Source organism: Tolypothrix sp. PCC 7601, assembly GCF_025677855.1.
GTDB classification, from domain to species: Bacteria; Cyanobacteriota; Cyanobacteriia; order Cyanobacteriales; family Nostocaceae; genus Aulosira; species Aulosira diplosiphon.
In genome coordinates, this window is the sequence record NZ_CP064881.1 from 57,672 (window position 1) to 173,014 (window position 115,343).

Annotated in this window: 87 protein-coding genes and 6 pseudogenes (2 of these 93 cut by a window edge); 30 read left to right on the top strand and 63 right to left on the bottom strand. The window is 39.0% G+C overall.

Annotated elements, in window-relative coordinates; genetic code table 11:
* On the top strand, positions 1 to 300 hold the 3' portion of the coding sequence (locus HG267_RS37830) for a hypothetical protein (RefSeq protein WP_045873567.1). It extends 198 nt beyond the left edge of the window; only the last 300 of its 498 coding nucleotides appear in the window; the start codon falls outside the window, past its left edge; the stop codon is at positions 298 to 300.
* Between the two features lie 73 nt (positions 301 to 373).
* Here the strand turns inward: HG267_RS37830 and HG267_RS37835 are convergent, their stop codons facing one another.
* Complete coding sequence (locus HG267_RS37835) at positions 374 to 1,345, bottom strand: hypothetical protein (protein ID WP_045873568.1); 972 nt, start codon at positions 1,343 to 1,345, stop codon at positions 374 to 376.
* 150 nt (positions 1,346 to 1,495) lie between these two features.
* On the opposite strand from HG267_RS37835, the gene HG267_RS37840 reads away from it, so the two are divergent.
* Both HG267_RS37840 and HG267_RS37845 read left to right on the top strand, forming a co-directional pair.
* Entirely contained in the window at positions 1,496 to 1,726 is a 231-nt protein-coding gene (locus HG267_RS37840; protein WP_045873569.1) for a helix-turn-helix domain-containing protein, read from the top strand.
* Between the two features lie 90 nt (positions 1,727 to 1,816).
* Entirely contained in the window at positions 1,817 to 2,344 is a 528-nt protein-coding gene (locus HG267_RS37845) for a DUF6155 family protein (protein WP_081584128.1), read from the top strand.
* Between the two features lie 140 nt (positions 2,345 to 2,484).
* Here HG267_RS37845 and HG267_RS37850 read toward each other — a convergent pair whose 3' ends face one another.
* Entirely contained in the window at positions 2,485 to 6,321 is a 3,837-nt protein-coding gene (locus HG267_RS37850) for a hypothetical protein (RefSeq protein ID WP_045873570.1), read from the bottom strand.
* A gap of 52 nt (positions 6,322 to 6,373) precedes the next feature.
* Between HG267_RS37850 and HG267_RS37855 the strand changes: the two genes are divergently transcribed.
* On the top strand, positions 6,374 to 6,595 hold the full coding sequence (locus tag HG267_RS37855; RefSeq protein ID WP_052335375.1) for a hypothetical protein: 222 nt from the start codon (positions 6,374 to 6,376) through the stop codon (positions 6,593 to 6,595).
* Between the two features lie 389 nt (positions 6,596 to 6,984).
* Here the strand turns inward: HG267_RS37855 and HG267_RS37860 are convergent, their stop codons facing one another.
* Positions 6,985 to 7,737: a DUF6753 family protein gene (locus tag HG267_RS37860; RefSeq protein ID WP_228045670.1), complete on the bottom strand. Its 753-nt coding sequence runs from the start codon at positions 7,735 to 7,737 to the stop codon at positions 6,985 to 6,987.
* Positions 7,738 to 8,022: 285 nt separating this feature from the next.
* Here HG267_RS37860 and HG267_RS37865 point away from each other — a divergent pair, with 285 nt between their 5' ends.
* Positions 8,023 to 9,210: an RNA-guided endonuclease InsQ/TnpB family protein gene (locus tag HG267_RS37865; protein ID WP_045873571.1), complete on the top strand. Its 1,188-nt coding sequence runs from the start codon at positions 8,023 to 8,025 to the stop codon at positions 9,208 to 9,210.
* Between the two features lie 47 nt (positions 9,211 to 9,257).
* Here the strand turns inward: HG267_RS37865 and HG267_RS37870 are convergent, their stop codons facing one another.
* The 3 genes from HG267_RS37870 to HG267_RS37880 form a co-directional block, all read right to left on the bottom strand.
* Complete coding sequence (locus HG267_RS37870; protein WP_235623117.1) at positions 9,258 to 10,223, bottom strand: cobalamin biosynthesis protein CobQ; 966 nt, start codon at positions 10,221 to 10,223, stop codon at positions 9,258 to 9,260.
* Positions 10,224 to 10,428: 205 nt separating this feature from the next.
* Positions 10,429 to 10,851, bottom strand: a complete 423-nt coding sequence (locus HG267_RS37875) for a hypothetical protein (RefSeq protein ID WP_045873573.1) — start codon at positions 10,849 to 10,851, stop codon at positions 10,429 to 10,431.
* Positions 10,844 to 11,998, bottom strand: coding sequence for a ParM/StbA family protein (locus HG267_RS37880; RefSeq protein WP_045873574.1), 1,155 nt, complete (start codon positions 11,996 to 11,998; stop codon positions 10,844 to 10,846). The genes HG267_RS37875 and HG267_RS37880 overlap by 8 nt, the downstream gene beginning before the upstream one ends.
* Positions 11,999 to 13,108: 1,110 nt before the next feature.
* Between HG267_RS37880 and mobV the strand changes: the two genes are divergently transcribed.
* Complete coding sequence (gene mobV / locus HG267_RS37885) at positions 13,109 to 14,836, top strand: MobV family relaxase (RefSeq protein WP_045873576.1); 1,728 nt, start codon at positions 13,109 to 13,111, stop codon at positions 14,834 to 14,836.
* Positions 14,837 to 14,852: 16 nt separating this feature from the next.
* On the top strand, positions 14,853 to 15,296 hold the full coding sequence (locus HG267_RS37890) for a hypothetical protein (protein ID WP_045873577.1): 444 nt from the start codon (positions 14,853 to 14,855) through the stop codon (positions 15,294 to 15,296).
* Here the strand turns inward: HG267_RS37890 and HG267_RS37895 are convergent.
* From HG267_RS37895 to HG267_RS37965, 15 genes and pseudogenes are all read right to left on the bottom strand, one after another.
* Positions 15,293 to 16,604, bottom strand: a pseudogene (locus HG267_RS37895) (IS701 family transposase). The gene HG267_RS37890 and the pseudogene HG267_RS37895 overlap by 4 nt on opposite strands.
* Positions 16,605 to 16,871: 267 nt before the next feature.
* Positions 16,872 to 18,524 carry an AAA family ATPase gene (locus tag HG267_RS37900; protein ID WP_045873578.1) on the bottom strand — a complete coding sequence of 551 codons (1,653 nt, stop codon included), beginning with the start codon at positions 18,522 to 18,524 and terminating at the stop codon, positions 16,872 to 16,874.
* Positions 18,525 to 18,526: 2 nt separating this feature from the next.
* Positions 18,527 to 19,939 carry a hypothetical protein gene (locus tag HG267_RS37905; RefSeq protein WP_045873579.1) on the bottom strand — a complete coding sequence of 471 codons (1,413 nt, stop codon included), beginning with the start codon at positions 19,937 to 19,939 and terminating at the stop codon, positions 18,527 to 18,529.
* Positions 19,932 to 20,267: a hypothetical protein gene (locus tag HG267_RS37910; RefSeq protein ID WP_045873580.1), complete on the bottom strand. Its 336-nt coding sequence runs from the start codon at positions 20,265 to 20,267 to the stop codon at positions 19,932 to 19,934. The genes HG267_RS37905 and HG267_RS37910 overlap by 8 nt, the downstream gene beginning before the upstream one ends.
* A gap of 11 nt (positions 20,268 to 20,278) precedes the next feature.
* Positions 20,279 to 22,126: a type IV secretory system conjugative DNA transfer family protein gene (locus tag HG267_RS37915; RefSeq protein ID WP_045873581.1), complete on the bottom strand. Its 1,848-nt coding sequence runs from the start codon at positions 22,124 to 22,126 to the stop codon at positions 20,279 to 20,281.
* A 26-nt stretch (positions 22,127 to 22,152) separates the two neighbouring features.
* Complete coding sequence (locus HG267_RS37920; RefSeq protein ID WP_045873582.1) at positions 22,153 to 22,701, bottom strand: hypothetical protein; 549 nt, start codon at positions 22,699 to 22,701, stop codon at positions 22,153 to 22,155.
* A gap of 92 nt (positions 22,702 to 22,793) precedes the next feature.
* A complete protein-coding gene (locus tag HG267_RS37925) occupies positions 22,794 to 24,632 on the bottom strand; it encodes a hypothetical protein (protein ID WP_045873583.1) in 1,839 nt (612 codons plus the stop codon).
* Between the two features lie 10 nt (positions 24,633 to 24,642).
* Complete coding sequence (locus HG267_RS37930; RefSeq protein WP_045873584.1) at positions 24,643 to 25,449, bottom strand: hypothetical protein; 807 nt, start codon at positions 25,447 to 25,449, stop codon at positions 24,643 to 24,645.
* 47 nt (positions 25,450 to 25,496) lie between these two features.
* A complete protein-coding gene (locus tag HG267_RS37935) occupies positions 25,497 to 27,272 on the bottom strand; it encodes a TrbI/VirB10 family protein (protein ID WP_081584130.1) in 1,776 nt (591 codons plus the stop codon).
* On the bottom strand, positions 27,272 to 28,072 hold the full coding sequence (locus HG267_RS37940; protein WP_052335376.1) for a hypothetical protein: 801 nt from the start codon (positions 28,070 to 28,072) through the stop codon (positions 27,272 to 27,274). Before HG267_RS37940 ends, HG267_RS37935 begins: the two co-directional genes overlap by 1 nt.
* A 15-nt stretch (positions 28,073 to 28,087) precedes the next feature.
* On the bottom strand, positions 28,088 to 29,131 hold the full coding sequence (locus HG267_RS37945) for a hypothetical protein (RefSeq protein WP_081584131.1): 1,044 nt from the start codon (positions 29,129 to 29,131) through the stop codon (positions 28,088 to 28,090).
* A gap of 37 nt (positions 29,132 to 29,168) precedes the next feature.
* On the bottom strand, positions 29,169 to 29,885 hold the full coding sequence (locus tag HG267_RS37950) for a hypothetical protein (protein WP_045873585.1): 717 nt from the start codon (positions 29,883 to 29,885) through the stop codon (positions 29,169 to 29,171).
* A gap of 21 nt (positions 29,886 to 29,906) precedes the next feature.
* Entirely contained in the window at positions 29,907 to 32,630 is a 2,724-nt protein-coding gene (locus HG267_RS37955) for a hypothetical protein (RefSeq protein ID WP_045873665.1), read from the bottom strand.
* A gap of 59 nt (positions 32,631 to 32,689) precedes the next feature.
* On the bottom strand, positions 32,690 to 33,040 hold the full coding sequence (locus HG267_RS37960; RefSeq protein WP_045873586.1) for a hypothetical protein: 351 nt from the start codon (positions 33,038 to 33,040) through the stop codon (positions 32,690 to 32,692).
* Positions 33,041 to 33,048: 8 nt separating this feature from the next.
* Positions 33,049 to 33,609, bottom strand: coding sequence for a hypothetical protein (locus HG267_RS37965; protein WP_045873587.1), 561 nt, complete (start codon positions 33,607 to 33,609; stop codon positions 33,049 to 33,051).
* Positions 33,610 to 34,141: 532 nt separating this feature from the next.
* Here HG267_RS37965 and HG267_RS37970 point away from each other — a divergent pair.
* The gene (locus HG267_RS37970) at positions 34,142 to 34,573 is read left to right on the top strand and encodes a hypothetical protein (RefSeq protein WP_155539575.1); all 432 of its coding nucleotides are present in this window, start codon (positions 34,142 to 34,144) and stop codon (positions 34,571 to 34,573) included.
* A gap of 138 nt (positions 34,574 to 34,711) precedes the next feature.
* Here the strand turns inward: HG267_RS37970 and HG267_RS37975 are convergent, their stop codons facing one another.
* From HG267_RS37975 to HG267_RS38015, 9 genes are all read right to left on the bottom strand, one after another.
* Entirely contained in the window at positions 34,712 to 36,124 is a 1,413-nt protein-coding gene (locus HG267_RS37975) for a hypothetical protein (RefSeq protein WP_045873588.1), read from the bottom strand.
* Between the two features lie 168 nt (positions 36,125 to 36,292).
* Complete coding sequence (locus tag HG267_RS37980) at positions 36,293 to 36,679, bottom strand: hypothetical protein (RefSeq protein WP_045873589.1); 387 nt, start codon at positions 36,677 to 36,679, stop codon at positions 36,293 to 36,295.
* Positions 36,680 to 36,691: 12 nt separating this feature from the next.
* A complete protein-coding gene (locus HG267_RS37985) occupies positions 36,692 to 40,087 on the bottom strand; it encodes a CHAT domain-containing protein (RefSeq protein WP_045873590.1) in 3,396 nt (1,131 codons plus the stop codon).
* Positions 40,088 to 40,250: 163 nt separating this feature from the next.
* Complete coding sequence (locus HG267_RS37990; RefSeq protein ID WP_045874301.1) at positions 40,251 to 41,717, bottom strand: ATP-binding protein; 1,467 nt, start codon at positions 41,715 to 41,717, stop codon at positions 40,251 to 40,253.
* Entirely contained in the window at positions 41,718 to 42,737 is a 1,020-nt protein-coding gene (locus HG267_RS37995) for a Mu transposase C-terminal domain-containing protein (protein WP_411863277.1), read from the bottom strand.
* Between the two features lie 251 nt (positions 42,738 to 42,988).
* Positions 42,989 to 43,870 carry a helix-turn-helix domain-containing protein gene (locus tag HG267_RS38000; RefSeq protein ID WP_263420087.1) on the bottom strand — a complete coding sequence of 294 codons (882 nt, stop codon included), beginning with the start codon at positions 43,868 to 43,870 and terminating at the stop codon, positions 42,989 to 42,991.
* A 229-nt stretch (positions 43,871 to 44,099) separates the two neighbouring features.
* Positions 44,100 to 44,435 (bottom strand): Tn7 transposase TnsA N-terminal domain-containing protein, encoded by a 336-nt coding sequence (locus HG267_RS38005; protein WP_263420088.1) that lies wholly within the window; start codon positions 44,433 to 44,435, stop codon positions 44,100 to 44,102.
* Between the two features lie 423 nt (positions 44,436 to 44,858).
* The gene (gene dnaB / locus HG267_RS38010) at positions 44,859 to 46,229 is read right to left on the bottom strand and encodes a replicative DNA helicase (RefSeq protein WP_045874941.1); all 1,371 of its coding nucleotides are present in this window, start codon (positions 46,227 to 46,229) and stop codon (positions 44,859 to 44,861) included.
* Positions 46,230 to 46,362: 133 nt separating this feature from the next.
* Complete coding sequence (locus tag HG267_RS38015) at positions 46,363 to 47,304, bottom strand: AsnC family protein (protein ID WP_228045731.1); 942 nt, start codon at positions 47,302 to 47,304, stop codon at positions 46,363 to 46,365.
* Positions 47,305 to 47,714: 410 nt separating this feature from the next.
* Here HG267_RS38015 and HG267_RS38020 point away from each other — a divergent pair, with 410 nt between their 5' ends.
* Positions 47,715 to 48,089 (top strand): hypothetical protein, encoded by a 375-nt coding sequence (locus HG267_RS38020; protein WP_045874944.1) that lies wholly within the window; start codon positions 47,715 to 47,717, stop codon positions 48,087 to 48,089.
* Positions 48,090 to 48,353: 264 nt separating this feature from the next.
* Here the strand turns inward: HG267_RS38020 and HG267_RS38025 are convergent, their stop codons facing one another.
* From HG267_RS38025 to HG267_RS38040, 4 genes are all read right to left on the bottom strand, one after another.
* Entirely contained in the window at positions 48,354 to 48,659 is a 306-nt protein-coding gene (locus HG267_RS38025) for a hypothetical protein (RefSeq protein ID WP_045874945.1), read from the bottom strand.
* A 116-nt stretch (positions 48,660 to 48,775) separates the two neighbouring features.
* Positions 48,776 to 49,717, bottom strand: coding sequence for a ParM/StbA family protein (locus tag HG267_RS38030; RefSeq protein WP_045874946.1), 942 nt, complete (start codon positions 49,715 to 49,717; stop codon positions 48,776 to 48,778).
* Positions 49,718 to 50,784: 1,067 nt separating this feature from the next.
* A complete protein-coding gene (locus HG267_RS38035; RefSeq protein WP_045874949.1) occupies positions 50,785 to 51,747 on the bottom strand; it encodes a ParB/RepB/Spo0J family partition protein in 963 nt (320 codons plus the stop codon).
* A complete protein-coding gene (locus HG267_RS38040; RefSeq protein ID WP_045874950.1) occupies positions 51,744 to 52,517 on the bottom strand; it encodes a ParA family protein in 774 nt (257 codons plus the stop codon). The genes HG267_RS38035 and HG267_RS38040 overlap by 4 nt, the downstream gene beginning before the upstream one ends.
* Positions 52,518 to 53,061: 544 nt before the next feature.
* On the opposite strand from HG267_RS38040, the pseudogene HG267_RS42060 reads away from it, so the two are divergent.
* Both HG267_RS42060 and HG267_RS38045 read left to right on the top strand, forming a co-directional pair.
* Positions 53,062 to 53,148 (top strand): annotated as a pseudogene (locus tag HG267_RS42060) (hypothetical protein); the annotation flags it as partial.
* A 39-nt stretch (positions 53,149 to 53,187) separates the two neighbouring features.
* Entirely contained in the window at positions 53,188 to 54,237 is a 1,050-nt protein-coding gene (locus HG267_RS38045; protein WP_052335494.1) for a tetratricopeptide repeat protein, read from the top strand.
* 45 nt (positions 54,238 to 54,282) lie between these two features.
* On the opposite strand, the gene HG267_RS38050 is transcribed toward HG267_RS38045, so the two are convergent.
* Together HG267_RS38050 and HG267_RS38055 are read right to left on the bottom strand one after the other, a co-directional pair.
* Positions 54,283 to 54,672 carry a hypothetical protein gene (locus HG267_RS38050; RefSeq protein ID WP_045873620.1) on the bottom strand — a complete coding sequence of 130 codons (390 nt, stop codon included), beginning with the start codon at positions 54,670 to 54,672 and terminating at the stop codon, positions 54,283 to 54,285.
* Between the two features lie 40 nt (positions 54,673 to 54,712).
* Positions 54,713 to 56,005, bottom strand: coding sequence for an ISKra4 family transposase (locus tag HG267_RS38055; RefSeq protein ID WP_081584134.1), 1,293 nt, complete (start codon positions 56,003 to 56,005; stop codon positions 54,713 to 54,715).
* Positions 56,006 to 56,261: 256 nt separating this feature from the next.
* Between HG267_RS38055 and HG267_RS38060 the strand changes: the two genes are divergently transcribed.
* The 4 genes from HG267_RS38060 (at position 56,262) to HG267_RS38075 (ending at position 62,998) form a co-directional block, all read left to right on the top strand.
* On the top strand, positions 56,262 to 58,277 hold the full coding sequence (locus tag HG267_RS38060) for a CHAT domain-containing protein (protein ID WP_052335495.1): 2,016 nt from the start codon (positions 56,262 to 56,264) through the stop codon (positions 58,275 to 58,277).
* A 742-nt stretch (positions 58,278 to 59,019) separates the two neighbouring features.
* Positions 59,020 to 59,802 (top strand): heteromeric transposase endonuclease subunit TnsA, encoded by a 783-nt coding sequence (locus tag HG267_RS38065; protein ID WP_263420089.1) that lies wholly within the window; start codon positions 59,020 to 59,022, stop codon positions 59,800 to 59,802.
* Complete coding sequence (locus HG267_RS38070; protein ID WP_263420090.1) at positions 59,705 to 61,531, top strand: Mu transposase C-terminal domain-containing protein; 1,827 nt, start codon at positions 59,705 to 59,707, stop codon at positions 61,529 to 61,531. The genes HG267_RS38065 and HG267_RS38070 overlap by 98 nt, the downstream gene beginning before the upstream one ends.
* The gene (locus HG267_RS38075) at positions 61,532 to 62,998 is read left to right on the top strand and encodes an ATP-binding protein (protein ID WP_045874301.1); all 1,467 of its coding nucleotides are present in this window, start codon (positions 61,532 to 61,534) and stop codon (positions 62,996 to 62,998) included. It abuts the gene before it with no gap.
* Between the two features lie 345 nt (positions 62,999 to 63,343).
* On the opposite strand, the gene HG267_RS38080 is transcribed toward HG267_RS38075, so the two are convergent.
* The 17 genes from HG267_RS38080 to HG267_RS38160 all read right to left on the bottom strand — a co-directional run bounded on the left by HG267_RS38080 (position 63,344) and on the right by HG267_RS38160 (position 85,100).
* On the bottom strand, positions 63,344 to 65,452 hold the full coding sequence (locus tag HG267_RS38080) for a serine/threonine-protein kinase (protein ID WP_045874723.1): 2,109 nt from the start codon (positions 65,450 to 65,452) through the stop codon (positions 63,344 to 63,346).
* Between the two features lie 233 nt (positions 65,453 to 65,685).
* Positions 65,686 to 67,536, bottom strand: coding sequence for a PP2C family protein-serine/threonine phosphatase (locus HG267_RS38085; protein ID WP_045874724.1), 1,851 nt, complete (start codon positions 67,534 to 67,536; stop codon positions 65,686 to 65,688).
* A gap of 91 nt (positions 67,537 to 67,627) precedes the next feature.
* Positions 67,628 to 68,194, bottom strand: a complete 567-nt coding sequence (locus HG267_RS38090; RefSeq protein WP_045874725.1) for an FHA domain-containing protein — start codon at positions 68,192 to 68,194, stop codon at positions 67,628 to 67,630.
* Between the two features lie 70 nt (positions 68,195 to 68,264).
* Positions 68,265 to 69,659, bottom strand: coding sequence for a vWA domain-containing protein (locus HG267_RS38095; RefSeq protein ID WP_045874726.1), 1,395 nt, complete (start codon positions 69,657 to 69,659; stop codon positions 68,265 to 68,267).
* A 56-nt stretch (positions 69,660 to 69,715) separates the two neighbouring features.
* Positions 69,716 to 70,012 carry a hypothetical protein gene (locus HG267_RS38100; protein ID WP_235623144.1) on the bottom strand — a complete coding sequence of 99 codons (297 nt, stop codon included), beginning with the start codon at positions 70,010 to 70,012 and terminating at the stop codon, positions 69,716 to 69,718.
* Positions 70,013 to 70,168: 156 nt separating this feature from the next.
* Positions 70,169 to 72,046, bottom strand: coding sequence for a vWA domain-containing protein (locus HG267_RS38105; RefSeq protein WP_045874728.1), 1,878 nt, complete (start codon positions 72,044 to 72,046; stop codon positions 70,169 to 70,171).
* Positions 72,047 to 72,097: 51 nt separating this feature from the next.
* Positions 72,098 to 73,894 carry a vWA domain-containing protein gene (locus tag HG267_RS38110; protein ID WP_045874729.1) on the bottom strand — a complete coding sequence of 599 codons (1,797 nt, stop codon included), beginning with the start codon at positions 73,892 to 73,894 and terminating at the stop codon, positions 72,098 to 72,100.
* Positions 73,895 to 73,947: 53 nt separating this feature from the next.
* Complete coding sequence (locus HG267_RS38115) at positions 73,948 to 75,372, bottom strand: serine hydrolase (protein WP_052335468.1); 1,425 nt, start codon at positions 75,370 to 75,372, stop codon at positions 73,948 to 73,950.
* A gap of 20 nt (positions 75,373 to 75,392) precedes the next feature.
* Positions 75,393 to 76,283 (bottom strand): ARC6/PARC6 family protein, encoded by an 891-nt coding sequence (locus HG267_RS38120; RefSeq protein ID WP_045874730.1) that lies wholly within the window; start codon positions 76,281 to 76,283, stop codon positions 75,393 to 75,395.
* 37 nt (positions 76,284 to 76,320) lie between these two features.
* Positions 76,321 to 77,178: a hypothetical protein gene (locus tag HG267_RS38125; protein ID WP_052335469.1), complete on the bottom strand. Its 858-nt coding sequence runs from the start codon at positions 77,176 to 77,178 to the stop codon at positions 76,321 to 76,323.
* A gap of 27 nt (positions 77,179 to 77,205) precedes the next feature.
* Positions 77,206 to 78,096: a hypothetical protein gene (locus HG267_RS38130; protein ID WP_228045533.1), complete on the bottom strand. Its 891-nt coding sequence runs from the start codon at positions 78,094 to 78,096 to the stop codon at positions 77,206 to 77,208.
* A gap of 44 nt (positions 78,097 to 78,140) precedes the next feature.
* The gene (locus HG267_RS38135; RefSeq protein WP_045874732.1) at positions 78,141 to 79,358 is read right to left on the bottom strand and encodes a vWA domain-containing protein; all 1,218 of its coding nucleotides are present in this window, start codon (positions 79,356 to 79,358) and stop codon (positions 78,141 to 78,143) included.
* A 7-nt stretch (positions 79,359 to 79,365) separates the two neighbouring features.
* Positions 79,366 to 80,451: a hypothetical protein gene (locus HG267_RS38140; protein WP_045874733.1), complete on the bottom strand. Its 1,086-nt coding sequence runs from the start codon at positions 80,449 to 80,451 to the stop codon at positions 79,366 to 79,368.
* A 24-nt stretch (positions 80,452 to 80,475) separates the two neighbouring features.
* Entirely contained in the window at positions 80,476 to 82,323 is a 1,848-nt protein-coding gene (locus tag HG267_RS38145) for a hypothetical protein (RefSeq protein ID WP_228045531.1), read from the bottom strand.
* 292 nt (positions 82,324 to 82,615) lie between these two features.
* Complete coding sequence (locus tag HG267_RS38150) at positions 82,616 to 83,521, bottom strand: hypothetical protein (RefSeq protein ID WP_045874735.1); 906 nt, start codon at positions 83,519 to 83,521, stop codon at positions 82,616 to 82,618.
* Positions 83,511 to 84,335: a hypothetical protein gene (locus HG267_RS38155; protein WP_045874736.1), complete on the bottom strand. Its 825-nt coding sequence runs from the start codon at positions 84,333 to 84,335 to the stop codon at positions 83,511 to 83,513. Before HG267_RS38155 ends, HG267_RS38150 begins: the two co-directional genes overlap by 11 nt.
* Before the next feature lie 15 nt (positions 84,336 to 84,350).
* A complete protein-coding gene (locus tag HG267_RS38160; protein ID WP_045874737.1) occupies positions 84,351 to 85,100 on the bottom strand; it encodes a hypothetical protein in 750 nt (249 codons plus the stop codon).
* 706 nt (positions 85,101 to 85,806) lie between these two features.
* Between HG267_RS38160 and HG267_RS38165 the strand changes: the two genes are divergently transcribed.
* Positions 85,807 to 87,867, top strand: coding sequence for a pentapeptide repeat-containing protein (locus HG267_RS38165; protein ID WP_052335470.1), 2,061 nt, complete (start codon positions 85,807 to 85,809; stop codon positions 87,865 to 87,867).
* 280 nt (positions 87,868 to 88,147) lie between these two features.
* Here HG267_RS38165 and HG267_RS38170 read toward each other — a convergent pair whose 3' ends face one another.
* Together HG267_RS38170 and HG267_RS38175 are read right to left on the bottom strand one after the other, a co-directional pair.
* Positions 88,148 to 89,395, bottom strand: coding sequence for a WD40 repeat domain-containing protein (locus tag HG267_RS38170; RefSeq protein WP_052335471.1), 1,248 nt, complete (start codon positions 89,393 to 89,395; stop codon positions 88,148 to 88,150).
* A 43-nt stretch (positions 89,396 to 89,438) separates the two neighbouring features.
* Positions 89,439 to 90,356 (bottom strand): GUN4 domain-containing protein, encoded by a 918-nt coding sequence (locus HG267_RS38175; RefSeq protein ID WP_052335472.1) that lies wholly within the window; start codon positions 90,354 to 90,356, stop codon positions 89,439 to 89,441.
* Positions 90,357 to 90,630: 274 nt separating this feature from the next.
* On the opposite strand from HG267_RS38175, the gene HG267_RS38180 reads away from it, so the two are divergent.
* The 4 genes from HG267_RS38180 to HG267_RS38195 are packed head-to-tail and all read left to right on the top strand — an operon-like array spanning position 90,631 to position 96,234.
* Entirely contained in the window at positions 90,631 to 91,680 is a 1,050-nt protein-coding gene (locus HG267_RS38180) for an AAA family ATPase (RefSeq protein ID WP_045874738.1), read from the top strand.
* Positions 91,677 to 93,803, top strand: a complete 2,127-nt coding sequence (locus HG267_RS38185; protein ID WP_096622327.1) for a hypothetical protein — start codon at positions 91,677 to 91,679, stop codon at positions 93,801 to 93,803. The genes HG267_RS38180 and HG267_RS38185 overlap by 4 nt, the downstream gene beginning before the upstream one ends.
* Before the next feature lie 27 nt (positions 93,804 to 93,830).
* The gene (locus HG267_RS38190; protein WP_052335473.1) at positions 93,831 to 94,985 is read left to right on the top strand and encodes a GUN4 domain-containing protein; all 1,155 of its coding nucleotides are present in this window, start codon (positions 93,831 to 93,833) and stop codon (positions 94,983 to 94,985) included.
* Positions 94,986 to 95,025: 40 nt separating this feature from the next.
* Positions 95,026 to 96,234 (top strand): hypothetical protein, encoded by a 1,209-nt coding sequence (locus tag HG267_RS38195; RefSeq protein ID WP_045874740.1) that lies wholly within the window; start codon positions 95,026 to 95,028, stop codon positions 96,232 to 96,234.
* A gap of 21 nt (positions 96,235 to 96,255) precedes the next feature.
* Here the strand turns inward: HG267_RS38195 and HG267_RS38200 are convergent, their stop codons facing one another.
* Genes HG267_RS38200 through HG267_RS38210 form a run of 3 tightly spaced genes read right to left on the bottom strand, consistent with a single transcriptional unit; the run spans position 96,256 to position 99,205 of the window.
* Positions 96,256 to 97,623: an SUMF1/EgtB/PvdO family nonheme iron enzyme gene (locus HG267_RS38200; RefSeq protein ID WP_045874741.1), complete on the bottom strand. Its 1,368-nt coding sequence runs from the start codon at positions 97,621 to 97,623 to the stop codon at positions 96,256 to 96,258.
* A gap of 13 nt (positions 97,624 to 97,636) precedes the next feature.
* Positions 97,637 to 98,608: a caspase domain-containing protein gene (locus HG267_RS38205; RefSeq protein WP_045874742.1), complete on the bottom strand. Its 972-nt coding sequence runs from the start codon at positions 98,606 to 98,608 to the stop codon at positions 97,637 to 97,639.
* 60 nt (positions 98,609 to 98,668) lie between these two features.
* Positions 98,669 to 99,205 carry a hypothetical protein gene (locus tag HG267_RS38210; RefSeq protein WP_045874743.1) on the bottom strand — a complete coding sequence of 179 codons (537 nt, stop codon included), beginning with the start codon at positions 99,203 to 99,205 and terminating at the stop codon, positions 98,669 to 98,671.
* 179 nt (positions 99,206 to 99,384) lie between these two features.
* Between HG267_RS38210 and HG267_RS38215 the strand changes: the two genes are divergently transcribed.
* The 5 genes from HG267_RS38215 (at position 99,385) to HG267_RS38235 (ending at position 101,897) form a co-directional block, all read left to right on the top strand.
* The gene (locus HG267_RS38215) at positions 99,385 to 100,017 is read left to right on the top strand and encodes a hypothetical protein (RefSeq protein ID WP_045874744.1); all 633 of its coding nucleotides are present in this window, start codon (positions 99,385 to 99,387) and stop codon (positions 100,015 to 100,017) included.
* On the top strand, positions 100,010 to 100,153 hold the full coding sequence (locus tag HG267_RS38220; RefSeq protein WP_194007888.1) for a hypothetical protein: 144 nt from the start codon (positions 100,010 to 100,012) through the stop codon (positions 100,151 to 100,153). The genes HG267_RS38215 and HG267_RS38220 overlap by 8 nt, the downstream gene beginning before the upstream one ends.
* A gap of 73 nt (positions 100,154 to 100,226) precedes the next feature.
* The gene (locus tag HG267_RS38225; RefSeq protein WP_045874745.1) at positions 100,227 to 100,526 is read left to right on the top strand and encodes a type II toxin-antitoxin system HigB family toxin; all 300 of its coding nucleotides are present in this window, start codon (positions 100,227 to 100,229) and stop codon (positions 100,524 to 100,526) included.
* Positions 100,510 to 100,908: a type II toxin-antitoxin system HigA family antitoxin gene (locus HG267_RS38230; RefSeq protein ID WP_045874746.1), complete on the top strand. Its 399-nt coding sequence runs from the start codon at positions 100,510 to 100,512 to the stop codon at positions 100,906 to 100,908. Before HG267_RS38225 ends, HG267_RS38230 begins: the two co-directional genes overlap by 17 nt.
* Before the next feature lie 86 nt (positions 100,909 to 100,994).
* Entirely contained in the window at positions 100,995 to 101,897 is a 903-nt protein-coding gene (locus HG267_RS38235) for a CHAT domain-containing protein (RefSeq protein WP_045874747.1), read from the top strand.
* Positions 101,898 to 102,132: 235 nt separating this feature from the next.
* On the opposite strand, the gene HG267_RS38240 is transcribed toward HG267_RS38235, so the two are convergent.
* Positions 102,133 to 102,639, bottom strand: coding sequence for a hypothetical protein (locus HG267_RS38240; protein ID WP_045874748.1), 507 nt, complete (start codon positions 102,637 to 102,639; stop codon positions 102,133 to 102,135).
* A 278-nt stretch (positions 102,640 to 102,917) separates the two neighbouring features.
* Here HG267_RS38240 and HG267_RS38245 point away from each other — a divergent pair, with 278 nt between their 5' ends.
* Entirely contained in the window at positions 102,918 to 103,997 is a 1,080-nt protein-coding gene (locus HG267_RS38245) for a tyrosine-type recombinase/integrase (protein WP_045874749.1), read from the top strand.
* Positions 103,998 to 104,165: 168 nt separating this feature from the next.
* On the opposite strand, the gene HG267_RS38250 is transcribed toward HG267_RS38245, so the two are convergent.
* Complete coding sequence (locus tag HG267_RS38250) at positions 104,166 to 104,720, bottom strand: hypothetical protein (protein ID WP_045874750.1); 555 nt, start codon at positions 104,718 to 104,720, stop codon at positions 104,166 to 104,168.
* 819 nt (positions 104,721 to 105,539) lie between these two features.
* Here HG267_RS38250 and HG267_RS38255 point away from each other — a divergent pair.
* Complete coding sequence (locus HG267_RS38255; RefSeq protein ID WP_081584177.1) at positions 105,540 to 108,584, top strand: CHAT domain-containing protein; 3,045 nt, start codon at positions 105,540 to 105,542, stop codon at positions 108,582 to 108,584.
* Between the two features lie 263 nt (positions 108,585 to 108,847).
* On the opposite strand, the gene HG267_RS38260 is transcribed toward HG267_RS38255, so the two are convergent.
* Both HG267_RS38260 and HG267_RS38265 read right to left on the bottom strand, forming a co-directional pair.
* Entirely contained in the window at positions 108,848 to 110,050 is a 1,203-nt protein-coding gene (locus HG267_RS38260) for an AIPR family protein (RefSeq protein ID WP_045874752.1), read from the bottom strand.
* A 413-nt stretch (positions 110,051 to 110,463) separates the two neighbouring features.
* A pseudogene (locus HG267_RS38265) lies at positions 110,464 to 111,441 on the bottom strand (CHAT domain-containing protein); the annotation flags it as partial.
* A 171-nt stretch (positions 111,442 to 111,612) separates the two neighbouring features.
* On the opposite strand from HG267_RS38265, the pseudogene HG267_RS38270 reads away from it, so the two are divergent.
* A pseudogene (locus tag HG267_RS38270) lies at positions 111,613 to 111,807 on the top strand (hypothetical protein); the annotation flags it as partial.
* 170 nt (positions 111,808 to 111,977) lie between these two features.
* Positions 111,978 to 113,289: pseudogene (locus HG267_RS38275) on the top strand (IS701 family transposase).
* 105 nt (positions 113,290 to 113,394) lie between these two features.
* Here HG267_RS38275 and HG267_RS38280 read toward each other — a convergent pair.
* The gene (locus HG267_RS38280) at positions 113,395 to 115,203 is read right to left on the bottom strand and encodes a Mu transposase C-terminal domain-containing protein (RefSeq protein WP_228045829.1); all 1,809 of its coding nucleotides are present in this window, start codon (positions 115,201 to 115,203) and stop codon (positions 113,395 to 113,397) included.
* Positions 115,204 to 115,329: 126 nt separating this feature from the next.
* On the opposite strand from HG267_RS38280, the pseudogene HG267_RS38285 reads away from it, so the two are divergent.
* Positions 115,330 to 115,343 (top strand): annotated as a pseudogene (locus HG267_RS38285) (ISKra4 family transposase); it runs 1,282 nt beyond the window's last position.

Below are 115,343 nucleotides of genomic sequence, written 5' to 3' on the forward strand. Positions count from 1 at the left end.
GTAAATAATCCAGAATCTCTATCAATTGTGGTAGCTGACAGCACCGCGCCAAGCATAACAGATAATATTGACACTGAATCCCTAACGCTTTTAATAGAAAAACTGCCCCAGCCTCGCATTCGTACCGCAGCCCGACGTTTAGGGATTGCAGACAAGGTGAATGGTCATTACCAGCGATTGGCGATTCTGCGAACACATCTGAAAGCCAAGTTGACATCCCAGCCCACGGAAGTAGCACGGGTACTGAGTGAATTGACGCTACAAACTTCCACTAGCAAAGGAAAAGTTCTTGCTGGCTAAATAGGTAGGCACTCAGCACTATTTTATAGAAAGCAACGACACAGCCAATATTTGCATCGGGTAACTTTTATTTCTAACGGAGTCCGTACTCTTGTTCCACATCAGCCAGCAATTTTTCTTGTAACGGCGAAAGGTACGGTAGTGGTTGTTTCCCTAACCCTAAGCAAAGCCAATCTACTGCAATATCTCGGTTTTCAATTTCATGCAGCCGCCGCAGTCGCGCACACAGTTGTTGCATAAATTGGCAGTCATTGTCTAACAGTTCTAGGGACTTGAGATGTTCTATTTTCACGGTATACTCAGCATCCCAAGTCTCAAGAGTGCAACTATAATCCCCAACATGAGTGATGACACCCCAACAACCACTCCTGCCTTTCAGTTCTGGGTTATCTTTGGGCAGTAGAGTACATACTTCCCCAAGGCGGTAAGGATTCGGCACTTTGGTTCTTTCCCGAATTTTGTCCACAATATCCTGAACAATACGACCAGAGGGAATTTTACCACCAGCAAGTTCTACTGCCTTTTGCCAAGCTTGACGTTGTTGTTCCGGTTCTAAGGGAACCAAAGGTCTGACTTGGCGTTCGCTCGTTGGTAAGATTTGGGAACCATTGGTTCCCGTTTCATCTGAATTCTCGATTTGGGAACCATTGGTTCCCATTTCATCTAAGTTCTCAACTTGGGAACCATTGGTTCCCGTTTTATCTGAATTTTCAATTTGGGAACCATTGGTTCCCATGAGATTGTCAACCACCAATGAACCAGCTATCAAGTAGTTCACATGGCGATGAGTGAAGCCAAACCGGGAACGGCAGTAATCTTCAAATGTTGCGTGAGTCGAACGGTACAAACGTCTATCTCGTAGTGCTTTCAATGCTTTAGCAGCTGCGTAAAATGCTCGTTCAACTTGCCTTTCTAAAAATATGCGATCGCTCCACTCTTCTGTGGTAAGTTCGGAGCTACTAACTACTTCAACTGGTGTAGTCTGGTTGGCTTCTAAGTCGCTCTTGGGGGGCAGCAGGTTCCTCTCACTGGAGATGTTGGACATCTCGCTCATACTTCTACCCCCCTATCTTCAAAGAAAAGTCGCTATCGTTTGATATCTTTGATACCTTACCATAAACCATAAACTTATGGTTTATGATTTCAGATAAACTGACAATTTATAGTTGAGGAGAGTTGAAGGGTTAAGGCATCAATGAAAGTTAGAAGAACGATAGATGTAGAAATCCCCAGTCTGGGAAAGAGAATTAGACAAGCAAGAGAAGCCGATAAGCGCTCTTTAGCTGAAATCTGCCGTCAAATTCCCATGACAACTATGAATTGGTACAAAATAGAAGCTGAAGAAACAAAAGCTTTGCCAATCGAAACTTTACGGCGCATAGAAGAGGTATTAGGAGTTAATTTTAGTATCAACTTTGATGAATAACCCAGAATTAATTTTTTCAAATTCACGCTTATGAGTGAGTTAATTATTTGTAGAATCTGTCAATTCTCATGAACCTGACTGATGCATAAAATGACACAGCAAAAAATAAATCTCACCCATCTCAAACAATATCTCAAAAGTTGTTCTCAAGAAGAATTGATTTTGGACATTGCCGAACTCTTTAAGAAGTTCCCATCAGTGAAAGATTATTACCAAATTAAGCTCTATCCCCAAGAAGATAAAGAAATTGCTACTAAGTACAAAAAAATTATTGAATCGGAGTTTTTTCCCACTCGCGGATTGGGTAAGGCTAGACTTTCTGTGGCTAAAAAAGCTATTTCTGACTACAAAAAAATCTGTAAAACCGATGCTGCTCTGATTGATGTCATGCTTTTTTATGTAGAGCAAGGAGTCAAATTTACCAAGGCTTATGGGGATATTGATGAGCCTTTCTATCTCAGTATAGAAGGGGTATATGAGCAGGCTGTAGGAATTATTATCAAATCCAATTTACAAGATATCTTTCAACAGCGTTGTCGAAAGATTATGGAAAATACATCAAGAATGGGATGGGGATTTCATGATACTTTGACTGAAGTATATCAAGAGGCTTTTTGAAACTTTATTACTAATTGTTCTTATAAAAATTATTCTTTATAAGTCTATTTGCAATTAATGCTGGCTCAGAATGTCCTTATTGTAGGTCGGAGCGTTACTTATTGCTAACTCCTCAATTATGGAGCTAAATACAAACTTACCTAGCATTCGTATTCTAAATCTTTTGTTTTTACTGTAACGACCTTCTGAGTAGTAGCCTCTCTTTGGGGTAAATTACGCCTATCAAACTCTCCATTTTCTGGAATGTATGCTGCTACTGGTATTCCTTGATGAGCTACATAGTTAATAATTCCAGATGTTTCTATGCTGCCGACTCCAATAACTATATCATCGGGTTGTTTTAAAAGTTGCACAGCAATTTTTACATTGGCTGCGGTAGATAAATCAATTTTGATATCTTCTCGCGTTTGCGCCAGTTGTTGAATTGTCAGCAAAACTGATGAGGGATTTTCTGACTTGTATGGTGAAGCATTCACAAAGTGGACTGTATTAAAGCCTCGCTCTACTGCTCGGTCAACAGCACGCTTTACCATGTTACACATAACCATATGGGTTTTAGCTTGATGTGCTTGGTCAACCGGGGCTTCAAAAAATACGACAGTGGTAATCGCCGGCTCAATATCTTCTTGTTCTTTAGGAGATGAGAGAACTACTTGGTCTTTAACCAAATTTTGACTAGCTTGCTCTTCTATTTGAATTTCTGGATACTTAACAGTCGCCGGATCAATGACGATATCTACATAACTAGCAGGGGCATGACTAACAGTACCAACAATCGTAAAACCATGAATTTCTCTACTGACTTTCGCTAGTCTTTCCTGCAAAAAAATTACTGATTGTTTGTTTAAACTTCCCAATATTTGATTTCCAATCGTAGCAAAAACTATTGGTGATTGGTAAGGGTTTTTTCGCCGCAGTTCCAGAGTTATGTTAGCTTGCTCTCCTTGCCATTGATGAGCAGCGAAAGCATATTTATTAATATTATCAATTTGCAACTTATGATGGGAATTTTTTAAACTTGTAACAATAACACTAGTACTGGGAGAGGAAGTAATAGCAGCGCTCGCCTGAAATCCAGAAAGCAGATGAGGAGAACGAGCATCAATAGTACCAAGTTTTCTACCTTCGACTATTATCCAACGAGCGGTCAGGCATGGGTCGCGGGGGTGAGCAGCATTCTCAAGTTTAATGGCAACCTTTTCACCTCTAAAATTTCTGTTAGCATATTCATTAAACTGAGTTCCAATTACTCTCATATTAGTCAATTGCAAGCGCTTCAGTTGAGCTAATACTTCATCGGTGAACAAAGAAAACGCTACACTAGCTCGACGTAAGCCTGAATATTGTTTACTTTCTTCTGTGTGACTCACGTCGTGAATAACTGCTGCTAACTGTAACTTTTCTACTGGCTGAAGATTATTTTTGATAGATTCTATATATTCTTGATTTTGCTGTTTTAAGGCATCTATCATACCCTCACTAATGCCAAAATTAAATTTTATACTACCTTGATTAATTATCATTCCTGGCTGTGGATTATGCTCTTGAACTGATTTAAGACTAATTGTGCCAAGTGGTACAACTGTTTCTGCACCCTCGGGAGTATTGTACTTAATACAAGCCAATAAATGATGTGGCATTTTAGGAGTCGGTTTTCTCGATTGTATCTGAATATTTATTTCTGTAGTTTTCCAAAATTTCGGGTTTTTAGCTGGTTCATATCTAATTAAATTAGTAATTTCTAATGTTCTCCCACTAGTTGGAGAAGTAATTACCATATATGGGCCTATTTCTAGCTTTCTCTGTTCTTCTAATTCAATTTGCTGTTTAACTAATAAGTTATAATTATTTTTTATCTCTTGAGCATACTCTTTCTGAACAGGGCTATATTCAACTCCTGGATACAAGTTTCTAAAAGTTTCAACGGGTTGGGCAACAAGTTGATTTGGTTCAAAAATTTGATTTGTCTGCTTAATCATTAAATCAATCGGACTATAACCATTAGTCTTCATACTTCTATTCGTAAAAGCCTCTGGATTTTTTTTATCAGCCAACCACTCAATTTGTTTGTAAGCCGTTATAGTCTGACAGTATTGAATAATAGAATCTTCAGGTCGTAAAGCACTTTTTGGCCCATCAGCCGCTACTTGTAGCTCATTACCTAGTTCAGCTAGGCAATCTTTCAATATTTTTTTGATTAACTGCAAGTGATTTTCGACTTGATTATTATCTATAGCTGCACTTTGTAATTGAGTAATTTGACTTATATGCTGAAGTATTTTATCTGGAACTTGTAATTTACCTGCTTGGTATTTAGCCAGTACATTCTCTAAATGTACTGATACTTGCCTGAGGTAATTCTTTTTTTCTTCGTGGGGTATGACATCAATTTCACATTGCAGTGCTACATTTTTTTGAATTTCATTAGCAATAATCCCAATTTTATTCTCCATTGCTGATACAGCAATTTCCTCAAACGTACCTTGATATGGAACTTTAGCTTTCTTGACGATATCGGGATAACGATTTTCTGGCAAGTTTTTTTCTTTCACTTCTGCTGCTAGCTGAGGAAAGTCTTTAGCTTGAGCAAAAGCTAGTAAATCACCATCAAAATCACACTGCATATTTTCCATTGCAGTTTTAGGATTTATGTAGACACAACCATCTAGCATTTGTGGTAGATGCTTGTTTTTTAAAGTAATCACGCCATTCGAGTTAATCAATGGCGAACGAGTAACTATAATTTCTTCTCCCTCTTGAATATAAGGTATGCAGATTTCATCACTTTGTAAATCTAAATTTGGTTGAGCCAGACCAGATGTAAACTTGATAGAGCGTCCAGTGGCAATTTCAACCCATTGTTTACGCACAAAATTTTGAAGTTCAGCAATGATTTTGGGATGTTCAATAATCTGGCAATAATTCTCTATGTCAGTTTTTAATAACGAATACATTAATAAGTCTTTTGGTTCTAGCTCTAAAGATTCACTTTCTTGGTTCTCTCCACTTTCACTACCCGAACTTAAAGTATCGAATATGCCAAATTTGTCTTCGATATCTGCTTCAATATTAATGATTTTAGATAATAAAGCTTTGCGGCGTTCGTAAGTTTCAATATATCGCAGTGCTAGTCGCCTGGGGTCTTTTTGGTCTTGAGCTAGTTTTTCTGCTTGCTGCTTGATAATGGGCAATATTTCATGCTTCACTGCTTGAGGATAATTGACTAAAATTTGAGTTCCTAAACTGTGTTCCCGATATTGAGCCACTGCTTTGACACCCAAACCAATAGTGAGCATATATTCTCCTGGCTTAATGGCATCTTCTCCTTTTCTGCCTTTAAAAGAAGAGGTTGCAAGTACCATGTCGTAGCCTGTTTTAGTACGCAAATTACTTGTTTTTAGACTACCGCCCATCCTAAAAAAAGTCTCTCCAAGTTTATCTAGCCTTGCAGGTGCCAGCGTGCCTTTAGCAATTCGCATCTCTGGGCTTTCTCGTTGGGGTTTGATACCAAGCCTAAATTGAAAAGCACGCAGTTTTATATTGTTGGCTTGAGCAAAATCTTTATCTATTAAACCCTTACAATCACCGACCAACATTTTGGCATCGTTGTTGGCTATGACACCGCCATTTTCTCCGGTCGTATCATCAATTACTAAAATTCTGACATTTCGTAATTCTTGAAAAGTTTGACAAGGTGTGAAAGGTAAAGGGTAAGCTGCTCCATCTGAAGGGTTGGGGTAAAGTTGTTGGCGAACAGTAGGGTTGTCGGCAAAAAACATTCTCTTACCTGCCGAAAACTGTAGAGTCATGCCGTTATGCTCTCCCAAATCTTCTGGGACTGTCGCTTCAAGATAAGCTGTACCAATGCTAAACTGCACACCTGGAAATAAATATTCAGCCAGTGTGTTATCAAGTTTTTCTTTTACCCCTGTATCTTGCTTAGTTTTTGTATCAAAATGATTGAGCGTTAGAGTCATAGAAGCATGTTAAGCACTATTAATTCCGCAAAATAAGTGAATACAAATTAGAATGAGAGTTGGTATCGCACAAGAGGCGAAGCAGATGGTTAAGCAAGCAAAAAAAAGCAGATACCAGCTAGTAGCATCGATGACTGCTGAAGAACTGCTTAGTGAAGGATATGTAAGTCTGGATGACTTATATGATCCCAATGAAGAAATAGAAAAAAAGGCACTTATACAAGAAAAACAACAGGTGAGAGAAATCGGTTGGCAGAAAGAGGAAGAGTTTTAGCCAAATGCAGAATTAAGCAAATTCTTATAGCTAAATTGGTAAGAATTCAGCACCCAGGAGTCAGAAGTCAGAAGTCAGAATTTAGAGGTTATCTAGTAGATTAGTAAATTAATTCTTAAGCAGAATTCAGGAGTCAGCATCCAGAGCGGAGCCGGAGACCCTCCGCCTCCAGTCAGAATTCTATTTCTTCTTTGATTTAGTAGGTTTAACTGCTGGTGGCGCTTCGCCCCACTATTCATTCTGAATTCAGAATTCTGGCTCCTGAGTTCTTTTTCCCTCAAATATTTCTCCTCATTCTTTAACTCTTCTGGCTCCTTAATTCTGACTCCTGGATTCTTAGCTAAATTGCTTAATATTTGGAAACTTTAAACCATCAAAATTGTTTGCATTCACTCAACAAACTTACGCTTATCTGGAGGGGTAGCCCAGATAAGGCAATGTCCTGACTTGGCTTTACGTCCGTATTGTGACAAGACGATTCCTAACTTTTGGACATCCTTAAGGCACTGTCCATTCTCTAGGTAGCCCTTATTCCACTCGATTAAATTTTTAGCAAACTTTCCCTCTTTGGACATTGCCCAATTCATTGCTTCCAATTCATTCCAAGTCAAGAGATTTGACTGTACATTTGTATATCCTCCACCCAGTATTCCAGCAATCCAAGGTGGGACGCTCATGCCCATAATGAAGCCCATGCCCAAGATAAAAAATAGTAAGAGTGCCGCAGGAAATACAGCAGTGAGAATTTTTCTGCCCTCTGCTAGCTGTGCTTTGTGAATGAGGGCGTGAGCTGCTCTACCTATAGCAACCTTCTGCCGCTCGACTGCCACCTGTTCCACTAGTTCCAAGTTACGAGCTAAGTCCCGATTCCAGTTCTTGAACAGCAACTGCAAAGTGTCGGGTGCATCTTTCAGCATTGCTTCTAGTTGTCCGGTAGCAACTAACACTAAGAATAAAGGATCATCTTGGGATAGACCACTACTAAGGGCAAAATCCATGACTCGGCGCTTAAAGGCTTCGCTTTTTCCCTGCAAGGCTTCGGCCAGCAATTTATCAGGAGTCAAAGGTACGGCTGTTTGGTCAGAAGGAGTGGGAAAAAAATCTTCGTCAACTCTATCTGCATCTACTTCTTTGCTTGTCATCTAGCACCCCCAGGAGACTCCTGCCACAACGTTCGCGTAGCGTTCCGCAGGAAAGTTTGGCGGTGAGGATGCCAGTCGCCTGCGGAGGGAAACCCTCCCGCAGCGCTGGCGCAGGAATGGGGACGAGCGAGAAGCTTCACCCCTGAGTCGAGTCGTTGCTATGCAACAACTCGACTCAGGGGTGAGCGACACTTCGACAAAGCTCAGTGACCGCGAGTGAGTAAATGAACTTTGAAACATAGCGGGTTGTACGTATTTCACAGATTTAATGATAAAATGTGAAGTATGGAAAAAGCCTACCGTTACCGTTTTTACCCAACTACCGAGCAAGAACAGATATTGCGCCGGACAATTGGTTGTGTGCGGTTGGTATTTAACAAAGCTTTGGCGGCGAGAACCGAAGCTTGGTATGAGAGGCAACAGAAGGTTGATTACGTTCAGTCTTCTGCGATGTTGACGCAGTGGAAAAAACTTGATGACCTCCAGTTTTTGAATGAGGTTAGCTGTGTACCATTGCAACAAGGTTTGAGACATCTGCAAACTGCTTTCACCAATTTCTTTGCTGGTAGGGCGAAATACCCCAACTTCAAAAAGAAACGTAGTGGAGGTAGCGCAGAGTTTACCAAGTCTGCTTTCAGGTGGAAAGATGGACAAGTCTACTTGGCTAAATGTTCTGAACCATTGCCAATTAAATGGTCTAGGCAGATCCCCAAGGGATGTGAACCTACAACCATCACAATTAGACTTGAGCCTTCTGGACGTTGGTTTGTTAGTTTGAGAATCAACGATCCGTCTGACGAAACTTTGCCGCCCGTTGATAGCGCCGTGGGACTGGATGTTGGCATTAGCAGTCTCGTTACCCTGAGTACGGGTGAAAAGATTGCTAATCCTAAAGCGTATGAGGCGCACTATCAAAAGCTCAGGAAAGCGCAAAAGTCTTTGAGTCGTAAACAAAAAGCCTCTCGCAACCGAGATAAGGCAAGACTCAAAGTAGCGCGAATCCAAACTAAAATCTCTGATGCAAGAATTGACCATCTGCATAAACTGACAGCTCGACTGATTCGTGAAAACCAAACGATAGTGGTTGAGGATTTGGCGGTTAAGAATATGGTCAAGAACCCCAAACTTGCCCGTGCTATCAGTGATGCTGCATGGTCGGATCTGGTGAGGCAACTGGAATACAAGGCCAAGTGGTATGGTCGAACAGTAGTAAAAATTGACCGATGGTTTCCCAGTTCTAAACGCTGTGGCAACTGTGGGCATATTGTTGATAAACTGCCGTTGAATCTTAGAGAGTGGGATTGTCCAAACTGCGGAACACACCACGACAGAGATATCAACGCCAGCCGGAATATTTTGGCGGTGGGACACACCGTTACAGTCTGTGGAGCGAACATAAGACCTGATGGGCATAAGTCTAAAGGGCAGTTGCAAAAAACCCGTAAGGGAAAGAAACAGAAACCCAAGTCGTGAGTCTTGGGAATCTCCCGCTAACCTTGCAGGTGTAGCGGGAGAGGATGTCAATGCACTATCCCTGTTCCAGCAAAGGCTGCGTAAGCTTCCTTGAGGAAGTTCTTGACTCGTTGCTTTGATATCACCTTGAGATCGGGATGGGCGATCGCTGCTTCAAAAGTCACTCCCAATCGGTCAACCATGTTTCGCTCCCAAAAGGGAAACTTGGGAAAGTCCATGACGATGAAATTATATTTAGTTTGAGCAGCTACAAACTCTGGCATCTCCTGAATATATTTCCAGTCATCGCATAATCCCAGATTTCTCACAAATACATGGAGCATACTTTCTCCCAAATCTTCTAAAGACTTAAGGAAGAAATTTACGGAATCAACTCCACCGGTACACACAAACCATTTAACGAATTTAATCGAATTTTCCTTGCCTATTTCAGTCAGATCGTTATCTTTTATCCAATTAGTCACTTTTGAGTAAACTTGAGCAGGCAAGTTAACAATTACTGAGTTTTCAAATGCCAAGTCAAATATTGTGTCTGCCTCTTTAGCTAGCTTGTCATCATCACTGAAATATGCAGTTTCTACATTGTCGTAAATATTGACAATATCCTGGTTACTTGTATCCGCATCTACAATTACCACATCATGACCAATGGCAGCACAATATTCAATAAATGCTCTGGATAAAAATGATTTACCTGCGCCTCCTTTTTCTCCATCTACAATGTGAATAGTTGTAGATATTTTAAAAATTTTTTCCTGCTTATTTAGGTTAACTTTGCTATCAACAGATGTTGGTATCTGCAACTCTTCTGGATTTTCATTTGCTGCTAAATCTACTTCAGATTCAAGGAAGATAGTAGGAATATCAAGATTTTCTCCTTCTATCAGTAAATCTCCTCTAGTATCTATGTCATCTAATTTTTGGATATCACCTTCTAACTGAATCGAATTATCTTCTATTTCTTGTTCCCAAGCGACATCTTTTATTTGAAGATTATCATTGATTGTAGACATAGCATCATTTTCTACTTTGGAGTTTGATGACTGATTAAGAGTGCCACTAGCAAAATTATTAGCATTCTTTCTTGGCCTACCTCTTTTTCTTTTTTCAGGATTGGGAGTTGGTGCTGTAAAGTCCATAATGCCAATTGATTAGTGATTCAAGTAGTAATTGGAAAAAATCCTCGCCCGTAGAGTGAATTAGTGGTAAAAAACTGACTTACCAGTTTTCAAAAGAATTGATGTCATAATCAAAGCTTCCTATCATTTCTTTTTGTTCCTCTATAGTGGGAGGAGCTTGTACGGTTTGGGCATGAGATTTAGAGTCACTTGATGAAGGCGATCGCTCTGTATTAAAAGTCAAAAGTAAATTATGAGAATTAGATACACCGGCTGCGCTATAAATTTGCGTGAGTTGGTGTAGCAAAGTATAGCTAGCATCACTGACTACTCTTTGTTTAGTAGCTTCGTCACATTCTGATGAAGCAATAGCCAATGGTAACCAGAATGCTCGTAGGGCGAGCAATATCATCTCTGTAGTACTTGTAACGCTACTAGTGGCAATGTAATCAAGCATTAAAGCATCCATCTTGTTACGCGGCTGATAGCGCCACCGAAAATTCATACGAGCCTGGTTAGACATGGCTGAAAACCTCAGCATGACGAGCAAAATGCTGTTTCACTCTTTCGTCAAAATATAAAAATGCTCCGTAGACATCTGCCAAACGGCTGGCAAGACAGTGCTTATCTAAGGTTTTGGGAACCGAAACACCAGTAAATATGCAAGGTGTAGCTGGATAATGCGAATTCAATTCTTTTTTTATGTAATCCGCAGTGCCACCACAAAATAATATTTCTTCTACGTCCAGTGGCACAACCTGATCCAGCCAACTCGTGAGGGCTGTAACGTATTCATATCGGGCGATTCTAATCGCGTTTACAATTGTCGTTAATTCAGATGTGCGCCCTTCCCTACTTCTAGAACGCAACACTCTTACTAGGGGACGAGTATCAATCTCAGATCCTGCTTGGGCGATCGCTCCCGTCAAGCGCTCTACAGTTTGCCCTGAAGTGGCAGTGACTACTTTTTCTAGCATCCGTACCATCCCTAAGTCAGAAGTTTTTCCTTCTTTGGAAACAATACCCCGATAGGAAATCAAGACCGACGTATTACGAAAGCCCACCATCACTACTACACATACTTTCTGCTTCAATACCTCTCCCATGCGCCTTTGGTGAGATAAATAAATTCCTGCACCTTCTGGCAAGCATTTGAACATCACGCACTCTACCTGCATCGTCACACCACTAGCCAAATAGTCTGCACTATAAGTACGTAGTAATTGTTCAAATTCCACTTTGTTCTTAAACTCTCCAGGCGGTAACAGAACAGAGAGTGCAATTCTTATTTTGAGTGGTAACCGGAGTCTTTCTTTAATTACCCAAATTGCTGCTAAAGTTTTATAAATCGCTCGTTCGTACTTCAACTCAACTAGTCCTGCATTAGCGTAGTACTTATTTTGAGCTAAATATCCTACCGCCTTTGTCTGACCATTAACAGACACCCACGCCCGGTTCTCTGGATCAGTATCTCCCATCAAATTTTGTTCATGAGTTTTAATGGAATCCTGCGTTATATCCCCTACTTCCGGTTCCATAAACATCGAGTACGCTTCCGAACCTCCATACAGAGAATAAATTCCTTTGGTACCGCTCCCCCCAAAGTCCAGAGCAATAATAACTAATGGAGTAGAGTCAAAATTATTGATAGTTACAGTCTTTCTTTTCATGGAAATTATTCAAAATTAATTTTTACATGCTGTATGTGGAGACATTTGGAGCTTAATGATTAATGAGACTTATGGATTCAGCATTTTTCGCGTGCAAAAGTTGGCTCCAGTTAGCTCCTCTCAAAATAAATTCCTTGAAAAATCCGTAAAAGCTTGACAGCAAGACTTTGAGACTCATGTTAACTAGTTGTATATTCAATATCAGCACATAAAAATAATTCAAAGTTTCCTTCAATAAAAAATGATGTGTACCGTCCAGATTAAATAACGAAAAAAATTTTCGGGCACTCATAATTAAAATTGTGAACTCACTACACAATTTGTGGCAGAGAAATTCCCAAAAATTATTTTGTTTACCCTGAGAAAATTTGGATTTCATCCTATCTACCAATTTGAAACTTCCTCTCGTGAGCAACCAGGAATGATTATTAGCGTTACTTATCAATGGAAAAGAAATATTTTGTGGTTGAATGCCCACTAACTCAACTAAGCTGTCCATAAATTCAAATATTACTTTCTTCTTTTAGTAACTAACTTTTGATAAAGCCTTGCCATTGAACAACAGACAGATTCTCTACTACCATACATATCAGTAAAACAGTATGTATAAAAATAGCTCAAAGCTATATTAAGTTACTTATCTATCAGAACGCAGAAAAAAATACTGAAACTATTGCCTAATATGAATTACAGCAACTCTACAGAAAAATAATTTTGTGTATAATTACACTATTTTTGCAAATATGATCTTGCAATTTGTAACTGTCTATAGCAACCATATCAGCGACTTTATCAGTTAAAACACACAGAAATTAAATAAAAAAATTGACCCTGATTTTTATTAATACGTAAGACTAAAGGTAGATTTTATTGCAATTTTAATTACCGTAATGTGATAATTACATCCAATGAAATTATGTAATTGATATCAGCTGTCGGGTATACAACTTGCAGCCTCAGAGCGGGCTTTCCGTTCTAATGCTACTTGCTTGCTACAATTCGGGGAACAGTAAGGGTGCGTGGCTTCCCCACAAGAGATTGAAAAAATATTTGTGTGAATTAAAAGCGTGGCAGCTGATCCACAAAGTACTTACATCACGCGCCAGTGTTATGTCGCTAGCTGTCTGTAGAATACAAAAAATTAAAAGCTGGGGATTGCTAGGGGGCAACGAAGCTCACACTAGCAGAGCAAGAAACACACTCAATGCAAACCCAGAAGTAACAAACGTTACGCTCTTTGGTAATTCTGACAACGCCAATTTAGTAGCCTTGGTGAAAGATAAAATCGGGTTGCAGAAAATTCGCTCTAATGCTGTTTTAGCAGTGGAGATGATACTGAGTGCCAGTGCTGAATATTTTTGTCCTGAAGGACTTTTTCAGGCGGAAGCACAGGACAAACAGCGTTTGTCAGACTTTGCACAAGCAACACTTACATGGTTGTGTTCTGCTTGGGGCGATCGCCTGCTGAGGGCTGAATTACATTTAGATGAAATTACACCTCACGTTCATGCTTACATTGTGCCATTGGACGAAAATGGAAAGCTCAACTGTCGTGCATTGTTTGGCACTAAGGAAAAGCTATCTCAACTGCAAGATAGTTTTGCTGATGCTGTTGCACATTTAGGTATTTCTCGTGGCATTAAGGGTAGTGCTGCTACCTACACATCAGTTAAGAAATATTACACCGCCGTATCTCGCTCTTCTGAAATCCTCGATTTAGAAAGTTACCTGCCTCAACCTCGAATACATGAAGCAAGCGAATCCTATCGAGAACGGGTGATTGAAGTTCTAAGGGAGAAACTAGAGGTAATTAATTACCAATTGAGCGATCGCACTGGCTTGCTCAAACAAAAAGCCGAATTAGAGAAAACGGCATTAAGAAGCGAAAAACTCAGGGCTAGTTTAGAAAAAGAATTACTTGCTCTACGCCAGGAAATAAAGCTTTTGCAAGATTTATCGTTGGAATCTGTGGCTTATAAACTGGGGTTAAATCAAGACCAGCAGGATAAGAGTAAGTGGTTGTCAAACCATCACGCGATCGCCATTACCAACTCTTCGTTTCACGATGATTTGCACAACAGCATTGGTAAAGGTGCGTTGGATTTGGTAATGCATGTTTACCAGTGTACTTTCGATGATGCGGTTGTCTGGTTGCGCGATTGTTTTGGGGAAGAGGGGATGCTGGCTGCGGTCACTCACCAGGCAAGAAGACAAGCTTTAAATATTGCTCAACAGGTTCCTCCATCTATATTTGAAGCCCCAACACCGGATCGCAATCGCTGGTTGGAAATTGAGCGATATCTGACACGCAATCGCTCTCTTCCCCAAAAATTGGTACAAACTCTGTACCAGCGTGGATTGATATATGCAGATATTACAGGTAACGCAGTATTTTTAGCCCGCAGTCTTTCTGCTGAGGTGACGGGAGCATATTTGCACCCGCTAGGAGTCCCTGGTGATACTTATAGTTTTTGTAGTGCCAGTAGGCGACGCTTGATGTCTGGGCATGGTTGGTTTCACTTGAGTATGGGTGAAAACTTTGGCAGTCCCACCACAGTAGCAATGTTAGTTTCTACACCTATAGAAGCTATGTCTCTAGCAGCTTTAAACGCTCCTCATCAAAAGAGAACTCTATATTTAGTAGCTGACAGGGAGCACGCACCTGCACCTGTGGAATTTCTAAAAAGCATACCCAAAGTAATTGTAGCTATGCCCAATGTAGCCGCAATCACACTTCAGAGAGAGCTATCTCATGCCAAACAGTTAGAACCGAGAACTTCTTGGAACCGACAGTTGCAACAACTTCACAGAGGTAAAAGCTGTGTCATATTGGAATGACGAGCAAAGAGAAATAATGTTACATTCTCTTTTCATTACTTTCAACCCTGTGGCATATCTGCTGGGAATGGCAGTGCTGGGATTTTTGGGGGGACTATACATCTGGTTCAAACCAACATCAAATATATCTCCACAAGCAAGGCGACTAGAAACTGCTACCGATTATGTAGATTGGGGCTACAAAATTATGAATGCGGATATGCCAGAAATAGCCAGAATTAATCCAGAGCGTCGTCAAGCTAATTGCAAACTTGCCCTACAATACTTTGAAAAAGCGATCGCTCTCAACTCCAAATTAGCTTTTGGTTATCAGGGAAGAGGAATGAGCTTGATTTGCCAAAACAACAAGCAGGTTGGTAGAAAATCACTTGCTCAAGCCAAAGACCTTTACTTGAAACAAGGTAACAAGCAAGAAGCTAATAACATAGACATAATTCTTAACCCTCTTTTGTCACTCTAGGCAGAGGAAAAGTAGAAATCAGGGTGAATCAGGGATATAAAAATTGAACTGGTGAGGCTATAAATAATAGATTGAAGTTTAAAAAAACCCAAAGCTAATTGAGGAATAGGAAAAACCGTTAACCAGGGATATATCAGATTAAATAAAGTAAAAGGTTGAATAATCAAACGAAGATTGTTAAGAATGTTCTTCCAGCCATTTCCATTATCCCACCAAGGATGTGAAACAAATTTTGACTCTCGTTGTGATGGAGACTGAAACAGTTGCTCCGAATGCAGACTAACCATTAAATAAGCACTGCAAATAATTTCCCACCATCGCTCAATATCTGGGTAGTGAGTCAGGCGAAAATCTGACCAACCTAATTCATTCTTACTTTGTTTTAACCCGTACTCGACCCAAGTTCTTAAACCGTAAAAATTTCCAACTTCTCTTGGCGTAATGTCTGGATATTTACTCATCACATACCAAGTAGTGTTATCAGGCAAATTTTCTGGATCTGTAGTAATTTGCCAATATCTAAGTTCTCCACGTTTTCCCGGAATAATTTCTCTAATAAATCGATTTTCCCGACTCAAGTCAGAGAATACCCTTTGAAACTTCTGCCACTTTAAATATTGAATATGTTGTCGTGGAAGTATTTCTACATAATGATTTGACCGAATCGCTACTATATAGTTCAAGTTTAGTTCATCTAATACAGATATGAAATTCTTACCACTCTCTCCATATAAGCTATCTGCAAGTACTAAGTTGAATTTAAAACCCATTGATTGTAGCTTTTTTATCAGTATTGCTGCTATTTCTGGTTTAGTGCGGTACTTATCTCCTGCCTGTAATCTTTCCCTGGGTTTATACACTTCAAACAGTAATGGAAATGTCATCCCACAGAAAACACCATATACTGTCACTGCCACAATTCCATTATCTGTTTTTTCCCAAATTTCCTATATACTGCCGTTTCACATAATCTGTCTTGCTCCCTTTCTTTTTATCCCCTGTCTCATCAATAATTAAAATGATTGGTCTACCTTTTAGCACTTGTAAAATTAACTCTAACCTTAAGGTTCTTAACTTTTCTATATCCCAAGGTGATGTAGTTAGAAAATGATGCAACCCTTGCTGGTTATCTAATCCTACGATTTTTGCTATTTCTGGCAATGTTTTACGTTTTAGATCAGAAATGCAGCCTACATGGAGATATTTAAAAGCCTCGAAACTCCTAACATCTGGAAACAGACTTTTATACCACTGGCAATATTCGTCCACAAATTTGACTGTTGGTGCGGCTGGACGGGGCTGTACCATGCTCTGTGTCTTGGTTCTAGCATTTTTACCTTATTATACTACTGCCAGAGTGACAAAACAGGGTTAAATAAATATATGTTCCTAACTTGAGTGAGTTTGATTCCAGATTCTACCCAGAATGAGGGTTGAACCATCATTTGAGTAATCATAAGCGGTGTGTCTCGTTTAATTGAGCGGATTGGTCGTATTGTAACAGCGAATCCTCTTAGGTTTGTTTGAGTTTGAACAGTAGTTGATTAACTGCAAATAAGCGATCGCTTGTTACGGTTAACTTTGAACACAGGGTTCTCCCCAATACGTAGTAATCGCTGGAGCGAAAACCGAAGAGTCTTTTGTCGATGCTGGTTGACAAATATACTTGGCTCGATTTTCTATAGCCAGTATTCTGTCGGTATCTCTGACGTAGAGTGGTACTATCATTTCCCTTTGTTCCAACAGTTCGGACAACCCAATATGAATCTCCCGCCCTTGATGAAATAATGCACGGGCTGCTTTTTCTACCATTCTTGCTAGTTCAGCACCGTTACAGTTGATGGTTTTGTTGAGAAGAATCCGCCATTCTTTCTCGGTAAGGCGATCGCCTACGGTGGGGCGTAGCCCATCGCCACCATTGCGGTATCGTTCGTCAAATCTCGCTAGGTGCATCATCAGAATTTCTTTTCGCTCTATCGCTTGAGGAAAGCCGACGTAGAATATTTCATCAAATCTGCCAACCCTGGTTAATTCTGGTGGTAGTGCATCGAGTCGGTTAAGGCTGGCTACCACAAATACAGCACTCTGTTTTTCTTGCAACCAAGTGAGTAGGGTTCCCAAGATTCGGCGTGAATCAATATCTTCACCTGAAGGAGTGGATGCTGCGAACAATTTATCTAATTCATCAAAGTAAAGCACAACGGGAGCGCAAGCTTCTATACGCTCTAGCAAGCGTTTGAGATGGGTTGCACTACCACTCATTACTGCTGCGGTATCCATGCACACAAGGGGAAATCCTAAAGTTTTGGCACTGACGTGCGCCGCCAGAGTCTTTCCTGTCCCCGGTGGCCCTACCAGTAAACAACCTTTTGGAAGGGGAATATTGGCAGATCGTGCTTCGGGAGCAAAATCTAGCTTGACATTTTCAATAAATTTTTTGAGTAAATCTAAACCACCAAAGTCAGCTACGTTTGAGTGAGAAATAAAGTTTAAGTTAAAAGCACGAAAGCGATTAATTTTATAATCTAGCAAGTGTAGGGCTATTGTATTACTATGAAAATCTGGACAAGAATTAATCGCTATTGCAAATCCAGAACGTATTTCCTCAAGAGTTAAACCAGAAGCAGCATTTACCAAAATAGATAAATCAAAATCCTTTGGGAAATCAGTTATTTGATTAAATAAAAATTCTTTAATAAAATCAGCTATTATCTCATGCGAAGGCAAGGGCATAGAGAGATTGGGAATTAACTGAGTCAATGACTGTGGTAGTTCCACATCATCCATTGCTAAAATAATTAAATATTTTGTATTGTTGATATTTTTTAATTCATAAAAAATGTTGATTATTTGCGAGGTAATTTTAAATGAATAATTTTTTAGATATAATGTTGAGTCTTGTTTAATTAAAGACTGCAAATTCTCAAAAATAAAAACACCATCTATTTCAGAATTTAACAAATCATCGAAAGCTGCAAAGATTCCATCATCACGAGGCTGTAATTTACTAGAGTATACAGTTGGAAAACTTACACAACGCTCAGAATTAAATTGGACTTGTTTAAAACATCCCCAACCAGCATTCCATAAATACATAGGCAGATTTCTCGTCACTGCACATTCCTGGTAAATCTGCTTTAAAACTGTCATCCGCTCTGATATCGAAGCGGTTACACAGACTATAGGTATACCAGAGTCAATTAATAAATTCAAATGGGATAAGTTCACGGCTATATCTCTAATTCATTTTCATTACTGTTAACTTGTGGTAATCGCAATGCTGTTGATTCCTGTTGGCGTTGGTAAGCAGGCTGTAATCTGGGTAAGATTTGCTCGAAATATATTAAATCCCGCTCGCTCATAGAACTTTTGAGTTGTCCCTCAGATTTTTCTAATACAGTTCCACGTCCATCTTTGGCATAAATATTCACTTTTCCATCGGTAGTTGCTTGCCATTTATAAGAGAATAAGCCATCAATTTCTACATCTTTTTTGTGAGCGATCGCATATTGCACAAGCGCCTTAGTAATCTTATCTATCCGAGCAAAATACTCAGCTTCTTGCTTACCTACAGGAGTAAAGGAAGCAGGAATAGGTTCATGACGTTGAAGTGATCGCACTAAAGCATTAATATCTTTAATATGTGTAGGTTCCAAATTTCTAGCTTCCACCCGTACACCCAAATTTGTAGAACGAAACTGCATTAAAAGTTTGCCTGTTTCTGATTCCGTAATTTTATACAATGAACCATCACGATAGATTTGGTATTGAGCCGCTTGGTATTCTAAAGCTCCTGGATGTGTCTGAGTATGAAATAAAGTTTTTAAAGATGTTGCAATTTGGTATTGTGCTGAATGTTGTTTAAATTCTTGAATGCCCATCTTTACAGCATAATTTATACTTTCTACTAAAAGTGAAATATTATTAACTGATTGCTGCCACCAAGAAATATTTTGATGTTGTTTAACTCTTTCATTAATTAAATTTTGATAAAAATCCTGCTGTTGTCTTAATGCTTTGATTTCTGCTTGTAGCTGTCCAATTTCATTAGCTAGTAAATTTTTTAAAGGATTATCTTCTAAATCTTGAAGAGATTGCATTACTCTTATTGAGCCTAGATTATGAGAGAAGTCTCTATTTTCTTGTATTGCTTTTGCTTGTCTCTCAGAACTAGAAACTAAAAATTCAGTATTATCAAATTGTTTTGGATGTTCTCTGTTGGTAGGCTCATCTACATCAAATCTCTGTTGATTATTTGTAGATTTAACTACTCCATTTTGCAATAAATTATTAATAATTACTTTACCTCGTTCATCAGATTGCAAAACAATGCGTCCATCTAATTCAACTATTTTATTAGTCGCTCCTTCTACCATACCTCCCACTCTTACAGAACGCAGTTGTTGTAGCTGGACAATGAGTTGAGGATTTAAAAGTTGCCCTGACAATCCAGAGACTTCATCATGAAATTGAATTTTATCATGTCCATAAACAAGTCTTTTTCCATCAAATATTTTTAATCCTTGGCGCTTATGATCCTGTTTGTCACTGAGTAAAGTTTGCAACAAAACTTCTATTATTTGTTCGTAATGCATTTGAATGGCAGCAGCTTCTCCAGATGCAACCGTAAATATATCATTCATGATGAGCACCTCCGCCAATCTCTGCCAATAACTTCAGTCGATTGATAACTACCTGAGAACCTACATAAAAAACTCCCAGTTCTCCATCAAACAACCAAGCAATAAATTCACTTTTATCTAGTGAATTACGAGTACATTCATAAGAAATAGAGCTAAATACTCTACCAGCTAATAAGCCAACCTGATCAAATATTTCTATAGTCTCTGGGCAATAATTTACATCGAATAACGGCTTATTCGATGCTTCAATAACTATGTGCTGCCACTGCGGATAACGTGCTAAGACAGACGAAACTTGTTTACTCCAATTAACCTGTGAAGATTGCATTTCTAAAACCCCTAAAAAACATTGGCAACTTCTTCTGGAGAAGGCACAGAATTAGATTCTTCAGGTATGGGAAATAGTTTTTCAGCTAATTCACGCCTTTCCATAAATTGTTGAGAACGTTCAGAGTCGCTAATTTGCACAGAATTGTTTTGAATCAGTCTTTCTCTAACAAAATCCCACTTTCCCTCCGACCAGTTCATCTCAGCAATATCAGCAGCAGGAACTTTCATAGTCTGCAATATGGGAACATAAGCTTCTGTGCCCCGAGTGTAAGCTGGATTGATAATTACCGCCTTACCCGTACTCATCTTGGCAAACTGTGCTGCTTCAAATAAATGGCGTTTTTGATGCTGTTCGTTAGTGCTGTGTGAAGCACCTCCCTTTCCTGTACTGCGCGATTTGGAATTAAATTTGATTTCCATCTCGCCCAAGTAGTCACTGAACAACTTTGCAGATTCCGGGTCTTGTGGGTTGAAAATAAACTTGGTGGCTGTACCTCCCAAGATGGCCCGTGTCAGTTCCTTACCATAGACTTTTTCTAACTGGACAATGTTTTGATATCCCAAAATTCCTACAAAACCGTCTTCACGACTTTCATTTAACCAATTAACAAGAGCTGGTAAGTACAAAGTAGGTAGTTCGTCTAAAGCCACTACTAAAGGGTCTTTTCTCGGTACGATACGGGATACATTGCGCGTGACAATCATGTGTAAAATAGCCGCCAGCAATGGACTGATGATGTCACGGTTATTCCTGTTTAGCCCAAACACAATTAGCTGTTTACCATCCAAGTCCAGTGGTAATGTCGTCTGGCCACAGAATGCGCCCACAAAGTCTTTCTTGAGGAATCGCTGAAATATACGCTGCGCGGCCCCAACAATACTAGCAGTAGTTTTCTCAGAGTACTTGACGCTGATTAGCTGAGATAACGGTCGTGTTGTCCAAATTTTCAGCTTGTCCCTGGAAGCAGCTTCTAATCTTACTGCCAGATTGGGTAAAGATAAAATTGCCTGCGCCATCATCAAATCGCAGTATTTGTCGTCACCCGTTAGAGTTTTAACTGCCTTGGTGACTAGTAAAATACCCTCAACCAAACTATCCCCGGCTTCTTCAAAGAATTTATCGCTGTTGCTATTACCCCCACGGTCGAAGTTACGCGAAATGACCCTGGTAATTTGACCTGCGGCGATCGCATCTTCCTCGTCTTTCAGCAGATCTAAAGGATTGCAGGTTTCACTTTCAGGAAACCCTGGCGCAAATATTCTGACGGTGTAACCGCGCTTCATAGCGTAAGCTACAGCCCGTTTGGTCTGTGCGGGATATTTGAAATCATAGGCACATACAGGAAACCCCTGGTCAAAAGCGCTACGAATTAAAGGGTCGATTACAGAGAATGTCTTGCCAGAACCTGCTGCACCTATAACGGCTATTCCTCTTTGGACATCAGGAACATACAGAGTAGAGTTAGGCGATATTAATTTGTGTAATTTTTGATTCACAGTTGGTTTTGTCTTCAGTAAACCTGCGGTACGCCATTCATTTTCAATGCGCGATCGCATTTGCTGAGGTGTACCAATGTAAAGTGCTGCCCAATTGCGCGTAGGATTAGATATCTGCTGTTTAGCTTTACGTGCAGCCAAATATTTTTCACGACCACCACCCCAGTAACTGGTAGCCAGTTTACCTTTGCGATTCCCTCCTGAAAGAACTCGAAAAATAGCAAGTGCAATCAAGCAACTCAAAAGTACCAGGCCAGACTGCGATTTCATCAATTCTGTCAATCTTTCAATTTGTAATGTCTCTACTTTTGCAAGCGGTACTTGAATTCCTAGAGAGTAATTTGAAGTTGAATTTTTCATTAGCTTGTATCATTTAAATCTAACTTTTATTTGCTACTAAAAAATTCTTCGTTAAACCGTATAAATTTTTGATTTTGGTAGCAATATTTGGTACGAGATAGTATGTTCTCATTCAACGTCGGTTGCGTAACTACCAAGCAAGGAAATTTACCATTTATTGTGTTTGAAGCACGCATTAACTCTTCTTTGGGTGGTAAGTTTGGATTAGCGATTAGGGGCAAAAGCAACTTACCGGATTCGTGATAAATCAGATAAAGACAACCACCGATGCCACAAAGCTGAGATGAGCGTAAATCAAATATGTATAAATCTCCTGCACCTTGAGATGAGATTTGCATAACTTTTACTGATTTGTCATCAATCCTAGCTATGGGATTCAAAGATAAGACTTTTTTAATAAGCAATGGTGGTGCAATTTCTTTGGCATTTCTCCATGTTGTTGTACGATTGTTATTTGCAATATGGGCTTTGAATAAAAATGCTGTAACAAGTAAACTGAAAATAGTAGCTATCGCTACTATTGCTTGATATTTAAACAATTTTAATCGTATGAACTTATTAAATTTTAATTGCATATTATATTCTGCTTAATGTTTTGAATAAATTCTGAAATAGAAAACTCATAACTTGAACCGAAAATACAGAAATTAAACAGGATTTCTTTAGTCTAAGAACAGCCCATTAATTGCAGAGCTTGAAAATATTTAGCAGATGTTTTGTTGCCATATCCTCTGATTGATATTTTTCCATCCACATCACTGACAGCCGTATCGATAGGGATACCTACACCAGCGAAATTCATTTGAGCAGCACGTTCAATTAATCGCTCGCCTATAAAAGGCTTTTCGGTCATTGGGTCGATTTGTTGAGATGCGCTGTTCAGTAAGTTGGTGATATCAGCTTTAATTAAAGTTTGTTGTTCAGCAGGTGAAAAATATTGCATCATATCCTCACCTGTAACTTTTTCACCTGCATCCAATTTGGATAGAAACTTTGCACCGCCAGATTTACTTGAGATAATCTTTCGCACATCTGGACGATATGACATAAACTGCATTGCACCCAGCCCACGTCCACAGTTATCAGATGAGTCGCAGGTATAATTACCGACTAAGTTGTAATTTTCTTCAACACTATAGAAAGCAGCAATCAAAGCATCGATATTTGTTCCTGATGAATGAAGATTCTTGCAATCACCTTTAATTGTGGGCAGTAAATTAGACAACTTATTTGTTGAACTATTAGGAGATTGTTTAAATCTAAACCCCGTACTATTCAATCCTGTAGTTGTGGAAACTGAATTAGAGCTTTCTCCTGCAATTAAACCTAAAAATATAGGTTCTTGCTCTTTGAAAGTCATGAATGGTACAGGCCCAATAAAATAGGGTGTACAGCCTAAATCTACAAAAGTATTCCGCATACAAGCCCGGAAGAATAAAGCTTGAGAAATCATGCCGTCTACTTCTGAAATATCCCACACTGCGACTTTGAAAGCATGACCAAATGGATGACGACCTGTTGGTTCTTTCCCGCCATTCACTGAACTGAGGATTCCTTGACCACCCTTAACTAATTGATATTTACCGCTAACCCAGGCTTTACCTGAAACCGCAGATGAACCAGATAATTCTATGTGAGCACAATCTTTTTGACATGGCACAGAAAAGCCTTCTTTATTACTACCAGAAATTGTGCTATGACGTTGTTGTTCGTCAGTTGCAAAAGCAATATCAACAATGCCCACATTTCCACCCACAGCATTAATTGGATTAGGAAACTGAGAAAAAGGAACATCAGCTAATCCTGGTATCTCATTAATATGGACACCTTGCCATTTTTTAAATGCACCAATTGGTGTTGTTGCCAAACCTGGAATAGAATCCAAACTATAAGATGCTAAGTTTAAAGATGCAAACTGTAGTTTTCCTAAATGAGGAGATTGTTGCAATAGCTTCCCGATTGTTTGATTGGAATCAAAGGAAGTTTCTAGCTTTTGAGATAATAAATCTAAAACAGGTTTAACTTCAGCAATATGTTTATCTTTCAAATTAGGAATAGCCTCACTCAAGCTCTCTAAACTTTGGAATTTCATTACGCCAAATTGGTCTAAATCAACTTGACTTAAATCCAAATCAACAGTTTTGGCAATATCAGTTAGTGAAAAATCTTGAAGTTTGAAAGCCTCTTGAAAGTCACCTAACATCATGTAATAATCAGGTGTCTGTCCAGCATTCCAACTACGCGAAGGGTCATATCCCAACTTTTCTGACACACGTATTGGTACTTGAAAAGAACCAGATTCGGCAATACCAGGCATTTTAGCAAAGGTAATTTGATTCCAATTAGGCAGGCGAGTATTTTGCCAATTGCTTGTAGGAACGCCCGATTGTCTTAACTGAGAATTTGATAATCCTTGCTCTTGTGATGAAATTAAAGTTGTACCAGAAATTAAGATAGCTAAACTTAGCCCAGATATCAAGCTAAAAGGAATTTTTAGGAATTTCATTGCCTTAATTTCAAATCTTATTTGAGTAATTTGATTGATTTACTAAACGCTGCCTCAAAATATTTACGGGAGTAGTTTGTCCCAGTTCTATCAGCCGATTCACTAGCTGCAAAGTAATGCCAGCTTTCCGGGCAGCATTAGATATTGATTCTCCTGACTTCACATTTGTTAAAAAGTTTTTTATTCGCTGCCACAAGCGCGATTCAGGCGAAATTAAACGTTGTTTTTGGGCGATTTCCAGACCCCGACTCATAGCTTGTAAATTTTGAGATTGCGGTAATAGTTCTCTAATTTCAGGTTCTTCTTGGGTGTGAGGTGTGACCTCGATTGTGTGATATTTGGGTTTTGTATTAGTTGTAGCGACCCGAAATAAATACACTCGCCGCTCAGAGTTACCTTTTGCTACTACTGTCAGCAAGCTGCTATTCATCTTCGGCAACTGCGGTATATCTATTGGGTTGATCCGTCGCAGATGTAATACTGTTGCCCCTGGAGAGTTACATTCACGTCCCAAGCCTGACAAACAACCATCAACATCAAGAGAAGCGATCGCTGGATTATCTAACCAAACTTTCTCTACTATCTCACCATTGGGGATAAAGGAAATATTGACTCCATACCCCGGCGATAACTCAATTAGAGGCATTTCACTTCCACTCTGCCCAGTGGCCATATCCTGTGAAATACGTCGCAGTCCTTGAGGAGTTTGGCTGGAACGAGATGTTTCACCTGCAACTACTGGTAAAAGGCCAGTAGCAAAAGTCAGCACAGTATAGATGGAAGCGGTTACAGTCAACTTTTGCAGAAAAACTTTCATCGGATTCATACTGAGTAAATTAGGGCATGGGGCATTGGGGAGGCAGTTTAAAGTTGAAAAGATTGGTTGACAAAAACCTGAATATCCGAACCTGCGCGGACGTACCAAACTGCTTTTCGTTGTTCGATTTCTCTTAGCGATCGCTGATTGCGTTCTAAAATTTGTTCAGTCAGCGGTTCAAATCCTCCTTCTAAAATGGCTCCCAAGATATTAGGGCCACCTCGTCTAGTGGAAGAAAAAGTAGTTGTACCACCAAACCCAGTGGAAGTTGAGTATTGTTCGTCTTGAGGTTGATTGAGTACTTTGCCCACTTTAGCCAAAGAACCAACTACGAATGTTTCTGCATCTCGTAAAGCAATTTCGCCACCTTTATCATTCGACTTTGATGCCATTAATGGACGGCCGGAGTTGCCGCGAATAGTAATTGCTCCTGGTGGCAACACATACTCCTTACCTTCCATCACAATTTGGGTTGCTTCCAGTTGCACAAGTCCTGATTCGTCAATGTCTCGTACATGGACAACAATTTGAGTACCTTTTGGTAAAGTAACAAAACCATCTTCTTCAGTTAGTGGTTCAACAAGCTGGACAATAAACTTGTCTTTTTGAGTTGGAGTCAGTGATTTTGCATCAATATTATTAGTTGAACTTTCACCCCAAATTAACGGAGTAATTAACTTTCCAGATGCAGTTGCACCCACCGTTAGTTGTCGCACAGGTACACCTGTAACAATTGCATTTTCTTCTGTGTAGAGTGGTTCTAGAGAATCGGCAGTTTCCACAATTGTGTTAGCAACAGCTAAAACTGGGGTGGCACGAGGAATTATTATTGGTGAATTTCTTTGTACGTTCGTAACAGTATCTACAGCACTATTATTCGGTTGTTCGTAAGTTTTGGTTGCCAATTCAGTGTTAGTCGCAATTTCACTACTGCCATAACTTCCTAATCTATTAATTGCCGCCCATTGTTGCATTGGGTCAGTAAATTGGTTTGTACGAGGCGGTATTGGTATTGTGCTTGTGGTATTTACTGGCACGTTACTTACAGGTGCTTGATTCCGAGAAACTGTTGTAAAACGAGGCGAATAATATTCTCTTGGTGTTGTTTGACGAGGGACATAAGCAACTTGAACTGGACGAGAAATTGGTAATGGACGCACATCAGGTGGAGTCTGGTTGACTGTAGTTCGTTTATTTAACTCATCCTTAGTTTGGTTACGCGCTTTGGCTACAGAAGTTTTGGGACTTTTGGAACTTTCTAAAGATTTGATTTTTTCTACTTGACTTCCTAACGCTAATTCTGCTTTTAGTTTCCCTGTTTCTACTTCTTGGGGTTTTATATTATCAGCAAGTTCTACTGTAGGCTGGGCAGAACCTTGATCCATAACTTTTGGTGCTGCTTTTGGTCTACCGGAAATAATGATATTTAAAAAAGTAGCTCCTACACCGAATATCACAAACAATCCCAAGCCGACAACACCAAATTTAGAAAATGGATTAGTGGAGAAGTTTTGTTGTGTTTTACCTAATTGTGGGTCATCAAATAACTCATGGGGTGCTACTACATTTGGCGAAGATACTTCAGCTTGATTTTCGGTATGTTCAACTTCTTCTGAAGTTATTTCATGTTCATTCACTTCAGAAGAAGTTGTTGAATTTACAACCGGATATACATAACCGAGTAATCGCGCCAGACTTTCTTCATCCCATTCATCATCAAATTCTTCATTTAACTCTTGTTCAAATTTTTGGTTAGCCGTAGCAGGTTTTTTTTCTAATTCAAGAATATTTGTAGGTGTTTTACCATTTTGATGCTCAGGCATTATAAATTCTCCTGTGGTAAATCCCGTATTGCATAAATTTCTAAACCGCTAGCTCGCATCTGATAAATTGCTGCTGCTAATCCATCATTTGTTGTTGACATATCAGGAGCTTCAACGGCTTGTACGAAGATTTCTTTATTAAAGGGAATTACTTCTCCCAATTTATTTCCTTGGTCAAATATGCTAAGGTTAGCAACCATTTTGACTTTCCACTTACCCTCAGCAATTTTGATGGGAGGTTGAATAGAAAGTGGAACTAAAACTACTTGCGTTGTTCCCTTGAAAACTGCTGGTGGTGTAATTTCAGCTAGTATTTGCAAAAACTCTTTGCGGAAGTCTTCCGATAAAGCATGGGATGCTTGCCATGCTGAAGAAGTTACTTTACCACTTCCGTTACTTGAAGAGCGAATATCTATACCAGGGTCTGGTTTGGGTTTAGCAGCTTCTTCTACTGTGGTGGATGGTAGCGTTCCTGACCAATTCATCATCAAAGTCATTGTGTCAGAAACAAAATGTAAAATAACTTGAGGAGTACGTTCTAAACTACCTATTGAGGCAACTTTAATTGATTTACCTGTTTCTAATTGCACTAGAGACGGAGGTGCTTTTCTACTCAACTTTGAGTAGGAACCATACAGTAGCAACATTAAGAACAGAGTCAAAAGGTGCAAGCTAAAAGTGCCTACTGCAAATAATGCTAAAGTATCGCCAGTTGAAATATTTTTAGAAGAAAGATTCAAAAATCTCAATCGGTTATGTTTAGCATTTCTTGAGCCGGAATGTCGATCTGAACTAGTCATAAAATGAAAATTTAGTTACACTTTTTTAACCAATCTGGTAACTACAGAAGAAAGCCCCAAACTGGCAACACTAGAAAAACTTCTAAAAATCGCCATACCGCCACCCGCAGCCAAAACAACAGATAAAATTGGTGCGAGAATACCAATAGCAAAGGCGAAAATCATGGGGTCGTTATTATCAGCATTCAGCACCATTGTGGCGACTAACCCAGAAATAATATTGAAACAAAGCTTGATCATTCCCACAGAGAAAAAGCCAGTTAACCATGCAAAAATCGCTTTTTGACCAACGGGAAGTAATGAACCTCCCACAGCCAAAGGCCCTAACAGTGCAGTTAATAGCATGGAAACTTCGACTATCCATTGAAAAGCAATACCAAATGCTAATAACCAACCACGCAGAGTTAATTGAAAAATGTTGGTGTTAAATAATTCGCCAATACCTTTCATCCAACCGGGGCGATTATCTGTTTGAGTTTCAATTTCTTGGGCTTGCTCAGAAGCCTTTTGTAAACACTCAGCTTGTTGCTTCGGATCGGCGATCGCATCGCACTGGACAATTAATGCTTGAATGACATCGGCGTTACCAGTCTTCAGCATTACTTGCTGATATGCTTCTTGGAGTTGGATAGAAGCAGAAGTGGTTGTCAGCAGAGTGTTGTTTGTTTGATTAATGATGGCTCTCAATCCTTTAGTGGCGATCGCCAAGGGTTGAGCATTGTTGGCTAGCAGGACTATCACTACTATGGGCCAAATCATTTCAGAGAAAGCTTTGGAGTTATCACCATCCACCATTTCTCGCGTCCATTGGACAAGGAAAATCAGCAGAGTGCCGACAGCAAAGAAAACTCCTAGTGAGGCAATCGCACTGTACAATCCTCCACCGAGTACGTCATCCCAAAGTTTTTCCATTGTCTGCGCGATCGCTTCACTAGCAGCTGCACCATCTTTAGTAATCGTGGAAGCTGCTTGCCCTGGATTAGGAGTTTGGGTTTGTGCGAGCATCAACTCATATTTCAATAATTGCAACAATCTTCGCCCTCCTTCTTCCTTTTTCATGCATGGCAATGAAATTTTTTGGGCATTGGGCTGCCTTTTAGAACAACCGCGCTTGGGCTGCTGTCCTTAAATTATTAAAACCCTGATCCACTGTTTGTTTCTGATACGCCTGCTTTTGACCATCTAAAGAACGGGAGATATTCGTCAAATTGAGGTTCGCCAAATTTTGAGACTGCCGTAATTTCAATCCATCAGTCCGCATGTCTCCTAAAATTGCTGCGGTTTGGACATTTTGTTGAGCAATTCGCTTCATGACATTCTGGGTGACAACTTCATCTTGAGCAGCATTAGCATCTACATAAACTTGTGCAACTGAATTTTGGGTTGTTTCAATTCGGTCTTTGGTTTGTTGTTGACCTGCTTTGCTAAGAGTGCTATCTGCTTCTGTGCGGGTAATTTGGCGGTCAATTTCGTTTGTGGCTCGTTCAGCCGCATTGACGGCACTATCTGAAGTAGCTGCACTATCAGAAGCTTTTTCTCTTGCTGCATTTGCATCTGGTAAACCCAATACACCCATTGCTTCCGTAATCGCAGCTTGCAAATCTTTGCCTAAGAACTTCGTTAAAGGTTCGAGTTTTTGAGCCAGGGAGGAAGCATCTTGAGTAAATGGATTCAATTGCTGTCGCCATTGCTCGAAGAATCTTGCGGAGGGACTATCTGGAAAAATTGGTACTGAAAATGCCTGAGCGCTAGTGAATCCAATTGCAGAGACGGCGATCGCTCCAATAATAGTAGCTCGCTTAATTTTGTGCATCACTCCTCCTTTTTTGAATATTTACTTCGTCTCAACCAAATGTTTGGAGAATTGTGTCAAAGCCACAAACTTATTGGGATGCTGAGATAAAGCAGCAGTTCTTTGCTCTTGCTCTTCGGGATTGTTTGCTACTGCTGCGAACAAATTAAAGGCGGGATAGTAGCGGCAAAAAGTAAAAATCCCGTTATCGTCTAGCAGCCACTGGGAATAAACTCCTTCCTTTTTTGGAAAAAAACTTTCTGTGGCATTGCGAGAAATGATTTCTGGGGGATATTTCAAAATGTTCGCAAAGCTATCAACAGCAGTAGGTTGGATACGTCCAATCAGCCGAGTGGTTAGATTTTGGAAAATCTTCGCACCTGTTGGAGATTGGGCAATGGTATCAGGGTCTTGAGCAGATAAAATTACTCGGATTCCGGCTTTTGCTCCATTGGCACACAGTCTACCCACCAGTGCGGCAATCGAATCGTATTCAAACAGGATAGGACTTTCATCAATAAAAAATACGCTGGCTGGGGCTGCCAAGGCTCGACGCAGGGCTGCACTGTAAGCACTTAAACTTAAAATTGCTGCATCATCGTCATTGGATAAGTTACGCAGCGCAAAGATTAATAGATGTGCATCACTGCGGAAGGTGGAAGGTTGGGCTAACGCTTGTCCAACTCTACTAGAAAGCCAGAATCGCAAGCGTAATTTTATGGTTTCTAGGGCTGCTTTGATATCGCCCCCTGAAGAATCTAGCTGTAAACGCTCATGAGAACAAAAACTTAAGAAATCTTGCAAGGTGGGCATTACCAACCATTCTTGTGAACCAAAACCATTAATGTAGGCTGCGGCATAGCGATCGCGGATTAATTCATCGTTAAAAAAAGCTTTCAGGGCCAAAGCAATGATGGAACGTATCGCGTCCGTAAGTGTTTGCGAGGCATTGGTTACACCCCTACGAGTACCTACAACCATTGCTAGTATTGCCGTCGCTAGGAATTCTTTGTAATCCTCAAATCGTTCTTGCTGCAACTTAGGTGGGAGAGAGCCTAAATTCGGCAATTCAAATAAATTACTTGATTCTTTACCGATATCAAAGTAAGCTCCGTCATTACCCATAAATTGGGTGTAATCAGTAAAAGTACTGCTGCCATCAGGTTTAGGATAGTCCATTGCTACCACTGGCATTCCATGCGCTAAAGCTTGGGTGAGGATGCCCGATGCCAAGACGCTTTTACCTGCACGGGTAGTAGCGAATAGCCCCAAGTTCTTGTGCTGGGTGTACAAATTGAGGAATACTGGCGTTCCTCCTTCTTCGGCAATTAGTTCCAAGCCACTATCGTCTTTAGCTTGAGTTCGTACTAATGGCATGAACCCAGGTACTTCACCACTTAAGTAAACTAGCCGTCGATTAAAGGGAACGGTCATTAAACGCTCCCAAGTGATGGGAAGAGTCTGCAACCACATCCGCCACGGATATTCAGTTTCGCGGACTACCCAGGCTGGACGCAAAAAGCAAGATTGTAAATACCGACAGGCTTCATCCAATTTTTCACGGGATGAGCGGTAAACTAAAAACACAATCCCAGTATGAATGGGAACAGCACCTTCATAAAGTTCTTCCTGAGCAGCAATTGACTTTTTGATATTGACTAAAGACTTGACATCAACTGAGTTTTTTTCATGTGCCAAAACTGCGCTTGTATTCGCCTGTTTGGTTAGGCGCTGCATATTGGTTTTGACTAAAGTCTCGTTAGCCCGCATCAATTGGCAGTAAATTTCGGTGTCATAAACCCGTTCTCTGGATAAAATTTCCCAGAGATAGCGCATCTGGTGTTCCTTATCTGTCCAGCCACCAGGTTTATCGACAAAGGTCAGTGCTCCAATATATTTGTCTAGTAGATGCACCCAACGGCGATCAGCAATAGGAATCGATGATTCAGATTCCATCAACATGGAAGTAGGCGCAACTTCTGAGTAAATTTCTTCGCGCAGTCCCTCCTCATCTAAAATCAAAAGTTGGGGAATTGGTCGCGGTGGAGTCGAGTTGAAACGCTGCCAGAGAATTGCCCAAAGTTCTTCAGCATCGTAGGGGCGAACATTTAACCCCATTTTGTTGGACAGCAATTGTTCCCAAAGTTGAAAGCCATCAGTAAAAGATGCGTGTAGCAGGCGCTCAATGCGAAGAAACTGTAACTCGTTGATTTCGCCAGTGAAAGATTTCCATGAACGCTCTAGTCTTGAGAGCAATTTTTCTATGACATCGCTGGTGCCAGTGGTATCTGGTTCTACTGTATAGGTACAGTACAAGCGCAGGGTTTTGGGTTTACGGATGCCGAGTTTCGTCAATTCTTGAGTACGACAGCGTTCTCCCATCAGGAGATATTGTAGTTCTTTGTTGGGTGAGCGCTCGCTCAAATTCTGGAGTTGTTGTTGCCTGAAACTATCATCAGTAAACGAACTCAAATGTATTGTCAGTCGTTCACCCTCTGGTAAATCTTTTAAGCCCGATTCAATAGCGTCGAAAACTGGATCAATTTGTTCAGTACGCAACGTTGAGTGAATCCCGGCGCACTCGAACCCAAAGTGAATCATAAAGCTGTTAGTACCTTTACGCAGTACGTAAGCACCAACAGAACGCCCTTGAAGATTAATCTGCAACATTGTAACTAGTGCAAAAGCATCTTCCAGAGGTGTTAAACGAACTTTGCGTTCCCCATTATCAACAATGCGCTTACCAACTTTTGATTTCACCGAAATATCACCTCCCAAGTCAACTTTTTTGGGAAAGTTAACTAATATCCCATCGTGACTATTTTCTAAATTTCAAATTTGTTAGCAGTTTTTCGGCTTTCTGCTTTTTTTTTAGCATTTGACTGCAAAATTGGTTGATACAGCACACGTACTCGCGTCCAATTAGGAGTAGCTAAAAACTTTGATAAAATTCTCCAAGCTCCGTTAGCAGTCAGCACCCACCAAGTCGAAATTCCCCAAGTTGCTAGAGTTAGAGTCCAAATCCAATTAAGTCGCAAAAAGCCATGAAATAAATAATAGGAAACCCCAGAAATCACTACCCAAGGAATTAATTGATCAGATGGAAATGGCCCAATGTTAGGCTGCTTTCCAATGGTGGTATTAACAGTGCGTGTTTTGGATTTACTATCAATCATTTTCGACCTCAACCAGTTGTACCGCCACTGCCAATAATTAAGTTCGCCAAGATATCACCCATAGTCACTGCAATTAGAATAATCATGGGTGTTCGGGCTAAATTCTGCCAATCTTCGTCTTGGCGAGCTGATTGTATGACTTTTACCAAAGAAATTCCCAAGTAAATCAAAAATAAACCACGCAGCACGTTAAATACTAAAGGAATAGCTTGACCAGCTCCTGAAAAGTTTGATGTCATCCAAGTTTGTGCATTTTGGAAGAACTGTGCTTTTGCGGGAGTTGATAGTGCGTCTAACAATGAAAAAGTTCCTAGCATTGTCAATGCAGGGGTAGTGAATTTATAGCGCCGATTTAGCTTGGCACAAAAATTAAGCAGCCCATCTAACTCACGCCGCCAAATAATTACTGCTGTCCCTAATGTTGTTAAGCCAAATGTTAAAAAGCTCAGGGGACTATGGTTAATAATTACATCTAAGACCATAGCCACATTTGCAGTAATTACTAGGGGATAAAGATTAGTCGAATACTTCTTTATGTGGCGTTCTGGATATAGCTTTATTGAAGACATAGAGAATCACAACAAAGTTTTCTATATCTTTAATAACTTGTATATATCCTAATAATAATCATCCGAATGTGAGAAGATTATCAATTTATTATTTCTCAGAATTTATGATTTATTCTGGATATATTGATTACTAACAATTAGTTTTTAACTGTGTAACTATACACAAAATCTATAATTTTAAGTAATTAGAAATATGGATTATATTGATAAAATAAAGTAAATATACATAAAATTATTTTTAAATTTATACATCAATTTTGTGTAGTCTACACAAGGAAGTGGCTCTATCAATAGGTAGAGAACATTCATAACAACCTTAAATTTAGTACTCAGCACTAGAACACCGATTCACTAATAAAATATGAGACTGAAAACCCCTGTTTTAACGTCTCCTACAATAAAACATTCCTTGTTACAACTCACGAAACCAGGTTTTTTCGTCATGATTCCGAATACTGAATCGGTGTTCTAGTGTTGCGTCTATCCCAGAAATATTATTGATAGGCCTGTTCAAAATGAGGAAGAAAAGGAGATGTTTTATCCAAGTTGGCGCTGCTTCTGCTGTCGGGATTCAGGAATAGTCGATCCGCATTTGGCGCTGCTGGTAATGCCAGACTACAATTTATCTCGCGATCGCTGGACTCTTTGTCAAACGCCGGGGTGTAATGATAGCAGGATTTGGGAAAATTTACCACTAGATAATTTTGATACTTATTTATTACCAGCGATATCACAAAAACTTGACAGGATTAACCGCGAACACTGGCAGAACCGTTCAATATCCCTGAAAGTAAGGGAGGTAGTCAAAGAAACGGCTGAATTAAAAAGTATGCGGAAACGCGATCGCACTCATGAGGAGCATCAACTTATTCAAAATCATCACGATTTAGTGCGTAACAAGCGATACAAAATCGATCAAGAAAAAGCTCAGGAATTAGCGCAATTAAGGGATGAGCAATGTTAAAGCAAAATTCAAGTGGGCCCTAGTTAAGATTTCGGACAGGTCGGTTTATTAAAAATGTTCGTATTGTTTTTTAGTTTTAACAACATAACAAAGCAGCAGAAGTTAATTATGACGACAGCCAAAATTTATGTAAACATTTCATTTACGAGATAAGATTCGAGTGAGTTTGGGCATGATGCGGGGAATCAGTATATATGCTACTAAACCAGCAAATGCTCCTATTCCCAAACTCCAGGCAAAAGCTTGAGTTTGATAGGCGAAGGGGTTTTTATTTTGGGGCACTTCGGCAAGGATGACAGCAGAGACTATTTGACTAGTGGCTAGTCCAATACCTACAGCAGCAATAGTATTGTTTATAGAACGGTCATTTTTTGTTTGTTCGATCTCGATGATTCCACGCACGGTGTTGGTTAAGTCTTCTATAATTCTTAAACTGGCATTGAGGCTGGCACAGTCTTGTTGTATCTGAACTTTGTATTTATTTGTAACAGTTTTGGTAAATTTCTCTAGGCATTGTAAGTTTGTATCACCTAATGTACTGTCATTTTGCTGTTTTTCTTTGGCTTTATTTTCAATATCTTTTATGAAGCTTTGATAGTTTTGTAAGTTATTGTCTATTGCTAAACGAAGCATTTCTAAAAAACTTAGCTTACTAGCATAATCAGATAGTGTTGCTATACTTTGACTCAAAATTTTTTGCAAATCTTGTAATTCTTGTTGAGATATTTTTTGATTTATAAATCCGTAATTAACTTTGTTGACTCGATTGATGTTCTCTAAGACAGCCTGAAATATTGCTTTGAGTTCCGTAGTGAGTTGGCGACTATATGCGTATTCCCAAAGAATTTTATTACGCATATTAAATAATCGTAGCCAATCACCATAAAATTCTGCGGCTACTTCCATATTCCACAGATTGGCATAGAGGATAATCAGAACATGAATATTTTCCTGTTCGACATTTAGCCATTTTTGCGGTGGTTTCCAGACTTCAAAAACTGTTGCGCCGAGGAATTTTCCTGGCTCTGGATTTTGGCATTCAATACCTTCTAAAATCTTGTATGTTTCTTTGGCAATGCTCGCTGGATCAGGTTTAGTTCCTGGAGCTAATGAACCAGATACCATCCAAGTTTTTCCGATATTACCACTTTTTGTGGCTGCTTGTTGTTTGAGATTTTTGAAAACATCTATTAGCTGAGGATTGTTTCTATCGTCAATGGAGCAATCGAAAATCAGCCCGTAAGTATCGTATAAACGAATTGGGTAATAATAGCCTTCTAATTTGTAGCTATCGCTGATATCTGTAAAATAATAGTGATTATTTTGAATATTAAATTGTTGTTTTGTCGGTTGTTCTATTAGTTCTTCTATTAATTTTATATATTCTGGGTTTTCTCCCTTTTCTTCGGCATCTAAATCTACCTTGATTTTATCTGGTAGGTTCTGCCAAAAGCTTTTATGATTTTCTTTAATTTGCTCATCACTATCACCTAAACCATTTCTGAATTGGTAAACAAACAAATCTAAGGTAGGGTATATAAGTTTTTTCATGAAGTCATTATTTGCTAATCAGTATTTAATATTTTTTATGATTCTGATTTGGTAGCTTTTTTGGGGTTGGAGGATTGACATTGGTAGGTTTTAAATCTTGAGATTTTGGTTTATCTCCGCTCACGGAAAAGCCTCTTTTTTGTTCCTTCGGTTGTTTGTGACTCATGACTATTTACTACCTTTATTTGTTGATTGAGTGGATGGAGAAGATTGGGAATTTGAATTATCGGATGGTGGGGTAGGAGGGTTGGTATTTGTGGAACCTAGTTGTTCTGGTTTGGGATTATCGTTTGTTACAGAAAAGCCTTTACTGCGTTCTTGTTCACTTTCTTGCTTCTTCAAGTTTCGCCTTTGAATATCATAAAGTCGTTTGAGTGGTTCGCATTTTTCGACTAAGCTATTAAGCTGCTTAATTCTATCTTCTGTGGCTTGCTCTTTCAAAGCGTTACACAATATATTTATTTCCTGTTGTAGTTCCAGTGGTAGTGTTGATACATCAAATTGGTTGACTGCATTTAAGAAAGCTTCTTTGCGGATATTATATGTTGCTTGCATAGCTGTATGAGTTTAAGAGTTAATTTTGCCAGTAATGGTGAAACTTGCCCAATAATAGGGATGGGCATAGGGAGGTATGGTTGTATTTATTTTAGCGGGGTCATTTTCGATGATAGCGGCTTCGTCTAGCAAATCTTCCGCGCAAATCGAATCTTTTTCTGTTATCTCCTCAGCACGTTGTTTGTACCAATTTATCAGTTCACGATATGTTAAGTTACGTAACCACATCTGGGTGCGTTTGAGTGCAACTGCTGGGGCAGTATTCCAGTTGGGTTGACGGTAAAATTCAATCATGAATAAAGCGCTGGATAAAGATTCGACTGTCCAGAGGGTGCTGAGAACATTTGTTACGCCTTGAGTGAGGAAGCCACTGACTAATCCCACGTACTCATTATCAATGGTTTGATTACCTGTAATGGCGGTTTCGCAAGCGGAAAGGCTGACGAGATGGTAGTTTTCCAGGGATAATTGGGTAATGTCTTCTAGGGTGAATCTATCCGTACCGCTTAAGGCAAGGCAAGATAGCTTTGGTCTTTGGTAATTGTAGGTTGCGTGTCCGGTAAAGTGAAATATTTGGTGGTTATTTGCTAGGGCTGTTTTGATATTTTCCTTGCTGGCTGTACTTCCAGGTATTCGCTGGGGATTGGCGAACATTGCACAGATGGTTACAGATTCAATTTCTGCGTTGGGTAGTTCTTCAAATGGCTTATCATCTGAATCTTTGCTATTGGGTGCTTCTACGCTTAAAAGGCTGGTTGGGACTGAAATTGGTTGTTTTTGCTGCAAACTTATGCCAATTTGGGCACTGGGTAAGTAGGTGGTGGTAAATTCATCTGGAAATAGGGCATGGAGGGGAAAACGGTGTAAATCGCGGTGTGGAATTAATATAAGATTTTGGATTTGAGTGTTTTGGTTCTGGATGGGTTTGATAATCGCGGAAATGTTGAGTATTTCGCCGAGTTTTATCAGCAATTGCGGTAAATTATCTCGCCAATCTGGATTTGATGATTGCTGTTTTACTCCTTTTCGGTGATTATCGTATTGTGTATGCCAATTTTTGAGCCAAGCTTCTAATTTTTCTGGCTTTTGGGTAGGGATAACGACGGGTTTATCGGCATCAGGTTTGATGATAAATGTAGTGATAGCAAAGGGGCTGATATGCCAGTAGATGATAGCTGTGTTTCGATTAGTTGGGGAATTTATTAACTTTTGAATTTGGCTGTAACTGGGGCTAAGAATCTGTTCTTTGCGAGCATCGAGTATCCAGGTGAGGTAGAAATTTTTGTTTCTTTCTGCAGTTTCTAAAGCAGAGATAAAATCACCATCTTCGATTAAAACGTCCACCCGCATTTGGGAGAAACCAGAAAATTGGGCTTCTAATTTGCGTTTTTGGAAAGAAGATTTATTGGGGGAGTTTAGTAATTCTCCGAATACTGCTAATGCTTGTTTGCGATATTCTTTGGCTGCTTCGTCTTTGTTTAAGCCAAATAAGACGCGGATTAATCCTCGCAATAAGTCTAAATGTAATTCGGGGAAGGCTTCTTTTGTGAGGGTAATTAGGGCTTGGTGATATTCAGATTCTGCTTGGAACCAATATTGGCGATGATTACGTTCTCCCACACCTTGGTAATAGTGAGCATTACCTATTGCTTGATGCAATATTCCCCAACCTTCGGAATGAGTGTCTTGCTGGCAATATTTCAAACCTTCTTGATAGCTTGCTAATTCTCCCTCATAATCGCGTTTATTGAGGTCTGAGTTTTGTTCTGTAATAGCATTGTAAATAGCTAAAAATTGATTGAAACTAATGGATTTTCCAGCAGCAACACCACGATTACGCCAAGCCCTATATTCATCAGGTTTAAAATTGAGTGCTTTGTCAAAACAAGCTATAGCTTCTTCATATTGATTAAACTTATCACAAAGTAAAGCACCTTTACCAATCCAAACTTCATCGAAATCGGGTTTAATTTTTAGTGCTCGGTCGTATGATTTAATTGCTTGTTCAAACTCTCCCAATTTACGTAGCGCATTACCCCGGTTGAGCCAAGCTAGACAATAATCATTCGGTTTAATTTCCAGTGCTTGTTCATAGGATGCGATCGCATCTTCAAACCTATCTAAATTAGCTAATGCAACACCTCGGCTGTTCCAAGCTTCATGAAAATCAAGTTTAATTTTCAGTGCTTTGTCGTAAGATGCGATCGCTTCTTCAAATCGTTCTAAATTTAGCAGTGCATTACCCCAGTTGTTCCAAGCATTATAATGATAAGGCTCAATTTTAACTACTTGCTCATAAGATGCGATTGCTTCTTCATTGCGTTTTAATTTACTTAGTATCAAGCCTCGTTTAAACCATACCTCGTATTTATCAGGTTGAATTTGCAATGCTTTGTCATAAGACGCGATCGCTTCTTCATTTTGTTCTAATTTACTTAGTGTTAACCCTCGTTCAAACCATACCTCGTATTTATCAGGTTGAATTTGCAATGCTTTGTCATAAGATGCGATCGCTTCTTCATTGTGTTCTAATGTATGTAAAACCAAACCTCGAACATACCAAGCAGAATCAGAATCAGGTTTTATTTTGAGAGCTTGGTCAAAAGATACAATAGCTTCAGGGAGCCGTTTTAACTCAGCTAGTACAGCACCTCTATTTTGCCAAGCTTCATGGTCATCAGGTTTTATTTTGAGAGCTTGGTCAAAAGATGTAACAGCTTCAGAGAACCGTTTTAAATCAGCTAGCACAGCACCCCGGTTTTGCCAAGCTTCATAGAAATCAGGTTTCAATTCTACTGCTTCGTTAAAAGATATGATTGCTTCTTCAAATCTTTCCAAACTAGCTAGCACAATACCTCTTCCATACCAAGCTTCAGGGTCATTAGGCTGAAATTTGAGTGCTTGGTCAAATGATGCGATACTACCTTCAAAATCTTCAGCATCAAACTGTTGCTGACCCCTTTCAAACCAAATTTCCGCTTCTCTTTTTTCTTCCTCTCCAGTGTCCTCTTCCTCCCACAAAAATTCCCTCCCAATCTCCCCAGCAACCTCACCCAACACCCCACAACCAACCTCACCCAACCGTACCATCCGCGTTGCCAACTCCCTATTTTCCCCATCACTAGCTAGCAAATTCTCGCCAAAACGCCGCAACCATTGCACTAAATCAGCTTCAGCAATATTTTTTCCATCTAAAAAACCCTTTACCCGTCCGCGACTCCAATTTTCGTCGTTGACCCCAGTTAACAACTGAAAAAATAACAATTCATATTCCGTATCCGCAAGGAATTGACGCGGTTGTTCCTTGACAAAAAACGGTTGACCCGGCGGAACAGACTGTTTTTTGCTGAATAAGTGTGATTTGAACGATATTTTTGCCAAAGGGTCACGAAATGCTTCAAAACTCATTAGGACAAGATATACTTCATAATTTAGTTGTGAGTTGTAAGAATGATAATCGTATAGTTGGGGGGAGACAGGGTTGAGCAAAGCTCAACCCTGTCTCATTAATAAAGAGAATGGGAAGAAGCTGCCGTCGGCAGCTTCTTCCCCCACCCAATGATTATCATTATTATGTTGTTGACGGCGATTCATGCCCAACAGTGTCTCGCTTGGGTTTGCGTTGTCCAACCCGTGTGCCTGACTTTTTCTGGGGACTCTTATCTGTTTGCTGTTGCGTGTCCTGGGTTATCGCCTGAAGGTCAGTACTAGGATTACTAAGTGGCGTTTCAGTAATTTCAAGCGTTTGAGTAGATGTAGTTTTCTTACGAGTCTGCTTTTTCTTCAAGGCTGGCTCTACGGGGATCTCGTTTGCTGTTGTGGTCGTAAATTCTTGTGGTGCAGGTACGTTTGGCTTTTTCCGAGTCGATGTAGTTTTAGGTGGTGACTCTGTTTTCGATGAAGTGATTTCACTACCGACCAACGGAGTTTCAGGAGGGACTGCACTAGTCGGTACATCCGTTGAACCCATTCCTATTTGTAGCAAATGCCATAAGTGTTCGCGGCGGCTCTCCATATAGCTCAGTTTTTCTTCGCCTTCAGTCGCTTCTATTGCCATACGTTCGCACTGCGCTAGCGTTAGGGTATGTTCGTGTAATTGTTTTAAAGTTAAAGCTTTATTTCCATCATCTAATGCCGCCGCCACAGTTCTGATGAGCCAGTCTTTTAGGACTCCAAGACAGCCAATAGAATGTTCATAGAAGTAAAGCCAATGCTGCATTAATTCAGGAATATTAGTATCAAGAGGTACTTGCTTGAGGAGTGCCAATAACGCTGCTTGAAAATCCAAACGGTCTTGTTCATTTTGGTACAAATAGCGCGGAAAGTGGATATCCAGACCGCGCCGGGATGCTTGACCACTTAAATTGCGGAAATTTAACAGTTCGTAAGTACCAATCAGGATGTGTAAAACACCCGTAACATTCGTCATGGATTTAATCCAATCCAACTGGTCTAAAAGCTTGCCAGCATTACTTCCAGTCCCAATCTTCATTAAATGTTGCGCTTCATCCAGGATAACCGCACGTACACCACGTTTGGTTATCGCTTCTTCTAATGCGTGGCGCAGTTCTGGAGAATCATTAAACTGGGAAGTTTTGCTAGTACGTCCACGCCCTTTTTTCTCCCATGCCTCCGACGTATCAATGTCTACAATGCTACGACGCTCGTAGAATGGCTCATTCAAAAGCTTCAGCGCAGTCCGGTAATAGTCAGTTCGATTAAACACCCCACTGTCAGGTGGACGTGTCTCTATCAGTAACAGAGGTAATTGAGGTACATAACCGTTGCGGTAGCTTGAGTCATTTGATACATAATCCTCAGTTTGAGGCGCATTTAAACGTCGGGCAATTTGCCGTATCATCGTCGTCTTGCCCACACCGCTTGGCCCATACACCAACACATGAGCAAATCCGGCAGGTTCTCGAATCGCACGCATGAGCAGCATATCTACCCGTGCTAACTGTGGATGTAAAACTGCATACTCCTTAAATTGAGTAAGTAAGTTTATGTCATCGCTCCTGTTCCTGTTTAAATCCATCTATTTGTATTCCGCTAATATTGGCAGTGAACTTAGATCCAACGGTTCAACGTTTCGAGATGGTACGTGCTGCGATGCAACATCTTCACTCTGTTGTGCCAATACAGCAAATGTTGAATGAACTTGGTTTACTGATGGAACAGAAGAATTACTAGACGTTAAATTGTCTAGTAAGCGTTTACTTTCCAAATCACGCAATCTTTGCAGCAACAAGGCTTCATGTTCTTGGACATTGGCAATGAAGTCAGCTAAATGTTTGGCATTCAAATTCGTCGCCGTGGCGCTACGTTTGTTCAATTGCCTAATTTCTTGTGCCGCTAACAACACTTCTTTTTCAGTGCGTCCCACGAAAGTACTGTAATACTGAGAGATACATCTCACCCAGCGCCCATCAACATAGGCGTAAGCAACTCCCATATCAAAAGGATCGTAGCGTACTGGTACTAATGTTTTTTCTACATTGGGATTGCGGAAAGCATCACTCCAATAGTAGAGATAATTGACTTTAATCCCTTGTCCCGGCTGAACTTTCGCCTGACCTTTGGGCGTGGAAGGACGTGTTGCCATGAGGAACTCTTCGTTATAAGCAATACTTCGGTGTAAGCGTTCTCCGGCGATTGACAACCCTTCGGTATAAACAACGCCTGGAGACGCACCTAATGAGTCATGATAATTTGAGTCGTAAATCGAGTAAGCCCACTGGGTCAGGTAAGTATATAAATCTCCCAAATTCCAAACAGCTAACTGTTTTGGGTCAACAGTTTTGGTGAGTTGACGCGGCTGTTTACTTGCTTGAGTATTACCTAATAGGTTATAGATAAACTCAGTATTTGTCGTCCCAAATAATCGTTCAATTACCGACCCAAAGCGGGGTTTACCACCAGGTCGTGTTTTCTTGGTGCAGTGGTAGCGTGCTAGCAAGGTGTCAAAGTATATACTGTGGAATTCTTTGCCACCATCTACAACTAATGTTGAGGGAAAACGACCTTGGCGCTGGACTAAAATACGTAGCCCCATCATGCAAGACCTGTAAGAAGGTGCATCAAAAGTCAGATAAACTGCCAATATTCGCCGAGAATAAGCATCGGTCAGTAATGTTAGCCAAGGTCGTCCCAGTAACCGACCTGTAGCTTGTGAGCGTAATTCAATATCGAGTTCGGTATGGTCGATATGGACTATCTCCAGTGGACGGTTTCCGTGAGGACGTGTATTTAAAGCTAGTTCCCAGACAAAAGGCTCTGTTGCGTATGCGGCTTTTGCTCCCTGACGCTTTAATGTCTGCTCATGGGTTGGGCGTTTTTTAAACGCTGGTAGAAGGTGCGGTTACTAAGGGGTTGTATATTTAATGCTGTACAGGCTCTGACATACGCCCGATATACTGAAGCGCCTGTCGCTTGTCTTGGTGTTTCAAAATGCTCCTTAATAAATTTATCTAATAATTCACTTGAATCTGTTGGCGATTTTGGTTGACGATTCCCTTGCTGATGTGTGCGTGGTAGCAACCCGACATAACCGCAACCTAAACTTGCTTCTGCTTCACGGAACTGTTGTACCCATCTACGCAAGGTACGTGGGTTGATGTCTTGATAGATATCTGTATGGCGTTGGAAATATGCTTGTACTATATTAAATTTTCGATTCGCTTCTTTTAAGTGAGATGGAGAAGCGGCCTCCATTAAAGTCCGTACAGTTTCATTTCTTGTTACATCTGTAACTCCGTTGTGGATTTTAATGGTGCCACTGTCGAATAACTGGAGAAAAAATGCTGTGGGCAACTGTATTGGGAAGCCTGACTCTGGTAATAGCGTGGTTGTGGTCTCGCCATAGTTAACTAAAGTCCATAGCGCCGAATCCCACTCAAGGGCTGTGTTAGGTAGCAGTGTTGTGGGACTACTGGGAGTATTCTTTGTAGTTACTCCTACAACAGATGCGTGTGTATAAGCGTCATGATTTTGTTGACTTACCCATAATCGTGTCCTGTAATGTTCAACTAAGGGGACAGCAGACAAATCCACGTACAAAAGCTCAGTTGCAATCATGATGTATATGTCATTGGCACATACATCATTTAATTCTTGTAGCAATGCCGCAATCGTTATTCCTGGATTTGCTTCCAGGTAAGCCAGAACTGTCGAGTGTACATCTGTTGTCAAATTTGATTTAAATCCCAGGTAATCTGACAAAAACATCAAGTTCTGGGTAAAGACGGGATTCAATTCGGCATCAGTACGAACGCAGTATTTTAGACCAAATTGTGATGCGTGTGCTTCTCCTGGTGGGCAACGCCAATGACCGGATGCTGTTTTTTGATAACGCCCAGGATATTTTTGTGCTAAGAACTCTAGTTCCTTAACTGTTTTCCACTCTTCCCAGCAAGCACCATCATGACGTAATACAAAAAAAGTCAGGGGTATGATAGTGACCTATATTACGCCCTGCTTGATTTTTATACTGGATTTTGAATGGTGGGGGCTGGTCGTAGAACTCTAAAACTTTGGGGTCGTGTTCCATCAAGTAAATCGCCCACAATTCCACTGTATGGCTCTCGAATTGAATTGTGACCCCCATTTTAGAACTAGGGTACACGCCACAAACGTTCTTGGTTCGTCCTTGTACCCGACGTGAGGGTGGGGATTTCCTGATTTGTGTAATCAAATCAATGGTGTTGGTTGCTAGTTGCTGTTGCCTACACCAATCTTCAAACTCGAATTCGTTCATTTGAGCTTCACCTCCGGGAGCGTGACCTATGTGATACAAGGACGGCTTTGTTGCTTCACTACAGTCTCCTAAAAATACTTATCAACGCGAATTGAATCATATTTTAGTCAGTTTGAACCATATTTTGTCATCTAAGTTGTACATAGGAGTGATTTTTAGAGAATTATTCGGGAGAAGTTTTTTCTTTTTCGTTATGACAACTCTAGGATTTATTATGATTCACAATTAGGACACGCGGCCATAATTTTATGCAAACTTTTATGTGATGTTTAGGCTGTAACCCTTGAAATGTCGTTAATTTTTGGTCAGGGTATGATTCACAATTTGGTCATCCAGGGGGTAAAAGCACAAACACTCTACTGTACTTTGTATCTCTGCATTCAGCTTGCCTCAGAGCAGGCGATCGCCTGTAAACAACTTTCATCACCTCAAATTCTGGATAATTCCATATGACTTGTCAAAAAACACTGTTGCTGTGCCTGTATCGCCGTGGCGAGATTTAGCCATGATAAGTTCTAAGATTCCCTGTTCTGTAGTATCTGGGTTATAGTACTCATCACGGTACGCGAGAATAATATTGTCTGCAACCATCTCTAAGATTCCTGATTGGCTGAGGTCACTCATCATAGGACGCTTATTCTGCCTACTCTCTACTCCCCTAGAAATTTGAGAAAGTGCCAAGACAGGAACATTTAAATCACCAGCCATTTTGTAAAGTCCCCTGGCGACATCTCCTAATTCATAACTGCGATTACCCCCAGAGTCTTCTGCCATCATTTGTAGGTAATCGACTACAACTAATCCCAGCTTTCCTTCTTTGGCTTTTATCTGACGACATTCAGAAGCAATTCCAGAAACAGTAATACCTCTTGAGTCATTCATATAAAGCGGTAATTCTGAGGCAATACCAACAATTTTGGCAATACTTGTGAATTCCCAGATCTCTAAAGGTTGATTACCTGAACGATGTCTGCGGATGCGATCGCTCTTCAGCGGAATCAAGTCTAAATGCTTGTAGGCACTAGTAACACTAATTAAACTCCACAGTCTGTACTCCAATTGCTTTTTTGTCATCTCCAGCGAGAAGATAGCTACAGGTAAGTCGTGAAGCAGTATCATCTGGAACGCCAGGAATAGCGAAATGAATGATTTCCCCATTGATGGCCTACCCCCAACTATGGTGAGTGTGCCATCTTCAAATCCCAGCATTAAATTATCAAGCTCATGAAGTCCTGTGGGGTAGATGGGATTATCTGAATCTAATTCCTCGTAAGCAGCAATATTAATCGTGCTGTTGTGTTCAGTATTGTTTGTAATAGTTTGATTAGATAGTTGAAAAACCTTTTGCTCTGCCTGATCTAAGACAATTGGTAACTCTTTTTCGGTCTCATAACCCAGATGCACAATTTCATTACCCGCTTTAATCAACTGCCGCCGCAGATACTTGTCCATCACCAAAAGAGCTAAGGCATCGATGTTAACGGCTGACACTGTGCGGTCTACAAGGGTGGCTAATTTATTTCTCCCACCAATACGCTCAAGTAAATTGTGGTCAGCCAGCCAACTGGTGACTGAGAGTAAATCTGTGGGTAAAGATTGACTCAAGAGCCGCAGCGCAGCTTGATAAATATCTTTGTGGGCGCTGATGTAAAAGGCTTCTGGAATTAAGCGATCGCAAATCCTGCTTATTGCTTCTGGGTCTAGCATAATCCCGCCCAAAATGGCCTCTTCTGCCTCGATGTTTTGGGGTGGCAGGCGGTCAGCTGGCCCTTGAAAACTTAGTTCTTCCGCCATAAGCAACTTGAAATTTTCAATTCACAGGACAAAGGTTTTGTAGAGAGGTTGAAGCTCACTATGCTGATTGCTTCTGGGTTTGACATTATCCAACCCAAGCTGGCTTGTTCCATTTCAAGAACATTGGGAGCGATCATACTTTCTCCTTATAGGTTTCCATAGCTTGCTGATGTTGTTGTTCAATTTCCTGTTGAAACTTTTTCATCATTTGGCTGCTGCGACTGCTTTGAGATTTTTTGGCTTTTGCTTGTTGCCAAGCCAGAAATTTCTTGTAATAAACCTCCCAGCGATTTTGTCCAGCTTTATTTTGATGAGCCAACCAAGCTTCAATGTCGTTGACTGGCTGACTGAGATTTTTAGTTTTTTCTTCACAAAAGTTCAAAAAATTCGCTCGCTCCTCTTCTGAGAGAGTCTGAATAAATTCTGTATAAGTCTGAGAGATCTGAGGGGAGCTATAACCATTACTGTACAAGGGTTCTAGCTCTCGATTTGGACAATCTTGTCCAACTCCGGACAATTCTGTCTTAGTTTGGACAAGATTGTCCAACTCCGGACAATCTTGTCCAACTCCGGACAATTCTGTCATTTTTCTCTCGCCAGAAAATTTAGGTTTACTTTTAGATTCTGGACTGTCCTGTTCTGGACAATTCTGTCCAACTCCGGACAATTCTGTCATTTTTCTCTCGCCAGAAAATTTAGGTTTACTTTCCGATTGATTTGCTTTTTTCTTTTGGCGTAGTTCTTTGGCTTGCTTACCTGCTAAATTCTGTCCACGAATTACTACAGGTTCCCATCGATAAAGTTCTAAATCTTCAAGTTTTGCCAGAGAACGTTTAACCTGTCTTTCACTGACACCGATTGCTTCTGCAATTTCTGGAATTCTTGGTAGTTCTACCATGCGATCGCCGAAAGGCTCAATCATTTGTAGATAAGCCCATAGTGACCAGTCAGCAGCAGTTAACTTGCCGCGAATAGCTTTAATAGCCATTGTGTTAGGAGTTTGGTAGAAGCCATCTAATTCAATACCGAGCATTGGGTAATCAGGGACTACCGTAAGTTGAGTTTGGTGTGACATAGCTAGTCCCTTTGTGCTGGTGTGAGTTCACGGTAGGCTCTCAACCATTCTTCATGCTGAAGTGGGTAAAAAATTCCTTGAATTTTTGAATTGGGTTGTGTCATAGTTCTGCTAAGACAAAATAACAAGACAGTAAGACAAAATAACAAGACAAAATTTCACCTCTTTCCCAACGGGATCGAGGCTGATTTTTTAGATGTCTATCATTTATGCTCAGTCAACGAATTTTTATGTTTAATCCTGACAAGGCATTAATTTGATGGTTATGCTAGTGGTTAGAAGATTAAAGATATGTCTAGTGAAAAGCACTTCTAGCAAGAGTTTGGTAAGATTAAGGTAGACATAGTCGTTGTTGTTTCATCGGACATCACATAGTATAACCGTTAAACTTAAGTATAATTAACAAAGCAATGCAAAGTTTTGTATCAGAGAAAACTCAACGTTATCAGCAGTTATTCGATGAGATGATGAATCGCTTCCAAATTGAAGCGAAGACAACGGCTGAACAGGCTAAAGTTTCAGAGGTGATGTTATCCCGCTTTCGTCGCGGGAAGGCGGATTTAGGAGCATCAAAACTAATAGCGCTACTTTTGGCTGTTCCGGTAGAAGCTAGGGTGTGGTATTTATCGGAGTTATTTGGTCAAAGGCCAGGAGTTAGCCTGCGATCACTGATTGCTGAAGCACCTCCTGAAGAACAAGCTGAAGTTTTACGGCTAATTGCTGACATTTTTGTGAATAATAGCCGTGAGGCTACAGACTCAGTGCAGTTCCTTAAAGCTTTGTAAGTTAGATAAACAGCTTGAAAATTGGTTGTTAAAAAGTTACTGAATTAGGTTATTTTAAAAAATACAGAGCATTGAAATCCTCAAGCATTTGAAGAAAAACCTAACTGATGAAACACTCGTAAGGTAACTAATCCAGTAATATTTTATTCGCCTTTAATTTTGCTAAAAGCCTCATCTGTTTGTTCACAAGCGAATTCAGCAAGAGGGTTGACTTTTAGCCCATGAAGTAGCCATGCAATGAGTATGTATTGCTGGTGATTATAGTTACAAATCAAAATCAAGGGTGAACGTTTCACCGTCTAAATCCTTTTGTTCTTTGAGTACAGATGGATTTATAGTCTGCTCCTCAAGTTGATTTTGGTTGATGGTAATCGGATTAACAACAGGTGTATGTGAAACTGCTTGTTGTATTGGGAATGCACCCTTTTTAAAGGCAAAATAGCAGTCAATAATAAAGTAAAGCGTTTCCAGATAACTTTTATCTAGTTGTTGTGACTCAGCAAAGATACGTTCACGATAGCTATCTTTAATCCGGACTTTTTCTGGTGTTAAATTTTGTTTATCTGCCATTGTTATTATCTACCAAATGTGATGAATGACCATATTTGATGTTTGAAATTTTAGAGAAGGAGAATTCACACATCTATAATTTCCAATGAGGCATGAAGCTAATCCCAGGCATGGTTTCACGAATTTTTTTTCACAATTGCTTTAGCCATTTCTAGAAGTCCAAAGGCATTAGCTTCTACCGGATTGTCCAGAATTTTGAACCCGTTCTTCTCTAAAAGCTTCTTAAATCCAGGCAACAGGCAACCTCCACCAATGGCCCAAATTTCATCTCCTGTGTGTTTGGCATCAAGTGTCAGATTCACTGGTTTCTTCAAATATTTCTCATACCAGTCTTTTAAACAAGTGCTGTAGACATCTTTGATATCAATGTCACGACTGTATCTGGTATGCCCCATTTCCAAGCAGAAGCGAATTTTGGATGAATCGCCAATTTTTCCGCCATTAAGATGTTTCATTTTTTGGGCAATATCATCAATCAACACTTCTACACCTGTGGGGTAGGGGGTATGAACTTCCCGCTTACCCTGGTTGTAACGTGAATACAGAGTCGTACCATTGCCAAAGTCTAAAACGGTTAATTTTGGGGGGAGTGGTTGTCCAAACAATGCACCCATTCCTTCAGGTACTACCTTCAGGACTTCTACCTTGACTTCAGATTGCTTACCAGCAAGTATGGGCTGATATTCACCGTTGAGTACTTGTTTTAAGTCTTCTGCCAAAGCGACATCATGTAAGCTAACGACTAACTTTAAATGCCAAGCTTTACGATGTGGCAGATGTGCCAAGGCACCCAATAATGTAATTAGTGCATTATTGACTTTGTTCTCGTTGCTATCTGTATTGCGGTCGAAATGATAACCTGTACGAAAAGCAGATTCTCCGACGGTGTAGGCAGTACCATTGAAAACTACTCTTCCGGGAACATCTTCCATGTCAACGGAAGAAATGTAGCTGGGGACGCGAACAACATCAAAGCCATCGACTAAAAGTTTGATGCTACCGTAACCGTTATCAAAGCCCGCAGGAAAAATTTTTTGTAAAGTGTGAATGTTGGTCATAGGGGTCAAGTGGGGTATAAAGTCTGAATTGGTGAAAAATACCCTAAGCATTACCTATATATACCCTAAATAGGGGTTAAATTGAGCATAAAAATTCTTAGGTATTTATGGGACATATATAGCCCCTACTTATACCCTAGAAAGAATTGGGAAACTTTTTAGGAGAAGTTTTGCATCTATACATAACTGCTTTTCTCCAAAACAATAATTACTTAAGAGCAGGACTACTCAATGTATTTATGAAGTCGAAAAATTTCACAGACCTCCGACTTGCACTAAAAAATAAACTTTTAGCTAAAACCGCAATTCATGAGGACACTTGCGTTCATGAGTTGCGGGTCGTCATATTCGCAAGTGGGAAAGACGATTTATCTGTGGAGGTACTGAAGGACTGTATGATGCCCAATGCCCGGGAAGACCCCCGGTTTTTCCCCCTCAAGTTGCACTGTATCTGGTCAAGATAGCTTGTGAGCGGTGAGCGACCTGATATGGTGGGCGATCGCTTTGTCAATGGGACTGCACATAGTTAGCAAGTCAAGAGCGATCAACTAGAATAGTTCATTGACGTTGCTTGCTCAGAACAGTTACTGCGAGTCATTCAATGGTATGTATGGCGATGGAAGATTGAACAAATCTTTGCCACCCTCAAAACAGCTTTCCTTGAATTTAGAAGCTACTCAGCTAGAGCCTGCGATCAGTATTTAACACCTGACAATCTTGGCTTTGTCCGTAGCCGTGCGAACCTTACAAAAGGTAAGCGCGACAATACTCAGCTTTCTGCCGCGCTTACCTTTTGTGAACAGCAACAACACTACTGAGGAGTGATTCAATCTTCTGTGGAAGGAGATCCCCAAAAGCTGCAAAATTCTTATCCACAAGCTTGTTTACCTTGGGCTACTTCGATCATTGCAAGAGCTGGGTGGATGGTCTGGATATATCTCTCAAAGACCTCCTTTGATGCCTACTCTTGTTCGCGGTTTGAGGCAATTTGGATCTCTCTTTAAGGGCTGGAAACTTGCGACTTGTGGACTTGTGTATCCATAGTAGGTTTTATAGAAGAGGGCGTGTCAATTTTGCTGCATTAATGCTTCCAGTTGTGCCAGCAGTTTTTCAACTTGTGTTTTTTTCTTGGGGTCATCCCACAATTTAGCTTTCTTGAATCGTCGAAGCGTATCATCAACACGCTCTTTGAGATCTGTCGTCTCTGTTTGAGAGGATGAGCGCGATTCAGACTGCTGCTCAAAAACTTGGATTTTCTGTTTGATTTCGCTCAGGGATAGATTATGTTCAATTGCTATGTTTAACAGTTCATCTCTGATTTTTTCATTTTTAACTCGTGCGATCGCTCGTGCTTTAGTGTACTCAAGTTTCCCCGAACGCAAAACTGACAGCACATCAGGCGGCAGACCCAGCAGTGGAAGGCGGTTGCGAACAAAAGAGTCCCACTTCATGCGTCCTAAAGCTATAAATACCTCTTCAACCAGCAGAGTTTGAGAGTTACCCGTAACGTTACGGGTAATTTTACCTTTAGCTTCATTGTCCATTTTTTGCAGCAGTTTGACGGTTTCGTCAACGCTGATTTCCAAGCGCAACGCCAACAGTTCGAGGATACCTTCAGTTTCCTCTAGGGGGTTGAGGTCTTCACGTTGCAGGTTTTCAACGAGGCGTACTTGATATGTAGTCGCATCGTCCATTTCTCTTGCAACAATAGGTACTTCGATTAATCCTGCCATTGTTGCCGCTCTGTAGCGTCGTTCACCCGCTACTAATTCATAATCACCTCCAGAGAGCGGACGCACCAACAGAGGTTCGAGAATACCTAGTTCTTTAACTGAGCGTGATAGTTCTTCAAGTTTTTGGGGGTCAAAGTAGCGCCGGGGTTGCGAGGAAGGCAGCTTGATTTTAGTGATGTCAATAGTGGAACTAGCATTGGCTTGATTATCAGGCTGCGTGGTATCTGCACTGCTACCGAACAGCAGTTCAACGGGTTTTTTGATGGCGGCGTAGGGTTCGTTACGCTTTTTATTCACTGTTTTACTTCGAGTTTATCTAAACTGTTGGCAATTTTTTTGAGTACGCTGACAGCAGAGTGATTTTTATCAAACAATGCTAAAGGTACTCTACGCTCGGACGCATCGGCAAAGGCAATAGATTTTGGAATGGGTGGATATACAGTACCAATATCTGACAGTTGTTCTTGCACAGCTTTAACAGTCCGAGACTCTTGGGCAGTGCGACCATCAAACATTGTGGGAACAAACCCCGCAAATTGTAAACCGGGGTTAGTATGACTGCGGACTTGGGCTACCGTACTAAGTAAAAGTTCTGTTCCTTTAAATGATTTAAACTGGCATTGTATCGGAACAAGAATGTGAGTAGCAGCAGTCAAACTAATAACACTGAGTAACCCTAAAGAAGGGGGACAGTCGATCAGAATAAAGTCGTAATTGTTCTGCACTGTGGCAAGTGCATTTTTTAGACGATATTCTCTGGCGATCGCACTTGCTAACTGCATTTCAGTAACCGCTAGGTTAATATCAGCAGGGACAAGCGCCATACCGTGAATCAGATCAGGATAGATAGGTAATGGCTTATTGTCAACAATTGTTTGTTGAATGCTTTGGTCTAATTCGTCGGGTTCAAGCCCCATGAAAGTAGTCAGGCTAGCTTGTGGGTCCATGTCTACCAACAAGACACGACGTTTTTTAAGTGCTAGGTGATAGCCTAAATTTTGAGTAAGTGTGGTTTTAGCAACACCACCACTTTGGTTAAACAGCGTAATAATGCAGGTTTTGTTCACAATTTTTGATAAAAGATTTTTGAGATCTCGCCTTAATACGCCAAATTTTATCGGAGGGGGTGATTTTATACAATCTGTAGCGAGTGCGATCTGCTTTAGTAGCAGTTAGCCGTTTTCGCTGATTCAACTGCTCATAAGCAGTTTTTGTGTAAAAAGCGTCCAAAATTCTGACCTGAGTTCGGAAACTTGATCTGCAATAGAGAGTCTCGGTAAGCTGAATAATTTTCGGGAAGGGACTTCTAGAATTTTTTAGAGAGGGGCTTCTAGCATTGTCTCAAGGTCTTTGGCAAGTAGTTAGGTGAATTTTATCTTTTTCCTCTTGAATAAGAGCCATCGTAGCAGTATAAAATTATTCTCAGTTATTTTGTGACTGCAGTAATCGCATCTCCAAAACCTAAAAACAGACTTCAATAATGCTCGCGATATTTCGCCATGTCAGCAAAGTATGTAAATATTCGCAAACAAATACAAACTATAACCGTTGACACTTATGTAAAATTGCTAGAGAGGTAATGTACTCAAGGATTTAAAAAAATTTGCAGAAGCATTAGAATCTTTTGATAAAGCTATAGAATTAAAACCTGATGCATATCAACCTTGGGCAAATCGTGGTTCTATATTTTGTTACCACCTACAACGATATGAAGATGGAATTGCATGTTATGACAAAGTGATAGATATTAAGCCTGACTTTCAGCCAGTCTGGCTAGAACGAGGTTTTGCACTTGATAAATTAAAACGTTTCTCTGAAGCAATCGCATCATTTGATCAAGCACTTAAATTGAAACCTAATTGCTATGATACTTGGAATATCCGGGGGGTAGCACTGCTTCATTCAGAACGCTTTGAGGAAGCAATTTTATCTTTTGATGAAGCACTCAAATTAAAACCTGACGATTATATTGTTTGGAGTAATCGAGGTGCTACAGAAAGTAAATTGGGTAATTTACAAGAAGCAATAGCTTGCTTAAGACAAGCATTGAAGTTAAATCCTAATTATGCCCAAGCTTGGTACAATCAGGGTATTATTCTAAAGGATTTAGGTTCTTTTGAAGAAGCGATCGCATCTTTTGATCAAGTGCTGAAATTGGAACCTGATAACTATGAGGCTTGGGATAGTCGGGGTGCAACACTCGATAGTTTAGACCGATTCTCTGAAGCGATCACGTCTTTTAACAAAGCGATAGAAATCAAACCGGATTTCCATGATGCTTGGAGAAATCGGAGTGTTACGTTAACTCATTTAGAACGTTTTTCTGAAGCAGTTGCATCTTGTGAAGAAGCACTTAAATTGAAACCTGATTATTATACTTGGTATTGTAAGGGAATTGCTTTGAAAGAATGGGGGTATTACAAAGATGCACTGGCTTCTTACGACAAAGCTGTAGAATTTAAGCCTGATTTCCCAGAAGCATGGACTAATAGAGGATTTGTATTAAATGACTTATATTTGTATGAAGATGCACTTACTTCCTTTGAGCAAGCTTTAGAAATCAACTCTAACTTCATAGAGGTGTTTAATGCTTGGAATGGGCGAGGTTTGGTACTAGCTCAATTATTAAGATACGAAGAAGCGATCGCATCCTACGACAAAGCAATAGATGCTAGTAAAAAAGCAATAAATACTGGCAAAAAACTGATTAATATTCGGAAGAAACTAGGGGGTGAACGAAAAAAAGTGTGGGGAAGAAAAAACGAGTTAGCGTATCATTTACGCTAACTAAGCTCTGACTGATGTAGATGTTAACTCTTACTTCGATATGAATTATTTTTGAAATCTTGCCGCTTCTTCAACTAGGTCATTGAGTCCTAGCTCTAGTGTATGAAGCACCTGGTTTAACGCTTCGATTTTTGTCCGATTTTTCATCATCTCAACTGCTTTTAAGAAAGCTGGACTACCTGCTTTACCAATATATTGATGACAACTTTTATTACCATTTTTGGTAACAAAGATAGGTGATCCTGATTGCCACTTGTAATACCAATAAGCTCCGCCCTTACCTTTGGCGCGGTAACGAACAATCCAACAACCAGAAAAAGCTACATCACTCTTGTTAAGAGTAGAGATTTCTTGGTTGATTTCTTCTCTTTTGGCAATTAAAAGTTCTACTCTGTGTGCTAAATCTGAAAGACTCTGTTCTCTTGTTTTGACCACTATTAAATACAAGCTTAAAAGTCCAAGGTTAGCGTGAATCTTACACTAACTTAATTTGATTGTAAGATAAGGATGACCAAAAATTTGACCATCGCTCAGAAGAACTTAAATATGCTGCCCTAAGAGCCATAACTCCTTCGGCTCCAAAAAAAGACCAATGCATACCTGCTTGTTTTAATCTTTGTGTAACCACACGCCGATTAGAACTTTCAACAACTCCTGAACCAATCATTAAACCAGCTTTTAAATAAGAGCGATAATCAATTCGACTTTGATTATTAGTTAAATAACGCTCTAAATCGGTAATTGCTTTGGTTAAATCTTTCTTCTTTTTTGGGAATTGATGACAATTTTCAATTACTGTAGTCCATTCAGATTTCTTCAGTAATTGTTGTTGGGTTTTCACCCAATCTTTTTGAGTGTCTTCTTTATTCGGATAAGCGGCTTTCGCCACTGACCACACATATTCTGAGAGATGAAAAAAGTCGAGAATTTCCACCGAACCTGGAAATTGTTCTGATGCCATCGACCAAATCCAATGTGCGCCATCACCAATCACTACAGTTTTTGTGGGTTTTGTAAGAGCTACTTGATGATATAAATGGGAGACTCTATCCCTAAATTCTCTCCGCGATTTTAAAGTAGCTACATATTCCCTTTCCCGGATCACACCTCTTTTTTTACCAACTTTTTGATGGTCTTTACTCCAGAAAATTACACCAACTTTTGCTTCTTTATATCCTTGTTTTTGATTCAAGGGAGTCATGACTCCATCAACTCCCACATATAATAAATCTGGTGGCTCATCCTCTAAATTAGGGACTTCAAACTCTGAAGAAGTGTCTGGCAAACATTCTCCATCGAACTCTTGTGTTTGTAGTTCATTTCCGATTTTTTCTACTTGATTAGCTAAAGTTTTTTCTGCTAACTCTAACGTTGTCCATTTTTGAAACAAGGAGTGAGAGTTAGGAAACTCACTACTGATTCCCAAAGCGCAGGCTAATTCTAATACCATTGGTAGCCATTTATCTTTTGGTAGACCTAACTCTTCATCAACCTTGACCTTAATACCATCTCTTGTAACGTAAGCTCTACGTACAAGAACCATTTCACCTAATGGAGTGTAATATCTTTTTTCTCGTTTAGTTCTCGGATGTGAGTATTGGGCTTCTTTTTCTTCTATTTTGGCTTGAAATAAGCTTTTTTGCACCTCGTTCCCTAATTTTAGCCACATACTGTAGAATTCGCGCACAAATTCTTCTAAATGGTTCCACTCCGGTAAGGAATTGAGTGTGTCATGAATGTGAGACAGAATTGATTGGAGGTTGTTCATGGGTAGTTTGGTTGCATCGCATCAAGAGCTATGTTAGCGTATTAAATCCGCTAACTACTCTCCCACACCTTTTTTCGTTCACCCGAAACTAGGAGATATTAATGACAGAGAAAGTAATTATTGGCACAATAGAGGTATCGCACTAGCCAACTTAGGAAGACATGAAGAAGCAGTTATCTCCTATAGTAAAACTATAGAAATTAAATCAAATGAGTCTCGACCTTGGGCTGACAGAGGAGTATCTCTGCATAATTTGATGCAATATCAAGAAGCGATCGCCTCCTATGACCAAGCCCTAGAATTAAAATCCGACGATTACAACACTTGGATTAATAGAGGATTAGCAGTTTCAAGCATCGTTGAGAAAGAGATAAATCCAACTGGTTTATTTATTTTACCCGTAGTCACCTCTTACCCCGACCTCGTTATCACATTTAAGAACCCAAATTTAAACGGGGGTGGTAGGCAAGGTCAATTTGCGAGCTATGAAGAAGGATTAAAACATTGTCCCCAAGAAACCCATCCAGAAGGTTGGGGTAAATTACATCAGGCTATAGGAAACGCCCATTATTTCCAGGGATGCAGAGATGATAATCCATATCCCTACTGGGGTAGGGCTTTTAGAAGCTATCAAAATGCACTAAAAACACTGACACAGTTTCCTGAAGCGCATTTAGAACTTCTGCGAGATTTAATTCGCTGCTTGTCAGCTTTGGGACAAACTTCTGAGGCTGAAGAACTCCAACGACGGGCTACGGATATCCTACAAAATCTGCTGGAAAACACCCCCAGTCCAGCCAGAAAGCAACAATTAGCCTTACGATTTGCTGGTTTTCAACAATTAACCGTTGACTTAGCCATACAATCGGGAAATTGGTGTGCAGCCTTGGAACTCGCAGAAAAAGGTAAAAATGCTTGTTTAACTTGGCTTTTGTACTCTTTGGGTGATGAGATTTCCTCCCCTAACTACTCGGAAATACAAAAGTTACTTAATCCCACAACTGCGATTATTTACTGGCATATTAGCCCGAATGCCCTCAATACCTTTATCCTCAAACATAATGTACCATCACCCATAGTCCTTTCCCCTCAGATATCTGCAACCAATTCCCTGGAGGAAAACCAAGCATTAGATGGACAATTGCCAACAACAGTAAAACGACACCGCGAGTTTGAAGCCTGGGTACAAAACTGGAACAAAGAATATACCAAGTATCGTGAGGGTAAAGACAACCAAGAAGCAGGACAAGCCACATGGCGCGATCGCTTACCGGAATACTTAGAAGATTTGGGTAAAATTCTTGATATCAATGCTATTGTCAATGCCATCTCTGCGGATGATGCAGTCCCACCCGTCGAAAACCTCATCCTTATTCCCCACCAGGATTTACATCGTTTTCCCCTGCAATTCTTATTTCCAGAACAATTTACAATTACTTACTTACCCAGTGCTAAAATTGGGCTTTCCTTGAGCGATCGCGTCAATCATCAAGAAAGCGATCGCTCAGAAAATACTGATACCAGCAAACAGTTATTAAGCGTAGAAGCACCAGACAGCACGGATATTATCGCAGACAAGAAATTTGAAGAGCTTCGTCATGCAGAAATGGAGTCAGCAACTATTAGCCAAATGTTTGCCAATCCTCACCGTTTAGCTGGTAGCGACGCGACAAAAGAAAATGTCGAAAAAGCTCTTGCCTCTGGGTATAAATTTTTTCATTTTACCGGACATGGAACCTATATTTTCCAAAATCCCAAACAATCAGCCCTTGCTTTGAGCCATACGGACAGGCTAACTCTAGAAGATATTCTCCAGCTACCTTTTAATAATTACCAGATGGTCAGCCTCTCGGCTTGCGAAACAGCGATTACTGGTAGCCAAACAATTACTACAGAATACGTGGGTTTGGTCAGTGGTTTTATTAGTAAAGGTGTTACGAATGTTGTTAGTACCCTGTGGACAGTGGAATCAATTTCTAGTGCTTTATTTGCGATTGAATTTTACCGTCAGTGCGATCGGGATACTGCTCCTGCTGCTGCGCTGAAGCGCACACAAAGGTGGTTGTGTGGTGTGACGTATGGTGAGATTGCGAGGTGGTATGAGGAACGGGCTGAGGAGATGGGTGAGTACAATTTTATCTGTGCGGAGGAATTGCGGGATGAAGCGGATATGATTCGCCATGACCTCGATAAAATCAATACACAGATTCCGCCTTTTGAGCATCCGTATTATTGGGCTAGTTTTATTGTTACTGGTGGGGTGAATCATTGATTATTAGGGATGATTGGAATTATTTTTCATATTTCCTTCAATAAAACTCATTAAAAAAATACAAATTTCCTCAGTGATACTGATATATAATCGCTACGATTGAAGATAGAGATAACACGTATATTGAGTTCAGTATCATGATTAAGCGGCTTTGGCGATGGTTAGAAAAAATTTTACAATGCTTATTGTGCTTTTACCCCCTGGATGACCAAATTGTGAATCATACCCTGACCAAAAATTAACGACATTTCAAGGGTTACAGCCTAAACATCACATAAAAGTTTGCATAAAATTATGGCCGCGTGTCCTAATTGTGAATCATAATAAATCCTAGAGTTGTCATAACGAAAAAGAAAAAACTTCTCCCGAATAATTCTCTAAAAATCACTCCTATGTACAACTTAGATGACAAAATATGGTTCAAACTGACTAAAATATGATTCAATTCGCGTTGATAAGTATTTTTAGGAGACTGTAGTGAAGCAACAAAGCCGTCCTTGTATCACATAGGTCACGCTCCCGGAGGTGAAGCTCAAATGAACGAATTCGAGTTTGAAGATTGGTGTAGGCAACAGCAACTAGCAACCAACACCATTGATTTGATTACACAAATCAGGAAATCCCCACCCTCACGTCGGGTACAAGGACGAACCAAGAACGTTTGTGGCGTGTACCCTAGTTCTAAAATGGGGTCACAATTCAATTCGAGAGCCATACAGTGGAATTGTGGGCGATTTACTTGATGGAACACGACCCCAAAGTTTTAGAGTTCTACGACCAGCCCCCACCATTCAAAATCCAGTATAAAAATCAAGCAGGGCGTAATATAGGTCACTATCATACCCCTGACTTTTTTGTATTACGTCATGATGGTGCTTGCTGGGAAGAGTGGAAAACAGTTAAGGAACTAGAGTTCTTAGCACAAAAATATCCTGGGCGTTATCAAAAAACAGCATCCGGTCATTGGCGTTGCCCACCAGGAGAAGCACACGCATCACAATTTGGTCTAAAATACTGCGTTCGTACTGATGCCGAATTGAATCCCGTCTTTACCCAGAACTTGATGTTTTTGTCAGATTACCTGGGATTTAAATCAAATTTGACAACAGATGTACACTCGACAGTTCTGGCTTACCTGGAAGCAAATCCAGGAATAACGATTGCGGCATTGCTACAAGAATTAAATGATGTATGTGCCAATGACATATACATCATGATTGCAACTGAGCTTTTGTACGTGGATTTGTCTGCTGTCCCCTTAGTTGAACATTACAGGACACGATTATGGGTAAGTCAACAAAATCATGACGCTTATACACACGCATCTGTTGTAGGAGTAACTACAAAGAATACTCCCAGTAGTCCCACAACACTGCTACCTAACACAGCCCTTGAGTGGGATTCGGCGCTATGGACTTTAGTTAACTATGGCGAGACCACAACCACGCTATTACCAGAGTCAGGCTTCCCAATACAGTTGCCCACAGCATTTTTTTCTCCAGTTATTCGACAGTGGCACCATTAAAATCCACAACGGAGTTACAGATGTAACAAGAAATGAAACTGTACGGACTTTAATGGAGGCCGCTTCTCCATCTCACTTAAAAGAAGCGAATCGAAAATTTAATATAGTACAAGCATATTTCCAACGCCATACAGATATCTATCAAGACATCAACCCACGTACCTTGCGTAGATGGGTACAACAGTTCCGTGAAGCAGAAGCAAGTTTAGGTTGCGGTTATGTCGGGTTGCTACCACGCACACATCAGCAAGGGAATCGTCAACCAAAATCGCCAACAGATTCAAGTGAATTATTAGATAAATTTATTAAGGAGCATTTTGAAACACCAAGACAAGCGACAGGCGCTTCAGTATATCGGGCGTATGTCAGAGCCTGTACAGCATTAAATATACAACCCCTTAGTAACCGCACCTTCTACCAGCGTTTAAAAAAACGCCCAACCCATGAGCAGACATTAAAGCGTCAGGGAGCAAAAGCCGCATACGCAACAGAGCCTTTTGTCTGGGAACTAGCTTTAAATACACGTCCTCACGGAAACCGTCCACTGGAGATAGTCCATATCGACCATACCGAACTCGATATTGAATTACGCTCACAAGCTACAGGTCGGTTACTGGGACGACCTTGGCTAACATTACTGACCGATGCTTATTCTCGGCGAATATTGGCAGTTTATCTGACTTTTGATGCACCTTCTTACAGGTCTTGCATGATGGGGCTACGTATTTTAGTCCAGCGCCAAGGTCGTTTTCCCTCAACATTAGTTGTAGATGGTGGCAAAGAATTCCACAGTATATACTTTGACACCTTGCTAGCACGCTACCACTGCACCAAGAAAACACGACCTGGTGGTAAACCCCGCTTTGGGTCGGTAATTGAACGATTATTTGGGACGACAAATACTGAGTTTATCTATAACCTATTAGGTAATACTCAAGCAAGTAAACAGCCGCGTCAACTCACCAAAACTGTTGACCCAAAACAGTTAGCTGTTTGGAATTTGGGAGATTTATATACTTACCTGACCCAGTGGGCTTACTCGATTTACGACTCAAATTATCATGACTCATTAGGTGCGTCTCCAGGCGTTGTTTATACCGAAGGGTTGTCAATCGCCGGAGAACGCTTACACCGAAGTATTGCTTATAACGAAGAGTTCCTCATGGCAACACGTCCTTCCACGCCCAAAGGTCAGGCGAAAGTTCAGCCGGGACAAGGGATTAAAGTCAATTATCTCTACTATTGGAGTGATGCTTTCCGCAATCCCAATGTAGAAAAAACATTAGTACCAGTACGCTACGATCCTTTTGATATGGGAGTTGCTTACGCCTATGTTGATGGGCGCTGGGTGAGATGTATCTCTCAGTATTACAGTACTTTCGTGGGACGCACTGAAAAAGAAGTGTTGTTAGCGGCACAAGAAATTAGGCAATTGAACAAACGTAGCGCCACGGCGACGAATTTGAATGCCAAACATTTAGCTGACTTCATTGCCAATGTCCAAGAACATGAAGCCTTGTTGCTGCAAAGATTGCGTGATTTGGAAAGTAAACGCTTACTAGACAATTTAACGTCTAGTAATTCTTCTGTTCCATCAGTAAACCAAGTTCATTCAACATTTGCTGTATTGGCACAACAGAGTGAAGATGTTGCATCGCAGCACGTACCATCTCGAAACGTTGAACCGTTGGATCTAAGTTCACTGCCAATATTAGCGGAATACAAATAGATGGATTTAAACAGGAACAGGAGCGATGACATAAACTTACTTACTCAATTTAAGGAGTATGCAGTTTTACATCCACAGTTAGCACGGGTAGATATGCTGCTCATGCGTGCGATTCGAGAACCTGCCGGATTTGCTCATGTGTTGGTGTATGGGCCAAGCGGTGTGGGCAAGACGACGATGATACGGCAAATTGCCCGACGTTTAAATGCGCCTCAAACTGAGGATTATGTATCAAATGACTCAAGCTACCGCAACGGTTATGTACCTCAATTACCTCTGTTACTGATAGAGACACGTCCACCTGACAGTGGGGTGTTTAATCGAACTGACTATTACCGGACTGCGCTGAAGCTTTTGAATGAGCCATTCTACGAGCGTCGTAGCATTGTAGACATTGATACGTCGGAGGCATGGGAGAAAAAAGGGCGTGGACGTACTAGCAAAACTTCCCAGTTTAATGATTCTCCAGAACTGCGCCACGCATTAGAAGAAGCGATAACCAAACGTGGTGTACGTGCGGTTATCCTGGATGAAGCGCAACATTTAATGAAGATTGGGACTGGAAGTAATGCTGGCAAGCTTTTAGACCAGTTGGATTGGATTAAATCCATGACGAATGTTACGGGTGTTTTACACATCCTGATTGGTACTTACGAACTGTTAAATTTCCGCAATTTAAGTGGTCAAGCATCCCGGCGCGGTCTGGATATCCACTTTCCGCGCTATTTGTACCAAAATGAACAAGACCGTTTGGATTTTCAAGCAGCGTTATTGGCACTCCTCAAGCAAGTACCTCTTGATACTAATATTCCTGAATTAATGCAGCATTGGCTTTACTTCTATGAACATTCTATTGGCTGTCTTGGAGTCCTAAAAGACTGGCTCATCAGAACTGTGGCGGCGGCATTAGATGATGGAAATAAAGCTTTAACTTTAAAACAATTACACGAACATACCCTAACGCTAGCGCAGTGCGAACGTATGGCAATAGAAGCGACTGAAGGCGAAGAAAAACTGAGCTATATGGAGAGCCGCCGCGAACACTTATGGCATTTGCTACAAATAGGAATGGGTTCAACGGATGTACCGACTAGTGCAGTCCCTCCTGAAACTCCGTTGGTCGGTAGTGAAATCACTTCATCGAAAACAGAGTCACCACCTAAAACTACATCGACTCGGAAAAAGCCAAACGTACCTGCACCACAAGAATTTACGACCACAACAGCAAACGAGATCCCCGTAGAGCCAGCCTTGAAGAAAAAGCAGACTCGTAAGAAAACTACATCTACTCAAACGCTTGAAATTACTGAAACGCCACTTAGTAATCCTAGTACTGACCTTCAGGCGATAACCCAGGACACGCAACAGCAAACAGATAAGAGTCCCCAGAAAAAGTCAGGCACACGGGTTGGACAACGCAAACCCAAGCGAGACACTGTTGGGCATGAATCGCCGTCAACAACATAATAATGATAATCATTGGGTGGGAAAGAAGCTGCCGACGGCAGCTTCTTCCCATTCTCTTTATTAATGAGACAGGGTTGAGCTTTGCTCAACCCTGTCTCCCCCCAACTATACGATTATCATTCTTACAACTCACAACTAAATTATGAAGTATATCTTGTCCTAATGAGTTTTGAAGCATTTCGTGACCCTTTGGCAAAAATATCGTTCAAATCACAGTGTTATTGGTCGAATCTTTGTATATTCTCTTGTTTTCAGTTCCAATGCCAAAATTTTAGTTAGCAGAAGTGCTGCTCCTAGAATTAGCATTTAGCGTGTATTTTCTTCAACGGAGGAGTAAATGCAGATTTAGAAATTGTTAATACCAACTGCTTGAAAAGCTTGTTTAATGCTTTGGCCTAGAGGATGTTTTTGTTGCTGTTTATATAGTTCAGTAGCTTTACGATAGGATGACAAAATTTCGCGGAAGTTTTCTATCTGACCATCTTGATCTTTAATATTTAGAAGCACCCACCCTAAATTATGATAAGCTTCTGCATAATTTGGTTTTACTTGAACTGCTGTTTCTAGATAAGACCGTGCCTTTTTCCATTGTTGTAATCGTCCATATAAAGTGCCGAGACGAAATAAAACAAAAGCATGAGGTAAAAATTGCTGAGTATGAGTTTCGTAGGCTTGGATAGCTGCCGGAAAATTCTGCAAATGTTCCTGAGCAATTCCTTGATTTATGAGTACCCAACCAGGAACTTGTGATTTACGGCTTGCTTGCTCCAAATCGGCAATAGCATCATTCCATAAACCTTGTATGCCTGCTTTCCAACCTTTGAAACCCCAGCCAAAACTATTGTCAGGTACTTGAGTAATAAATTCTTGAATACGTCTTTTTACATCGCTTGCTTGCTTGGTAACTACTGCTTTATCTAAGGCAAGAATTAGGTAAGGATACACCCACTGCTGTAGTTCTTGCGAGTTTCTAGAAGAGCTTTGCTTCGACTTAAAAATTGCTTGAGTAGCAGCACGAATTCCTAATTGCCATTGTGCTTGATTTACGGCTATCCATGCTTGTAAGCCTAACGCAAAAGTACAGTTAGCATCCAGTTGAAGTGCTTTATTGATAGTTATTTCAGCTTGCTGCCAATTACCGGATTTACCTAATGCCCAAGCTAAATTTGCTTGTATCCAAACTTCGTGAGGAGCTAATTGTGCTGCTTGCTGTAGGTTTTTTACTGCTTCTAACCAATTTGATTTTCGACAGTTAACAACTCCTAAAACTCCATAAATTCTCCCATCATTAGATTGTAATTGGAGCGCTTTTTGGGCAGCAATTTCTGCTTTGTTTTCATCGATATACAGTTGAACTAATGCCACTTCAACTGCTGCCTCGCCATTATTTGGTTCGCTATTGAGATATTTTTCATAAGCTAAAACTGCTTCTAATAATTTACCTTGTTTAACTAATTCATGTGCTCTTTTTTGGCTGGGAGAAGTAAATTTACCGTTGAGAGCATCAATTAATTCATCTGCTGTTTGGAAGCGGTCTTCAACCTTAAATTGCATCCCTGTAAGAATAATTTTTTCAATTATAGGGCTAAGATTGGAACGTAACTTTCGAGGTGGCACAAGTTGTTCTGAACCATTAGCTATATCTGTAGCAGCAGCAGGTAACTTTCCAGTTAATAATTCATACATTGAAGCACATAGAGCATAAATATCTGTTGTTGGAAAACGCTTACCTCGATAGCTATATTGTTCCAAAGGTGCATAACCTGGTGTTAATGTCACGCTCATTTCGCGTGTTTGACCGGCAATAAATTCTTTCGTAGCACCGAAGTCAATCAATACAGGTCTATCTTGATTATCAATAAGAATATTATCTGGTTTGATATCTCTATGTAGTAAATTATTAATGTGAATAACTTTTAAAGCTTCTGCTATTTTAATAAAATAAGATGTAACACGATTTTCCTCTAATACACCTTCTTGTTGTAATATTTGGAATAATGATTTTCCTGAAATAAATTCCATTACTATATAGGCAGTATTATTTTCTTCAAACCAATCATAAATTTTAGCGATGTTAGGATGAGAACATTTATGTTGGCAACTAGCTTCTAGCTGAAATTTTTGAATTTGGTGTTGTCTTTGTAAAGGGGTAATTGAAGAAGGCCATGTAATTGTAGAGCCAATCCTAGCCGCTTTTTCCGGCCAGAGTTCTTTAATCGCTACCTGGGCCGAATTTTGTAAAAAAACTCCTTTATAAGTAATCCCAAAGCCACCTTCTCCCAGCACTTTTTCTATCTTGTATAGCCCTTTTTTTAGTAAAGTACCACTAGGCAAATGATATGCAGATACCTGTTCACCAGAACTGATCATAGAAACCAGAGGTGTACCACAAGCAATACAATAAGCTGTATTGTCTATATTGTCAGTGAGGCAAGTTGGACATGGAATAGACATTTTTCTGATTTACTTAATTAGTAATAATTAATATTTCTGGGAAGCTGAGTTGTTAGGAAATATTTTGTCTATATGATTGATAGGAACCTTGAGCTACTTAAATTGGAACAACATTTATTCGCTTAAATTTATGTCATGAGTATTTTATTTTTAAATAAAATGGTGTCGAACTATAATAAATTTTGAGTAATAATTGGTTAAAAATGTAGCATGATTCAAAATCTATATATTGACTATTTATCTATCCGGCATTGCATTGCTAAAAGAGTCGCATTATCTGATGCACCTCGCTCAATAACTATTTCAATAGTTGTATCAACAGCTGCTTGCAAATCTTTATTGTTATTAAAAATTTCTGCAAACTCTCTTTTAGAAACTAAATCCCAAACTCCATCAGAACACAGCAACAAAATATCTCCGTTTTCTAAAGTCATTGATAATTCTTGAGTAGTACGTTTTAAATCTTGAACATAGCCATCACTTAGTTTACTTTTTGAACCAAGAGACTTAGTAAGTACATTACGATCTGGATGTTCTAAGCTTTCTGCTTCTGTTATTTGACCACTAGCAACTAACATTGCTACAAGAGAGTGATCTTCACTTAACTGACGTATTTCTCCTTGACGTAATAAATAAATACGGGTATCACCAACGTGGGCTACCATTAATTGTTGTGCTATGGCTAATACCAAACTGAGAGTGGTTCCGCCGTTTTTTACATTTTTGGAAACAACATCATTGGCTTTTTGAAATAACGACATCAACCATTCATTGCGTTGTTCTATAGTTTTAAATTCAGCTGGTATAGGTTCATCTAATACTGTCTGCACAGATAATTGACTTGCTAGTTCTCCTTGAGACATACCACCCATGCCATCAGCAACAACTCCTAATATCATGGTTTCAATATCACTTAACTGCTGTTGTCTGACACCATAGTTGTCTTCATTTTGCAAGCGGCTAGTTGATAGACCTACAGTTGAGCGGCTAGCAACATTCCACTTAATTTTAGGAGCACGAATAGCTTGGCGAGTTTCTACTAAAATACTCAGAAGTTGAGACAAAGAAAATCTTTCTTCGATAACAGGAGACAAGCAAATTTTTAAGATTTGATAAATGCGAGGAATAGGATTAATTTTGAGTTCAATAGTTTGATGTGGTAACAAGGGTTGTTTGTGAATAGAGTGATATAATAATGCTCCAACTGTATAGATACTCATTGATTCATGAATAGGACTTTTGTTATAGGCGAGTTCGGGAGCGCAATAATTTCCTAATAAACCAGCAGTTAGCATTTCACTAACAGGATAAGCATTTGTTAAATCAAAAAACTGGCAGGGAGTTCCTATTTTAATCAAGTGAGTTTCTAAGGAGATAAAACACCAAGTACGTTCATAAACATACCGAAAAAATTGACAAACTTGGGTAGTAATATATAAAGATTCTTCTAAAGAATGATCTGATTGTAACCAAGTATCCAGGGTTTTTGTGTATTCTGGGTATTCGCTAATTAATATAAGCTTACTCCCAACATTATTAGAGCAAAAATCTATTTCTGGATAGTATTCATCTTCTAAATGCTCTGAGTCGGTTTCTAATAGAATAGACAGAGGTGAAGCATCTTTATCAATTACTAAACTTGTCTCGTTATCTTCATTTGTATTTTGATGCAAACTTATGTTTTTTGAATTAGTTATAGTTGTAATATCTTCTGTATTAGTTATTATTTCATACTTTTCATTTTCGGATAATTTTTGCTCTACTATAGGCGGATGAACATTAACAATTACAGATTCGGCTGTAATGTAAGTGATAAGTTCTACAATCATCTTGTAATCTCCGAGAGCTTCCCTTAGTTTTAACTCTCGGTACAGTCCACCTTGAACCGAACCAACCCTCATTAAGCATAATTTACTTGCAGTGTTAGGAGAATCTAAAGGTAATATTTTTACTTTAAAGCTATATATATCCGCTGTATATTGACCTAGGTATGAAATGACTTCTACTTGGAAGTTGTCTATTTGAACGCTTTGATTTTCTTGAATTAATAAACTACTATTTTTGTCATTTAAAGGTAATGTCATATAAAAGCCAATGATTCAGTAATTTATACTATTGATTAAATGTTCTTGGAGGTTAAAAATTGTATAAATAACCTCCTATTTTTTCTAAAAACTAATTTTCTTTAAACAGAAATCGCACTTTGCCAAAAGCAATTTCGTCTCCAAAATTTATAGTTTCAGGCATAGTAATTCTGGCTCCGAAACGAGTTTGACCACTTCGTTTAATGAAAACGCCATTTGTCGAACCAAGGTCTTTAATTTTCCAAAGTCCACCTTCTGTGTAAATTTCTGCATGGTTGCGTGAAACTGTTTCACCACCAGGAAATTCTTCTAAGTCAATATCAACTGGCCCCATATCAGGGTCAAATATACCAACCACAGCATTACTGTCTAAGGAAAATTCTGCTACTGGAGAACCTGCTTGTTTGGAAATAAGTTTGGCTATTGTAGGAGTAGTCGGGAACGTAGGAAAAGAAGGAGTAGAAGTCGGATCTGTTGGTTGTGGTATTGGTGGTGTTGGTATTGTTGTTTCTATTATTGGTGTTTGGATCAGAGTGGGTGCAATAGGAGAAGTAAGCGTGGATGGTGCTGCTGATGCTTGGAGTGCAGAACCGCAAGCATCACAATATTCAGCATCATCTGGGTTTTTATCATAGCCACAAGCTGCACAACTAATCATGGATATACTTCCTTATGTTGTAAATAAAATTGGTGATTTTTTAGTTAGCAACCTAAAATTCACAATTATTTCAAGTTCCTGTGAGTTTACGCATTTCTTCCTCTGAAAGCTGATCATTAATATCGTTACCCATTTTGACGGTTTTACCTTTAGCGCCCATTTTGACGGTTTTACGGGTTCCGGCAGAAATTTGGCGAGTTTTCCGCAACTCTTGTTGAGCGCCATTAAGAGATGCTTCCATTTCTTTGTTGCCAATTCTTACCGTCATGCGCCGTGCAGTTTCTAATAGTTCTTCAGCTTTTTGCGGGTCGCGATCAGCAATTTTTGTCGCTTGGTTTACTAAGTTAGAAATATTGCATTGCTGTACATAATCCATGACTTCTTGATCAACTTGCACTACACTTCCCTGTCCAGCGACAAATTGCACTACTAAGTTTTGGGGCGGAAGTTCACCGCGTCGGTTCTGTCCTGGAATATCGTAGGTTAAACCCATCTGAGCAATTCGGACGCGGGATGCAGGACGACTGTTCATGCTGAATTCGAGGATAAAGATTGTTTCATCACTTGCTGCTGCATTGCCAATAGGATAAGGTTCTTGAGTCAGAGGGAATTCGGCTTGTGTAGGATAGGCACGGACAATGCGGGTAAGTTCTATGCCTTTGACGGTTTTGACTGTTAAAGCTAGGTTTGTAATTACTTCTTGCTGTGCCTGACTATATTCTTCAATAATTTTGTTTGGTAAATCTAGGATGGAAACTTGTGTGCCAATAGCAGTTCCGGGAACTACATATAATGAGCTTCCAGCTGTGGAATCGCTTAGGTGGGTCAATAAATCTTCTCGGAAATCCTCTCCGACTCCTAATGCAGTAATCGGGATATTTTTAGTGGCAAAATCTGATGCTATTTCCCGACATATGTCTTCGTCAAAAGTGTGACCATCCGTGAAAAGTAGGGTACGTCGAACAGCCATGTCTTGACCAGCAAGTAAATCTAAAGCACGACGCAAACCCAACCCCATCCGAGTACCGCCGGAGAAACTGCGAAGTTGAGTGATCGCATTTTCTAATTGACTAACTTGCGTTGCTGGAGTCAAGCCAATAATCTGCGAAGCCGTATCATCAAACTGAACTATTGCCACGCGATCGCTTGCTCCTAATCTGCCAGAACGCACCAACGCTAATAAGGACTCCATGACAATATCAATTTTTGATTTACCCCCTGTTACCTGGTTATATTCCTTGCCATCTTGGGTATACGTCACACCTGTAGGTCTTGTTGCCCCTGCGACTACTTCATACATTGAACCACTAGTATCAATGACAAAAGCAAAGGTAGTGGGTGGACGAGAAACCGCAACCTCTTTTGTGGGTCGCAGTTTCAGCATCAGAAATAGCTTTTGTCCCTCGGTTTCCGCAGGTAAAAATTCCCGATGAGGTGTAATATATACATTTAATACATTACTCATTACAATTCTCCTATTATTAGTATTTTGTAATTATGTTGAAAATTTAATCAAATGGCTTAAGAAAAATTTAATGGTGGTAGCATTCCCTTTATAGGTTCTATGTCAGATAAATCAGGATTAACTAGGGCTGGATTTTCTTGATTACCTTGTTCATTTATCTGGTCAATTCCTGATTCTATCAATAAAGGTAATTGCAGGGTGAGACTACTATCTCGATAACCTTCTTTAATATCTTGTATCCAAGTATTAATAATTTGATTAAGATGAAAGTCTTTGATAGCACATAGAGTTTTATTTTGGAGATCTAAACGGATATTTTCTCTAGTTTTTGAACTAAAAACATGCTCGGGCATATTTTCTTGATTAGGGCTTAAGTCTAAAATATGTGAGTATTCATTATTGTCACCTTTTACTTTTAAAGAGAATCTATATTTAACCATGTGGCTTGTAATTAATTTATAAAATTCACCAAACCTGATCTCATAATATTATGGTCTGTTTTCTAATATTCATTTAATAGTAGCAGCTTTGACTTCTATAGTAATGTTTCCCAACTTGCGTGTGTCCCCTACATTTAATTGCTGGAGAGTTTTTTTCATATTTTTACTTGCAGCATATCCTGTATCAAATTGCATTAAAATATTGGCTCCTTCTTGATAAATTTTGGCTGTAATCGGTGTAAATCCTTCTGAAGCATTTAAGGGAATTTGGGCATCAACAGAGCTACCAATGACAACGGGTTTTGCACCAAGTAATAATGATGTTTTCTCTGTTGGTGTCCAATGGACTAACAGATATGGTTCTTGATTTAATTGTTCTTGTTCCACCCAAGCAATCATTAAACCAATGAAAAAGCCTAATATGGCTGCACCCGATAAACGACCGGGGATATCTCCAAATACTGCCGCAGCTACTAAAAAACCAACGGCTCCTAAAGTTCCGCCAACAGTACCACCCAATAATGCTTTATTCAGCTTGAGGTTGGGTACAAAAAAACATGTTCCACCTCCTACCAATAGACCTAAAATTGTCCAACCGATTATTCTGCCAATCGTTTCTAAGATGGAAACGCTAGAAATGGACACAAATAATAATTGACCAAAGAAGATTACTGCGATACCAGCGACAAAACCAAAGAAAGAACCTGCTAAGAATCGAATGCAGATACCAAAAATCAGTCCAGCAATCAACTGAGCTAGAAAATTTCCAAACCCAAAAAAACTACCTAAAAAGTTAGTAGAAATTAGTAAACTTCCAGCAGCTAAAGCACCGCTAATACCCCCAGCAACTATAGATCCAATAAATTTCAGCGATTTGAGCTTTGGTATAAAAAAGGATATCAATCCTGTGAAAACAGCACCAGCAATTCCCCCATTAATAATGATTTCGATATCTTTAGTGTTAGGAATGTTGGCAAATTGTAAAAAGAGTAATTGACCAGTGGCTCCTGCAACCATACCAGCCACCAAGCTACCAACTGTACTCACACTGGCTTCACCAACTGTGAGAAGACGACGACGTTGATAGTGATTTTGTCCTATAATTAAAGCTAAAGTAACTCCAATTGCCAAAATACCTGTTGAAGTTGCGGTGAGAAGGATAAGCACTCCCCTTTGCTTGAGAGGGTATTTTTTGGTGTCTTGCAGTCCTTGAATTGTAGTTTCGGCGATCTTTTGTCCAATCAGAGGTAAAATCCGCTCAAATCCACTGCGTCCAGAAGCTGCTTCGCTAAGTGAGAAGACTTCTCCGGGGATAGTTGATTGCAACCCCTCGAAAGTAGAGCGATCGCTTTCCTGGATAACTAAGTGCAACTGATTAATTTTATTGTGGCGCAATACGCTATCAGCTTGTGTCACAGACTGCATTTCGCGATCAGGAATATGAGGCGGTGCATCGGTAATCAACAAAATTACTTTAGTTGCTTCGGCCCGAAAAGATTGGCGTGCTGCTAAGGCTAAAGCATCTAAGCTACTTTCTGGTTCATCTATACCACCACCACTTAAACCAATTCTGCCTACTTCATGGCGGAAAAGATTGCTATCACTAGTAAACGAGTTACCATTAAACTTTAAAATTCCTGCTTCTTCTCCAGCAAGGCGATCTCGGAAAGCAATTAACCCTATTTGCCAATCTAAATTTTTAGAATTAATTTCAGTAGCGAAATCACGTATACCATTTTGTACGCCTTGAATTTCTCCTTGCATACTAGTGGTAATATCTAGGGCGAACATCACATCTACTTGCGGTGTGGGTTCCTTAGATGGTACTACCATAGTAAAAAGTATCTGTGCAAAAATTGCAGCTAGGAAGCAACCAATAGCTCCATATAAACCAAACAGTAGAGGCTTGCTGAGTTTGTACTTTAAATGGCTTAAAAACTGGTACATCCTATCGTCTCACTGATTTTAAAAGTCATATTTACAGTATCAGGATGCTATTCAAGAGGTGGTTAAGTTTTGTTGGATAGTAGCAGCTTTGACTTCTATAGTAATGTTTCCCAACTTGCGTGTGTCCCCTACATTTAATTGCTGGAGAGTTTTTTTCATATTTTTACTTGCAGCATATCCTGTATCAAATTGCATTAAAATATTGGCTCCTTCTTGATAAATTTTGGCCGTAATCGGTGTAAATCCTTCTGAAGCATTTAAGGGAATTTGAGCATCGACAGAGCTACCAATGACAACGGGTTTTGCACCAAGTAATAATGATGTTTTCTCTGTTGGTGTCCAATGGACTAACAGATATGGTTCTTGATTTAATTGTTCTTGTTCCACCCAAGCAATCATTAAACCAATGAAAAAGCCTAATATGGCTGCACCCGATAAACGACCGGGGATATCTCCAAATACTGCCGCAGCTACTAAAAAACCAATGGCTCCTAAAGTTCCGCCAACAGTACCACCCAATAATGCTTTATTCAGCTTGAGGTTGGGTACAAAAAAACATGTTCCACCTCCTACCAATAGACCTAAAATTGTCCAACCGATTATTCTGCCAATCGTTTCTAGAATGGATAAACCAGGAATTGAGAAAAATACCAATTGACCAAAGATGGCTACTCCTATTAATGCAACTAAACTTAATAAAGTGGAACCAGATAATAGTCGTATGCAGATACCAAAAACAATTGCACCAATTAATCGCCCTAGAAAATCTCCTAAATAAGTAGCAGACATTAGCCAAGCACCAGCAGCCAAAGCGCCACTGATCGCACCAGTAAGTAATACACTCGATAGTTGTAATTTTCTGAGTCTGCGTATAAATAATGATAATAAACCTATAGATAAAGCACCGAAAATTGCCCAAGTAAGGACACTCTCAATCAGAGCAACGTTAGGAATACCACTCGTGAGTGGCAAAAAAATTAATTGACCAGTTGCGCCTGCAACCATACCAGCGACCAGACTGCCGATAGTACTGACACTACCTTTATTAAATGTGAAGAGACGACGGTGCATATAGTGGTTTTGCCCCATAATTAGAGCAAGCGCTATGCCCATTGCTAAAAAAGCTGTCCAGCCACCAATTCGCAATGTAGAGTATATTACACCATAATTTCCTATTGGTTCTGACTCGACTAATTGCTTGTAAATAGCAGCTTCAGCATTCCGAAAAGCTTGATCAAACTGGCCAGAATTAGCATAAAACACCAGAGAGCGATCGCCTGTAAGTTGCGCTAGATAATTGGTGTCAGCATCACCGGTCGCAACTGCTATCAAGTTAATTCTCTGACTTCTCACAGATTGAGCCGAAAAAGAGGCAAGAACTTGAGAATCTGGCAAGCCATCGGTAAATAATAAGATGTTGCGACGCAGGGACGTTGACTGCAACTCTGCTACAGCAGCATCTAAGCCTTGTGCCATTGGAGTACCACCAACTTCTGACAAACTGGCGATCGCACTTTTGAGAGTGTTAGCGTCATCAGTTAAAGAAGTAGCAGTTTTAATCTCTAATCCAAAACTAACTACAGCCAGTTTATCTTCAGTTAAGTTACGACGTTCTACAAATTTAGTGGCGGCAGTTTTAACTTCTGTTAATTTCCCATCGCTCATACTTGAAGAAGCATCAATTAATAAAACAATGGCTTGGGGAATTTGTTGTGCAGATGGTGCAAGTTTGGTTAAAGCAAGTAATGGTTCTCCTAGGAAAATCGCAGCAATTAGACAACCAATTGCGCCGTATATTCCAAAAAGTAAAGGTTTGTTTGTTCGGAACTTTATAAATACATTTTGCATAATCCAATATCTTCTTCCTTAAACATTGGTATTCTTGCTCACTATAAATAGCTTTAATTTGTCATACGTTCATAAACTAAGCGTGATAGTTCAGGGAAAAGTTTTTTATCTTTATAAAAGCTGGGATCGTCACCAAAAATTACTAATATATACTTATGTTTACCATTTGGAGTTCCTATAATAGCAGCATCGTTACGTGTGTTAAAATTCCAGCCCATTTTTGAAGCAAAGTAAGCGTTTTCTGGTAAAGCTTCGCCTAAAAAACCTTCAATAGCATTAAATTCTTTATTTCTCCAAGCACTAGGATGCAAGTTTCTTTTTAACAACAACTTCATGCTTTGACTATATTTTTTAGAAATAGCTTTTTCTTGATAAATTTCTAGAAGTAATCGGGCTACATTATGTGTAGTTGTATAATTCCTGTAAGGATGGGATTCGTCACGACGTATCTGTAAATCTCTACCAGCAGGGGCATCATTTTTCTGATAATCAGTTGGGAAAAGTTTTTGACTAATATTTATGGGATAATATCCCGCTTGTTCAAAAAATGAATTCATTGCTAATCGCTTTTGAACCCATCTATCAAATTCATTTGAAGGTAAATTTTCACCTGATTTAGTTTGGGTAATTGTATCTACAATTAAACTAGCTGACTCATTATCTGAGTCTTGAATCATCTTCGCCAGATTTTTGTAAGAAACTGCCCCTTCTGGCAGTAGTTTTGCTTCATATTTGCCATATAAATACACCATCCAGAATAACTTAGCTACACTTGCAGGAAATCTAGGTTCTTGAGCTAAATATTGACCATAGGCACAACATTCAGTACTATTTAATTCGACCAAACTGACAGATAATCTATCTATTGGTAAACCTTTTGAGCTAGCCAAAGCCACAATATCATTAACTATTGTTTGTAATTTTAAATTTTGTTTAAAAGACGGAGGTTTATCTACCTTATAAATCAGTTGTGGCTCATAGTTAATTATCGCTGGTTTGTAGGGTAATGTCTCAGTTATTCTAATTGGAGGTGTGGCAGATAAGTTTTTACTTTCTAACTTCAAAGTTACTTGGTAATCTTCAACATCTTTATCTGTGTTGATGACAATTGAGTATGTTCCAGTATTAGACAAAGTTATATTGGAAGAACCTTGTAAAATACTCGGATGATTATTTGGTGTCTTAAAAGTAATTTTAGTTTTACTAAATAACTTAATTTTATCCTCAGATGAACCATAAAAATAGAAACAATTAACTTGATTTTTATTAATAGTGCCTTGAATACTTTTTTCAATAAATGTTAGTAAATTAATTTTTGATTCTATGGTACATTTTTTGCTATTTAATACTTGATAACTATTAAAAAGTTTTGATATTAAAAGTATTAATGAAATTAATGGTAAACAAACTAAAGCTACTAAAATAGCTACTCGATCCAACCTAATTGAGCGTTTTATTTTACGATACTTTTTATTCATGGGGTTACCTATACATCATTCTAAATTTTTGAATAATCATAAATTTTCCATACACCATTGCTGTCTTTTTCAAAAAAATATATAAAATCAGTTTGGTACGAGCCAGAGTTTTCTTGGTCAATATTACCTTTCGGTCCATAAAGATATAGTTCTTCAAAAACTTTAACTTTTATATATGGCCGTCTGCCAGAATTAGAAAAATCTGTAACTTTTCTGATTTCTGATTGATTATATTGATAGTAAGAATTATTAGCTTTCAGCCAAGCTATAGGGCCAGCATCTGGATCAGAATTAGTAGTTTTATCATACAGCTTTCCTGTGGCTAATTTATCAACTAATGTTGTATCAAAAGGCGGTGCAAATATTTGAGGTTTAGCAGCATACCATTCCTTAACTATATTCAGTGCTTGTTCTTGAGTTAAATCTGCTACTGATGTAGGTGTAGGTGTAGGTGTAGGCTTTAACCTAGAAGAAATAGCAGTAATAGAAACAGAAGGTGTTGGAGTCGGGTTTTCAGAAGCTTGAAGAATACCTAAACTCATTTTCATATCAAAGGTTTTAGAACCCTTCAGTGCAGAAACCTGGATAATATATTTACCCGTTTGTGGTAAATCCCCGCCCTTCAAAATCTGGTTATCTGGCGCATAAACCCAAACGCAAATATCACTATCAGTTGACCAACTCAGTTTTTGACCAGACTGAGCTGTAAATTTATATCCTATAGATTTATTCGCACTAGCTTGACCAGATTTAGATGAAGTTTTTTCATCCAAATTGATTTCTTGAACATCTTTTTCTGTTAGTGTATTTGTAGGTTTTTCTGGACAAGTAGAAGCAAATGGAGCAGATGGTATTCCAAAAGAACACCCATAAATTATTAATAATGTAAAGTAGCAAATTATTTTCTTCATAATGAATCTTTGAGATTGAATATATGGGTTTTAAAATTTAAGGCTCACTCTTCATATCAAATAACCATTTATTACTATCATTGCTCCAAACTAAATCTATGCGACTTTTAGAGTCTTGAAAAGTTTTACCATCATTCATTGTGTACCATAATTCAGCATTTACTATTGCTTGATTATTATTTTGTTTGAGCAGTTTAATCTCACCGATTTTTATTTCTTTAACGCTATCCCACCAACGCTGATAATCAGAATAGCCACCTGGAATATTTTCATTTATAAATCGAGGGGAAAGATTTTTATAAGAAAAACTATATTGACGATTATTAATAGCTATGTAATGGTTCCTTACAAAAGTATCAGCACTCTGAACTTCTGAAGTTGATATATTTGGCTCTTGAGTGGTAGTTGGTTGATTTGAATATATAGGTTTGGATGAGCTTTCTAAAGCCAGTTGTAAATCAAAAGTTGATAACCCTTTAGGTACAGAAATTTGAATTATATATTTACCAGTTTGTGTTAAATCTTTACCAGTGATTATTTGGTTATCTGGTGTGTAAACCCAAATGCAAATTTCATCATTAGTTTGAATATTCAGCCTTTGACCAGATTGAGCTTCAAAAGTATATCCTAAATCTTTACCTGCTCGTAATTGACTCGATTCTTTTATAGGTTGAGAAGTTAGTTGAATCTGTTTAACATTTTTGGTATCTAGCGAATCCACAGGTTTATCTGGACATGTAGCACCAGGAGTATTCAAAGGAGCTTGACCCAATGTCTGAGATTGTGATTTACAACCACTATTAAATAGTAATAATACTATTGCTGATAATAGTATTATTTTTCCACTATTACCACGTTTTTTATTAAAAATAAAATTTCTTTGAGTAGTGATCATAAATAATTCATGTTCTCTTGTATAGTATTAATTAACTATTTTAGTTTTACTAAGCTCCCATTTTTGCTGGCTTTCATTCCACACCATATAAAAATTGAGATTTATAGGAGCCTTTCTTCCAGATCTCATGTAGTAAGTACTGCTCATTTTCACAGTTGCATAATCTTTATTAGATTCGGCTAAATAAATATTATGAATATTTATAAAATCTACTTTATCTCTATACCAATCTAAGAAAGAACTGTAACCATTCGGATGGAGTTCTTTATCTTCTTGCAGTTCAACAGGTAAAATATTCCAGGCACTTCTATACTGACGGTTATTAATTTTGGCGTAATAATCTTTAATTACTTCTGTTGGAGATGGTCGAGAGACATTGTTGTTAGTAAAAGATGAAAATCTTTCCTTCGATGTGGAAATCGGACTAGGATTAGTATTTTTAGTTAATGATGGCGGAGTCGTAGCTAATGGAGTGGTACTACTTGTAGGAGTAACAGTAGGAGTTGTAGGAGTAACAGTAGGAGGAGATGTTGATTTGCTTTCTAAATTCATAGCTAAATCAAAGGTTGTGGAACCTTTAAGAATAAAAATTTGAACGGTGTATTTTCCAGTTATGGGTAGAACACCACTATTGAGAAGTCGATTTTCTGGTGTATAAACCGCAATACAAACATCTTGAAGAGTGTTATAAACTAGCCTTTGACCTGCTTGAGCTTCAAAAACATATCCTACAGATTTATTCTGACTCACCATTCCTGATTCTGTAATTTTTTGGTTACTAAGATTAATAGTTTTGACTTTATTTGCATCAAGCACAGCCTCAGGTTTATCTGGACATTTAGTAAGATTAGAAGAGGAAGTAGTTAAGTTTTGTGTATTGGCAGCAGGAGTACAACCAGAGGTTATAAGCAAAATCAAAGAAGTTACAGATGTGAATTTGAATAGAATATTCATTGCTATCATTAATCTCCCAGTGCTTCTTTTTTTAAGTATTCACCCCACAAGAAAAATGGCACTATACCACCTAATGAAAGCAAAACCAAAATACACGCCAACATAGACATTCTTACTGTTAAGGGAAGAGATCTACCAAACACAGTGATGGTGTAAGCTTTTGGTGGGGACTGTACTGGTTTATTAGCGTTAGAAGTTACTAAAACCTGCACATTATGCTTAGAACCACGTTCCGCGTTAGGTTGGGTATAGTTAATTTCGTACTCTCCTAGCAAAGCATTGAGAAAAAGCTGCAGATTTTCAGCAATGGCTTCTGCATCTCCAGAAAACTCAGCTATTCCGCCAGTGGTTTTGGCAATTTCAGCTAACCTTTGTTTATCTACAAATTCTGCTTCTGGAACCTTACGGCTATTAATATCTGCACGAATAGCTGGTCTGCCAAGCTTATATTTTTGACCTAGCTGTTCTGGGGTTAAACCATACCCCAAGGTATGCACTATAATATTGCTATTTCTTTTTAAAAGACTGATTAAACTTTGAAAATCCTGGGCTTCATTTGCAAAATTGTGATAACCATCAGATAGCAGAATAATTGAAAGTCTAGGCTGAGGTTGGGGAGAATCTTTTGGCGGATAAAAACGATAGTCTGCGGTATTAGCTAAAAACTTGACTGCTTTTGTTAATGGTTCATAAAGGTTGGTAGAAGCACAGGGAGTTAAACTCTCTAAGTAATCAAGATTATTTTGTAGCTTAAAATCATTAGCAGCAAAAAATTTATCCAGAGTATCTTGATTAATCGAATATCCTTGAGGACATTTATCGCCAGGTTCGCCAAAGGGAACAATTGCTATTTGGGTATTTTCTCCACGGTCTTTTAAGACGCTGGTTAACTGGCGAATTGCTTTAATTGCTCCCGCAATTTTTTTTGTCTTACTACTATCTAGCTCTCTCATACTTCCACTAAAATCAAGCAGGACAATAATCCATGCTGGTGGTGGTATAGTTTCCTCAGGGCTTTTCCAATCTTTGTTGTTAAACGAAACTTCTTTTTTGTCTACTAATAATTTAAAATTCGTATCTTGTAGACCCATAATAGGTCTTTCTTCTGCACTTTTAACCTTAATGCGAATAGTAACTCTGTCATCATTAACAGTAGGGTTACCCACAATTTCTGCAACCTTTGCTTGTCCAAAACTAGGAGATGCAAACGCAGCTAACATTAGCATTGATAAACTAAGCCTGCGGGTCAAGAAATCGGTTATAGTAGACGAATCGATAAATTTTTTCTTCATTGTTGCCATCGGTCTTTACTGTATGAAATGTCAAGACATAGTTGTGTTTTAAACGAATATCTCTGCGTGATGTTAAACGGTCACCGTTGATTTCTATAGTTTTGAAAGACTGAGGGTTAGGAGACAAAACTGCTTCACGTTTTTTTAAAACTAAATCGGCAACATGAAGGGGTAAATCTGGTATATAAATATGTGATTTGTTAACCGCCGAACCAATTCTAATTGTTCCAGTTCCAGGTAATTGGATTGACAAACCTTCTTCGATTTCATAGGTATCACCTTCACTAACAAATTTCAGTACTGAAGTATCTATATATGAAAACTTTTGCTTAACAGACTTAAATTGTGGATCGATATCTTCATAATTTGGCCCGGTGTACTCGAAACCTGCACCTGCTCTCAAAGCACCTAAATAGCTAGGAGAATTAGTAATACTAAAAACGAAACCTAGTAATAAACCCAAAATAGAAAAGCCTAAAGGGTCTTCAACACCTTTAAACTCAGATGGCATTGCACCTAAAGTGGTACGAATGAATTCAAATAATGCCGCAGCCACTAAACTGGCAGCACTAGCACCAATGACGCTAGTGATAAAGCGCTGCCAAAAGCGTTTAGGATCTCCAGCTTCCATGCTGTGCCAACGCCAAGTTGACCCCTCAGCCAAACCCACTGAAGCACCAATTAAAAGCCAGCCTAGGGTTCTAACAATTGGCGTGGGAACGCGAATTTGAGGTAAAAAGAGAATTTGGGAAATACCCCCAGCAATTAAACCTGCTAACAGTCCTAAAGCAAAGGCGATGAGTAAAGGAGTTTTCGCAATCCGCAAGCTGAGTTTAGGTCGGGTGGGGTTACTGATAAATATTTCATTCATCACCATACCAATTGCTAGAGATATAGCAACACAGGGAAAGAGAATGATTTCGGGAAATTGTTTGAGTAAACTTAAGTCTGTGATGAAGAATTGACCTATATTCCAGCCCAGTAATGCTGAAGTTATGCCAGCTAATATGTAAAGATATATTCTCATCTTGTTTTATGAATTTTACAAACTCTAAATCCCCAGATTATTTTTTATTTTATCTTTTAATTTATTAGGTGTTTGTTTACCTGATTCCATATAGCCAAAAGCAGCATTTTCGTCAAATTCATTTAGTTGATATAAATAGATTGCTTCTACTAACTTTTCCCTTTCTTTACCAGGTTCTTTTATTGCTTTTGCATAATTCAAATCCTTTACATTCAGAATTTTTTTGAGTTCATCGATAATAATTTTATCTGTATCTACCTTTTGATTATTTTGCTGTTTAATATTTGGCTTAAGCTCTTTAATAATTGTTTTAACTGCTTTACTTGTTTGTTGAATATGTACATCTTGCATTGCTATTTCTTTTTTATTTATTGGTATATTTTGAGATTGAACTGTTGAATTTTCTATTCTTGATTGATCGCTTGGATATTCCGAAATAGTATCTCTTCCATTATTAATAGCCTGGTGGGGTAACTCTCTTTGATTTGCTTGCTGAGTAGATTGCTGTTGAGACAAAAATTTTGAACCGACAAATAAACCGCTTAAAAATATTAGTATTGAAAAAGGAATAACTAATTGAATTGGCACGATATACTCCTGAAAAATAAAATTAATAAAAGATTCAAGCCAAGTAACTTCTCGCTCAATTGTTAAATCTAAAAAAGTGAAATAATTTGCGTGGATATTATTTTTTTCAGCAACTTCATAAAATACATTTTTAGGAACCCGACCTTCGCTTACTTGGTAGAAATAAGCAGACAAACTGTATTCTTTTATATACTCAAATAATTCAGCAAAAGGCTTATAACATTCAACGTAATGGTTACTAAAATAAACTAATTTCCAATAATTTATTAATTTTTTCCAAATTTCCTGATTGCAATTTAATAATTCATGAGGAAAAGTAGATGGCCGTTGAGTATTTTCAAAATAATCACGAATTATTTCTAAATCATTTACAATGTCATGTAAAAACTGCTTTTGACAATAAACCCACGCACTACCGCTTTTGATTAACAACCAATATACGGATTCTGGGGTAATTGTTCTATTTAGTAATTTAGGTAAAATATATTTAATTCCATCGGCAAGGTTTTCTTTAGGAAAATTGGAGCGAACGGATTTTTGAAACTCTAAAGAAATATTTTGATTTTCGTCGGCTTTATCCTTAATACTTTTCACATTCAGCCAAGCTAAAAATTCCGTTATAGTCTCTGGTATTACCATTGCTCTGAGGGTAATTAACCTGACCATTTGTGGACTATAAATTTTTTGGCTAATTGCAGTTTTTGCTCCTTGTCCATCAAACAAGCTGTGCCAATATTCTTGGCTAATTTGCTGATTTTCTAGAGCATTCGCAATGATTTGCACTGCTTCAGGTTTTACTTGGGAACTATTAATTAAACCGCGAATCGCAGACTTCAGTGCTTCTTCATCGGCAACAACTGGCGCTAAGACTTGGGGAACATTCTTGATTGCTCTTTCTAATATCTCATAGGCACGCTGGCTCGCTGCTTGAATTACTTGAAATCGTCTGGGTTGTTCTAGGGCTTCAACATTAAACGCCCAAGAAGCACTTTGACCACCGCCATAACTATTGAATTTTTTAATTGCTAAGGTATTGATAGTTTGCAAATTATATTGATGTGTTGGTTCTATTAGTATTGGCTCAGAGTTATTTACAACTAAAGCTAGAGCTTCTTGTTGGATATTTGGTGAGTGAGTGGAAGTGACATCAAATAAATTAGGTTGCCCAACAGTTTTAGTGTCAAAGGGATTAAACCTGGGCATTCCTTGAGCTTCCCACCAAGCTAGTATTAACCGGAGGTTTTCTTTATCCCCCTGAGACAAAAAATAACGATAAACAGACAAACTGCGCCCTATCTCATCTCGTCCCCGTGTCACCACCGCCACCACCGACCAAGCGTCCTCTCCACTCCCTACGACGCGACCGATGATTGCTGGCCGATCGCTTGACGCACCTTCTGTGACCGCAAATTCCCGATTAGCTATGGAACGCTCAACAGCCGGGGGAACAGATGCAAGCGTTATATTCATATATTGTCCGGTGAATCCCCGTGATACCCAACCGCCCTCAGCAGTTCTCTCTGGGCGAATACCAGTACTAAATTCGTGAATTTTAATAGTTGCTGGATTCATATATTTAACCTTTATCTAATTCTTTATGGCGATCGCCTGTACATAGCCAATAAATCGGAGCCACTAACCCAAAAGGTCGCCAGCGCTTCGGCTCTTTGATCACTGCGGCGATTCCTTCTCTCCCACGACTCAGTAAATTTACATTGGGTTCTGGGAAATTATTACCTAACATCCCAAAAGCCGAAGTAGTGAAGTAATCCACTCTTCCGGCTCCCATTTGCTGCCAAGTTTGCAATTTTCTGTAAACTTGGGGAAAACGAGCCTCAGCGACAAATGCAGGTTTATGGCGATTAACCCACAACTCTGATTGTTCGCATTTGGTCAAAACCAGCGAGATTCTTCGCTTTCCACCCATAATGTCACTACGGTCTAAGGCTGTCAAAAATTTATCCAACCCCGTAACATACTCTAGGTCTTTGCGACGACTATTACCATCAACCAAGAACATAATTCCCGTTGCTTGCAAGCAATCATCTAAGTATTCTCTTAGTTTTGGGTTTCCTGATTGTTGGAGGAGGTCAGCAAAAAACTCTCCAGCGTAGTCTTTACAACTGATGTTGAGATTTACCAATTTGGAACCAATGCTAGCTTTGGCATTTTTCCAAGAAAACTGTCCCTTGAGTGTAATCCTGAGTGTGTAATCTTTAATGTCGGCTGCACTAGCATCGAGATTGCTGGGTTCGAGGGCTAATCCTTGTTCGAGAAGATTTTGAGCTTTGGTAATTAGTTCTTCTCCGGCTTCGTTAACTGAGATGACAGACTGTACGGGGCTAGAAGGGTCAGCATTGGGCCAGCGTGCCAAAGATGCCATATAAGTTGTTTTACCAGAAGAGCGATCGCCTATTACCCTTAGCACTGCACTACTTTGCTGCGGTTCAGAAGCAGTTTTTTTAAACAAATCACGCATCATTTCGCATTCTCCTACCCGTACTTAGCCAATAAAGAGGGGCAATTAAGTTGTAAGGTCGCCAACGATTTGGTTCTCGCAAAACCGAATTTCTTCCATTCGTTCCCCATTCTTCAACCCGATTTGGTCGCGGGTTATTGCGTCCCAGAACCCCAAAGGTTGATATGGCATAAAAATTTAAGTTGCGCTTTGGAATTTTTTCTTTTAAAACTTTTGTACTTTTTGGTAAATGAGTGTTAAATAAATCAACTTCTGGATCTAACCTACCAGGCCAAAGTTCCCCACGTTCGCACTTACTTATGGCTACAGCTAGGCGCAAATCATTGATTCTTCCTTGGCTATCCATTAATTCGATAAAGCGTTGTAAAACTCTGCTGTAATGCCTATCTGTTCCATGCTTCCACTCGGTTAACATAATTAAACAACCAGCCACGTCTTTTGCTAGACATTCATCAATAAATTCTGTTTGGATTTGATTTGTTAACCCTAGTTCTAGCTCATCAAAAATTTCACCAGGATAATCTCTAACTGCTAAGTTGATATTTTTATGTTTTTGGAATAAGTTAGAAATTGCAATATTAAAAGAATAGACAGGTACATCATCGATAGTTTTAACTAAAACGCCAGTAGGTTCTAGGGAACCACCTTCTAAAATCAGATTTTCAGCTTTTTCAGCCAGTTTTCTTGTGTCTTCGTTAATTGCCTGAACTTTGAAATTTTTAGGCTTGCCTCCTGGTTGTACAGGCTGATAAGCTAGAGCCGCTAAATAAGTTGTTTTACCAGAACCCCGTGGGCCAATTACACGAATATTTCCCATATTGATGCTTCCTCATTATTTAGCCAAAAAACTGCCTAAATATATCCAAGGTAATTCCAACAATGAGCGATGATAAATACTAGTAATAAAACAACGAACTGATAAACCTAAAACATTTTTGTTAATTTGTTCTAACTGTGAGTGAATTGGTCTAAAATATCTTTGTAAAACATAAGTATGACGTTGCTGCCAATTCATTTGAGCGCCGTTAGGATTGTAAGCGAGCTGGGAGGCTTCCTTCTGCAAATCGCAAAATAAATCTGCTTTATTTAAACAAATGAGAATATGTCTGGCTTTGGGGCAATCTTGACGGAAAAACTCTACCCAACGGTCAAACCTATTACACCATTGCTGTTGATTCATAAATTGCTCTGTATCTACACCTGGTTGGAAATTTAATCCTCGATGCGGTGGCAGGATAAGTAAAATCCCTTCACTTTGCTGTATCGTTTCTAAGAATTTCTTCCATTCATTATGATTATCAATCTGCCAACTTTTGCGCCAAACTTCGCCTGGTGTATCTATCCAATCTACTATTACTTGTTTATTACCTACAGGTAGTCGCACTTGGATATCTAAGTAACGTTCATAGGTTGCTTGTTCATCGCTGGTAGCCCTAGCACTACTGTTTTCGTCTAGCAAACCTGCTTTGAGAGCCTCATAATCTTGGCTAGATACTTTGACATATTCATTTTTAGGGTTGGCTAATTCCATTGCTAAATGGGTTTTGCCTGTTTTGCGATCGCCTATGTAAACCACTCCCACCTTGATCCTCTTTTATTCCTTAGATGGCAATCAATGATTATTTGGTTATATCAAAACATTATTTATATCTAATATTATTTGTTGTTATTGAAGACCAATTTATTGATACGTAATTAAAATGTCAGCCTGAATTTATAATCACTGACTAACTTCATTAGTAAATGGAAGTTGTTCATTTTGCAATTATCTATATAAACTAATCCCCATATTTACCTTCCTTTAAATTTTGACTAAAAAATTAGGTATGAGGCAGCAAATATCAATACTAAGCTATTTATAAAGTTTATCGTGTGATTATAATCACACGATAAACTGACTCTGAACAAGTTGTATCTAGTTTAAAAACATATGGGAGCTATATTTTTATATCAGTGCTAGTTGTGCAAAAGCTTAAAAAATTTAAATATTTTTATTTTTTATTCATAGATTATTCATATAAGCTTACAACCAAGGATCTCACGTTTTAAGAGTGTATTAATTAAGAATTTAAAAAAATTAATAATTATGCTAGAGTATGTTGATGAAACGATATGTTGACAGTAGCGGTAATCTAAAAAATCATGTGAGGCAGAGCAAAGTAAGATTTGTGCTAATCAAGAATTAATGACATGATTGTGATTAATCAACTCCAGTTTTTTCAAAACCTGGAATAATCAATCCTAAATCTGTATCAGAATTTAAGCGCAGATATATTCTTCTCCCTGTTATGTCCCAGGACTATTTCAATCAAAATCTTCGAGGACGCTCCTTCAAAGGTCAAAACTTAATAGGTGCAAACTTTACATATGCAGATATCCGAGGCACAGACTTTACTAATGCCATACTCAGACGTGCAGACTTCACCTCTGCCAAAGCTGGGCTTTCACTCCGCAGCAGCATTGCTTTAGTCATAGTATCATTGATTTTGGCAATAATATTAGGATTTACAGCAGGAATATTTGGTATTTTTGCAGGAATAATGTTTAGCCCTGAATACACCAGCAAATATACTATTTTTCCAGCTCTGTCTGTCTTGGCAACATTCCTAGTACTCTCTACTACTACTATCTTCCGAGGTATAGTAGCACCTTTAGTATTTTTGGCTGTTGTTCTCTTTGTTCTTGTTATTAGTGGTTACGTTGGTATTTTTGCTTTTCAAGGTGCTTTGGCTGTAGTTGGTGCGAGTACTTACTTTGTTGTCAGTTTTATCTTTGGTGGTTTCGCTTTCACACTTGCTGGCATCTTACAGGGTGCTTTGCTTGTCGCTATAGCTGTGATTGTTGCTGTGATTGTTGCTGCTTTTTTCATTATCGCTGTCACTACAGCTAGTATCGCTGCTGGCATTGGTACTCATCTTATCTTTGCTGCCGCTGCTGGTGGTGCACCTATAGCTGCTGTTGGTGCTATTGTTAGCTTGATGTTAAGTAGTTATGTTGCTTGGCGAGCCTTGGCTAGTGATGAGAAGTATGCTTTTCTTCGGAAATTGTCTATAGCTGTTGCTACTTTTGATGGAACAAGCTTTCGTTATGCTATTTTAATTGATGCAAATTTTACGGAGGCTACGCTTAAAGGTACGGATTTTAGAAAAGCTAATGTTACTTGTACCTGTTGGCGGAATGCTAAACAAATAGACCAAATTCGACCTGGAAATACTTATCTTCAAGATGCAAAATTACGACAATTAGTAATTACTGGTGATGGGCAGGAGAAAAACTTTGATCGCTTAGATTTACGAGGTGTTAACCTAAGCCAAGCCAAATTACAAAATGCCAGCTTTATTGACGCAGACTTCCATGAAGCTAACTTGCAAGGAGCTAATTTATCCAGAGCTATCTTAGTCAGAACTAACTTTGAAAGAGCAGATTTAAGAGGCGCTAGTTTAACTGGAAGTTGTATCCAAGATTGGGTAATTACCGAAAGTACTAAGCTGAATGGGATTTCCTGCGATTACGTATATCTAAAATGGGTTAATGAAGATAAGCGTGACCAAATGCCACCTAGAGGTCAATTCACAGAAGATGGCTTTGTAACTTTTGTTAGATACATCCTAGAAACAGTTGAATTATATCATGAGAAGGATATTAATCCTAGACTAGCTCTAACTGTATTGCATAAAATGTCTAGAGATTATGATGAGTCTTTAGATATTGTAGCTCTAGGTAAAAGAGGAGAAAGGGTTTTTATTCAAGTAAAAGTTTCTGAAAATATTATTCGGGGAAACTTTAAAGAGGATTATTATTCGAGGTACAATCAAGATTTGAAGTTGTGGTCAGGAAGTAACCACAAGCTACCACCTACTGTAAATAATTTTATTGAGAAAAGAATTAGGGAGATTGCTTCAGAAACAACAGATGATTTTGTTTTTGTCGATGCTACCTACGTAGAAGGAAATTACATCCAAACCTATCAAGGAGAAGTTAACGTGACTGGAGATCACACTATTAATATGGGTAGCGGTAATTATATCGAGCGTATTCAAGGAAATTACGTTCAAGGTAACTACTACGCTGCTGGACAGCCCCAAAGTATTGCCCAAGCTGCTGCTGAGATTCAGCTATTACTAAAACAATTAGAGCAAACTTACCCGGCCAATACTACATCACAACAAATGGTAATAGCAGCAGAAGCTGTACACTGCATTGAAAGTAACCCATTATTGAAACAAAGAGTGATAAATGCTATCAAGTCAGGAGGTTTGGCTGCTTTTGAGAAAGCTATTGACAACCCAGCAGGCGCTTTTATTGTTGGTGCTATCAAAGGCTGGCAGGAAGTAGAAGCAAAAGATTAAGAAAACTTTTGGCTTTTGAAGGAGCGCGCACGAAAATTGTGATAGAAATCTGAGGGCATAGTTGTGTGCAGCATCTAAAAATTTTTTGATACACATATACCACGAAAATCTCTATAATATCAACAGTTTAAAGCAGGGTAAGCTCATATAATTTAGTATAGAGTGAGCTTTACAAACGAAGTAAGATAAGAATAAACAAAGGTGTAAAAAATACACTTGAATTAAGAACAACATCAATGAGAAGACTTCAATGCTGTCGTCCGAAAATCATAACCTGATTTTACCGTTGCCAGGCTTTAATGGTCTGATCTCTACCTCCACTTATTAATGTTTTTCCATCTGGACTAATTGCAATTGATGTCACACCTCTGCGATGTCGTTCAGGAAAAATTTGGAATTCATTTTCAGTAATTTTCCACTCTACAATTGTTTTATCATTACTTCCACTCACTAAAGCTTTACCGTCTGGACTAAATACAAGACAAGTAACAGCATCTGAATGCTGTCTCAGCGTTTGGGGTGTTTGTCCAGTATTCAAATGCCAAAGTTTAATGGTATTGTCATTACTGCCACTTGCCAATATTTCTCCATCTGGGCTAAATGTTAGCGTATAAATAGCGTCTCGATGTGCTGTAAGTGTACTTAAACAGGTTTTACTATCTATATCCCATAGTTTGATAGTTTTATCGTAGCTACAACTAGCAAGAATTCGACTGTTTTTTGGGTTAAAAGCAACACAAGTTACTTTATCAGAATGGCCAGATAATTTAGCAATTTCTTTGCCTCTTTCTATATTCCACAACTTAATATCCTGATTATCATTAGCGGCTAATATTTTGTTATTAGGACTAAAAGCGACTGAATCAAAACCAAAAACATCTAAAAAATTACTAAAGAGAGTTTTACTAAATGTATAAAGAGGATTTAATATGCCTGAACGCCAAATGTAAATTTGATAAGCTTTACAAGCAGCAATTAATTGAGCATCTGGACTAATGGCTACAGATGTAAACCATAAATCAAAAATGCCTGTTGCAGAAAAGGGAACAGATATTTCTTGTAGTATTTCTCGTGTGTTTGTCTGCCAAAGTTTAATAATTTGATTGCCACCACTAGTAAAATATTCCTGATCAGGACTAAAGGCTAGTTTTAATCCATAACGCATCACAGATTGTTGAGAAAAATCAGTTAAATTTTTAGCTAGTTTATCTATAATAGGAATTCGAGTAGATTGATTTTCAACTTGAGTGTAATCATTCTCTGTTAAACTAGCGACACATCGCCAAGTTACTTTTTGAATAGCTTGAACTAAAGTTTGGATTGCTTGTTCATCCCAGGTTTGGTAGATGCGATCGCCTATATGGATGTCTCTACCTTCACCAATATTGACATTGTACTTACCTAGTTGCAATACAATTTGCCGATCGTCAGCCGAAAGTAACTGACGTAAAAATGATATATCTTCATCAGTTTGCTGTCCCTGTTCAACCCGATTTAGTATTTGCTGGAAGCGTTTATAAGGTGTCATTGAATACTCTTATGTGCTGAATTATGATGATGGCAAAACAACTTTATAAATTGAGACAGGCAGTCAGTAATGAAAAAAGTTTGTGAACTTTCAACTCTTCTAGCCTTTCTCCTTCCCACCATGCCTGATCATGAGAAAGTTCGTATTCCAAATTTCTCCTAAATTCCTCTTTATCAACATTGTCACCTGTCAAAAACCCGCCAAATGCCATAAAATCAGTCAGAAGTTGTTTTTGCCAATCCTGTTGTACGATTATTTTTGTGGCGTTTCGCAGTCCATGAACAAAAGCATTTAAAGCTGCATTGTCCATTGTCACAACCTGCATAATTCCCCAAGGGAGATGACCTTCTGGTGCATGGCTAGGGTCGAAAATAATTTGGCTAGAGGAAATCCAATTTTCCTGTATGTGCCAGCCAACACGATCACCAAATGCTTGTAGATTTTTTTCGCATTCATTGAAGATTTGCTTCTGTACGCTAAACCCAAAACGTTGATTGCTGTACTGCAACCAAAGGCGATCAATAACTTGAAGAACTTGACAGGGAAAATTTTGAATGTCGTCGTCGGTTAGCCAGCCTTCTTGTTCTCTCTTAACTGTCTTCAGAATAATAATTTTAGTTGTATTATTAGCTTCTCTCCATCTTCCTGAACCCAACAAATTTTTCAAGTGTATGTACTCTTGTTGCGGCAATTCTTTAGGAAGAAGAGGGATTGAATCAAACTGGTTTTTGATAAATTTAATTAAAGCTTGGATTGCTTTTTCATCCCATTGTTGATAAAAGTGATCGCCTATATGGATGTCTCTACCTTCACCAAGGTTGACATTGTATTTACCTAGTTGCGATACAATTTGGCGATCGCCAGCTAGAAGTAGCTGACGTAAAAATGATATATCCTCATCGGTTTGCTGTCCGTTTTCAATCCGATGCAGAATTTGCTGGAGGTGTTCAGTAGGTTTCATTTAATACTAATATTTTACTGAATTGTAATTATAGCAAAGCCGCTTTATTATTTTATTGTTGTAGTATTTCGACCAACCTAAGATTAGTGAATTCTAGGTATTACGCCCACGTAGCGATCGCCGCACGATTTGCATATCATCTTGGTTTCTTCTCTATTAGCAATTTGGTTGATGGTACAGCTAATCACATCCTACTGGTTATTAATTTTTAATTAATTTCTGAGCTACTGAAGTTATTAGCTATAATTTTGTAAATATATGAGGAAAACACTTAATGTCGGCTAGTAAAACAGACCCTAAAACTGTATACACAGGTAAAAAACAACCAACAGAAGAAGATGTAGATGGAAATGGTCAACGCATCTATCCATATCTACCCGATCAACCCTTAGTTGAAGCTGTCAACTTAGCTATCTATCTCAAAAGACCACTGCTGCTGAAAGGAGAACCTGGGTGTGGTAAAACCCAACTAGCTCGTGCGGTTGCTTATGAACTAGGTTCACACTCAAATTTTAAAACTTGGTGTATTAATTCTAACAGTCGAGCTAAGGATGGATTATATACATATAATTCTATTAAACAACTCCTGGATACTCAATTAGCAGGTAGTTCTCATGAAAAAACAAGCAAAGAAGCTATAAAACGTCTTGAGAATCCCTATGAATCCTATGTAAAATTAAAGGCATTAGGAGAAGCATTTAATAATGAGGAACGAACTGTTGTTTTAATTGATGAGATAGATAAAGCTGACATTGATTTTCCGAATGATCTTCTTAATGTACTCGAAGAAAAATATTTTGAGATTGAAGAAATTGGCAAGAGAATTCCAGAACTATCTTCTGAAAAAACTTCACCAATTATTTTTATAACAAGCAATGATGAGAAACCTTTACCTGAAGCATTTCTTCGTCGTTGTCTCTTTCATTATATTGAGTTTCCTGATGAAACTCGACTGCAAGAAATCTTAAAAAAACGATTTAATATATCACCACAAGAAAATTCAATACAAGGAATTTTTAAGCAACGATTTAATATATCACCAAAAGAAAATCCGAAAATAAACGAATTAGTTAATGCAAGTATAAAACGTTTTTTAGAAATCAGACAATTCATGAAAAATGAAAATATATCAAAAAAGGTTAGTACTAGTGAATTAATTGATTGGTTTGATGTAATTTTAGAATGGCATAAAAAAGAAGAAAATTACAAATATATATTAAGCACAATAGAAAAAGAAAAGTTACCATATCCTTCTGTATTATTTAAACATTGGGATGGAGATAATAAATTTAATAAATTATTAGAGGTAGGGAAAGCTACATGAATAGTGAAGATATATTGAAAAATAAGACATTGAAACTATTTAATAAATTACGTCAACAAGGTTTACTACTAACAATTGATGATTATGGGTTAGTTTTACAAGCTTTAGAAGTAGGATTTGGAGGAGGATTTGACGGACAAGATCATGAAGCTTTAGCTAAATTATGTTGTACGCTTTGGGTGAAATCAGAGGAAGAACAAAAAATTTTCAACCCTATTTTTGAAGAAGTTTTATCTGATAGTGAACATACTAACAATTCTCAAGCTAGCTATAAAATATGGAATGATTCTAAGATAAATTTACTTTTTCATCTGAGTAGCTATGGTTTGTTAACAGTTATTATACTTAGCATATTAGGAAGTATCTTTGCGATTATACGAGGCATAGAAATTCCAAATATTATTCTAAGTATTCCCATTCAAGAACCGCCTTCACAACTCAATATAACATTCCAAAAAATTGAACAATTAGGTACTACTATTCCCGAACAGCCAACACCTGGAGTTATTATTCCTACAACTAAATCTCCTAATAAATCTACACCTGCACCTACTACTACCTCTACTCATACAATATTGAGTACAGAATTTTTCTCTCAATTAGGATTGACAAAGGAGCAGGCAGAAAAAATTGGTTGTACACAAGAGAGAATAAACCAGATAGCTCAAACCTTAAAGTTAATCAAGAAACTAGAACTATCACAAACACAACTTCAACAATATAATTTAAATCTAGAACCTGTATCAGATAAAAAATCTTATGAAATTCGTATTTCTCAAGATAGAGGAATATTGCAAAAAATTAACACAACTCCAGAAAAAGTTCGACAACAAGGATTAGATCCAGGGCAAATTAAAAGATTGAATATAACCGACGAGCAAATTGAAAAAGTTGGCACAATTCCAACACTTGCGAGGGAGCGAGGGTTAAAACCTCCACAAGCAGAAAATCTAACCTTAGAAGGAAGCCAAGTTTTAAAATTAGGATACACAGAAGAAGAATTACAAAGACTTCAAGTGAATTTATATAACGTAGAGAAGCTAGGTGATTTTCTCAATAGAGTTAGAAAAGACAATTATCAACCTGATAGCGTACTATCACCATCAGGAATACCATTAGAAATGGTAAAAAAATTTCGTTTTACAAAGAAACAAAAGGAAATTCTTAACATTGATTCACTACCTCCGAATAATAACCAAGTAACGGGAGGAATTATAACTATAAAAGATATCAACAGAAGAAATCCTGAAATAGAACGAATAAGCTTATTCTTTCTAATTGTTGTGAGTTTAATAATTAAGCTAATTATGTCTCGATTTGTTAAGCCTATTATTCCTGAAACATTAGTTCATGATACTCATCAGGAACCGCCACTTTTTCCTGATGTACCTACACTGACAGGCAACATAGATAAAAAAAATCAAGAGATCAAGGTAACAGGTGATATTTCTATAGATAAATTATTACCTATAACTCAACGACAAATGCAACAAAGTTTACGTCGTTTGTGTAGAAGAGTTCGAGAAGGAGTAGCAGATGAGCTAGATGTAAAAGCAACGGTAAATGAAATAGCAGTTAAAGGGATATTATCTAACTTAGTATTAAAAGCAAGTCGTGTCAATCGAGCGGAACTGATATTATTAATTGATCGAGAAGGGTCAATGATTCCTTTTCATATTGCCTCAAATCATTTAGTAGAAATAGCATTACATAGCAGTGGATTTAGTAAAAATAAAGTGAAAGTTTACTATTTTCATAACTATCCTAATAAGTCTGAGCTATACCTAAATCATACGAATAAAAATGACAAAATTTTGCTAAATGAAATTATTAATAATATCCATCCTCACTATACGTCTGTTTTAATTTTTAGTGATTCGGGAGCAGCAAGAAAAAAAGAAAAAAAACCCACTGATGTTGAGAGACGAGAGAAATTAACAAAAGATTTTATTGAACAACTAAAATCTAAACTTAATTATATAGTCTGGATTAATCCAATACCCAAAGAACGTTGGAAAGGGACATCAGCAGAATTTGTTTCTCAACTTATTCCTATGTTTGAATTTAATCATCAAGAGTTAGAAAAAAGCATGAAAGTGCTGCAAGGCAAAACATTTTATTAATTAAATAAAAAAAGAATCATAGAACCAATGTCTCAAAGTGAAAAACAAACAGAAAAAGATAAAGTTAATAATTTTATTGACAAGTTTAACAAATATCCTAGTTACCTTAATTTAGCGTGTTATGCAGCTTTACCTTTGGCAATTACTCCCCATTTACTTTACTCTTTGCGAGTTCAGTTTAGTTTAGAAATTCCGTGGATAGCAGTAAGTGATTTACTCTTATCAGAATTATGTGAACTAGAAGATGAAAAAATTGAACTGTATCGAATGCCACTAGAAATTAAAAAAGAATTATTAAATCGTCTGGTTACAAATGAGAATTTAGGAACTAAGCAAATACAAGAGTTATCATTTTTTTTACTAAAATATGCCAGACAACAATTTTCTAATAGGAATCCTAAACTTCGTAAGCTTGCTGAATTTGAATATTGGTTAGCTTTAGCTTATATTAGACCGGAGAATGCCAGCGATACAATAAGAAAATCGCTTTGGAATGCCTACCCCGACGAAACAAAAAATAAGCAAGATTTAGATAAATTTAAGTCAATTATAGAAGCTATAGTAAATAGTTCCCAAGAACAATTTGAACTGTTTTTAAAATACTCCCGTCCCTTATATAACCTCGTTAATGGAAACGTAGATGAACCAGATATTCTTATTTTTCAAAAGAGAATTATTTACGAAAATTTACAAAATCTAGAAAAACTATTGAGTAAAAGAAAGTGGAAAGAAGCTGATGAGGAAACTTTGAATATTTTACTCAAGACAGCTAAAAGAGAAGGTAAAGGCTGGTTAAATTTAAAAGCAATCAAAGAAATTCCTAATGATGAGCTTCAAATTATTGATCGACTCTGGGTTAAATACAGTGAAGATCGTTTTGGTTTTAGTAAACAGAAACTTATTTGGAAAAGTATTAAAGAGACACAAGAGACCGATTATATAACTTGGTGTTGTTTTGGAAATAATGTTGGATGGCGAGTTCAATCAAACTGGATTTCTTGGGAAAATCTTGATCCGGTGAATACTCCAAAACAACCTCTAGAAAAATTTCTAGTAGGTTATTTTCCTGCTTTGATCTGGTGGTCATTATTAAGATGGGATAGTTGGTGGATTTGGGGTTTTTGGCGATTTTGGCGTAATGAATGGGCTGAAGTAGAAGCTTTTTTTTCTCGGTTTAATTAATGTATTATGAATTGACTGATAATATTTTTTTATTTTTATTATGCCTAATGAGTTTTTATCCTTAATTACCTATGTTCTATCTATTGTAATTTTTGTCGGAATTTGGCAAGGATTTCAAAAGAGATATTCTTTTATTAAAAAAATAAACATAGTCGAGCAATTTAGTTTTAATCAAGAAAATCTAATTCGTTTTGGAAGTGTGTTTATAGTATCTAGTTACTTGATTACTCTAATAATTATTTTAAGTATTTTGAAATTTGGGTCTTTGAATAATTTATTAAATTCAGATACACTTTTTAAGTTGAAAATGATAATTTTTGGCGGATTAGTCTTTTTTTGCATTGGTTTAGTTGAAGATGTATTGGATTTCCCTCCTTTAAAGTTTTTAAATAATCTATTTAAAAATTCTCATTTTTATGAAAGACGAAAGTTTCTGCAAAATATTTGGTTGCGAATAATAATACAAATTATTTTTATAACTGCATGGACTATTCAAGCCAAAGTACCGATGAAAAACATTTTGTTTTTTTCTGGCTTACCCAATTTTATAGGAGCTATTATAACTGCTTTTTGGCTAGTTTTTATAGTCAATATTTTCAAAAGAATTGATAAACAAGATGGTTTAGGTTATGGTACTGCTAGTATCACTTCTATTGTTTTACTAATGGTTAGTTTAGTTATTACTATAGGCGATCCATTTAATATAATAAATTCTGCTGAACCAAAAATTTTAACTAGTTTAATTTCAGCAGCTTTGTCAGGTTCAATGCTTGTTATTTCGTATTATAACTTTGAAGCTAAAAAGTGTATTCTTATCGGAAGTTCAGGAGTTTACTTTATTGGTTTTACTCTAGCTAGTACAGGAATGATTGAGCTAATCAAAACTATAACTTTTGCGGCTATTATATTACCTTATATAATTCTGAGTTGTCCTTTTTTCGATATACCAGTAAAAATGATAACAGAAATACGAAGGGTAACTTTGCAACGTCTGCGTCAAAAACAATTTCCTTTTACACAGGACAAACGTTATTTGGTAAACCGTCAGCTACGCTCTGGATTTTCACAGAGAATAACTATTTTATTTATTTATGCTTTAATACTATTATTAGGAGGTTTAATGTTAGCAATTTTAATTTTTTATAGTAAAGCTAATGTTATTAGTATAATAACAAGCTTTATTTATATCCTTGGTGGTATTTGGTTACTATGTTACTTAATTTTAAAAGTTAAGAAGCTTTCTAATTAAATTTAATTGAATCATATTGATTCAATCTTTTTTTTGACTAAATATCCTAATACCTTCCCAAGCAGTAAAATTGTTTTTACGTCGTTCTTCTATTAAAACAAACGCTACATATAATTTAAAAGTTTTATCTCGTCTAATACCATACTCACGACTTAATCTTTTTTCCGACTCTCGTCTTTTTGGAAATTTAAAAATATCTACTTGTTTAACTGCCTTTTCATAAATTACTGACAAGAGTTTCCAAATAGCATAAACTAATAATAAGTAATGACGACAGGGATTAGCATTAGGTATAGATCTAATTTTGCGGTTAAAATCTATGTCTTTTTCAGCTTTAAAAACTTTATCAAGCTCACAAGCATATTTTAGGATAAGCTCTAAATTAAAGTCGGTAATATTTTTGAAGTCCTTTTTGAGGTCGATGTTACAGCCACTAGCAATATCATAAACTGAGCTTAGACTAATATCTTGAGCTTTAGTTATCGTTTCTAAATCTATACCAGAGATTATGTCGGAGATTATGTTAGAGATAATATCCTCGAAAGTAGGCTTATGATTAAGAGCAATATTACGAATACCAGCTAGATTAATTTCACGAGCCAGCTCGTCAGCAGCATGAAAACCAATTCCCAAAAGTTCGAGAGCAATAGAGCGCAATTCTAGATTATTTTTTATATCTAAAATAAAGTAAGAATTTAGTATCTTAAATATTTTGTCTCGTAAATTTTCAATTTCTGACTTATCAATTCCCCAAACTTCATGTTTACTTTCTTCCGTATCACACCAGCATCCTATATCTGTTTCACGAGCTGGATATTGTTTAACTTCAAATAGTGAAGGTAATCGATATCTACCTTTAAAATATTGAGAATCCCACTTAGTCAACCATTGACAAAACTCTTTTGCATCATTATATCTTATTCCTATAATTGGTTCTTTCTCATTTTCTGGTATAAATTTATAATCTTTCCAATGATCGGGCTGTTGATTTATATCCAATTTCTGTCTTTCGTCAATAAATAGTTGATACTCTGCACAAGTGATATATCTTGGGTCTAACTTACTACTTTCGTTAAGAAGTTTTAAACGCTTATAAAGTTCTTCTTCGGCGGATGATCTTGCAGGTGTTTTCTGTCTCTCATGGATATCCTGCAACATGTCTTGCAGAATTGCTTTGAGCGTTTCGGCATCCGTACCTTGGTAAATGCGATCGCCTATATGTATATCCTTCCCTTCTTCAATATTGGTGATGTATTTTCCCAACTGTTTTAAAGTCGGCTTATCGCCTGCACTAAGAGCCTGTCGTAATACCAATAGATCCGCAGCAGTATGCTCATTATCAATAATTTTATTAAAAATAGCATTTATTTCAATTTCATCAAGATTCATATTTTATAATCTCCTATGAATAATTATCACCAATATGAATACTATGAGCTTCATTAATATTAGTAATAAACTTACCATGCTGATTTATGACATCAGCTATTTTATTAATCTTTTGAGTTGCTTCCGATCCCACTTCATCCCATCCCTTACTGGGTAAACCTTTACCACCCTGCAATTGAGCTATTACAAAATCTCCTGCATCCATATCAAAATTAGGAATTTGCTCGACATTATATAGCTGACGCGCACTTGCAGGTACAGCTTTACCCAGATGATTCATGATATTAGAAACTCGCACCTCTGTATCACCCGATTTATTCCCAGCACCTTGTAAAGCTTCGAGGAAATGATACGTGTAGATACTGCATGAATCATCTTTGAGATATGATTTTTGCTCACCTTTGGAGGAAGTAAAGACTACTCTCCCTTTACCTTGTTTCAATGCGTCAATAAAACCCTTGGATGGAGCAACTCGAATAAAATCATCAAATTCTTCTTCTAGCTCTAAATCTGCATCTTTAGAAGTTGCCATTCCCGCAGCATGACAACTATCAATCACAACTAATAAGCGTTCTGCTTGAATTTCTCGCAATGCATTGGTAAAAATTTCTGCTGATAATGCAGAACTTGCAAGTTTAGTTGGCTTAATATCATGTTGTAGTAAATAATATTTTTGTGTATTTTTATCTACCCAACCGTGACCGGAATAGTAAATAAAAATAGTTGCATTTTTATCAGATGCAGCCTTTTCTTTTAACCAATTCAATCCATCGACAATAGCAGTTTTTGTCGCTTCTTGATTATTCAAAACACGAATATGGTCTTTATCATCAGGATAAGCACATAATTCTGGGTCAATTAAAGCTGCATAAATTGCTTGGGTATCTTTGACAGTTACAGGCAAAGATAAAGGAGCATATTTAGATTCTCCAACACCAATTAAGAGTGCATAACCATTAGTGAACTTAGTTAAATTGTCGCTCATTCAGAATTAACTCCATAAAAATAACACCTTCAATTGCAAACAAGATGATTTGATAGCTAATTAATTTTCATAACGACTGACGCGGAAAATAACATAGTTGTAAGGTAGGGTTTCGTAATTATCAGTCCTATTTACAATTGCACCGATATCTGGTTTGTAAATCCACTGTTTCCAATCAATTGCTATTTCATCAGGAACCTGTATTGCTATGTAATTACCCTCCGCTAAACGACACCCCATAGCCATGTTTTCAAAATCCAATCCCAGGTAAAATTTTTGCACAGCGACATTTTCATTGCGTTGTGCCAACATTTTGACAACAGCGATCGCACTGGGATGTTGGATGATTTGAGGCTCCATTGAACCTGGTTTGCGGGGAGGTATGTAACCAAATTTATGAGTAGCGTACATCCAAGGCTGGTCTTGAACTAAGTTTAAAAACTCTAAAATCCCTTTACCACCACTTCGAGTTGGGCTTGTATCTTCCAGCACACTAACCTGAAACTCTGGGTCTTGCATTTGTTGGAGTTTTGCGGCGATCCATTCGGGTTCTTCGCACTCGCCAATAACTTTGATGTCTGCAAATACACTACTCACAATGTCTGCTCTCCTCTGGTCAACTAATTTTTACTACCATAATTTTCGATGTCAGTGAGACTATACGGTCAAGGAACACCAAAATTGTAGTATTTGTCATAATAAATACTAATTCTAAACAGTATTTTTTCAGTTTTCCTGCATCTGTTTTGCTGTAGCTACAATCCCGAACGACATCAATGAGTGACCATGACGACCTAAAGGCTATTTTTGAACGCATTGTTAACCATCAGGAAACTGAGGATGACAGGCAAGCTATACGGAGTTTACTGCGTGCGGGTAATGGTGACAATGAAATTCAGATTGGCAAGAATATTGTCAATATCGCTGAAGGTAGAGATATTCACATTGGCGATCGCATTTACCAAGGTGCAGATGCTGAAGTCATCAAAGAAGCGTTGCGTTTGGTTCTGCAAGAAAAGCGAAAAGCCGAACGTCCTCGCAATGAGAAACTATTGCTGCAAGCGGTGAAAGGTGAAGTTGTTGCCCGACTTAAACAATCTTTGCACAATGCGGTATTGATAAATTTGGGGAAGGAAGCGCAACCGGAACAGGTAAAACGTCCTTGGAGTTCTGATATCAAAATTGGAGATAAACCCAGCGAACCAATTCCTTATGACCGAAGCATTTTGGATGTATTTGAGCAGGAAGAAATCGCAGGTAAGTTACTAATTTTGGGTAATCCTGGTGCTGGCAAAACTACTACAATGTTAGATTTAGCGAAAGCTTTGATTGCACGGGCAGAACAAGATGCTGATTATCCAATTCCTGTATGGAGTGCGGAAGGATATTGGTGCAAAGTGGGTGGATGATGCCAAGTTGTTACCGATGCTGGATGGCTTGGATGAATTGAATTCGGCGCTTCAGGAACAGCGAGTCGGTAGACGCTATCGTTTTATCCACAGGTTGCTACAAGAACATTTCGCCGCAATGCCATTGGAAAAATAACCCAGTTCTAAAAGCTTTATAAAGCCTTCAATTTAGGAGAAAATTCTAATAGTCGTAATCAGAGTAAATTTAAATGCACGTTATTAGCCGCAGGATTTTGCGGGAGTTTTGTGAAGCACACGCAGATGCCTGTGATGCACTTTATGATTGGTATAGGGTGGCAACTAAAGCGGAATGGAAAAATCTGGTTGAAGTTCAGGCTATTTATCCAAAAGCAGAAGCTGTCAGTAACTTCACTGTATTTAATATCAAAGGAAACAACTACCGCTTAATTGTTGATATTGTTTACGAAGCTCAAAGAATCTATATTAAATATGTCCTAACTCACGCCGAATATGATAAGGATAAATGGAAAAATGACCCGTACTTTTAATCCTGAATCTTACGGTAAATTGCTAGCCGAGTATCAGCCAAAAATAATTACTACAGAAGAAGAAAACGAACAAGCGATCGCACTTGCCCAAAACTTAGAGCATCGCCCCAATCGTACACCAGAAGAAGAGATGCTGTTGGAACTGTTGGTGACATTAATTGAGAAGTTTGAAGAAACTCATTACCCAATTCCTCAAGGTACACCCAATTCGATGTTAATGCATCTGATGGACGCACGCGATATGACTCCCGAAGCATTAGCTGAGGTAATTGGTTCATTGGAAGTCGCCTTGCAAATTGTCAATGGCGATCGCACCATTAGTAAAATTCAAGCAGAAGCGCTTGCGGACTATTTTCATGTAGATGCCAGTTTATTTACCTAGCTGATTTACAAAAATTGAACAAGGCGAGTATGGATAAGTAAATTCACTGTTTTATCGTCTAAAATAAAACTAAAAAACTATGATAAATGGCGAACCCCAGTAACCTCAACGACATTATTCAACGCATCCTTAACGGAAATCAAACTGATGCCGATATTGAAGCTTTGCGTCAGTGGTTAAACAGTGGTGGTAGCCAAAATCTGCAAGTAGGTAAGTACAACGTTAATATCGGACAGGGACAAGATATTCATATTGGCGATCGCACTTACCAAGGACTTGATGCACAAGCGATTCGAGAAGTTGCTCGTGCTGTAATTCACGGTTCTAACACCACAGATATTCGAGAAATTGTTCGCTCTATCCTCTTTGAAGAGTTTCAGAACTTGGTACAACGGGAAAATCCTCAAAGTAGTTCGCGCAAAACCATTTTAGTGCTAGCCTCCAGCCCCACCAACGAAGCGAGATTGCGCTTAGACAAACAGATGCGAGAAATTGATGAGGGTTTGCGAAGGTCGCAGCATAGAGAAAAATTTACTTTGCAGCAACGCTGGGCGGTTCGTCCTGATGATTTACGTCGTGCCTTGTTAGATTTAAACCCAGAGATTGTTCACTTTTGCGGGCATGGTTCAGGAGATGATGGATTATTTCTGGAAAATGATGCAGGGTTAGCGCAACTTGTCCCAACTGAAGCTTTAGCAAATTTATTCAAACGATTTGCTACGCGAGGACTGGAATGTGTTGTTCTCAACGCTTGCTATTCGGAGATTCAAGCTTCGGCGATCGCCCAACATATCAATTATGTAGTCGGCATGAATAGTAAGATAGGAGATGATGCAGCGATTAAGTTTGCAGTTGGTTTTTATGATGAACTGGGGGCTGGTTGGTCGTATGAGGATGCTTATAACGGTGGCTGTGATGTGATCGCCCTGCAAGGAATCCCAGAGGAACATACCCCAGTATTCAAAAATCTAAAAAAAAAGTCCAATTAAGGGCAACAAATCCAGTTGATGACTTGGTGCAACAAGTGTGATCGCGCATCCACGACAGCATTCAAAGTTTACACGGTGTTATGCCGTTATGGGGAATAGACCATTGGGTGCCTTTGGGGGATTTGTTTGTAGATGTAAATATCCTGAATCCCCCACAAACTGCTCGTACAACCCCGCTTTCGTCTCTGGTAACTTCCCCTCGCCCAAATACCAGTTGAAACACAGCTTTCTCCCATCATGCTCCATCAGTTTGGGTATCCTCAACATCTTCTCCTCCCACACCACCGGAGCCTTCCCCAAAAAGCCAGTCGTTATCACTATCAGCATTACTTTCGCCATCCACCTGAAGATTTAAGGAAGGTATTAGCTGTTCAATTTGGCTTTCAAGTCGGGAGATCGCCAACGTTAAAGAAGCAAGTTGCTCCCTATCCTTCTTAATTTCATTTGAAATCCCCACCCGCAATTGATTTAACCGCTCTTGGAGGGTATGTACTTCCGTTTTGGTCGCAGAAGGAATATTCACCTTCTCTTCCAGGGCGGCGATTTGAGCTTTCAAAGCTTCAATTTCGGCAGCAGTTGCACTTACACCATCCGCACTCTCTTCCACAAGTGCTTGTTTAATACAATTCAGCACAAACTCTTTAAAAGTTAAGCGCAACTCCTCAGCACGCTGCTTGGCCTGCTTCACCAACTCCCGGTCTTCTTCAGACAGAAGTTTTATATTTATCTGCGGATATTCCACCAGTCCCTCGCGCTTTTGTTGTGGAGAAGTGATTTCTAATCAGTTCTTTAACCATTTGCTTCGAGTTCTAATATTTACTCACTCCCCCTACCTCCCTATCTCCTCCTACTTCCCCAACTTTCCCCACTACCATCATCGCATACAGGATATCCACGTATATACGATATAGATTATTTTCGATGATATTTATGTGGTGTCTGGGAAAGAATTATCATAAAGATACCGGGAATTGTGATTCTCGGCATCATAATTATCAGTGGGGGTTGAGGAATTTTATTATGGAAAATTTACCTGTCAAAAGCGTGGAATCACTTGCTGTGGAGGTGGTGACTCTACCGCTTGATGAAGCTCGTGTTGCGCTTGTGGATTATTATTTCCCCAACCGCCAAAAAATTAATTCGACACAACAGCTAATTGAGCTATGGGTGCATTCTGTCACTATCAAAAGCGACCAAACGCGACGGGCATATCGGCAAATTGGTTATGAGCTTATCGATTATATGCAGTCGCGGTTTGGGATATCTGATTTGAGGATGGTAACGTTATTCCATCTACACGCTTATCTGGCTTGGCTCAAGGATGAAAAGCCAGTACGGGGAAAGAAAAATACTTATGGAATTAGTAAAAATACTGCGGCTAAGTACACGGCAGCGATTAAAAGTTTGTGGGAATGGGGTACTAGAGCTTCTATTGGTTATTTTGCTATCGACTTGGGCAAGGACTTAAGCATACAGTGGGACGATAAGCTCGCAGAGCGGATTCTCTCGGAACGCGAGATTGCTAAGTTGGAAAAAGCGGCGATGGCAGTAGACTTGCAACACAATACTAATAAGATGCATTGGCTGCTGTTTACTCTCATGTTTTACAGTGGGGTGAGGGCGGGAGAAATTGCGCGGCAAACTTCTGATTATGGTAAGCGCGTAATTACGCCGGGGTTATTTTGGCGGCAGTTTCGGGAGGATGGGGATTGTTTATTGTTAACTGTGACGGGGAAACGAAATAAAACTAGAACCATTAGTCTCGATCCGGAGACGAGTGCGGTGCTACTGGATTATCGTGGGGATGCTGGCAACGATCAGCCGGTGTTTCCCAGTCCCAGTCGGCGGGATAGGGGTAAACCTTTAAGCGATCGCGGGTTGCGACTGATGATGGAGGAAATTTCTACTTGTGCGGGAATTAAGTTCAGCGCCCACTTTCTGCGCCACACTCACGCGACGCTGGCTAAGAAAAATGGAGCTTCTGATTTTGACTTGCAAGCAGATTTGGGCCATGCTTCCCCGGCGACAACTGCAAAGTACATTCACCATGTTGGGCGTGTTGGGACTTCTCACGCACTGCGTAAAAAAAGCAAACATTAGGTAAATTTTTTTTGTGCGAACTCCAGAATAAAATTTGAACTATATCCTGGCCGCTTTTAGGCTATTGTTTTGTATTTGCTGTTGGGGTTGTTGGTAGCGGTGGTGCAGGAAGTTTCAAGTGATCGCCACGAGTATGATTGCTATGTTGCCACCAAAAATCAGATGAGTCTACCGTTGGGGGTGGTATAGTCCGTCAAGAGCATTCCATTCCCAAGCTGTACTCATTGGGTCGCGGTTCCGTGACCAACTCAAAAATTCTTTGGTGCTGAGTTTTTCTCTTTCTGCAATCAAGCTTTGAGGGCTAACACCGAGTCTTGGGGCAAGATTTTCGTTTGTCCTGGGTTGTAATTCAACTTGGGGTTGCTGGTGTGAGTATGCATGTGAGCGAGGTCGAGAGTTGTTGTATCGAAGAGAGGCCATCGCCCGTTCGATTTGCTCTAGCTTCTTGGTAATCGTTTCAAGTTTTGTTTCTACCGAGGAGCCTTGATCTGCAAGATGAGATTCCAGTTTCAGCAGCTGCTTCTCTAGCTGTTTAACTGATTTACTACCTGCTGTTATATCGATATCATTTTTGCTATCAAATTCTCCTATTAATTCCTCTAAGGCTTGCACCAAGGCAATTGTATGCCCTTGCCTGTGTAGTTTTGATAGTCGGCGTACTGCTGGAATTAAAGCATTAGGCACGCGAATCATTTCGCTGGGTGGGGACTTTTGCTCAGTCATGATATCAAATTTGATAGCAATGAACTGATTGTAAAGTGAAAGCGATACCTACGGTAAGCTACGCTAACGCTGCTCATCAGAATTTTCAAGCGTTCACGTAGTGTCTCGTAGAGAGGAAACTTGAGCAATAGGAGAAGCGATCGCACCGTCAAGTTTCAGGTACGTCGTGCACTAGCCCAAAATGAGGAAAAGCTTGCAGGCGTATTCTTGTCAAGCGGCTCAGGTAAAGCTTTATTGGGACTTAAACATTTTTGAGAAAGAAATAAGCCTCAAACCTTTGCAGGCTAAGGGAAATACACCAAATACCCAATAACATTTGAAACCCTGATATACCAACAAACCAATCAAAACGATGTTAAAGCCTTTTGGGCTATACGTTTGAGGCTATTTCATCGGTGTTTTTTGCCTAAGTCCCGTTATCAACTTTCTGGAACATCCAGAATTTCACCAGCCTCCTCTGCCACTGACTCAAACTGTGCGCTCGCCAAAATATAGATTTTTCTCAATGCCACTCAATTAATAATGATGAAATCACTTATGAAAAAGGGCGTTTTTAAGAAGAAAAAGTAAGCAATAGAATTTCTTATTAGCAAGACGCTGGATTTATCTGAGTTCTAGCTAGGTGCGACCGCATAACTTCCTTGCCCAGTTGTGGCTCAAGAGATTCCTGTGTATAAACTTTTTGGAATTGGTACGAAAATCTCATGTGGAAGATGAGTTAGTTGAAAAGGCTCTTAAATTTGCATAACCTCTATGTCGTGAGAGATATAGAGGTTATGCAAGTTATCTGCGCTGACAATCGCTGGAGGAGCTACTTTCATGTACTATCGTCTCAAATGCTTTACTCTTAGTACTTTGATGCTGCTTCTAACGTTTCCCGTCGTTGCTACTGAGTCGAGAACAAGGGAACACAAGGACAGAGTATCTCCTACTGTAAAATTGCCAACGCCACCAAAGAACAAACAGAATCATTTGCAATTGCACCCAGTTGCTTCACAGCAATTTCATTCAGCTAGGTTTCAGATTGCCGGGATTTTTAACGAAGATTCTGAGCGTGCTGAATTACGGCAAAAAGTAGAGAAGGACTTGCAGCTACTCTATCAAACTTTAAAGATGCAAAGAGAAAAAGGTGATCGCATTGGCGAAGCTGATACTCTTAATAAAATTGGTAGTATTTATTTCCTCACCGAAGAATATACTAAAGCACTTGAATTCCATCAACAAGCTTGGGTACTTTACGAAAAACTAGGCTACAAATCTCGCATTGCTGAAACTTTGGGCTACATAGGAGATGCTTACTTTAAAATAGGTAAATATCAAAAAGTAGAAGAACTATTTCGTCAAAAGCTGCAAAGCTTGAGAAAAGCAGGAGATGGTAAAGGCGAAAATTTCCTAATGGCAGTTATGCGAAAACATATTAAGAAGATGTGGGGACTAGCTGCTGGTTGTGGTGTAGCACGGGACTCTGAAATTGAGGAACGTCTAAGAACAGGAAAAATTTCATGGCAAGAAATTTTGGATATCTCAAAACTGAACTTGTTTATAGCCAAAGAACTTGGTAGTCCTAAATTTAATGAATGCTTTGGAACACACATGATTCTGCATGGTGTTGGTTGGTCTTATCGTAACTTAGGTCAATATTCTCAAGCCTTAGATTTTCTGCGACAAGCTATAGAAATGTCCAGAACATATGGTGATAGGCATAATGAATTATTTTTTTCTATAGACCTTGGTTTCGTTTATAGCGAATTAGGCCAGTATGATAAGGCTTTAGAAATAATTAAAACAACTCTAGTGTTAGCGGAAAAAGACGAATTTTGTCGATGTATGGGTCTTAGTAAACTAGGATTAGTGTATAAAGAAATGGGACAGTATGATAAAGCGCTACCAGTACTTCAAGAAGCTTTGTCAATGGGAGGTGATGTAGAAAAAGCAAATATATTTAATTATATTGGAGATATTTATTTAAAAACTGGGAAATATTCCCAAGCCCTAGATACCTATGAACAAGCTGCTGAGGTTGGTGTTATTACAGGAGAATATGATGTTCAAGGTTTTACTTTTAATAACATAGGTTTAGTTCATACGGAAATGGGAAATTATGCTCAAGCTTTAGAGGCTTACGAAAAATCCTTATCCCTTTTTAGACAAATAAACAATCATCCAGGTGTAAAGGAAGTTTTGATCAATATTGGTGCTTTACTAGAAAAACAGAAAAGACCTGAAGTAGCTATTGTCTTCTATAAAGAAGCTGTTAACATTACAGAAGAGATTCGCCAAGGTTTACGAGAATTAACACATAAAGAACAAGAAGCATACACGAACAAAGTTGTAGGTAATTACCGCCGTTTAGCAGATTTATTGTTATCCCAAGGAAGAATCCTAGAAGCCCAGCAAGTATTAGAGTTATTAAAAATCCAAGAAATTCGAGATTTTAGTAAAGATACTAATACTAGAGGTGAGAATCAAAAAATTGGCTTAAGTTCTGAAGAACAAAAACTGATTGATAAGTATGGTAGTTTAATAGCATTCGGTCAGAAAATTTACGATTGCAAAAAAACTAATTGTAGTCAGCTTAATGAACTAAATGCTCAACTGGAAACTTTAAATCGCCAATATAATCAAGCTACTGATAGCTTTATCGTCGCAATTCGAGAACGTAAAGGGAAAGATGATGCTTTCTTCGATCCAAGAAGACTGAGTTACGCACAAAAAATTGTGGAAGCACAACCAAACACAGTTCTAATTTATCCTTTTGTGCTGCCAGAAAAAATTTGGATACTTTGGATTTCTGCGGGAGGCGTGGTGAAAAGTGTTGAAGTCCCTAATACAGGGCAACTTCAATTAGGTAAAACAGTTTTAAGATTTCGGCAGTTAATTGATAATCAATTCTCTGATATTGGCGAAGTTCAAGCGACAGGGAAACAACTTTATGATTTGCTAATTAAACCTGTAGAAGAGGAATTAAAAGCAAATAAAGTGCAAAATTTAGTGTTTGCCCTTGACAGCGTAACCCGCTATATTCCTATGAGTGCTTTGTATGATGGTAAAAAATATTTGGTGGAAAATTACAACATTTCCACTGTGCTATCTGCGGAGTTAACAGATACAAGCGATCGCCTACCCATCGGCACACAAAATAACCCGGTTTTAGCTTTAGGATTATCAAATGCTGTTGCTGGCTTTCCTCCCTTACCAAATGTGCCAACCGAATTGCAAGCAATAGTCAAAACAAACAGCAAGAATAGCAAAGGGATTTTTCCGGGTTTAGAGTTTCTCAACCAAGATTTTAACCGCACAGCGTTGCGCGATCGCTTGAATGGGCGCAAAATTTTACACATTGCTACTCACGGTCAATTTGTACCCAATAACTTTTTAGCTTCGTTCATCCTCTTGGGAACGGGTGAAAAATTTACTGTTGATGATGTTAGAAACTTACCAAACTTAGGTGATGTGCATTTAGTAGTACTGAGTGCTTGCCAAACAGCCCTCGGTGACGCTATGCAAGACGGTGTGGAGATTTCGAGTATATCTTACTACTTCTTAAATCGCGGTGCTAAAGCAGTCATGGCTTCCCTGTGGCTTGTCGATGATCAAAGCACTAGCGAGTTGATGAAGAATTTCTACAGTAACTTAGCGAAGGGCACAACCGAGAAACCCATAACAAAAGCAGAAGCTTTGCGTCAAGCCCAACTCAGCTTACTGCATAGTAAAGACTCCAACAAAAGAAATCTTGCCGATCCACGCGGTGGGATTGTTCCTCAACCTAAACCAGGGGTAACTCCCAGAACCAACCAAATCGAACGTAATTTTTCACACCCATACTACTGGGCACCTTTTATTTTGATTGGCAATGGTTTGTAACTATTAGCTAAGTCTCTTTTCTTTCTTATCTTAGCCATTACTGAGCCGCGACCGGGCAAGAAAGGTGCGAAATAATGCCTGCAGAGACTTTTGATTAATAAGGCTTTTGAGCAGTTAACACAACTTACTGCTTACTTTTTGCTTACTCCTACTCCATCCCATAATAAAAATTCTCATAATTATGAAATTTGCATTGAAGTGATGCTTTTTTGGAAAGCGCATTTTGCAATCGAAGTCTAACAATACGCTTTCCACCATAGTAATCAATTCACTAGTTTCAAATCTTCGCGCTTGGTGTTTGAGCCAACCATCTTGATCAACTGCTGATTCAAGTAACTTTGCGCTGAAACATAAAGGTTATCCCAAATTACCGGATTGCGGCAGATTTTAGTCCCAACTGTATTCCCGGCTAATTTTTCTGACACCAAGTATTTCCTGTAATAGTTAATCCACAGATGTTGCAGAAAATCAAGAGCGAACTCATCAAAAGGAATAATCCAATTGTACTGTTCGTCCAAAAACACTCGATAAGCAGCAACAATGGGCATAGCAATATCAGCAGGTGCGCTAAACCCAAAAGAATATCGGCTATCGGGCAAGAGCGTATTCTTGCGTGGGTCAATTGAGGCTAAGTCAATGATTCCTTTCTTTCTTGGCTTGGTGATATGTTCCTCAATAGTCTTAAACAATTGTTGTTCAATCCACAATGCTTTTGGCAGTAGCGGCAGTAATTTCGATAGTCTTTGTCTTTCCGCTTCACTCAATGAAGGTGTATTGCTCACAGGTGGGTGTTTGGTTCTGCTCTTAGCGTCTGGGTTGTATTTGTTTCTATCCAGGCAGTTCATCAGCTTAATTAAATGGTTGACGTTGCACTGGGGACTTTTGGGCGCACCGCTTTGGTTTTGGTAATAGGCGATGCGGAATTTGGTTTCTTGGTCACGCTCTAGTTGCGCTAGAAATTGTTTGATGAATTTATAATCACCCCTAGCGTTTACCTTTGAGCGCGCATCCACTGGGGCAGATGTATTGGATGCTAAAGCGATATCTTTGGCTTCATCCTCACTTAGCCCAATATGAATAGTAACTTTAACCCTGGCTTTGGAGAGGTCAAAGTTGTAGCCTCTGGCCTGTTGAAAAGCCAAAACTGTATGCCCCCCGTTAATAATGCCATCGCTACCACCTTCTTGTGCCTCAAGGATTTCTAACTCTAGCTGTGTCTTTTTACTGTTAGGCTTAACCTTATTTGCACACAGCACGATTCCGCTATGCCGCTCAAAGAATTTTTCGGGTTCAGTGGTCAATGAGTCGTAGATTTGTCTGTAAGTGGAACTTTTGCGGTTAGGTTCTCTGATATTTGGCTCTAATGGAAGGTCAGTGGGAAAGGTGTCTACATGGGCGGTAGCGACAATGCAGTTAGAATTTGCATTGAAATACTGATCTACTTTTAATGCCCAATTTTTTGGCATAGTTCTCTTGTGTAATTTTGCAGTGCATATTATTGAAGAATACAAAATTCCACAAGTATTGGAAAACATGGCGCTGATGTGGGTTGATTAAGCCAAGATTTGCAATTGAGGGTAAAAAGGCGATCGCATCAGCGCCAGTTATCAATAATTTTTGGGATAAACGTTTTGGCAAGATATTTTCGCATACATTACAAAATTATTCTTTTAAACGCTTATGGAAAATTTTCCACAAGCGTTAGCTGATATGAATGCTGGGAAATCCAATAATTCTTAAAGTGTTTTTATTGGCTTGAGTTTTCACAGTGCGATCGCCACAGTGTCTCCAACACTATGCTGTGAATATTGACAAACACTGTCAGGATATAGCGATCGCAAAAACGTCGTTAGCTGGCGACACCAAATAACTGGAGTTCTCACTCAGCTTCCCCAATCAAAGTAAATGCAGCCCAAGCGCTAGGATGAGGATGCTGTTTCATCGTTACCAACATCGCTTGACGCAGTGCTTGTGCTTTATCTGGATTTTTCTGTAACTGGCGGTAAAACTCCTCCATTAATAATGCCGAAGGACTATCGGGAATTGACCATAGTGTGACAATCACACTGGGCGCACCGACAGAAATTAAGGCGCGAGATAAACCAATGACACCATCGCCGGTGAGTTTACCTTGGGCGGTATCGCAAGCACTTAATACAACTAATTCGGCGTTGATGGTTAAATCTAAAATTTCATTGCCAGTCAGCAAGCCGTTATCTTTACCATCAGGGGCGAGAGCTACCGCACCGGGGACACCTAAACCTTTAAAATCATCAAGTAAGCCGTGGGTAGCTAGATGAATAAATCTCGCTTGCGGTAATTTTTGAATAAATGCGGCTTTGGTTGCATCTTTACCTGTGATGGCTTTGGTGTTTAACAGTTGCGCTATTTGTTTAGCTTCCGTTTCCGCACCAGGTAGATTTTGTAATTGTTGCGGTGCTTCGCCAATTTTAGGGGGAACGCTAGGCATGATCGGATTACCCATAACTAGGGCTTGATTACCAGAAACTTTCTGCCGTTGTTTGTGAGTTAAATCTAATACTTGAATTGATGGTGCAGTGAGGATAGTGTGTTTTTCAATTAAATATTTACCTTGCTTATCTTGTAAAGCAGCGAAGGGAACAAGAAATAAAGATGATTGGGGTATAAATGTTACACGGTCATCAGGATTTTTTGGTAGCAAGTCAGCAATGGGATTAATTAATAATTCGTGAAGTCGTTGAAAGCGTTGTTTAACTTGAGCTGGATTGGGGTTGTGAGTAACTTTAATTCCCCGACCTCTAACGCCTATTGACTCGCGGCTGTTGGTGACTAATTGAGCTAAGGTTGTATTTTCTTTTTGCCATAAAGGTTTAAGTGTTACTTGAAGGATAAAGTGGCAACAACTGCCACTTTATTCTTCACCATATAGGCTGCCAAGATATAGTTCATAAAACATATCTGAGTAATAAAATGAAAACTATCACTCGCTTTTCCGTGTAATACATGGGAAGATAGAAGTTTATCAAACGGTGTAATACACGGAAATATGACGCTCAAACGGGATATCCAGGGGAAGTTCGCGCTTAAAAATGATGATTACCGAGAAGTACGTTCCTTGAGATTAACTGACAACACCTGGAAGGCATTAGGGATTGTGGCAGAATGCTACGGTTTGACTAGGGCAGACTATTTAGAAAAAATTGTGAGAAATAACAAACTACCAAGTATTACACAGTCCGAGTCAGAATAGCACCGTGTAATACGCGGGTAAACTACCGCTTAACCATGTATTACACGGGAAGGTAGGTATTGCTCTGTGCTGCTATTGCTCAACTAACCAACTCTTAACCCTGTTTTGTCACTCTGGCAGTAGTATAATAAGGTAAAAATGCTAGAACCAAGACACAGAGCATGGTACAGCCCCGTCCAGCCGCACCAACAGTCAAATTTGTGGACGAATATTGCCAGTGGTATAAAAGTCTGTTTCCAGATGTTAGGAGTTTCGAGGCTTTTAAATATCTCCATGTAGGCTGCATTTCTGATCTAAAACGTAAAACATTGCCAGAAATAGCAAAAATCGTAGGATTAGATAACCAGCAAGGGTTGCATCATTTTCTAACTACATCACCTTGGGATATAGAAAAGTTAAGAACCTTAAGGTTAGAGTTAATTTTACAAGTGCTAAAAGGTAGACCAATCATTTTAATTATTGATGAGACAGGGGATAAAAAAGAAAGGGAGCAAGACAGATTATGTGAAACGGCAGTATATAGGAAATTTGGGAAAAACAGATAATGGAATTGTGGCAGTGACAGTATATGGTGTTTTCTGTGGGATGACATTTCCATTACTGTTTGAAGTGTATAAACCCAGGGAAAGATTACAGGCAGGAGATAAGTACCGCACTAAACCAGAAATAGCAGCAATACTGATAAAAAAGCTACAATCAATGGGTTTTAAATTCAACTTAGTACTTGCAGATAGCTTATATGGAGAGAGTGGTAAGAATTTCATATCTGTATTAGATGAACTAAACTTGAACTATATAGTAGCGATTCGGTCAAATCATTATGTAGAAATACTTCCACGACAACATATTCAATATTTAAAGTGGCAGAAGTTTCAAAGGGTATTCTCTGACTTGAGTCGGGAAAATCGATTTATTAGAGAAATTATTCCGGGAAAACGTGGAGAACTTAGATATTGGCAAATTACTACAGATCCAGAAAATTTGCCTGATAACACTACTTGGTATGTGATGAGTAAATATCCAGACATTACGCCAAGAGAAGTTGGAAATTTTTACGGTTTAAGAACTTGGGTCGAGTACGGGTTAAAACAAAGTAAGAATGAATTAGGTTGGTCAGATTTTCGCCTGACTCACTACCCAGATATTGAGCGATGGTGGGAAATTATTTGCAGTGCTTATTTAATGGTTAGTCTGCATTCGGAGCAACTGTTTCAGTCTCCATCACAACGAGAGTCAAAATTTGTTTCACATCCTTGGTGGGATAATGGAAATGGCTGGAAGAACATTCTTAACAATCTTCGTTTGATTATTCAACCTTTTACTTTATTTAATCTGATATATCCCTGGTTAACGGTTTTTCCTATTCCTCAATTAGCTTTGGGTTTTTTTAAACTTCAATCTATTATTTATAGCCTCACCAGTTCAATTTTTATATCCCTGATTCACCCTGATTTCTACTTTTCCTCTGCCTAGAGTGACAAAAGAGGGCTAACTGCGGGTGGGACACTGCATATTCTTTAAAGCGGGTTAGCTTTTCATTGGCTGCAACTGTCAGGTTGCCATGAAGCCAGTTTTCCATCAACGATACTCCTCAAACACAGGCAGGCGAGAAATCTCCACAGTTTCTATCACTGTCGCTAGTTCTGTTGGGGGGCTTGGTTCTGTGGGGATGATTGTTTCTGTAGTCGGCAAAACTTTAGACTTAGTGGCTATGGCTTCAAGTACCTGTTTTCCCTCTAGGTCACGTAATCGTTGCAATAGCAAAGCTTCATGTTCTTGGGCATTGAAAAGAAAGTCTGCCAGCCGTTTAGCGGAGATTGAAGTTCTTGTTTTCGTTAGCTTCCCAAATTGTTTGATTTCTTGAGATGCCAGCAATAGTTCTTTTTCTGAGCGTCCCGAAAAGGTGCTGTAATACTGAGAAATACATTTAACCCAACGTCCTTGGACATAAGCGTAAGCTACCCCCATATCAAATGGGTCATAACGAACACTGACTTTGGTACGTTCTACTTCCGGGTTGCGAAAAGCATCACTCCAGTAATAGAGGTAGTTGACTTTAATTCCCTTTCCAGGCTGCACTAACGCATGACCCAATTTGGTACTAGGGCGGGTCATCATCAAAAACTCTTCATTGTAAGGAATCAGGCGATGTTCCCTTTCCCCTGTTTCAATGAGTCCCATTGCATAAGCGGCTCGTGGTGTCATGCCCAAAGCTGTGTGTTCGTTTTGGTCATAAACCTGATAAGCCCATTGGGTTAGGTAGGTGTACAAAGAAGCCAGTGTCCAAACAGCAAGTTGTTTGGGGTTGATAGCTTTGGTCAGTTGACGTGGTTGTTTGCTGGCTTGAGTATTTCCTAGTAGGTTGAAGATGAACTCAGTATTAGTCGTACCAAACAATCGTTCAATTACTGAACCAAACCGGGGTTTAGCACCAGGACGAGTCTTTTTAATACAGTGGTAACGTGCTAATAAAGTATCAAAATAGACGCTGTTGAATTCTTTTCCTCCATCTACTACCACTGCTTGTGGTAAGCGACTAAATCTCTGAACAAGTAGGCGTAATCCCATCATGCAGGAGCGGTAACTTGGGGCATCAAACGTCAGATAAACTGCTAAGATGCTGCGGGAGTAAGCATCAATCAACATAGTTAGCCAAGGTCGTCCTAAGTTACGCCCTGTAGCTGAACAGCGTAATTCAATATCAAGCTGGGTATGGTCGATGTGGACAATAGCTAAGGGACGGTCTCCATGTCGGGGGGTACTCAGGGTTAGCTCCCATAGCCAAGGCTGTTGTTGATAAGCGGCTTTTGCTCCCTGACGTTTTTCTATTTGAGTGGGTGAGCGGCGTTGCTTGAGGCGTTGATAGAATGTACGTACAGAAAGTGGTTGAATGTTTTGTTGAGAGCAAGCTTGTAAATATGACCGATATACGCTCAGGGCTGGTGCAAGCCTGGGTGTCTCAAAATATTCTGTAATTAAGGTATCGAGTAATTCCCGTGTGGCTGTTGGGGCTTTGGGTGTGCGGTTGCCTCGTTGGGCTATTTTTGGCAACAAACCAACATACCCGCAGCCGTAGTTGGCTTGCGCCTCACGGAACTGCTTGACCCAGCGCCTCAAGGTGCGAAGGGCAATGTCTTTATATACATCTGGCTGGTGTTCAAGATACGCTTGAACTAAATGAAATCTGCGGTTGGCTTCTTTAAGATGGGCAGGACTAGCCGCATCCATTACTGAACGCACTTGTGCTGAATCTGTCTGTGTAGTGGATGCTGCACTGATGTTGATAGCTCCAGTCTCAAGTAACTGAAGAAAAAAGCCTGTTGGCAATTGCATTGGTTGCCCAATCTCCGGCAAGAGTGTTGTGGTTGTCTCACCGAAATTGACCAATGTCCAAAACCTTCCATCCCACAACAGTTTTGTGTTAGTAACGGGTGAACGAAAAAAGGTGTGGGAGAGTAGTTAGCGGATTTAATACGCTAACATAGCTCTTGATGCGATGCAACCAAACTACCCATGAACAACCTCCA

Excerpts from the sequence above, each read along its gene's own strand:
- HG267_RS37835 (WP_045873568.1), bottom strand. The coding sequence starts at position 1,345 with ATGTCCAACATCTCCAGTGAGAGGAACCTGCTGCCCCCCAAGAGCGAC.
- HG267_RS37840 (WP_045873569.1), top strand. The coding sequence starts at position 1,496 with ATGAAAGTTAGAAGAACGATAGATGTAGAAATCCCCAGTCTGGGAAAG.
- HG267_RS37845 (WP_081584128.1), top strand. The coding sequence starts at position 1,817 with ATGACACAGCAAAAAATAAATCTCACCCATCTCAAACAATATCTCAAA.
- HG267_RS37850 (WP_045873570.1), bottom strand. The coding sequence starts at position 6,321 with ATGACTCTAACGCTCAATCATTTTGATACAAAAACTAAGCAAGATACA.
- HG267_RS37855 (WP_052335375.1), top strand. The coding sequence starts at position 6,374 with ATGAGAGTTGGTATCGCACAAGAGGCGAAGCAGATGGTTAAGCAAGCA.
- HG267_RS37860 (WP_228045670.1), bottom strand. The coding sequence starts at position 7,737 with ATGACAAGCAAAGAAGTAGATGCAGATAGAGTTGACGAAGATTTTTTT.
- HG267_RS37865 (WP_045873571.1), top strand. The coding sequence starts at position 8,023 with ATGGAAAAAGCCTACCGTTACCGTTTTTACCCAACTACCGAGCAAGAA.
- HG267_RS37870 (WP_235623117.1), bottom strand. The coding sequence starts at position 10,223 with ATGTCTACAATCAATGATAATCTTCAAATAAAAGATGTCGCTTGGGAA.
- HG267_RS37875 (WP_045873573.1), bottom strand. The coding sequence starts at position 10,851 with ATGTCTAACCAGGCTCGTATGAATTTTCGGTGGCGCTATCAGCCGCGT.
- HG267_RS37880 (WP_045873574.1), bottom strand. The coding sequence starts at position 11,998 with ATGAAAAGAAAGACTGTAACTATCAATAATTTTGACTCTACTCCATTA.
- mobV (WP_045873576.1), top strand. The coding sequence starts at position 13,109 with ATGTCGCTAGCTGTCTGTAGAATACAAAAAATTAAAAGCTGGGGATTG.
- HG267_RS37890 (WP_045873577.1), top strand. The coding sequence starts at position 14,853 with ATGTTACATTCTCTTTTCATTACTTTCAACCCTGTGGCATATCTGCTG.
- HG267_RS37905 (WP_045873579.1), bottom strand. The coding sequence starts at position 19,939 with ATGAATGATATATTTACGGTTGCATCTGGAGAAGCTGCTGCCATTCAA.
- HG267_RS37910 (WP_045873580.1), bottom strand. The coding sequence starts at position 20,267 with ATGCAATCTTCACAGGTTAATTGGAGTAAACAAGTTTCGTCTGTCTTA.
- HG267_RS37915 (WP_045873581.1), bottom strand. The coding sequence starts at position 22,126 with ATGAAAAATTCAACTTCAAATTACTCTCTAGGAATTCAAGTACCGCTT.
- HG267_RS37920 (WP_045873582.1), bottom strand. The coding sequence starts at position 22,701 with ATGCAATTAAAATTTAATAAGTTCATACGATTAAAATTGTTTAAATAT.
- HG267_RS37925 (WP_045873583.1), bottom strand. The coding sequence starts at position 24,632 with ATGAAATTCCTAAAAATTCCTTTTAGCTTGATATCTGGGCTAAGTTTA.
- HG267_RS37930 (WP_045873584.1), bottom strand. The coding sequence starts at position 25,449 with ATGAAAGTTTTTCTGCAAAAGTTGACTGTAACCGCTTCCATCTATACT.
- HG267_RS37935 (WP_081584130.1), bottom strand. The coding sequence starts at position 27,272 with ATGCCTGAGCATCAAAATGGTAAAACACCTACAAATATTCTTGAATTA.
- HG267_RS37940 (WP_052335376.1), bottom strand. The coding sequence starts at position 28,072 with ATGACTAGTTCAGATCGACATTCCGGCTCAAGAAATGCTAAACATAAC.
- HG267_RS37945 (WP_081584131.1), bottom strand. The coding sequence starts at position 29,131 with ATGAAAAAGGAAGAAGGAGGGCGAAGATTGTTGCAATTATTGAAATAT.
- HG267_RS37950 (WP_045873585.1), bottom strand. The coding sequence starts at position 29,885 with ATGCACAAAATTAAGCGAGCTACTATTATTGGAGCGATCGCCGTCTCT.
- HG267_RS37960 (WP_045873586.1), bottom strand. The coding sequence starts at position 33,040 with ATGATTGATAGTAAATCCAAAACACGCACTGTTAATACCACCATTGGA.
- HG267_RS37965 (WP_045873587.1), bottom strand. The coding sequence starts at position 33,609 with ATGTCTTCAATAAAGCTATATCCAGAACGCCACATAAAGAAGTATTCG.
- HG267_RS37970 (WP_155539575.1), top strand. The coding sequence starts at position 34,142 with ATGTTTTATCCAAGTTGGCGCTGCTTCTGCTGTCGGGATTCAGGAATA.
- HG267_RS37975 (WP_045873588.1), bottom strand. The coding sequence starts at position 36,124 with ATGAAAAAACTTATATACCCTACCTTAGATTTGTTTGTTTACCAATTC.
- HG267_RS37980 (WP_045873589.1), bottom strand. The coding sequence starts at position 36,679 with ATGCAAGCAACATATAATATCCGCAAAGAAGCTTTCTTAAATGCAGTC.
- HG267_RS37985 (WP_045873590.1), bottom strand. The coding sequence starts at position 40,087 with ATGAGTTTTGAAGCATTTCGTGACCCTTTGGCAAAAATATCGTTCAAA.
- HG267_RS37990 (WP_045874301.1), bottom strand. The coding sequence starts at position 41,717 with ATGGATTTAAACAGGAACAGGAGCGATGACATAAACTTACTTACTCAA.
- HG267_RS37995 (WP_411863277.1), bottom strand. The coding sequence starts at position 42,737 with ATGATGGGGCTACGTATTTTAGTCCAGCGCCAAGGTCGTTTTCCCTCA.
- HG267_RS38005 (WP_263420088.1), bottom strand. The coding sequence starts at position 44,435 with ATGAACGAATTCGAGTTTGAAGATTGGTGTAGGCAACAGCAACTAGCA.
- dnaB (WP_045874941.1), bottom strand. The coding sequence starts at position 46,229 with ATGGCGGAAGAACTAAGTTTTCAAGGGCCAGCTGACCGCCTGCCACCC.
- HG267_RS38015 (WP_228045731.1), bottom strand. The coding sequence starts at position 47,304 with ATGTCACACCAAACTCAACTTACGGTAGTCCCTGATTACCCAATGCTC.
- HG267_RS38020 (WP_045874944.1), top strand. The coding sequence starts at position 47,715 with ATGCAAAGTTTTGTATCAGAGAAAACTCAACGTTATCAGCAGTTATTC.
- HG267_RS38025 (WP_045874945.1), bottom strand. The coding sequence starts at position 48,659 with ATGGCAGATAAACAAAATTTAACACCAGAAAAAGTCCGGATTAAAGAT.
- HG267_RS38030 (WP_045874946.1), bottom strand. The coding sequence starts at position 49,717 with ATGACCAACATTCACACTTTACAAAAAATTTTTCCTGCGGGCTTTGAT.
- HG267_RS38055 (WP_081584134.1), bottom strand. The coding sequence starts at position 56,005 with ATGAACAACCTCCAATCAATTCTGTCTCACATTCATGACACACTCAAT.
- HG267_RS38060 (WP_052335495.1), top strand. The coding sequence starts at position 56,262 with ATGCAATATCAAGAAGCGATCGCCTCCTATGACCAAGCCCTAGAATTA.
- HG267_RS38065 (WP_263420089.1), top strand. The coding sequence starts at position 59,020 with ATGGAACACGACCCCAAAGTTTTAGAGTTCTACGACCAGCCCCCACCA.
- HG267_RS38070 (WP_263420090.1), top strand. The coding sequence starts at position 59,705 with ATGGCGAGACCACAACCACGCTATTACCAGAGTCAGGCTTCCCAATAC.
- HG267_RS38075 (WP_045874301.1), top strand. The coding sequence starts at position 61,532 with ATGGATTTAAACAGGAACAGGAGCGATGACATAAACTTACTTACTCAA.
- HG267_RS38080 (WP_045874723.1), bottom strand. The coding sequence starts at position 65,452 with ATGTCTATTCCATGTCCAACTTGCCTCACTGACAATATAGACAATACA.
- HG267_RS38085 (WP_045874724.1), bottom strand. The coding sequence starts at position 67,536 with ATGACATTACCTTTAAATGACAAAAATAGTAGTTTATTAATTCAAGAA.
- HG267_RS38090 (WP_045874725.1), bottom strand. The coding sequence starts at position 68,194 with ATGATTAGTTGTGCAGCTTGTGGCTATGATAAAAACCCAGATGATGCT.
- HG267_RS38095 (WP_045874726.1), bottom strand. The coding sequence starts at position 69,659 with ATGAGTAATGTATTAAATGTATATATTACACCTCATCGGGAATTTTTA.
- HG267_RS38100 (WP_235623144.1), bottom strand. The coding sequence starts at position 70,012 with ATGCCCGAGCATGTTTTTAGTTCAAAAACTAGAGAAAATATCCGTTTA.
- HG267_RS38105 (WP_045874728.1), bottom strand. The coding sequence starts at position 72,046 with ATGTACCAGTTTTTAAGCCATTTAAAGTACAAACTCAGCAAGCCTCTA.
- HG267_RS38110 (WP_045874729.1), bottom strand. The coding sequence starts at position 73,894 with ATGCAAAATGTATTTATAAAGTTCCGAACAAACAAACCTTTACTTTTT.
- HG267_RS38115 (WP_052335468.1), bottom strand. The coding sequence starts at position 75,372 with ATGAATAAAAAGTATCGTAAAATAAAACGCTCAATTAGGTTGGATCGA.
- HG267_RS38120 (WP_045874730.1), bottom strand. The coding sequence starts at position 76,283 with ATGAAGAAAATAATTTGCTACTTTACATTATTAATAATTTATGGGTGT.
- HG267_RS38125 (WP_052335469.1), bottom strand. The coding sequence starts at position 77,178 with ATGATCACTACTCAAAGAAATTTTATTTTTAATAAAAAACGTGGTAAT.
- HG267_RS38135 (WP_045874732.1), bottom strand. The coding sequence starts at position 79,358 with ATGCTAATGTTAGCTGCGTTTGCATCTCCTAGTTTTGGACAAGCAAAG.
- HG267_RS38140 (WP_045874733.1), bottom strand. The coding sequence starts at position 80,451 with ATGAGAATATATCTTTACATATTAGCTGGCATAACTTCAGCATTACTG.
- HG267_RS38150 (WP_045874735.1), bottom strand. The coding sequence starts at position 83,521 with ATGATGCGTGATTTGTTTAAAAAAACTGCTTCTGAACCGCAGCAAAGT.
- HG267_RS38155 (WP_045874736.1), bottom strand. The coding sequence starts at position 84,335 with ATGGGAAATATTCGTGTAATTGGCCCACGGGGTTCTGGTAAAACAACT.
- HG267_RS38165 (WP_052335470.1), top strand. The coding sequence starts at position 85,807 with ATGTCCCAGGACTATTTCAATCAAAATCTTCGAGGACGCTCCTTCAAA.
- HG267_RS38170 (WP_052335471.1), bottom strand. The coding sequence starts at position 89,395 with ATGACACCTTATAAACGCTTCCAGCAAATACTAAATCGGGTTGAACAG.
- HG267_RS38175 (WP_052335472.1), bottom strand. The coding sequence starts at position 90,356 with ATGAAACCTACTGAACACCTCCAGCAAATTCTGCATCGGATTGAAAAC.
- HG267_RS38180 (WP_045874738.1), top strand. The coding sequence starts at position 90,631 with ATGTCGGCTAGTAAAACAGACCCTAAAACTGTATACACAGGTAAAAAA.
- HG267_RS38185 (WP_096622327.1), top strand. The coding sequence starts at position 91,677 with ATGAATAGTGAAGATATATTGAAAAATAAGACATTGAAACTATTTAAT.
- HG267_RS38190 (WP_052335473.1), top strand. The coding sequence starts at position 93,831 with ATGTCTCAAAGTGAAAAACAAACAGAAAAAGATAAAGTTAATAATTTT.
- HG267_RS38195 (WP_045874740.1), top strand. The coding sequence starts at position 95,026 with ATGCCTAATGAGTTTTTATCCTTAATTACCTATGTTCTATCTATTGTA.
- HG267_RS38200 (WP_045874741.1), bottom strand. The coding sequence starts at position 97,623 with ATGAATCTTGATGAAATTGAAATAAATGCTATTTTTAATAAAATTATT.
- HG267_RS38205 (WP_045874742.1), bottom strand. The coding sequence starts at position 98,608 with ATGAGCGACAATTTAACTAAGTTCACTAATGGTTATGCACTCTTAATT.
- HG267_RS38215 (WP_045874744.1), top strand. The coding sequence starts at position 99,385 with ATGAGTGACCATGACGACCTAAAGGCTATTTTTGAACGCATTGTTAAC.
- HG267_RS38225 (WP_045874745.1), top strand. The coding sequence starts at position 100,227 with ATGCACGTTATTAGCCGCAGGATTTTGCGGGAGTTTTGTGAAGCACAC.
- HG267_RS38230 (WP_045874746.1), top strand. The coding sequence starts at position 100,510 with ATGACCCGTACTTTTAATCCTGAATCTTACGGTAAATTGCTAGCCGAG.
- HG267_RS38235 (WP_045874747.1), top strand. The coding sequence starts at position 100,995 with ATGGCGAACCCCAGTAACCTCAACGACATTATTCAACGCATCCTTAAC.
- HG267_RS38245 (WP_045874749.1), top strand. The coding sequence starts at position 102,918 with ATGGAAAATTTACCTGTCAAAAGCGTGGAATCACTTGCTGTGGAGGTG.
- HG267_RS38250 (WP_045874750.1), bottom strand. The coding sequence starts at position 104,720 with ATGACTGAGCAAAAGTCCCCACCCAGCGAAATGATTCGCGTGCCTAAT.
- HG267_RS38255 (WP_081584177.1), top strand. The coding sequence starts at position 105,540 with ATGTACTATCGTCTCAAATGCTTTACTCTTAGTACTTTGATGCTGCTT.
- HG267_RS38260 (WP_045874752.1), bottom strand. The coding sequence starts at position 110,050 with ATGCCAAAAAATTGGGCATTAAAAGTAGATCAGTATTTCAATGCAAAT.